Origin of the sequence: Eubacterium sp. AB3007 (genome assembly GCF_000688015.1) — a bacterium.
Taxonomy (GTDB): domain Bacteria; phylum Bacillota; class Clostridia; order Peptostreptococcales; family Anaerovoracaceae; genus Aminicella.
Genome location: NZ_JIAD01000001.1, coordinates 1 through 115,343, shown reverse-complemented (window position 1 = coordinate 115,343; position 115,343 = coordinate 1). Strand labels below are relative to the sequence as shown.

At 52.4% G+C, this 115,343-nt stretch carries 102 protein-coding genes and 1 pseudogene (1 of these 103 running past the window's edge); 7 read left to right on the top strand and 96 right to left on the bottom strand.

What is annotated here, in order from left to right:
• From P156_RS0100520 to P156_RS0100320, 39 genes are all read right to left on the bottom strand, one after another.
• Nucleotides 1-176 carry the 5' end (the start) of an acyl-CoA dehydrogenase gene (locus P156_RS0100520; protein ID WP_027868476.1) on the bottom strand. It extends 967 nt beyond the left edge of the window, so 176 of the gene's 1,143 nt are visible here — the first part of the coding sequence; its start codon is at nucleotides 174-176; its stop codon lies beyond the left edge, outside the window.
• Between the two features lie 238 nt (nucleotides 177-414).
• Nucleotides 415-1,599 carry a tRNA uracil 4-sulfurtransferase ThiI gene (thiI, locus tag P156_RS0100515; RefSeq protein ID WP_027868475.1) on the bottom strand — a complete coding sequence of 395 codons (1,185 nt, stop codon included), beginning with the start codon at nucleotides 1,597-1,599 and terminating at the stop codon, nucleotides 415-417.
• Nucleotides 1,600-1,614: 15 nt separating this feature from the next.
• Nucleotides 1,615-2,787, bottom strand: coding sequence for a cysteine desulfurase family protein (locus tag P156_RS0100510; protein WP_027868474.1), 1,173 nt, complete (start codon nucleotides 2,785-2,787; stop codon nucleotides 1,615-1,617).
• A gap of 57 nt (nucleotides 2,788-2,844) precedes the next feature.
• The gene (gene rny, locus P156_RS0100505) at nucleotides 2,845-4,383 is read right to left on the bottom strand and encodes a ribonuclease Y (protein WP_027868473.1); all 1,539 of its coding nucleotides are present in this window, start codon (nucleotides 4,381-4,383) and stop codon (nucleotides 2,845-2,847) included.
• Nucleotides 4,384-4,572: 189 nt separating this feature from the next.
• Entirely contained in the window at nucleotides 4,573-5,304 is a 732-nt protein-coding gene (minD, locus tag P156_RS10980; RefSeq protein WP_185752093.1) for a septum site-determining protein MinD, read from the bottom strand.
• Between the two features lie 16 nt (nucleotides 5,305-5,320).
• Nucleotides 5,321-6,010, bottom strand: coding sequence for a DNA repair protein RadC (gene radC / locus P156_RS0100490; RefSeq protein WP_027868472.1), 690 nt, complete (start codon nucleotides 6,008-6,010; stop codon nucleotides 5,321-5,323).
• 64 nt (nucleotides 6,011-6,074) lie between these two features.
• On the bottom strand, nucleotides 6,075-6,725 hold the full coding sequence (gene cmk / locus P156_RS0100485) for a (d)CMP kinase (RefSeq protein WP_034801972.1): 651 nt from the start codon (nucleotides 6,723-6,725) through the stop codon (nucleotides 6,075-6,077).
• 12 nt (nucleotides 6,726-6,737) lie between these two features.
• Nucleotides 6,738-7,199, bottom strand: a complete 462-nt coding sequence (gene nrdR / locus P156_RS0100480; RefSeq protein WP_027868470.1) for a transcriptional regulator NrdR — start codon at nucleotides 7,197-7,199, stop codon at nucleotides 6,738-6,740.
• Nucleotides 7,200-7,338: 139 nt separating this feature from the next.
• On the bottom strand, nucleotides 7,339-8,469 hold the full coding sequence (gene tig, locus P156_RS0100475) for a trigger factor (protein WP_027868469.1): 1,131 nt from the start codon (nucleotides 8,467-8,469) through the stop codon (nucleotides 7,339-7,341).
• 317 nt (nucleotides 8,470-8,786) lie between these two features.
• A complete protein-coding gene (locus P156_RS10975; RefSeq protein WP_051600450.1) occupies nucleotides 8,787-9,566 on the bottom strand; it encodes a histidinol-phosphatase HisJ family protein in 780 nt (259 codons plus the stop codon).
• The gene (gene hisIE, locus P156_RS0100465; protein ID WP_185752092.1) at nucleotides 9,563-10,219 is read right to left on the bottom strand and encodes a bifunctional phosphoribosyl-AMP cyclohydrolase/phosphoribosyl-ATP diphosphatase HisIE; all 657 of its coding nucleotides are present in this window, start codon (nucleotides 10,217-10,219) and stop codon (nucleotides 9,563-9,565) included. The genes P156_RS10975 and hisIE overlap by 4 nt, the downstream gene beginning before the upstream one ends.
• Nucleotides 10,216-10,974, bottom strand: coding sequence for an imidazole glycerol phosphate synthase subunit HisF (hisF, locus tag P156_RS0100460; protein ID WP_027868467.1), 759 nt, complete (start codon nucleotides 10,972-10,974; stop codon nucleotides 10,216-10,218). The genes hisIE and hisF overlap by 4 nt, the downstream gene beginning before the upstream one ends.
• Before the next feature lie 2 nt (nucleotides 10,975-10,976).
• Nucleotides 10,977-11,699 carry a 1-(5-phosphoribosyl)-5-[(5-phosphoribosylamino)methylideneamino]imidazole-4-carboxamide isomerase gene (gene hisA, locus P156_RS0100455; protein ID WP_027868466.1) on the bottom strand — a complete coding sequence of 241 codons (723 nt, stop codon included), beginning with the start codon at nucleotides 11,697-11,699 and terminating at the stop codon, nucleotides 10,977-10,979.
• A gap of 2 nt (nucleotides 11,700-11,701) precedes the next feature.
• Entirely contained in the window at nucleotides 11,702-12,325 is a 624-nt protein-coding gene (hisH, locus tag P156_RS0100450) for an imidazole glycerol phosphate synthase subunit HisH (RefSeq protein WP_027868465.1), read from the bottom strand.
• Nucleotides 12,325-12,912, bottom strand: coding sequence for an imidazoleglycerol-phosphate dehydratase HisB (gene hisB, locus P156_RS0100445; RefSeq protein WP_027868464.1), 588 nt, complete (start codon nucleotides 12,910-12,912; stop codon nucleotides 12,325-12,327). The genes hisH and hisB overlap by 1 nt, the downstream gene beginning before the upstream one ends.
• A complete protein-coding gene (gene hisC, locus P156_RS0100440) occupies nucleotides 12,909-13,976 on the bottom strand; it encodes a histidinol-phosphate transaminase (RefSeq protein WP_027868463.1) in 1,068 nt (355 codons plus the stop codon). Before hisC ends, hisB begins: the two co-directional genes overlap by 4 nt.
• Nucleotides 13,969-14,604: an ATP phosphoribosyltransferase gene (gene hisG / locus P156_RS0100435; protein ID WP_027868462.1), complete on the bottom strand. Its 636-nt coding sequence runs from the start codon at nucleotides 14,602-14,604 to the stop codon at nucleotides 13,969-13,971. Before hisG ends, hisC begins: the two co-directional genes overlap by 8 nt.
• On the bottom strand, nucleotides 14,597-15,718 hold the full coding sequence (locus P156_RS10970; RefSeq protein WP_051600448.1) for an ATP phosphoribosyltransferase regulatory subunit: 1,122 nt from the start codon (nucleotides 15,716-15,718) through the stop codon (nucleotides 14,597-14,599). The genes hisG and P156_RS10970 overlap by 8 nt, the downstream gene beginning before the upstream one ends.
• A 139-nt stretch (nucleotides 15,719-15,857) precedes the next feature.
• A complete protein-coding gene (locus tag P156_RS0100425; protein ID WP_027868461.1) occupies nucleotides 15,858-16,061 on the bottom strand; it encodes a hypothetical protein in 204 nt (67 codons plus the stop codon).
• Nucleotides 16,062-16,113: 52 nt separating this feature from the next.
• The gene (locus tag P156_RS0100420) at nucleotides 16,114-17,112 is read right to left on the bottom strand and encodes a GGGtGRT protein (protein WP_027868460.1); all 999 of its coding nucleotides are present in this window, start codon (nucleotides 17,110-17,112) and stop codon (nucleotides 16,114-16,116) included.
• A 12-nt stretch (nucleotides 17,113-17,124) separates the two neighbouring features.
• Nucleotides 17,125-17,820: an iron-sulfur cluster assembly scaffold protein gene (locus tag P156_RS0100415; protein ID WP_027868459.1), complete on the bottom strand. Its 696-nt coding sequence runs from the start codon at nucleotides 17,818-17,820 to the stop codon at nucleotides 17,125-17,127.
• 103 nt (nucleotides 17,821-17,923) lie between these two features.
• On the bottom strand, nucleotides 17,924-18,346 hold the full coding sequence (locus P156_RS0100410) for a Fur family transcriptional regulator (RefSeq protein WP_051600447.1): 423 nt from the start codon (nucleotides 18,344-18,346) through the stop codon (nucleotides 17,924-17,926).
• 10 nt (nucleotides 18,347-18,356) lie between these two features.
• Nucleotides 18,357-19,208: an arsenic efflux protein gene (locus tag P156_RS0100405; protein WP_027868457.1), complete on the bottom strand. Its 852-nt coding sequence runs from the start codon at nucleotides 19,206-19,208 to the stop codon at nucleotides 18,357-18,359.
• A 1,048-nt stretch (nucleotides 19,209-20,256) separates the two neighbouring features.
• Nucleotides 20,257-21,456, bottom strand: a complete 1,200-nt coding sequence (coaBC, locus tag P156_RS0100395) for a bifunctional phosphopantothenoylcysteine decarboxylase/phosphopantothenate--cysteine ligase CoaBC (RefSeq protein WP_027868456.1) — start codon at nucleotides 21,454-21,456, stop codon at nucleotides 20,257-20,259.
• 59 nt (nucleotides 21,457-21,515) lie between these two features.
• Nucleotides 21,516-21,875 (bottom strand): 50S ribosomal protein L20, encoded by a 360-nt coding sequence (rplT, locus tag P156_RS0100390; protein ID WP_027868455.1) that lies wholly within the window; start codon nucleotides 21,873-21,875, stop codon nucleotides 21,516-21,518.
• 15 nt (nucleotides 21,876-21,890) lie between these two features.
• Nucleotides 21,891-22,091: a 50S ribosomal protein L35 gene (rpmI, locus tag P156_RS0100385; RefSeq protein ID WP_027868454.1), complete on the bottom strand. Its 201-nt coding sequence runs from the start codon at nucleotides 22,089-22,091 to the stop codon at nucleotides 21,891-21,893.
• 24 nt (nucleotides 22,092-22,115) lie between these two features.
• Nucleotides 22,116-22,613, bottom strand: a complete 498-nt coding sequence (gene infC, locus P156_RS0100380) for a translation initiation factor IF-3 (protein WP_369770552.1) — start codon at nucleotides 22,611-22,613, stop codon at nucleotides 22,116-22,118.
• Nucleotides 22,614-22,858: 245 nt separating this feature from the next.
• Nucleotides 22,859-23,569 carry a M15 family metallopeptidase gene (locus tag P156_RS10965; protein ID WP_051600441.1) on the bottom strand — a complete coding sequence of 237 codons (711 nt, stop codon included), beginning with the start codon at nucleotides 23,567-23,569 and terminating at the stop codon, nucleotides 22,859-22,861.
• A gap of 22 nt (nucleotides 23,570-23,591) precedes the next feature.
• Nucleotides 23,592-24,833 carry a DUF819 domain-containing protein gene (locus tag P156_RS0100370; protein ID WP_051600439.1) on the bottom strand — a complete coding sequence of 414 codons (1,242 nt, stop codon included), beginning with the start codon at nucleotides 24,831-24,833 and terminating at the stop codon, nucleotides 23,592-23,594.
• Between the two features lie 127 nt (nucleotides 24,834-24,960).
• Nucleotides 24,961-26,202: a DUF819 domain-containing protein gene (locus P156_RS0100365; protein ID WP_034801967.1), complete on the bottom strand. Its 1,242-nt coding sequence runs from the start codon at nucleotides 26,200-26,202 to the stop codon at nucleotides 24,961-24,963.
• Between the two features lies 1 nt (nucleotide 26,203).
• Nucleotides 26,204-27,166, bottom strand: a complete 963-nt coding sequence (locus P156_RS13480; RefSeq protein ID WP_027868450.1) for a LuxR C-terminal-related transcriptional regulator — start codon at nucleotides 27,164-27,166, stop codon at nucleotides 26,204-26,206.
• 144 nt (nucleotides 27,167-27,310) lie between these two features.
• Complete coding sequence (locus P156_RS0100355; RefSeq protein WP_034801965.1) at nucleotides 27,311-28,696, bottom strand: sodium:alanine symporter family protein; 1,386 nt, start codon at nucleotides 28,694-28,696, stop codon at nucleotides 27,311-27,313.
• Between the two features lie 208 nt (nucleotides 28,697-28,904).
• Nucleotides 28,905-32,345: a pyruvate carboxylase gene (locus tag P156_RS0100350; RefSeq protein WP_034801963.1), complete on the bottom strand. Its 3,441-nt coding sequence runs from the start codon at nucleotides 32,343-32,345 to the stop codon at nucleotides 28,905-28,907.
• A 35-nt stretch (nucleotides 32,346-32,380) separates the two neighbouring features.
• The gene (locus tag P156_RS10960) at nucleotides 32,381-33,214 is read right to left on the bottom strand and encodes a mechanosensitive ion channel family protein (RefSeq protein ID WP_051600436.1); all 834 of its coding nucleotides are present in this window, start codon (nucleotides 33,212-33,214) and stop codon (nucleotides 32,381-32,383) included.
• A gap of 12 nt (nucleotides 33,215-33,226) precedes the next feature.
• On the bottom strand, nucleotides 33,227-35,101 hold the full coding sequence (gene typA, locus P156_RS0100340) for a translational GTPase TypA (RefSeq protein ID WP_027868447.1): 1,875 nt from the start codon (nucleotides 35,099-35,101) through the stop codon (nucleotides 33,227-33,229).
• Nucleotides 35,102-35,206: 105 nt separating this feature from the next.
• Complete coding sequence (locus P156_RS0100335; RefSeq protein WP_051600434.1) at nucleotides 35,207-35,569, bottom strand: metallopeptidase family protein; 363 nt, start codon at nucleotides 35,567-35,569, stop codon at nucleotides 35,207-35,209.
• Between the two features lie 2 nt (nucleotides 35,570-35,571).
• The gene (locus P156_RS0100330) at nucleotides 35,572-37,512 is read right to left on the bottom strand and encodes a DUF2207 domain-containing protein (protein ID WP_027868446.1); all 1,941 of its coding nucleotides are present in this window, start codon (nucleotides 37,510-37,512) and stop codon (nucleotides 35,572-35,574) included.
• Nucleotides 37,505-38,068, bottom strand: a complete 564-nt coding sequence (locus P156_RS0100325) for a LemA family protein (RefSeq protein ID WP_027868445.1) — start codon at nucleotides 38,066-38,068, stop codon at nucleotides 37,505-37,507. Before P156_RS0100325 ends, P156_RS0100330 begins: the two co-directional genes overlap by 8 nt.
• Nucleotides 38,068-38,751 (bottom strand): uracil-DNA glycosylase, encoded by a 684-nt coding sequence (locus P156_RS0100320; RefSeq protein WP_027868444.1) that lies wholly within the window; start codon nucleotides 38,749-38,751, stop codon nucleotides 38,068-38,070. The genes P156_RS0100325 and P156_RS0100320 overlap by 1 nt, the downstream gene beginning before the upstream one ends.
• A gap of 100 nt (nucleotides 38,752-38,851) precedes the next feature.
• Here P156_RS0100320 and P156_RS10955 point away from each other — a divergent pair, with 100 nt between their 5' ends.
• A complete protein-coding gene (locus P156_RS10955) occupies nucleotides 38,852-39,877 on the top strand; it encodes an elongator complex protein 3 (protein WP_034801961.1) in 1,026 nt (341 codons plus the stop codon).
• Here the strand turns inward: P156_RS10955 and fumC are convergent.
• The 13 genes and pseudogenes from fumC to P156_RS13690 form a co-directional block, all read right to left on the bottom strand.
• Nucleotides 39,847-41,214, bottom strand: coding sequence for a class II fumarate hydratase (gene fumC / locus P156_RS0100310; RefSeq protein WP_027868443.1), 1,368 nt, complete (start codon nucleotides 41,212-41,214; stop codon nucleotides 39,847-39,849). The two genes, P156_RS10955 and fumC, sit on opposite strands and share 31 nt — an antisense overlap.
• A gap of 16 nt (nucleotides 41,215-41,230) precedes the next feature.
• Nucleotides 41,231-42,394, bottom strand: coding sequence for an NADP-dependent malic enzyme (locus tag P156_RS0100305; protein WP_027868442.1), 1,164 nt, complete (start codon nucleotides 42,392-42,394; stop codon nucleotides 41,231-41,233).
• A 15-nt stretch (nucleotides 42,395-42,409) separates the two neighbouring features.
• Nucleotides 42,410-43,789 (bottom strand): argininosuccinate lyase, encoded by a 1,380-nt coding sequence (gene argH / locus P156_RS0100300; protein WP_027868441.1) that lies wholly within the window; start codon nucleotides 43,787-43,789, stop codon nucleotides 42,410-42,412.
• Between the two features lie 45 nt (nucleotides 43,790-43,834).
• Nucleotides 43,835-44,434, bottom strand: coding sequence for a DnaJ domain-containing protein (locus tag P156_RS10950; RefSeq protein ID WP_051600432.1), 600 nt, complete (start codon nucleotides 44,432-44,434; stop codon nucleotides 43,835-43,837).
• Nucleotides 44,427-45,278: a DUF5685 family protein gene (locus tag P156_RS0100290; RefSeq protein WP_027868440.1), complete on the bottom strand. Its 852-nt coding sequence runs from the start codon at nucleotides 45,276-45,278 to the stop codon at nucleotides 44,427-44,429. Before P156_RS0100290 ends, P156_RS10950 begins: the two co-directional genes overlap by 8 nt.
• Nucleotides 45,279-45,351: 73 nt before the next feature.
• Complete coding sequence (locus P156_RS0100285; protein WP_304413039.1) at nucleotides 45,352-47,331, bottom strand: glycoside hydrolase family 13 protein; 1,980 nt, start codon at nucleotides 47,329-47,331, stop codon at nucleotides 45,352-45,354.
• A gap of 90 nt (nucleotides 47,332-47,421) precedes the next feature.
• Nucleotides 47,422-49,338 carry a 1,4-alpha-glucan branching protein GlgB gene (gene glgB, locus P156_RS10945; RefSeq protein WP_034801958.1) on the bottom strand — a complete coding sequence of 639 codons (1,917 nt, stop codon included), beginning with the start codon at nucleotides 49,336-49,338 and terminating at the stop codon, nucleotides 47,422-47,424.
• A 193-nt stretch (nucleotides 49,339-49,531) separates the two neighbouring features.
• Nucleotides 49,532-50,062, bottom strand: a complete 531-nt coding sequence (locus tag P156_RS0100275) for a GNAT family N-acetyltransferase (RefSeq protein WP_027868438.1) — start codon at nucleotides 50,060-50,062, stop codon at nucleotides 49,532-49,534.
• Nucleotides 50,059-50,672, bottom strand: a pseudogene (locus P156_RS13025) (arylamine N-acetyltransferase). The gene P156_RS0100275 and the pseudogene P156_RS13025 overlap by 4 nt, the downstream one beginning before the upstream one ends.
• 175 nt (nucleotides 50,673-50,847) lie before the next feature.
• Entirely contained in the window at nucleotides 50,848-51,342 is a 495-nt protein-coding gene (locus P156_RS0100260) for a nitroreductase family protein (protein WP_027868436.1), read from the bottom strand.
• A 108-nt stretch (nucleotides 51,343-51,450) separates the two neighbouring features.
• Nucleotides 51,451-52,164, bottom strand: a complete 714-nt coding sequence (locus tag P156_RS0100255) for a DUF134 domain-containing protein (protein ID WP_027868435.1) — start codon at nucleotides 52,162-52,164, stop codon at nucleotides 51,451-51,453.
• Nucleotides 52,165-52,347: 183 nt separating this feature from the next.
• Nucleotides 52,348-53,187: an FGGY-family carbohydrate kinase gene (locus P156_RS13015; RefSeq protein WP_369770342.1), complete on the bottom strand. Its 840-nt coding sequence runs from the start codon at nucleotides 53,185-53,187 to the stop codon at nucleotides 52,348-52,350.
• The gene (locus tag P156_RS13690) at nucleotides 53,141-53,602 is read right to left on the bottom strand and encodes an FGGY family carbohydrate kinase (RefSeq protein ID WP_051600427.1); all 462 of its coding nucleotides are present in this window, start codon (nucleotides 53,600-53,602) and stop codon (nucleotides 53,141-53,143) included. Before P156_RS13690 ends, P156_RS13015 begins: the two co-directional genes overlap by 47 nt.
• 399 nt (nucleotides 53,603-54,001) lie before the next feature.
• Here P156_RS13690 and P156_RS10935 point away from each other — a divergent pair, with 399 nt between their 5' ends.
• A complete protein-coding gene (locus P156_RS10935; protein ID WP_034801954.1) occupies nucleotides 54,002-54,307 on the top strand; it encodes a transposase in 306 nt (101 codons plus the stop codon).
• A gap of 11 nt (nucleotides 54,308-54,318) precedes the next feature.
• Nucleotides 54,319-55,176, top strand: a complete 858-nt coding sequence (locus tag P156_RS0100240) for an IS3 family transposase (RefSeq protein WP_051600425.1) — start codon at nucleotides 54,319-54,321, stop codon at nucleotides 55,174-55,176.
• Here the strand turns inward: P156_RS0100240 and P156_RS0100235 are convergent.
• The 25 genes from P156_RS0100235 to P156_RS0100115 form a co-directional block, all read right to left on the bottom strand.
• A complete protein-coding gene (locus tag P156_RS0100235; protein ID WP_027868433.1) occupies nucleotides 55,169-58,030 on the bottom strand; it encodes a fibronectin type III domain-containing protein in 2,862 nt (953 codons plus the stop codon). The two genes, P156_RS0100240 and P156_RS0100235, sit on opposite strands and share 8 nt — an antisense overlap.
• An 820-nt stretch (nucleotides 58,031-58,850) precedes the next feature.
• A complete protein-coding gene (locus P156_RS0100230) occupies nucleotides 58,851-59,090 on the bottom strand; it encodes a hypothetical protein (protein WP_027868432.1) in 240 nt (79 codons plus the stop codon).
• Nucleotides 59,091-59,391: 301 nt separating this feature from the next.
• Nucleotides 59,392-60,126, bottom strand: coding sequence for a hypothetical protein (locus tag P156_RS12570; protein ID WP_185752090.1), 735 nt, complete (start codon nucleotides 60,124-60,126; stop codon nucleotides 59,392-59,394).
• A gap of 29 nt (nucleotides 60,127-60,155) precedes the next feature.
• A complete protein-coding gene (locus tag P156_RS12565) occupies nucleotides 60,156-61,406 on the bottom strand; it encodes an InlB B-repeat-containing protein (RefSeq protein WP_185752089.1) in 1,251 nt (416 codons plus the stop codon).
• A complete protein-coding gene (locus P156_RS0100215) occupies nucleotides 61,357-61,716 on the bottom strand; it encodes a hypothetical protein (protein ID WP_034801949.1) in 360 nt (119 codons plus the stop codon). Before P156_RS0100215 ends, P156_RS12565 begins: the two co-directional genes overlap by 50 nt.
• Before the next feature lie 229 nt (nucleotides 61,717-61,945).
• Nucleotides 61,946-62,869 (bottom strand): ketopantoate reductase family protein, encoded by a 924-nt coding sequence (locus P156_RS10925; RefSeq protein WP_034801947.1) that lies wholly within the window; start codon nucleotides 62,867-62,869, stop codon nucleotides 61,946-61,948.
• A gap of 122 nt (nucleotides 62,870-62,991) precedes the next feature.
• Nucleotides 62,992-64,095, bottom strand: a complete 1,104-nt coding sequence (gene tnpB, locus P156_RS0100205) for an IS200/IS605 family element RNA-guided endonuclease TnpB (RefSeq protein WP_034801944.1) — start codon at nucleotides 64,093-64,095, stop codon at nucleotides 62,992-62,994.
• A 376-nt stretch (nucleotides 64,096-64,471) separates the two neighbouring features.
• The gene (locus tag P156_RS0100200; RefSeq protein WP_185752088.1) at nucleotides 64,472-64,684 is read right to left on the bottom strand and encodes a hypothetical protein; all 213 of its coding nucleotides are present in this window, start codon (nucleotides 64,682-64,684) and stop codon (nucleotides 64,472-64,474) included.
• Between the two features lie 5 nt (nucleotides 64,685-64,689).
• Nucleotides 64,690-65,508: a 4Fe-4S dicluster domain-containing protein gene (locus P156_RS0100195; RefSeq protein WP_027868426.1), complete on the bottom strand. Its 819-nt coding sequence runs from the start codon at nucleotides 65,506-65,508 to the stop codon at nucleotides 64,690-64,692.
• Nucleotides 65,509-65,569: 61 nt separating this feature from the next.
• Nucleotides 65,570-65,734, bottom strand: a complete 165-nt coding sequence (locus tag P156_RS13220) for a hypothetical protein (RefSeq protein WP_185752227.1) — start codon at nucleotides 65,732-65,734, stop codon at nucleotides 65,570-65,572.
• Nucleotides 65,735-65,737: 3 nt separating this feature from the next.
• The gene (locus P156_RS10920) at nucleotides 65,738-66,541 is read right to left on the bottom strand and encodes a Fic family protein (RefSeq protein ID WP_051600422.1); all 804 of its coding nucleotides are present in this window, start codon (nucleotides 66,539-66,541) and stop codon (nucleotides 65,738-65,740) included.
• A gap of 83 nt (nucleotides 66,542-66,624) precedes the next feature.
• Nucleotides 66,625-68,262, bottom strand: a complete 1,638-nt coding sequence (rlmD, locus tag P156_RS10915; protein WP_051600420.1) for a 23S rRNA (uracil(1939)-C(5))-methyltransferase RlmD — start codon at nucleotides 68,260-68,262, stop codon at nucleotides 66,625-66,627.
• 3 nt (nucleotides 68,263-68,265) lie between these two features.
• On the bottom strand, nucleotides 68,266-69,525 hold the full coding sequence (gene trpB / locus P156_RS0100180) for a tryptophan synthase subunit beta (protein ID WP_027868425.1): 1,260 nt from the start codon (nucleotides 69,523-69,525) through the stop codon (nucleotides 68,266-68,268).
• Nucleotides 69,526-69,549: 24 nt separating this feature from the next.
• Nucleotides 69,550-70,380, bottom strand: coding sequence for a hypothetical protein (locus P156_RS0100175; RefSeq protein ID WP_185752087.1), 831 nt, complete (start codon nucleotides 70,378-70,380; stop codon nucleotides 69,550-69,552).
• A gap of 374 nt (nucleotides 70,381-70,754) precedes the next feature.
• Nucleotides 70,755-71,447, bottom strand: a complete 693-nt coding sequence (locus P156_RS0100165; RefSeq protein WP_027868422.1) for a V-type ATP synthase subunit D — start codon at nucleotides 71,445-71,447, stop codon at nucleotides 70,755-70,757.
• A 12-nt stretch (nucleotides 71,448-71,459) separates the two neighbouring features.
• The gene (locus tag P156_RS0100160; protein ID WP_027868421.1) at nucleotides 71,460-72,830 is read right to left on the bottom strand and encodes a V-type ATP synthase subunit B; all 1,371 of its coding nucleotides are present in this window, start codon (nucleotides 72,828-72,830) and stop codon (nucleotides 71,460-71,462) included.
• Nucleotides 72,823-74,598 carry a V-type ATP synthase subunit A gene (locus P156_RS0100155; protein ID WP_027868420.1) on the bottom strand — a complete coding sequence of 592 codons (1,776 nt, stop codon included), beginning with the start codon at nucleotides 74,596-74,598 and terminating at the stop codon, nucleotides 72,823-72,825. The genes P156_RS0100160 and P156_RS0100155 overlap by 8 nt, the downstream gene beginning before the upstream one ends.
• On the bottom strand, nucleotides 74,598-74,921 hold the full coding sequence (locus P156_RS0100150; protein WP_027868419.1) for a V-type ATP synthase subunit F: 324 nt from the start codon (nucleotides 74,919-74,921) through the stop codon (nucleotides 74,598-74,600). Before P156_RS0100150 ends, P156_RS0100155 begins: the two co-directional genes overlap by 1 nt.
• A gap of 12 nt (nucleotides 74,922-74,933) precedes the next feature.
• On the bottom strand, nucleotides 74,934-75,956 hold the full coding sequence (locus tag P156_RS0100145; protein WP_027868418.1) for a V-type ATPase subunit: 1,023 nt from the start codon (nucleotides 75,954-75,956) through the stop codon (nucleotides 74,934-74,936).
• A 4-nt stretch (nucleotides 75,957-75,960) separates the two neighbouring features.
• Entirely contained in the window at nucleotides 75,961-76,548 is a 588-nt protein-coding gene (locus P156_RS0100140) for a V-type ATP synthase subunit E (RefSeq protein WP_027868417.1), read from the bottom strand.
• A gap of 36 nt (nucleotides 76,549-76,584) precedes the next feature.
• Nucleotides 76,585-77,052, bottom strand: coding sequence for a V-type ATP synthase subunit K (locus P156_RS0100135; protein ID WP_027868416.1), 468 nt, complete (start codon nucleotides 77,050-77,052; stop codon nucleotides 76,585-76,587).
• 14 nt (nucleotides 77,053-77,066) lie between these two features.
• Entirely contained in the window at nucleotides 77,067-79,034 is a 1,968-nt protein-coding gene (locus P156_RS0100130) for a V-type ATP synthase subunit I (protein WP_051600418.1), read from the bottom strand.
• A 5-nt stretch (nucleotides 79,035-79,039) separates the two neighbouring features.
• Complete coding sequence (locus P156_RS0100125) at nucleotides 79,040-79,360, bottom strand: hypothetical protein (protein WP_027868414.1); 321 nt, start codon at nucleotides 79,358-79,360, stop codon at nucleotides 79,040-79,042.
• A gap of 197 nt (nucleotides 79,361-79,557) precedes the next feature.
• Entirely contained in the window at nucleotides 79,558-81,603 is a 2,046-nt protein-coding gene (locus P156_RS0100120) for a hypothetical protein (protein ID WP_027868413.1), read from the bottom strand.
• On the bottom strand, nucleotides 81,603-83,693 hold the full coding sequence (locus tag P156_RS0100115) for an RND family transporter (RefSeq protein WP_027868412.1): 2,091 nt from the start codon (nucleotides 83,691-83,693) through the stop codon (nucleotides 81,603-81,605). The genes P156_RS0100120 and P156_RS0100115 overlap by 1 nt, the downstream gene beginning before the upstream one ends.
• Before the next feature lie 135 nt (nucleotides 83,694-83,828).
• On the opposite strand from P156_RS0100115, the gene P156_RS0100110 reads away from it, so the two are divergent.
• Nucleotides 83,829-84,458 carry a TetR/AcrR family transcriptional regulator gene (locus tag P156_RS0100110; protein WP_027868411.1) on the top strand — a complete coding sequence of 210 codons (630 nt, stop codon included), beginning with the start codon at nucleotides 83,829-83,831 and terminating at the stop codon, nucleotides 84,456-84,458.
• A 16-nt stretch (nucleotides 84,459-84,474) separates the two neighbouring features.
• Here P156_RS0100110 and whiA read toward each other — a convergent pair whose 3' ends face one another.
• The 3 genes from whiA to P156_RS0100095 form a co-directional block, all read right to left on the bottom strand.
• A complete protein-coding gene (gene whiA, locus P156_RS0100105; protein WP_027868410.1) occupies nucleotides 84,475-85,416 on the bottom strand; it encodes a DNA-binding protein WhiA in 942 nt (313 codons plus the stop codon).
• Nucleotides 85,417-85,693: 277 nt separating this feature from the next.
• Nucleotides 85,694-86,524, bottom strand: a complete 831-nt coding sequence (locus P156_RS0100100) for a 3-keto-5-aminohexanoate cleavage protein (protein WP_027868409.1) — start codon at nucleotides 86,522-86,524, stop codon at nucleotides 85,694-85,696.
• Between the two features lie 153 nt (nucleotides 86,525-86,677).
• Nucleotides 86,678-86,977: a hypothetical protein gene (locus tag P156_RS0100095; RefSeq protein WP_027868408.1), complete on the bottom strand. Its 300-nt coding sequence runs from the start codon at nucleotides 86,975-86,977 to the stop codon at nucleotides 86,678-86,680.
• A gap of 271 nt (nucleotides 86,978-87,248) precedes the next feature.
• Here P156_RS0100095 and P156_RS13475 point away from each other — a divergent pair, with 271 nt between their 5' ends.
• Nucleotides 87,249-87,590 carry an IS110 family transposase gene (locus tag P156_RS13475; RefSeq protein WP_242838673.1) on the top strand — a complete coding sequence of 114 codons (342 nt, stop codon included), beginning with the start codon at nucleotides 87,249-87,251 and terminating at the stop codon, nucleotides 87,588-87,590.
• Nucleotides 87,591-87,622: 32 nt separating this feature from the next.
• The gene (locus P156_RS13470) at nucleotides 87,623-88,072 is read left to right on the top strand and encodes a transposase (RefSeq protein ID WP_242838672.1); all 450 of its coding nucleotides are present in this window, start codon (nucleotides 87,623-87,625) and stop codon (nucleotides 88,070-88,072) included.
• A gap of 168 nt (nucleotides 88,073-88,240) precedes the next feature.
• On the opposite strand, the gene rapZ is transcribed toward P156_RS13470, so the two are convergent.
• Genes rapZ through P156_RS0100070 form a run of 4 tightly spaced genes read right to left on the bottom strand, consistent with a single transcriptional unit; the run spans nucleotide 88,241 to nucleotide 91,963 of the window.
• On the bottom strand, nucleotides 88,241-89,107 hold the full coding sequence (gene rapZ / locus P156_RS0100085; protein ID WP_034801939.1) for an RNase adapter RapZ: 867 nt from the start codon (nucleotides 89,105-89,107) through the stop codon (nucleotides 88,241-88,243).
• A 9-nt stretch (nucleotides 89,108-89,116) separates the two neighbouring features.
• The gene (locus tag P156_RS0100080; protein ID WP_185752086.1) at nucleotides 89,117-89,881 is read right to left on the bottom strand and encodes a PHP domain-containing protein; all 765 of its coding nucleotides are present in this window, start codon (nucleotides 89,879-89,881) and stop codon (nucleotides 89,117-89,119) included.
• Nucleotides 89,871-90,734, bottom strand: a complete 864-nt coding sequence (gene murB / locus P156_RS10905) for a UDP-N-acetylmuramate dehydrogenase (protein ID WP_051600413.1) — start codon at nucleotides 90,732-90,734, stop codon at nucleotides 89,871-89,873. Before murB ends, P156_RS0100080 begins: the two co-directional genes overlap by 11 nt.
• The gene (locus P156_RS0100070; RefSeq protein ID WP_027868405.1) at nucleotides 90,731-91,963 is read right to left on the bottom strand and encodes an AI-2E family transporter; all 1,233 of its coding nucleotides are present in this window, start codon (nucleotides 91,961-91,963) and stop codon (nucleotides 90,731-90,733) included. The genes murB and P156_RS0100070 overlap by 4 nt, the downstream gene beginning before the upstream one ends.
• A gap of 83 nt (nucleotides 91,964-92,046) precedes the next feature.
• Between P156_RS0100070 and P156_RS12560 the strand changes: the two genes are divergently transcribed.
• Nucleotides 92,047-92,619 (top strand): metallophosphoesterase, encoded by a 573-nt coding sequence (locus P156_RS12560; protein WP_051600411.1) that lies wholly within the window; start codon nucleotides 92,047-92,049, stop codon nucleotides 92,617-92,619.
• A gap of 203 nt (nucleotides 92,620-92,822) precedes the next feature.
• Here P156_RS12560 and P156_RS12555 read toward each other — a convergent pair whose 3' ends face one another.
• The 12 genes from P156_RS12555 to P156_RS10885 form a co-directional block, all read right to left on the bottom strand.
• Nucleotides 92,823-94,913: a sigma 54-interacting transcriptional regulator gene (locus P156_RS12555; protein WP_051600409.1), complete on the bottom strand. Its 2,091-nt coding sequence runs from the start codon at nucleotides 94,911-94,913 to the stop codon at nucleotides 92,823-92,825.
• 156 nt (nucleotides 94,914-95,069) lie between these two features.
• Nucleotides 95,070-96,458 (bottom strand): NADPH-dependent glutamate synthase, encoded by a 1,389-nt coding sequence (gene gltA / locus P156_RS0100055; RefSeq protein ID WP_027868404.1) that lies wholly within the window; start codon nucleotides 96,456-96,458, stop codon nucleotides 95,070-95,072.
• Complete coding sequence (locus P156_RS0100050) at nucleotides 96,451-97,308, bottom strand: sulfide/dihydroorotate dehydrogenase-like FAD/NAD-binding protein (RefSeq protein WP_034801936.1); 858 nt, start codon at nucleotides 97,306-97,308, stop codon at nucleotides 96,451-96,453. The genes gltA and P156_RS0100050 overlap by 8 nt, the downstream gene beginning before the upstream one ends.
• Nucleotides 97,309-97,325: 17 nt before the next feature.
• Complete coding sequence (gene nifJ, locus P156_RS0100045; protein WP_027868402.1) at nucleotides 97,326-100,835, bottom strand: pyruvate:ferredoxin (flavodoxin) oxidoreductase; 3,510 nt, start codon at nucleotides 100,833-100,835, stop codon at nucleotides 97,326-97,328.
• Between the two features lie 23 nt (nucleotides 100,836-100,858).
• The gene (locus P156_RS12550) at nucleotides 100,859-101,974 is read right to left on the bottom strand and encodes a 4Fe-4S dicluster domain-containing protein (RefSeq protein WP_051600407.1); all 1,116 of its coding nucleotides are present in this window, start codon (nucleotides 101,972-101,974) and stop codon (nucleotides 100,859-100,861) included.
• 241 nt (nucleotides 101,975-102,215) lie between these two features.
• A complete protein-coding gene (locus P156_RS0100035) occupies nucleotides 102,216-103,637 on the bottom strand; it encodes an amidophosphoribosyltransferase (RefSeq protein WP_027868401.1) in 1,422 nt (473 codons plus the stop codon).
• A 189-nt stretch (nucleotides 103,638-103,826) separates the two neighbouring features.
• The gene (gene tuf, locus P156_RS0100030; protein WP_027868400.1) at nucleotides 103,827-105,020 is read right to left on the bottom strand and encodes an elongation factor Tu; all 1,194 of its coding nucleotides are present in this window, start codon (nucleotides 105,018-105,020) and stop codon (nucleotides 103,827-103,829) included.
• A 73-nt stretch (nucleotides 105,021-105,093) separates the two neighbouring features.
• Entirely contained in the window at nucleotides 105,094-107,163 is a 2,070-nt protein-coding gene (fusA, locus tag P156_RS0100025) for an elongation factor G (RefSeq protein ID WP_027868399.1), read from the bottom strand.
• A gap of 15 nt (nucleotides 107,164-107,178) precedes the next feature.
• Entirely contained in the window at nucleotides 107,179-107,649 is a 471-nt protein-coding gene (rpsG, locus tag P156_RS0100020) for a 30S ribosomal protein S7 (protein ID WP_027868398.1), read from the bottom strand.
• A gap of 320 nt (nucleotides 107,650-107,969) precedes the next feature.
• On the bottom strand, nucleotides 107,970-108,386 hold the full coding sequence (gene rpsL / locus P156_RS0100015; RefSeq protein WP_027868397.1) for a 30S ribosomal protein S12: 417 nt from the start codon (nucleotides 108,384-108,386) through the stop codon (nucleotides 107,970-107,972).
• 218 nt (nucleotides 108,387-108,604) lie between these two features.
• Nucleotides 108,605-112,513 (bottom strand): DNA-directed RNA polymerase subunit beta', encoded by a 3,909-nt coding sequence (rpoC, locus tag P156_RS0100010; RefSeq protein ID WP_051600405.1) that lies wholly within the window; start codon nucleotides 112,511-112,513, stop codon nucleotides 108,605-108,607.
• Between the two features lies 1 nt (nucleotide 112,514).
• Nucleotides 112,515-115,343, bottom strand: a 2,829-nt coding sequence (locus P156_RS10885) for a DNA-directed RNA polymerase subunit beta (RefSeq protein ID WP_034801930.1), incomplete at its 5' end; no start/stop codon positions are given.

The following is a 115,343-nucleotide window of genomic DNA, read 5'->3' as shown; positions in this document are numbered from 1 at the left end:
TACTTGGTTGGGAACGGGATACCCATCATGCCGAGCTCTGCCATCTTGGCAACAGTCTCTTCAGGGAATCTGTGCTCTTTGTCGATGTCAGCAGCCAATGGCTCAACTTCGGTCTCGGCGAAGTCTCTTACCATTTTCCTTACGAATTCCTGTTCCTTCGTCTGTAGAAAGTTCATGTAAATGCCTCCTTAGATTATAATAACGGTCCCTCTCCCGAGGGAGGTTTTTAACCGTCTGACGTTAGCTGATGCGGATGCCCTGTGAAAGTTATATTTTTCACAAACACAAATCCACACCATATTTATTTAACCATACTTGTATACTTTTTGCAAGTAATAAATGGTGTTTTTTCAGTGTGGCTTTATACGAAAAGAAGGTGATTCGGAATCGAATCACCTTCTTTTGGTATACATCTTACTGTACTTCGATCTGAATGGTCTCCTGAGACTCTACCGCGGCCTTCACCAGCCCCTCTACATCCAGTTTCGACTCGGATGCCTCGATCTGTGCAAGCCTGGGCTTGGTAGTGGGATGTTTGGGCAGGAACACAGTACAGCAATCCTCATAAGGTTCGATGGACTTCTCATAAGTACCGATCTCCTGGGCTTTGTCCATGATGTCCACCTTGTCCATGGCGATCAACGGCCGCATCACCGGCATCTGTACACAGGCATCGGTCACCACCAACGCTTCCGCGGTCTGGCTGGCAACCTGTCCCAGGTTTTCGCCGGTGATCAACATCATACAACCGGCTTTTCGGGCGATCTCCTGAGCGATGCGCATCATGAAACGACGTACCAAGATCGTAGTCTCCTCTTCCGGACAGTTCTTCACGATTTCCTCCTGGATCGGCAGCAGGTTGATGACATGCATCTTGAATCTCCCTGTATAGCCAGCCACGATCCCGGCCAGTTCCTCCACCTTCTGCTGGGCGCGCTGGCTGGTATAGGGATAGCTGTGAAAATGGACTGCCTCGATAAGCATCCCTCGCTTGGCCATCATCCACGCTGCCACAGGGCTATCAATCCCACCGGACAAAAGAACCATTCCCTTTCCGTTGGTACCAAGAGGAAGTCCTCCGAATCCGGAGATCTTCTGATCATAAATGTACGTCCGATCCGGCCGCAAATCTACGAACAGCCTGCAGTCCGGCTCATGTACGTCCACCGAAAGCACCTTGCAGCCGATAAGCACCTTGGCTCCGATGATTCTGGCGATATCCGGGGATTTCACCGGGAATCGCTTGTCAGCTCGTTTGGCCTCTACCTTGAAGGTCTTGATGCCCCTCTCCTCGATCTGCTTCAGCATGAACCGTACGGCCTCTTCTCCGATGGCGTCCAGGTCGCTAGGAGCTTCCACCGCCGGGCTGATGGACGCGACTCCGAAGACCTTGCTGATCTCCCGGATCAGATCCTGCTCCTGATGCTTCCTGGGACTTCTCACGAAAATGAGTCCCTCGTGGCGCTTCACATCCACCCCATCAAATCCTTTCAGGTTCCGGCGGATCCGTTCTACCAGCGTCTTTTCAAAATATGGCTTGTTCATCCCCTTCAACGCTACCTCGCCGCAGCGCACGATGAGAATATTCTGTTCGTTCATAGCACTTCTCCTCTATCAGCGAAAGCTGCCCAGCAGCCTGAACCGCTCCACTGCCTGCTTCACCTTCTCGATCACCACGTCCATCTCCTGGATCGTGTTGTCTCTGGACAGACTGAATCTGATCGCACCCTCGATCTCCTTGTCTGAAAGCCCCATAGCCTTCAGCACATGACTCCTTCCCTTCTTGTTCGAGGAGCAGGCGGAACCGGTGGACACGTAGATCCCCTCTCCCTCCAGTGTGTGGAGGATCACCTCTCCTCTGGTCCCCAGGAAGGAGACATTCAACACCGATGCGGCGCATTCCTTCGGATCCTCCGGACTGTTGACGCGGATGTCCCCAATGCTTTCTCTGAGGCCGTCCAGCAGATACTGTCTGACGCGATACATCCCCGCCAGCTCGCTGCCGTCGCGAACAGCCTCACAGGTTGCCAGTTCCTCTCTGGTCAGTTTGACCGCTTCTCCGAGACCGACGATCCCCGGAACATTCTCCGTTCCTGACCGGCGGTCCTTCTCCTGTCCCCCGCCGACGATATAGGCCGGCAGATTGACTCCCTTCCTGACCCAAAGCGCGCCAATACCCTTTGGTCCGTGGATCTTGTGCCCGCTGATGGTGATGAAGTCCGCACCGGTGTTCCCCAGATCGATCTTCCCCAGCGCCTGTACGGCGTCCGTGTGGAACAAAGCTTTGTGCCTGTGGCAAAGATCCGCCACCTCTCTCACCGGGAATATGGTCCCGATCTCGTTGTTTACCGCCATCATGGAGACCAGCACTGTCTCCTCATCCAGTTCCGCAGCGAGTTGCTCCATGTCTGGACGGCATTTCTCATCTACCTTCAGATAAACCACCTGGGCACCTGCCTGCTCCTGCCGACGGCAGGCTTCCAGCACAGCCGGATGCTCGGCCTCTGTAGTGATCAGCTTATGCCCCCGGTGTCTGCCGGATCTCATGGCGCCGTCGATCACCGTATTGTCTCCCTCTGTACCTCCGGAATTAAATACGATCTCTTCCGGGCGGGCTCCCAAAGCAGAAGCCATCTCCCTGCGTGCCTCAGTCACGAGGTTCTGCGCCGTAAGCCCCAGGGTGTGCAGGGAGGAAGGGTTGCCGAAATCCTCCCGCATGGCGTGCAGCATCTTCTCTGTCACGCGGTCATCCTGTCTGGTCGTAGCACTGTTATCCAAATAGATCATAAGGTTCCTCTGTTACACATCAGGCCGCAACCTTGCGGCAGCGGCCTATAAAAATAGTTATTTCGCATAATCAACTGCACGGGTCTCCCGGACAACATTGACCTTGATCTGGCCCGGGTACTCCAGCTCGGACTCGATCCTCTTGGAGATATCTCTGGCAAGCAGAGCGATCTCATCGTCCTTGACCTCTTCTGGCTTGGCGATGATGCGGATCTCTCTTCCGGCCTGGATGGCATAGGACTTGTCCACACCAGGTGTGGTGTTGGCGATCTCCTCCAGCTTCTCCAGTCGCTTGATATAGACATCCAGAGTCTCTCTCCTGGCACCAGGTCTGGCGGCGGAAAGTGCGTCAGCTGCGGCAATCAGGACGGCTTCCTGTGTCTTGGGGTCGTAATCCCCGTGGTGAGCAGCTACGCCGTTGATCACGGCCTCGGACTCCTTGTATTTCTTCAGTATCTGGATACCGATATCCACGTGGGTCCCCTCGTACTCATGATCCAGAGCCTTGCCGATGTCGTGGAGCAGTCCGGCTCTCTTGGCCAGTTTCACATCGAAACCAAGTTCTCCGGCCATCAGACCTGCCAGATGGCTGACCTCGATCGAATGCTTAAGGACATTCTGCCCATAGGAAGTTCTGTAGTGAAGCCTTCCAAGAAGCTTGACCAGCTCAGGATGCAGATTGTGGATGCCAGCCTCAAAGGTGGCCTGCTCACCCTCAGCGCGGATAGTCTGGTTGACTTCCTTCTGGGCCTTCTGGATCATCTCCTCGATCTTGGCAGGATGGATCCGTCCGTCCACGATGAGTTTCTCCAGGGCGATTCTGGCGACTTCTCTTCTCACGGGGTCAAAACCGGACACGATGACCGCTTCCGGAGTATCATCGATGATCAGATCTACACCGGTCAGGGTCTCAATAGTGCGAATGTTCCGCCCTTCACGTCCAATAATGCGCCCTTTCATGTCATCACTGGGCAGGTTGACAACGGACAAGGTGCTCTCCGCCACATGATCTGCCGCACAGCGCTGGATGGCGCCGGTGATGATCTCCTTGGCGGTCTTGTCAGCCTCATCCTTGGCCTTGGTTTCGATTTCCTTGATCAGCTGGGACGCCTCCTTGCGGCAGTCCTTCTCGATATCCTCCAGCAGAAGGGCCTTCGCCTCGTCTGCAGTGTACCCGGAGATCTTCTCCAGTTCAGCAATCTGTCTATCCAGGGTTTTCTCAAGCTCGTTCTTCTTGCGCACGATGTCCTTCTCGTGCTGGGATATGCGTTCTTCTTTCTTCTCGATGCTCTCGAGTTTCTTGTCGACAGCTTCCTCCTTCTGGACCAGTCTTCTCTCGGAACGCTGGACCTCGGCTCTCCGCTCTCTAACTTCCTTCTCAACCTCGCTGCGCATCCTATGCGCTTCTTCCTTTGCTTCTAGTTGTCTTTCTTTCTTTATCGTTTCGGATCTGTTTTCCGCGTCCAGGATGAGGTTCCTGGCCTTCTGCTCGGCGCTGCCGATTGTCTTTTCGCCAATATTCTTCCTGAGTATATATCCAATCAATATTCCTAAGAGAATGGCTACGATCCCGACGATAACAGTAATCAGAGACATAAAAGCACCTCCTTTTCTGTTCGTATTGTCAATTGTCAAATATATAAAGAACGTTTCTGCTTGTGTGTATCTAACCCTTAAATATCCACATCCTTTATATTATAGTTGTTGGAGAGCATTCATGTCAAGAAGAAATGCGGGCTCTTCCCGTAAATCTACAAAAAAGAGCTGCATGCGCAGCTCCGTCATTTATTCCTTCTCTCTGTTGCGTAATCTCCTTGCGATCTCGTGGAAATTCTCCGAGATATAGGAGTCCTTCTTGAGGACGATAGGCTCCCCCAGATTGGTGGAGATGTTGATGTTCATATCGAACTGTATGATCCCCAGCAGTTCGGCTTTCATTATATTGCCGATCACCCTGAGCTTGGGGATGTATCCGGCGTTCATCATCTCGGCGATCAGCTTGTTCAGCACCAGATAACGGCGCTTGATTCCCAGCCTGCGCAGTTCCCGGTCAAGGGTATCCGCATCCCGCAGCGCTGCATACTCTGGCGTGGAAACGATGATGGCCGCGTCTGCTCCTGCGGAGGCCAGCACGAGCCCATCGTCGATCCCTGCGGGAGAGTCCACGATCACGTAGTCGAACTGCTGCTTCAGTCTCTCGCAGAGTACTTTCACATGTAACGGCGTGATGCTTCCGTTATCCCGCTCCGGACACGCTCCGATGATATACAGGTTGTCAAAACGGCGGTCTCTGACCAACGCCTGCTTGATATGGCAGACACCCGTCATCACATCAAACACGTCAAACACAACGTTGTTCTCCAACCCGAAATAGAGATCCAGATTACGAAGGCCCATATCCATATCGACCACGACGACCTTATATCCCATCTGAGCATAAGACGCCCCGAGATTGGCAGCAAACATGGTCTTTCCGGTTCCACCCTTTCCCGAAGCTACTAGATATACTTTGCTCATCATTTCCTCCTAGGAATCAACTGGCCACTGTGATCAGATGCATCTCCCGGAAACTGCAGTATACGCCGTCTCCGATGATGATGTGATCCAGGACATCTATGCCTAACAATTCTCCCCCTCTGACGAGCCTCTCTGTCGTCGTGATATCCTCGCTGCTGGGATTGGGATCTCCACTTGGATGATTATGTACCAGGATGACCGCCGCAGCGCTCTTCCTGATCGCGTTTCCAAACACCTCCCGCGGGTGAACGACCGTGCTGGACAACTCTCCCACAGAGACGCTGTCCACTGACATCACCTGTCCCTTCGTATTGATCAAAACCGTCCGAAAGTGCTCTTTCCTTGCGTAACGAAGCTCTTCCATGAACATACAGGCCACGTCCCCTGCAGACTCCAGATAATCCCCTCTGGCACTTCTGCTCGTGGCCATTCTCTTACCCAACTCGATCGCTGCTATGATACGGCAGGCTTTGGCTTCTCCGATCCCTCTGATCGCAGTCAGATCCTCCAACTCCACGGCCCCCAGGTCACGGATCCCATGGTCACAGACCGCCAGCACCTCCTCCGCCAGATGGATCGATGATCGTTCCCTGGTTCCGGTGTGGATGATCAATGCCAGAAGCTCTGTGTTCGTCAGACTACCTACCCCCTGCGCAACAGCTTTTTCAATTGGTCTTTCCTTCTCAGGCAATGACTTGATTCGCATATCTCCTCCATCATTCCTGACACCCCTATAGCATGGAAACATGCCGATGAAAAACCAATATATATTATACCACCCTATCGTAGATGAAGTCAACTACCTCATCGATAGACATGTGGGTGCTGTCCACCTCGATGGCGTCCTCTGCCTTCCTTAGAGGATTCAGCACTCTGGTCATGTCGTTATGGTCTCTCTGCCGGATATCCTCCAGTATTTCCTCGTACACGACTTCCTGCCCACGCTCTACCAGTTCCTTATAACGCCGGTCCGCGCGCTCTTCTGCAGTTGCCGTCAGGTAGAACTTGTACTGCGCATCCGGGAACACGTTGGTACCGATATCGCGGCCGTCCATGATCACACTCTTCCGATGCCCGATCTCCCGCTGCGCCTGGACCAGACTGGCCCGCACCGGGGGAAGAGCGGAATAGATGGAGGCCGCCTCGGAAATCTCCGGCGTTCTGATCTTGCTCTCCACTTCTGTGCCATCCACGGTGATGACTCCCTGATCGAAATCGATGACGGTGTCTTTCAGCACAGCCTCGATGCGCTCCCCTTCTTCAGGGCCGATCCCTTCACTGGTCATCTTGTAGGCTACCGCACGGTACATAGCTCCTGTATCCACATATTCGATTCCGAGTTTCTTCGCGACTTTCCTGGCAATGGTGCTCTTTCCGGCGCCACTGGGGCCATCTACCGCGATTCTGATGATCTTGTTCATAGTTTCACCTTCTTAATTCTTCTTGGTTGCAAGCAGTTCCTCGATTTCCTTGATGAAAGTATTGGCATCGGTAAACTGTCTGTATACAGATGCGAATCGGACGTAGGCGACCTCGTCGATCTTCTTCAGTTCATCCATAACCAGTTCACCGATAAAATCGCTTTTCACTTCTTTCTCCATGAGGTTGTTCAACCCTCGCTCTATGTTCGCTGTGATCTGCTCAATCTCCGCAAGGGAGACAGGCCGTTTCTCACAGGCGCGGATAATCCCGTTGATCACCTTGTTTCGGTCAAACGCCTCACGGCGTCCGTCTTTCTTGATGATCATGATGATGGATTCCTCTACCTTCTCATAGGTGGTGAACCGTTTGCCACAGTGTTCGCAACCTCTTCGCCTTCTGATGGCATGACCGTCCTCCGTCGGTCTGGAATCGATCACCCTGGTATCATCGCTGTCACAATACGGACACTTCATCTCTGCCTCCTTATGCTCTTCTCATAGTGATTCATTCTTATTTTACTACAAAAAACAATTCCGTGCCACAAGAAAAACGGGGAAGGAAACCCCTCCCCGCACATGTTGCTCAAGTATCTGTCTCGCTGCGATTCTGTTTCTAGTCTTTCTTCGAATCCTTGTCTGCAGCGGCTTTCACCTTGCCGTTATCCAAGATGAACTGTTCCACCTTCTCGAGCAGGAAGCTGGATCCAAAGTCATTGGCTTTCGCGTACTCCTCGATAGACTGATTGTACTGTTGCTGGAACTGCTCCTTGGTGAATCCTGCCTGCTTCAGCAATTCGTCCAATCTGTTCTTATATTCCTTGCTGCTGACTTCCAGATCCTCCTTCTCAGCGATGGCATGCATGGTCAGCTTCTGGGCGACGACTGTCTTAGCATACTCCTTGGTCTGTTTGTTGAAATCCTTCTCGGACATCTGCATATACTGCTTCAGGAAGTCCTTCCATGTAGCCCCATAACTCTTGGCCATGTCCTTGTATTTCTTGATGAACTGTTCCTCCTCATAGGCCAGCTGCTTCTTCGGGTACTTCTTGACCTTGGAGGAAGCCACCACCTGGGACCACAGGGTCTGCTTGACACCGTCTTCTGCAGACTCTGTCTTCTGTTTCTCCAGGTCCTTCTTGACGGAGGCCTCGTACTCTTCCAGTGTCTTGCTGTTGCTGTTCTCCTTCACAAAATCGAGATTATACTTAGGAGTGCTCTTGACCTGTTTGGACTTGATCGTCACGTCAAACACGACCTTCTTGCCGGCTACGTCCTCATTCTGGTAATCCTTGGGGAACTTTAGGTTGAGGGTGACCTTGTCGCCGACCTTCTTGCCGATCAGTCCATCTATGAATCCGTCGATCATCTGGGTCTCTCCGATGGTGATGGTGCTGTTCTCCGCACTGCCGCCGGCAAATGTCTTTCCGTCGATCTTGCCTACATAGGAGATAGTGATGGTATCCCCGTCCTTGACAGTGCCGCTGGTCTCATCCTTGGTCTCTGTCTTCGCCTCCAGACGGTTGTTGATCTCCTCCTTGACCTCCTTGTCGGAAACGGAGACGCTGATCTTGTCGTATTCCAGTCCCTTATAGTTCCCGAGCTTGATATACTTGTCGTAATCAAGACGATAGGACGATGTAAAGAGTCCAAATACGTCAAAGACGAATATCAGCAATAACGCCAATATCACCACGATCACAGCCGCGGATGATATTCCGATGATCAGTTTCTTTTTCTTAGTCATATCCTTATATCCTCGCTTTTATCATGATCGCAGGCACAAAGCCTGCCGCTGTGTACCATTCTAACACCATACACACCACTTTTCAAACGATAAAACATTTTTTCACAAAAATATCACATACCACTTGCATTCATACAAAAAATGTTATAAAATTAAATCGTCAAAAGGTGTGGAGAAATCCCCCTTTTGAACGTTCTTTCTTAATTAAATAAATATCGCAACCAAAAGACCTTGTTTCTCGTAAACGAGGGCTTTTGGTTTTTTGGGCATTCTCTCCAGCTACACCTGGCGTGAGAATGCACGAAAAAAGAGGCTGTTCAACAGCCCCTCTCCATATGCTCTATAACCTCTCTGAATCCAAAATCCAGACTCCTTCCATCGTGGCAGTCGCTGGAAAGAATCACCGGACATCCCAGTCTGCTGATCTCTTCCAGAATGAAATCCGCCGGATATGGCCTGTCCCTGTAACCACGGGCCATGCCTCCGGTATTGATCTCAAAGATCGGCCTGTCCTTTGCCAGAGCCGCCACAGCCCTCAGGGCAGCTTTTTTGTATCTGGTACTGTTCTCATCAAAGAAACGATTGTCGTGATTGAACTTGGTCACCAGATCCAGGTGCCCGATAATATCCGCCCCGGTCTTCCGACGTACATCGCCCACCAGTGCATAATAATCCTCCACCATGGCCATCCAGTCACCGCCGTAGTGCTTCTCTACACCTTCGGCAAGTATCTCGGGCGTGTCATCCACACAGATGAATACCCCGTTCTTCTGCACGTAATGGACCGAGCCGATTACATAATCGTATGTATATCCATTCGGTCCTCCGAAATAGTCTCGCTCGATGCCGCGATGAATCTCCATCACTCCCTGGTAGAGTGACTTCAGTTCCTCGATCTCAAGGTTGTATTGCTTTGTGCTCTCGGGACTCATGCAGGCATCCAGATCATGGGGCGCATACTCGTGCCCGCTGAAACCCAGCATCCGAAATCCAAGCTTCCGCGCTTCCACTGCGATCTCCGCCGGCGTTCCCTTCCCGTCACAGTAACAGGTGTGGGTGTGCAGGTTGTAATCGCAGTCCCGGTTCAGGATCTTCATTTTGTCATTTTCTCCTGTTTAACCTTGTGGTCGATGATGTGACGGGATTCCAGTTCGCTGCGGATATCCTCCACGCTAATCCCCATCTGCACCATCAACACCATCACATGATAAGCCAGATCCGCGATCTCATAGACCGTCTCGTCTCGATCCTCCGCCTTGCCTGCGATGACCACCTCTGTGGATTCCTCGCCGATCTTCTTCAGGATCTTGTCGATCCCTTTCTCGAAGAGGTAGGAAGTATAGGATCCCTCTGGCATTTTCTCCTTTCGGTCCTGCAACATCTCGTACAGCGTCTCCAGGTCAAACCGATCTGCGGGCACATCCACCTCGCCCACCACCGGGAACTCAAAGCAGGAATCCGTTCCAAGATGACAGGCAGGACCATCTTTCTCCACCAGCACCGTCAGCGCATCTCTGTCACAGTCTGCAATGATACTCACCACATGCTGGTAGTTACCGGAGGTCTCTCCCTTTCGCCACAGTTCCTGCCGGGACCTTGACCAGAAGCAGGTCTTCTTCTCCTTCAGGGTAATCGCAAGGCTCTCGCGATTCATATATGCCAAAGTGAGCACTCGCTTGCTGTGTACGTCCTGGACGATGGCAGGGATCAGTCCCCGGTCATCAAATTTCAGTTCCTCTATATTGATCATCTTCTAACATTCACTCCTTCTGCCGCCAACTCTCTCTTCAGGTCCGGAATCGCCACCTCTCCGAAGTGGAAGATGGAAGCGGCCAATCCCGCGTCGATATCCGGAATCTCGCGAAACAGTTCCTTGAAATCTTCGATGGAGCCTGCTCCACCAGAGGCAATGACCGGCACCTTCACCACATCACACACCGCCTTCAGCATCTCGATATCGAATCCGCGCTTGACACCATCGGTATCGATGCTGTTCACCACGATCTCCCCGGCACCGTTTGCTTCTCCCCGTCGAATCCACTCGATGGCATCGATGCCGGTGTTCTCCCTGCCGCCCTTGGCGAACACGGTAAACCGACCATCCACCCTCTTCACATCCACGGACAGAACGACACACTGATCACCGTAGCGTTTGGCTGCCCTTCCAATCAGTTCCGGATCCCGAATGGCTCCGGAATTGACGGAAACCTTGTCCGCGCCGCACTTCAGCACCCGGTCAAAATCCTCTAATGTGTTGATCCCGCCTCCTACTGTCAAGGGGATAAAGATGGTAGAGGCCACCTCGGTGAGGATCTCTGTAAAGAGTTTGCGTCCTTCACTGGAGGCGGTGATGTCGTAGAACACCAGCTCATCCGCCCCATTATCGCTGTAATACTTCCCAAGCTCTACAGGCGAAGATACGTCCTGGAGCCCCTCAAAATTCACGCCCTTGACCACACGTCCATCACGCACGTCAAGACACGGTATGATTCTCTTCGTGATCATATCTAATCCTTATATCTCTCTATGACTTCTGCCAGATCCAGTGCTCCTGTGTAGAGCGCCTTGCCGATGATCGCACCCGGCACGCCGATCTCTGCGATCCGATCCAGATCCTCCAGTGAGGAGATCCCCCCGGATGCGATGATATCCACATAACCACCGTACTCCTCCACCAGTTTCCGGTAGAGCTCCACGTTGGTTCCTTCCATGGCGCCATCTTTGGCAATATCCGTACAGATAATCGTTCTGACCCCTTCATCGATCAGGTTGCTGAACATCTCGTCCGTAGTGGTGTCTGTTACGTTGGTCCAACCCTCGATGGCCACCTTGCCATCAGCGATATCAACGCCCACCGCAACGTTTTTGCCGTGCTTACGGATCATTCTGGAAGTGAATTCAGGATCCTTGATGGCCATAGTCCCGATGATGACACGCAGGGCGCCGATCTGTGCATAATCAACGACGATTTCCTCGTTTCTGATGCCTCCGCCGATCTCAACCTTCAGATCTGTTCCCTCGATGATGTCCCTGACTGCCGCAAAGTTGGGAGTGTTTCCGTCAATTGCGCCATCCAGATCCACCACGTGCAAATACTCCGCACCGGCTTCCTGGAATTCCTCCGCCACCTCCAGTGGATCCTCTGCGTACACAGTCATCTTGTTGTAATCGCCTTTCAGCAGTCTTACGACCTGTCCGTCCTTCAGGTCAATCGCCGGAAAAATCTTCATCGTTATCCTCCCATCTCACAAAATGCTTTCAGGATCTTCTGCCCCACCACACTGCTCTTCTCAGGGTGGAACTGAACACCAAAAACATTACCATGTTGGACCGCTGCTGTCAACTCCGCACCGTATTCTGTGGTAGCGATCGTCGATGCCTCACACTCCGTCCCATAGAACGAGTGGACAAAGTACACGTGGCTCCCCTCTTCCACATACCGGAAAAGCGGGCTCTTCTCCTTATCCTTTGGGAAATGGAGCTCGTTCCATCCGATGTGTGGGACCTTGTAGTTCTCCGGTACGACAGGCACCATGGAGACCACCTTGCCCTTCACAAGCCCAAGACCCGGGGTCACCCCGTACTCATGGCTCTCCTCGAATAACAGTTGCATTCCCAGACAGATCCCCAGAAGAGGAGTCCCCTGCCTGCACTTCTCGAGAAGGACCTCCTCCAGACCTGACTCCTTCAGTTTCCGAGCAGCATCCGCAAACGCGCCTACTCCCGGCAGAATGATCTTATCTGCCTCTCGGAGCCTGGCCGGATCACTGACCAGTTCCACCTCCTCGTGGATCGCCCGCAGAGAACTGGACAGGGAAAAGATATTACCCACGCCGTAATCCACTATCGCTATCATTATATCACACCTTTCGTCGATGGTATTTGGTTTTTGAATTGTTCATCAATTGCAACCGCCTGACCCATGGCTCGTCCAAACGCCTTGAACATCCCCTCGATGATGTGATGGGTGTTCTCTCCTGCCAGTTGCTTGAAATGCAGGGTCACCCCGGCATTGCGCACAAACCCCAGGAAGAACTCCTTCACCAGTTCGGTGTCCAAATCCCCCACCTTCTCCGTTGGAATCTGTACGTCAAACCCCAGGTAGTCTCTACCGGAAATATCCACCGCGCAGATCATCAGGGTCTCATCCATAGGGAGCACGATATCGCCGTAGCGGCGGATGCCACGCTTGTCTCCCATCGCCTGTGTGAACGCGCGCCCCAGCGCGATTCCCACATCCTCCACGGTGTGGTGGTAATCCACGTGGGTGTCTCCCTGGCAACGGATCGCCAGATCAAACCTGCCGTGTCTTGTGAAGAGCTCCAGCATGTGGTTCAGGAATCCGCATCCCGTGTCCACATCGTATTTCCCCTCACCATCCAGTTCCAGCATGAGCTTGATCTGTGTTTCCGCGGTCGCCCGCTCTATCTTTCCCCGTCTCATACCCACTCCTTTCCGAGGATCTCCTCAATGCCCGCAAAGAGGATCTCCATTTCCTCATCAGTACCTATTGTGATTCTATTGTACTCACTGATGGCCGGATTGTCAAAGTGTCTTATGAGTATATGACGATCTTTCAGTTTCTCATAGAGTTCCTTCCCGCCGATCCTATCTGTGCTTACGAACAGGAAGTTAGAAACCGAGGGGATCACACGAAATCCCAGTTCCGAAAGCCGCGCAGCCGCCCTCTCACGGGTCTCCTGGATCTTTCGGCAGTTCTCCTGATAATAGGACTCCTCGGACAAAGCCGCACACCCCGCTGCTGCCGACACGGTATTGACATTGTAAGGGTTGGTGGAGTATTTGATGGTTTCCAGATCTGCGATCAGAGAGGCCGCCGCAATGGCATACCCCAGCCGAGCTCCCGCCAGACTTCTGGATTTAGAGAAGGTCTGGACCACCAGAAGGTTCTCGTATTCTTTTGTGAGAGGGACGCAGGAGACTCCGCCAAAATCAATGTAGGCTTCATCGATGACCACCACCTGATCCGGATTCTCTTCCAGGATCTCCCGGATCTGCTCAAGCTCCAGAGGAATGCCCGTCGGAGCATTGGGGTTGGCGATGACGACCAGCGCATCGTTCCCCGCGTACTCCGCAGGATCAATGGAGAAATCTTCCTTCAGCGGGATCCTGTGTTCCGCAAGACCGTGCAACTGGGAGAATACCGGATAGAATCCATAGGAGATCGCCGGGTATTTCACCCCCTGCTCTCCGAAGGCCATGAACGCGAAGTTCAGGATATCATCGGATCCGTTGGATACGAACACGTTGCTTCGCGATGTGTCGTAACGTTCTGCCAGAGCATCCTTCAAAGCGGTAGCATCCGGATCACAGTAGAGCCGCAGGCTCCTGGCTCGTTGGGCATCCTGTACAGCCTCCACGGTCCTGGGACCAGGCGGGTAAGGTGACTCGTTGGTGTTCAGTTTGGTATAGACCGTATCCTTGGGCTGCTCTCCTGGTGTATACGCATCCAGAGCCAAAAAACGGCTGTGAAGGAATCTACTCATGGTTTCCTCCTTCCACTGCGCTGGCCAGGGCATCCCGGATAGACTCGATGGCCTTGGTCTTGAAGCGGAACCCGGACTTGTTGACGATGAGCCGGGCGCTGATGGGCACCACGGTATCGATGACTTCCAGTTCGTTCTCCTTCAGAGTCTTCCCAGTCTCAACGATATCCACGATCACGTCCGCCAGACCTACGATTGGGGCCAGTTCTATGCTCCCGTGGAGATTGATGATATCGATGTCCCGGTTCTTCTCTCCATAAAAGCTGCGGGCGATTCCCGGGAACTTGGTGGCCACCCGAAGCGTCCTCTCCGGGTTGTAGCGGAAGCCTTTTGGGGCAGCAACTGCCATGCGGCATTTTCCCATCTGCAGGTCCAGCACCTCGAACACATCCGGCCGGTATTCCAGCAAAATGTCTTTGCCCGCGATTCCAATGTCTGCGGCGCCTCGCTCAACGTAGATGGTCACATCGCTGGGTTTGACCCAGAAGAATCGGATCCCCTTCTCCTCGTTTTCGAAGATCAGCTTACGATTATCCTCCAGAAGCTCTGGACAATCGTAACCGGCCTCCTCGAACATCTTATATACTTTCTTGCCAAGTCTGCCCTTCGGCAGCGCTACGTTAATCATATTCTTCAACCGTGATGACCTCATTTCCTTCTAATCTGATGCGTTTTCTGTACTTGAGTTTCTCCGGGATCTCTTTCTCTGCCAAAACAGTCTGCCCGCCGTGAATCAGTTCTCGTATGACTTTGTACATCAGGCGCAGATCATCCTCCAGGGTGTACTGAAAGAGCACGTCCACATCGTAATCCCGGCTCCCCGGATCCAATCTATCCAACTCATCCAGATAGACACCGAACCCGATGGCTCCACCCTTCTTGCCCATGTAGCCCATGAGTGTGTCATAACGGCCGCCGGAAAGGACAGCCTGTGGGATCCCTGCGATATATCCCTTGAATAGGATACCACTATAGTAAGTGAGATCGTTGACGATGGAGAAGTCCAGATTGACCTTGGAGGTCATCCGATAACTGGACAGCAACCCCACTACATCGGACAGCTGCTGCAGCGCCTCCTTCCCCCGTTCTCCCAGAGGCAGGGTACTGAATTTCTTCAGGACCTTTCTGTAATCCCCGTAGGTATTGACTACTGTCTTCAACGCTTCCACAAGTTCCAGAGCCACGCCCTCTTCCTGGCAAACTCGCTCCAGATCATGGCTGTTCTTCTCACCGATCAACTTGAGAAGCCGTGCCTGCAGACCTTCCTCAAGATTGCTGAGCAGATCTGCCAGAACGCCCATATGCGAGATCTCCAGCACGTAGTCGCTGCTGATGGCGGACAGACTCTTCAGGGCCATCATGGTCACCTCAAAGGTGTCATAAAGTCCTACATCTCCCATGCACTCCAGCCCTGTCTGGGTCAACTCCCGGTAAGAGCCGTCCACCTTGGATGCCCGGTAGATGTTCTCGCTGTAGTAAACCTTCTGGGTGATTCCAGGCTGATAGCGGTAGTTTTTGACGATGGAGAGCGTCAGATCCGGTTTCAGCGCCAGCAGTTTGCCACTACGATCGCTGAAGGTGATGATGCTTTCCTGCGCAATGAAGTCCCGGTTCCGTACATACAGATCATAGTCCTCGAACTTGCCCATCTTGAACCTGGAGTAACCGTATTTCTGGTAGAGGGAGTGAAGCTCCAGCTGCGTCTTCTCCTCTCTCGTCATTCTGTTTCTATCGATTTTCATAGTTATTTCCTTTCGCACTTTACTATGTTAACATAGAAAAGCACAGGTTGCAAGTGGGTTACAAAAACCCATCGTACATTCACAAAAAGAGAGCTGCTTTGTGTAAGCAGCCCTCTCCTCGTTAACTTTCTCAAACGGATCAATCCTTGCGCTCTGTTCCGCACTTGGCCATAAAGGAACAACCAGCACAACCCTCCTTGGTGCAGTGGGCCACATGGTCGATTCCTTCCTCTTCCAGCTCCGCATGCCATTTCATGGCCGCAAAAGCCCACACGATGCAAATGCCGGCGATGAACAGACCGCCCAACAGGATGTATCCGATGTGACTGAAAAAGTATTCCATTGACGATTCATCTCCCTTCTGCCCTCCGCAAGCAGGGCTGGATCACCAACTTTTAATTGCAGTGTTCCTGCACAGCGACGGCGGTAGCCACGCTGGCACCTACCATCGGGTTGTTGCCCATGCCGATGAAGCCCATCATCTCCACATGCGCGGGGACGGAGGAACTGCCGGCGAACTGCGCGTCAGAGTGCATTCTGCCCATGGTGTCGGTCATGCCGTAAGAAGAAGGTCCTGCTGCCATGTTGTCCGGATGCAAGGTCCTTCCGGTGCCGCCACCGGATGCCACGGAGAAGTATTTCTTGCCCTCAAGGACTCTCTCCTTCTTATATGTACCCGCTACCGGGTGCTGGAAACGGGTTGGATTGGTGGAATTTCCGGTGATGGAAACATCCACGTTCTCATGGTGCATGATCGCCACGCCTTCTCTCACGTCGAACGCGCCGTAGCACTTGACCTTCGCCCGGTCTCCGTTGGAGTACGCCTTCTCCTCCACGATCTTCAGATCGCCTGTGAAGAAGTCGAACTCTGTCTGCACATAGGTGAAACCGTTGATCCTGGAGATGATCTTGGCGGCATCCTTGCCCAATCCGTTCAGGATGACTCTCAGTGGCTTGGTCCGGACCTTGTTGGCGGAGTTGGCGATGCCGATGGCACCCTCTGCCGCCGCGAAGGACTCGTGGCCTGCCAGGAAGGCGAAGCACTCGGTGTCCTCATCCAGAAGCATGGAGGCCAGGTTACCGTGTCCGATACCGACCTTACGATCGTCTGCTACACTGCCGGGAATACAGAATGCCTGCAGCCCCTCGCCGATCGCCTTGGCTGCGTCAGCCGCTGCGGTAGCGCCCTTCTTGATGGCGATGGCAGCGCCCAGCACATAGGCCCAGCAAGCGTCCTCAAAGCAGATCGTCTGCACGCCCTTCACGATCTCGTAGGGATCAAATCCCCTGTCCTGACACATCTTGCGCGCCTCTTCCAGGCTCTCAATACCGTACTGTGCCATGACCTTGTTGATGCCGTCTATTCTTCTTTCATAGTTTTCGAACAATTCCATATCCTGCACCTCCTATTCCTTCCTCGGGTCGATCTTCTTGACCGCCTCGTCGAATCTTCCATAGGTGCCGGTCGCCTTCTCGATGGCATCCTTTGGATCGTCACCGTTTTTGATGAACTCCAGCATCTTTCCGGTATTGATGTACTTATACCCGATGATGTTGTTCTCCTCGTCCAGGCCCTGCTCCAGGATGTATCCTTCTGTCAGCTGCAGATAACGCGGTCCCTTCAGTTCGGTGGAGTGGATGGTACCCACCTGGCTGATAGTGCCCTTGCCCAGGTCCTCCAGACCGGCGCCTACTGCCAGACCATCCTCTGAGAATGCGGACTGAGATCTTCCGTAGACGATCTGCAGGAACAACTCTCTCATAGCAGTGTTGATGGCGTCACATACCAGGTCGGTGTTCAGTGCCTCCAGCACGGTCTTCCCCACCAGGATCTCTCCCGCCATGGCTGCGGAATGGGTCATACCAGAGCATCCGATGGTCTCGATCAGCGCTTCCTGGATGATCCCCTCCTTGATGTTAAGAGTCAGCTTACATGCACCCTGCTGTGGCGCACACCAGCCGATACCATGGGTCAGGCCGGAGATGTCGCTTACTTCCTTGACCTGCACCCATTTCCCTTCTTCCGGAATCGGCGAAGGTCCATGAGTCGCATCCATTCTGCCCACCGGGCACATGTTCTCGACTTCCTTTGTATATATCATAGTCGTAACCTCCCTTTAAAATACGGATACTAATTTATTGTAAGTATACCATTCCAGTGGCATTTATTCAAGAATAGAATTGTGATGTACATTATTAGGATTCCTAATCAGACATCCATTCCTTCTTCAGACATTCCTGACACAATCCGTAGATCACAGAGTTCCTGCACTGGATCATGAACCCATGCTCCGTGTAGACCTGTTCCGCCAGTGTGCTCATCGTCGGCCCATCCAGGTGCAGCAATGCACCGCATTCCACACACTTCAGATGAAGATGCTGATCGCAACGGTGCTTCCTGTCCACCAGCTGGAACAAAGCCTTCCTGCCCTCGTCGCCTGCGTACTTCACTACATCGCCGCTGTCCTCCAGCTTGTCCAGATAACGGTAGATCGTCGTCTTGTTGAGTGGACTGCCTCCCTCCTGCAGTTTCCCCTCGATCTGCGGGACACTGAGAGGAACCCCACCAGACTGACGCAGGATATCCATGATCTTCTTTCGCCCTTCGGTTTTGTAGGTTTTCCCCATCACACACCTCTCAAAAACTGATACCCAGGAGTTCGATCACAACGCCCCAGGTCACGCTCACTATGTATAGCAGCCCCACGATGCGAAGATCGTGTCGTGGGTTGTGATGCTCCCGGAAAAGTACCAACAGCCCCACACCGGCACTGGCCAACAGACCGGTCATCATGGGTCCTGCCCCGATAACTCCATCAATATAGAGTTGCGTGATGATCACAGAGGCTGCACAGTTGGGGATCAACCCTACCAGGCCTGCCACCGCTTCACCCACCACCGGCACATTGCCGATGAGGCTGGAGATAGCCTGCTGTCCCACCGCTTCCATGATGATACTGATTCCCACAGATACGATGAGAATAAAAAACCACACCTGCATGGTCTTCCGCACAGAATCGATGAGAAGATCTGCTGCGCACCCGCAGCCGGTCCCCAGTTCACCACTGAAATCCGCAGGGATCCGGCGTCTACGTGCCATCCATCCGAACATCGCCTCGATCAGAAAACCACTGACCATGCCGATGACCACCTTGGCTACCAGAATCCCCACAATGGTGGATGCTGCCACGTGCTCCGACAGGAAGATCGGGAGCATCTCATCCGAGGTGGCCATATAGATCGAGATCAGCGTTCCCAGCGTGATGGCTTTCTCCACATAAAAGAAGGAGGCCGCAGCACTAAACCCGCACTGGGGAATCACGCCGATCAGCGCACCCCAGACCGGCCCAACTACGCCTGCCTTTCTGATGATTTTCTTTGACCGCTCACTGGCCGCTCGTTCCAGCATCCCCATGGCCAGATAGGTCACAAGGAGGAAAGGGATCAGTTTAATGCTATCTATAAGTGATTCTAACAGTGCTTCCTGCATATATAACTCCTCAGTTCCGCAGTTCGTGGAAAGTCCTCGAAACTCCGCAGTGGATAAACGACTGAATATAAGATTTGCAACTAAGTTGCAAATTGATTATAGCACCAATTGTCAGGTTGTCAAGAGGATGATCTAGGTAAGGATTATCATATACATAGGGACGCCTGACCCATATATTTTTAAATACTTACCTAAACCAAAAACAGGCGATTAGAGAGAGGAGGCATCCGAATGATCCATACCCGTCAAAAGGAGCGTAAAAAACGAACTGAAGCGAAACCAGAGGATCTCCCAGTTGCTGGACAAAAATGGAAACGCTGACATTGCTGGTTTCATCGAACGAAAAAAGGTCGGCAAACATGCCTACTACTACCTTTCCACCGACAAAGGTGGAAAGCGGATCCGTACCTATCTGGGCAAAGAAAACTCCCAAGACCTGCTAAAGGTTTTACAGATCATCTACCAGCGCACTTTCAAAGAAATTCTCGATCACAACCGGCCGATCCTGGAGCAAACAATGACAGATCTTTGGGATGACTCGGTGGAAGGCGTCTATGCACGAATGCCAAAACTCTGTCGCGAGATATGCAAAACAGGCTTTGTCGACCAACGGATGGAGGAATTGAAAGCATGGGCGGCGGCAGACTACCCACGCAACCCCCAGGAGTTCCGAGACGCAGAGAACTATGCTATCGAAGGCACACGTCTTCGATCAAAGGGCGAGGTCATCTGGTACAATCTTCTGCTGGCTGCAGGGATCCCATTTCGCTACGAATGCCTTCTCATTGTCACCGATGACTGGGGAAATGAGAGAAATCTGTATCCGGATTTCATGATCCAGTGTTACGACGGATCAATCATCATCATCGAACATCTTGGTGGCCTTGCTTTGGAATCCTATCGGCTTGACTTCGGAACCAGAGCACGGCTCTACCAAAAAGAAGGGTATGTGTTGGGAGATAATTTCACAAAGCCGGACCGAACAAAACAAACGGGCAATCCCGGCGCCCCTCGCCGGAATTGCCCTATGATCTTTTCTATCATTCCATTACCCATTGATTTCATCTGCGATCCGGTCGATAACGGTCTTTGCCACCATCTCCTTGCTCATCAGTTCGCAGCGTTCTACTCCCTCCGGACGGATGATGGTCACCTTGTTGGTGTCCGTCTGGAAGCCGGACCCTGCATCTACCAGACTATTGGCGATGATCATATCCAGGTTCTTCTTCTGTAGCTTTGCAGTGGAATTCTCGATCAGGTTCTCTGTCTCCATGGAAAAACCGCAGAAGAACTGCTCCGGACGTTTCCGTGCACCAATATGCGCCAGGATATCCACCGTACGCTTCAGCTCGACAGAGAGTTCTCCGTCCTTCTTTTTGACTTTGTGGTCCACGTACTCTGCAGGAGTGTAATCCGCAACCGCTGCTGCCATGATCACCACATCCGCATTCACCGCCAGTCGTTTGACCGTCTTGAACAACTCCTCAGCACTCTTTGCCTCCGCGATCTGACAGAACTGGGGTGGGGTCGCCGTGGTGGCTGCCTTCACCAGGATCACCTCCGCACCTCGGAGCATGCATTCCTTGGCCATGGCAAATCCCATCTTCCCGCTGGAATGGTTGGTGATAAAGCGGACAGGATCCATGGATTCGCAGGTAGCACCGGCGGTCACCAGCACCCGCTTGCCTGCCAGATCTTTCTTTCTGGCGATGCGACGCTCCATGGCCGCGTAGAGATCCTCCGGAGAGGGCATCTTCCCTGCCCCTGTATCTCCGCATGCCAGGTGCCCCACCATGGGATCGATCACCTCAATCTCGTACTTTCTGAGCCTGTCCAGGTTGTCCTGAGTGATCTGATTGCTGTACATCCTGGTGTTCATGGCAGGGGCTACCATCTTGGGGCAGTCCGCCGCCAGGAATGTGGTAGTCAGCATATCATCGGCGATGCCACAGGCGACTTTGGCAATGACATTGGCGGTGGCTGGCGCGATCAGATACAGATCCGCATCCTTAGTCACCTCGATGTGTTCCACCTCAAAGGGCCGACTTCGGTCAAAAGTATCAGTGCAGCATTTCTGGCCACTCAGGGTCTCCATGGTCAACGGCGAGATAAACTCGCAGGCATGCTCCGTCATGATCACGTGCACCTCTGCTCCCTCCTGGCTCAGACGGGACACCAGACTGGCGATCTTGTAGGCCGCAATGCCTCCGCTGATGCCGATCAGAATCTTCTTATCCTTGAAATTCATGGTCATTCCTCCGAATACGATGAAACCGCCGCATGAAAGCGGCGGTTGTTGTCCTGTGATTATTTTCCGCAGGCAGCCTTGGCAGTCTCGCACAGAGTGGCGAATCCTGCTGCGTCGTAGATCGCCATCTCAGAGAGCATCTTGCGGTTGATCTCGATGCCGCTCTTCTTCAGGCCATCCATCAGACGGCTGTAGCTGATGCCGTTCATTCTGGCAGCTGCGTTGATTCTGGCGATCCAGACCTTACGATAGTCTCTCTTCTTGAGCTTTCTGCCGATGTATGCAGAACGCAGAGATCTCATCACTGCCGGGTTCGCTGCACGGAAAACCTTGCTCTTCTGTCCGTAGAAACCCTTCGCCTGCTTCAGAATCTTCTTATGTCTCTTATGGGCGTTGACACCCTTCTTTACTCTTGCCATTGTAAACCCCTCCTACTATTTAGCCATAGACCTTAACATTCTCTTGTGATCCGCACTGGTCAGTACGGTAGACTTGCGGAGCCCCATCTTTCTCTTCGGGGTCTTCTTGGTCAGGATGTGGCTCTTGTAAGCCTTATGTCTCTGGATCTTTCCGGAACCGGTCAGCTTCAGTCTCTTGCATGCGCCCCTATGGGACTTCATCTTGTTCTTTGCCATTGGTATCTCCTCCTAGTTCAGTTATTACTTTCCGTTATCCTTGTCTTTTGACTTTTTCTGTTTTTCTGCAGGTTTCGGTGAAAGGAACATGGTGAGGCTTCTGCCCTCAAACGAAGGCTTCCTGTCCACCACTCCCACTTCTGCGCATGCATCCGCAAAAGCGTTCATCACATCGCGGCCTTTGTTCACGTAATCACGCTCACGTCCACGGAATCGCAGACTGACCTTGACCTTGTCCCCATCCTTCAGGAACTTGCATGCAGTCTTGGCCTTCACCTGCACATCATGCTCCTCGATGAAGGTGCTCAGACGAATCTCCTTGACCTGGATGGTCTTCTGTTTCTTCTTGGCTTCCTTCTCTCGTTTCTGCATGTCGTAACGATACTTACCGTAGTCCAGGATCTTTGCGACGGGCGGATTGGCATTCGGTGAGATCTCCACAAGATCCAGTTTTCTCTCCTCAGCCAGAGACAAAGCCTCGTTCCGGCTGATGATACCGATCATCTCTCCATTGCTGTCGATGACTCTCAGTTCCTTGGCACGAATCTCTTCGTTGATTCTGTTTGTCTTGCTAATGGTTCCTACCTCCTACTAAAAAACGGATACCTCTGTATCCGCCGCAAAAAAACAACCAGTTCTTGTCTTTCCATATCGACCCAACAAACTGTATATCGTCTGAAAGGTGAGAAGCGGATAACTTCTTCTTCACTACCCAAAGAGTATACCACTCCTCACCTCATCTGTCAACACCGTATTTTTCGATCCTGCTAGGGGATCAGGAACTCCCCGTGGTACTTGGCCGGCTTACCTGTGATGGCCGACCAGATTTTGTCACCGTAATCAAAATGCCACCACTCAGAGGGCAGATTGGTGAATCCCGCGGCGAGCATCACGTTATACAGCATCCTGCGATTATCCCTGAACATCGCGGCTTCCGGAGAGGCTGCACCGGCATCGCTCTCAAAATACGCCGTTCGCGTCTTGTCTGTAAACGCGTCGAAATCGCAGCCGAAGGCGAGTTCCTTCCCCGCCGGATCCAGGATCGTCACATCCACCGCACCGCCTGTGGTGTGCAGCGGCGGATAATCCTGGTCTGGAATGGGAATAGAGACAAACTTCGCCACAAAATCCTCCCTCTCCTCAACACTAAGCTTCTCCAGTCGGAACTCCTTCACGATGTCTACGCTGTAGACTTCAAACAGTTCCTGCTGAAGCGCGAAGGGCCGCCACGCATCCCAGACCCTTAGGCGGTAACCTTCCGGCAACAGATCGGCTGCGGCCTGCAGCATCCCATGCACGGTTTCTCTCAACATGCAGCGGGGATCCCCGTGACGGAAACCAAGAAGCGGATACATCATCTTGATATCGAGCCTCTCAGTCTCTTCCACAGGTACCATGGCCTCGTCTTCAAACAGCACCTCCTTCGATGGCGCAGGATCCTCTACCACCGGAATCGGCTTGCTATATTCTACTTTCATGTGACCATCCTTTCCTATGCGACTATGCGCCTAAAATACCGCCAACCACAACACCAAGGTAGGTACCTACCACATATCCGAAGGTTCCTACCAGCATGATGGGACCCACCAGCTGGCTCCATCCCTGTGAGATGGCCATGCCTGCAGCTGTCGTCGGCCCACCGATGTTGGCGTTGGACGCAAGGATCGAGTCCTCCAGATCGAAGCGAAGTAGTTTCCCTGCCACAAAGCAGAACACCATGTTGACCAGAACCATGATCGCTGTGAACAACAGCAGCGATGGCGTTTCTGTAATGATCTTGACGATGGAAGCCGGCACACCGATGACAAAGAGGAACAGATAGATGAAGTACGTCCCGATCTCCTGTGACCCGTTCAGCTTCTCCACCTGCTTTTCTCCAAAGGTGGCCACGATCATAGACAGTGTGGTGATCCAGACATACTGGCTGCCAAAGAATACATTGCAGATTTCCAGTACCGGGTTGCTGGTGGGGATCACCGCCGCGATCCCGCTGGCGATAAGCTGTGCCAGAAATACGATCACAACGCTGTAGGCAATGTTGATTGCGATGTCCTTTAGAGAAATATCCTTCCTCCCCCAGTAAGCAGCTGCCTGTGTCTTGGACTCATCGATCTCCTGTGCCTCTACGGCATCGATGTGAGGATGTGGAAACCTGCTCCGGAAGAAATTGGTACCGGCGATGAAGATCAGCACAAAGAAATACAGTGCCATCAGCAGATTATCCGCCACGGTGGTAGCACCCACGGTCTCTCCGCTAATCTCAAACTGCCCCGCCAGAGCCGCGAAATTCACGCCACCTCCGATATATGAACCAGTCATCATAGCCGCAACACCGGCTGCCTCCGGCACCACGTTGTGCAGCAGACCATAGGCGATGAATGCACCGCAGACGGTTCCCACTGCACCGATCAGAAAGATGACCATGACTCGGCCCGTTTCTTTCCAGATCCTCTTCATGTTACACTGCAGCAGCAGGAGCGGGATTCCCATAGGAACGGCATACCCCCAGATGATATCATCATACAGCACGCAACTTGTGGGGATGATGGCAAGGTTGGACAGGACCAGTGCAAAGATCAGTGCTATGATGGCACCCGAGATCTTGGAGGCCCAGTCATACTTCTGCTCCAGGTATATGGCAATGCCCACACTGACCACCAGGACAAACAACAGTGCCCAGGTATCGTCTGCGGCCACCAGCGTTTCTCTTCCCAGAGCGCTTTGGAATAATGAACTCAGCATACTCGATACTCCTTTCGATTATGCAAAATAACAGATAATATGTATATTGTTATATATCTCTGTCCTTTCAGCAATGAACCTTCGACCAAACTTCCCTGAACTTTAGTTGTATTTTATCAGACTTGTCTCATGCACAAAGGAATCCACCTGCCATCAGACCCAGATAGCTGCCCAGCGCGTAGCCGAGGACCCCCACCAGGATCGCGGGACCTGCCAGAGAATTCCATCCCTTCGCCCCGGCCATGGCAGCTGCCGTGGTGGGGCCGCCGATACAGGCGTTGACCGCAAGGATGATATCTTCCAATGGGCAGCGAAAGATCCTGCCGAACAGAAAGCAACACAGCATGTTGGTGATCACCACGACCAACGCAAACACGAGCAGCATGACGGAGCCACTCAGCAGCAGTGGAATGGAAGCCGGCACCCCCAGGGTGAAGAAGTAGATGTAGATCAAAAAGACCCCTATCTCTCTGGCCCCATGGATCGCTCCGAAGATTCCCGGCTTCAGAGTTGCGCAGCTGATGGAGATCGCACTGATCCAGGTATACTCATTGCTAAACAGGATATGCACGATCCGCACGAGGGTGTTGCCCTGTGGCAGCAAGTCTCCACACCAGCCTCCGAGGAGCCTGGAGACCCCCACGATCACCAGTGCGACAGAGAGCGACAGCGCGATATCCTTCAGCGCAATCTGGCTGCGACGGGAGTAGGCAGGGATATACGGCCTTGTTCCCCGACTTTCCTCTGCCCCCGCATCCGCCTCATTGTCATCGATGAAGGGGTGGTGAAAGTGCCTGCGGAAGAAGCCCATGGAGGGAATGATCATCAGAATGGCAAATACCAGGGCCATGACCATGTTGTCTGCCACCGTTGCCGCCGACAGCACTTCTCGTGAGACGTCCAGCGCCCTTCCAACGGCATCAAAATTGATCGCCCCTCCGGTATAGGTGGCGGTGAACACGCCCACTAGTTTTTCCAGTTCCGGAATACGATCCTTCAGCAACAGAAACCCGATCATAGTTCCCAGAGCGGTCCCAACAGATCCCACCAGAAAGCACTTGAGGATCTGGCCTGCCTCTCTCCCCATCTGCCGGACATCGCACCCCAGCAAAACCAGCGGCAGCGACAGAGGCGCGACAAATGTCCAGACCGAATCCCATACAGGGGATTCCATAGGGATGACCCTTAGGCTTGACAGAAGCATGGCTATGACCAAGGCGATCAGCGCCCCTGTCATTTTGGCTGCAAGGCGATATCTTTGCTCCAGGCAGATGGTAAGAGTGGCTCCGAGAACGCAGACCGTCCAAAGCCCCCATGTATTATCCGGTCCTATCAGAGGACTCCCAAGATCAAACAGATGACTCCACATATCACTCCTCCTCCCGGAAGTCGATAAACGCCCGCATCAGCTGACTGCGCCTCTCGATCTCTAACTTTACAAAAATATTGTGTACGTGGTGCTTGACGGTGCCGACGCTGATGAACAAGGTTTCCGCGATCTCCTGGTTCCCCTTTCCCTTCAGGATCAGCTCCGTGATCTCACTCTCCCTCCCCGTCAAACCATACCGTCTGCAGAATCTCTCGGCGGTCACGGCCTCGTCTTCGGAAACGGGCTTTGTTCTCTCTTCGCCGGCCACCTTCTGCAGCGCCTCTGCGATCATCCGGCTATCCGCCCGCTTGGTCTCCTCTCCCGTGATCCTCCTGACACAGACACAAAGCAACAGCCAATAGACATCCAGCGGCCAATTGATCCGGTAACGAAGATCGATCCATCCGGATTTGTGCAGGAAAAACACGCATACTTGCCAGAAGAAAACCGCAGCAAAAGACATCGCGGACACCAAAAGGAGCCAACGCCATCTGGCCAGAGGTCTTTGTTCCCCCTGTAAGCTATGATGACAGAGGTAGAAAGCCAGGGCAAACATAGGGATATACAGAACAGATAAAGTTGCGGAGGAGAAGGTTTTGGGTACAGGAAAGAACAACGGCGCAAGTGCCAGCCCGAGGCAAATTGCAAACAATATGTAAAGTACTATAGGACAACTTTCGGTGAGATGAGTTGCCATCCGGAGAATAAGCAGACAGAGACAAGCCTCCACCCCCACGCGTACCCACAGATAGAGCCCTTCCATACCGTGGAAGTCAGACTGGATCAGCCCCATATCAAAGGCAAAGGTCACCACGCATTCCCCCAACAGAAGGAGGAAGATCCACTTCAGATCACGAATCCATTCGGCTCCGGTCTTCTTCCAGGCATACAAACAGACCTCCGCACTTTGCATGAAGAGGATGAGAAGAGTGATGTTATAGATGTAAACCAGTATTCCTTGCATACTGCCTCCCTATCGTATTCAGGGAACTTCATCAGTTTCAAAACATATTGTTGTGCTCTCTCCATTTGCTGCCTTCTTTCAATATGTGAAACGGAGAGTCACCGAAGCGACTCTCCACAAGAATGTTGAAGTTGTGTATTGCTCTTACAGATCGGCGATCTGCTTGTTGACCACTGGAATCGGTGTTGGATCCACTGCGTCGATGTCGTTGACATATGTCTTCAGATCCTTCACCAATACGCCGGACAGTGCCCAGACACCGATAACGTTCGGAACGACCATCAGTCCGTTCAGGATGTCTGCGATGGTCCATACGGTGTTCAGCGCGACTACGCATCCTACGAAGGAGAAGATAACGAAAGCGATCTTGTACGGAGTGATGATCTTGGGTCCGCACAGGTACTCTGCACATCTCTCACCATAGTAGGACCATCCGAGGATCGTCGAGTATGCGAACAGTGCCAGGGACAGAGCGATGATAGGACGTCCAATGACCGGAATCAGGCCGAATGCCTGGAAGGTCAGGACGGTGGTGTCCTCTACGCCGCCAGCAACGAACTCCGGATGTGCCACTGCGGAACTGACCAGAGTCAGACCTGTCAGCAGGCAGATGATGACGGTATCCCAGAAGGTACCTGTCATGGAGACCAGAGACTGTCTTACGGGGTTTCTGGTCTTGGCGGATGCCGCTACGATCGGAGCGGAACCCATACCGGACTCGTTGGAGAACAGACCTCTAGCACATCCATAGCGGATCGCCTGCGCAACGGTAAATCCGAACAGACCTCCGACGCCAGCCTGTGCGGTGAATGCGCCCTTGAAAATCAGTGCGAATGCTGTACCAACTGCGCCACCGTTCATGCACAGAACGATGATACAACCGATGACGTAGAATGCTGCCATGAACGGTACCAGTCTCTCAGTAACTCTGGTGATGGACTTGACGCCGCCCAGGATTACGAATGCTGTGAACACAGAAACGATGATACCGGATACCCATGTGGGGAGACCGAAGTTCTGTCCCAGTGCTGTGGATATCGAGTTCGCCTGTGTCATACAGCCGATACCAAAGGCTGCGATGGCTCCCAGCAGAGCGAAGATCACACCCAGCCACTTGGCGTTCATGCCTCTTTCCAGAGCTGTGAACGCGCCACCGATCATACGACCGTCTTCTGTCTGCTCTCTGTACTTGACGGACATCGCTGTCTCCATGTACTTGGTAGCGATGCCGAACACGCCAGTCATCCACATCCAGAATACGGCGCCCGGTCCACCATTGGCGATCGCGGTCGCCACACCGATGATGTTTCCGGTACCGATGGTAGCAGCCAGTGCCGTTGTCAGCGCACCGAACTGCGAGACATCACCTTCACCATCCGGGTCAGGTGTCACGGATAGTTTGATCCCCTTGAACGTGTGGATCTGAACAACACCGGTTCTGACTGTACAGAACACATGTGTTCCCAGAAGGACAATGATCAGAGGAAGGCCCCATAGAAAGCCGTCAAACCAGTCAATAAAAGCTATCATAGTTCGCCTCCTTAACCTTAGACAAACAATAACGAATAAAATTACATCCATATTATACCACACAACTTTTTTAAATGGTAGTGATTTTCCAAAATTATCTAATAATTTTAATTTAATGTAAAAAAGAGACACATGTTACCATGTGCCTCTTTCGGAAGACCTACCATCCATTTGCTTCGCAAATGGGGTTAGGTCCCCATTAGGTCTCTCATTTCAGGACTGCGATCAACTCGCCGGCCTTGACCTGCTGATCCTGTTTCACCAGGATCTCTTCCACCTTACCGGCGGACTTGGCGATGATGTTGGTTTCCATCTTCATGGCTTCGATGACAGCAACAGGCTGCTGATCCTCGACCACATCACCCACTTCCACCAGGACCTTCACGATCTTGCCCGGGATGTTAGCGCCGATCTCCATCGGGTTATCCTCATCCGCAAATCTGGTGGATACAGAAATCGCTGCTTCCACATGCTCGTCCTTCACCTGGATATAACGACGGTTGCCGTTGAGCTCGAAGTCCAGTTCTCTGTTACCTTCCTTGTCCACATCGCGGATCTCAGTGAGCTTAAGCACCATCTCATTACCTTCGTCAAGCTTGACCTCGCAGGTCTCGCCCTCGGCCAGGCCGTGGAAGAATACGTCGGATCCCATGAGGGTGAACCGGCCGTCTTTCTTGATGGATTTCAGGTAATCCTCAAAGACCTTCGGATACATGGCGTAACTGATGACCTCTCTCGGGGTACCTTCGATGCCAAAGTACTTGATCAGGCCCTTCTTGATGTAGTCGAAATCTTCTGGCGGCAGCAGATCTCCCGGCCTGCAGGTAACTGGTTTCTTGTCCTTCAACACCAGCTTCTGCAGATCTTTCGGGAATCCGCCTTCCGGCTGTCCCATCATACCCTCAAAGAAGGAGACGATGGAATCAGGGAAGTCGATGCCCTGGCCCTTTTCCAGGATGTTCTCCGGCGTCAGGTCATTCTGGACCATGAAGATAGCCATGTCACCAACCGCCTTGGAGGACGGTGTGACCTTGACGATATCTCCCAGCATGTCATTGACACGCTTGTACATTTCCTTTACATCGTGCAGTCTATGCCCGAGACCAAAACTGTCTACCTGTGCCTTCAGGTTGGAGTACTGTCCACCCGGGATCTCGTATCTGTAGATCTCCGCGGACGGAGTGTCCAGATCGGACTCGAATGGCTTGTAGACCGGACGTACATCCTCCCAGTAGTCGGAGATGATCTGCAGTTTAGCCGGATCCATACCGGTATCTCTCTCACTGTACTGCATAGCCGCCACGATAGAGTTCAGAGCCGGCTGAGAGGTCAGTCCGGACATACTGTTGATGGCTGCGTCCACGATATCCACGCCAGCCTCTGCTGCCATCAGCACAGTGGCAACACCATTTCCGGTGGTGTCGTGGGTGTGCAGGTGAATCGGAACGGAGACCTCGTTCTTCAGAGCCTTCACCAGTCTGTAGGCGGCAACCGGCTTCAGCAGACCGGTCATGTCCTTGATCCCGATGATGTGCGTTCCCATCTTCTCCAGTTCCTTGGCTTTGCGGACATAGTAGTCCATGTTGTATTTCTCTCTGGAAACATCCAGCACATCGCCGGTGTAGCAGATCGTCGCCTCCGCAAGTTTACCCTGCTTCAGCACTTCGTCCAGGGCCACTTCCATGCCCGGGATCCAGTTAAGAGAGTCAAAGATACGGAATACATCGATGCCGCCCTCTGCTGCCAGCTTGACGAACTCTCTGATCACGTTGTCTGGATAGTTTTTGTATCCAACAGCGTTGGCACCGCGGATCAGCATCTGGAACATGACGTTAGGGATCTTCTCACGCAGTTCGTCCAGACGATCCCATGGAGACTCCTTCAGGAACCGGTAGGCAGTATCGAAGGTGGCACCGCCCCACATCTCCATGGAGAACGCATCCTGCTCGTACAGCGCCACTGCCGGCGCAATCTTGGTCATATCGATTGTACGCACACGGGTCGCCATCAGAGACTGCTGTGCATCTCGCATAGTCGTATCGGTGATCAACAGCTTGTTCTGCTCCAGCGCCCATTTGGCAACAGCTTCCGGTCCTTTGCGGTCCAGCATCTGCTTGGTTCCGACCAACTGGTTGGTCTCGGTCTTCGGGATCCGTGGGAAAGCCGGTACGTTGAAGTGCGGTTTTTCACCACGGGTCTGGTTGACCACTATGTTACCGATGTAGTTCAGGACCTTCAATTCTCTGTCCACAATCGCTCTCACATCCAGCAGCTCCGGATTGGCGGCGATGAATCCTGTGTCGCAGTTACCGGCGATGAAATCAGGATGGTTCATCACGTTCAGCAGGAAGTTGATGTTGGTCTTGACTCCTTTGATCTGCATCTCCTGCAAAGCGCGGATGGCTTTTCGCCTCGTATCCTCAAAAGTCCTGGCAAACGCGGTGACCTTCACCAACAGGCTGTCATAGTACGGAGTGACCTCTGCCCCGGCTCCTCCGCTGCCTCCGTCAAGACGGATGCCGAAACCGGAGGAACTGCTGTACACCTCGATGATGCCTGTGTCGGGGGCAAAGTTGTTGGCAGGATCCTCGGTGGTGATACGGCACTGAATGGCATAATCTCCCTGACGGATATCTGCCTGGCTCTTAATGTTGATCTCCGGGGAATCCAGAGTGTACCCTTGCGCGATCTTGATCTGTGCCTGCACGATGTCGATACCGGTGGAGAGCTCTGTGACGGTATGCTCAACCTGGATCCTCGGGTTCATCTCGATGAAATAGTGGTTGCCGTCTTTGTCCAGCAGGAACTCGACGGTTCCAGCACTTCTGTAATTGACGAAGCGGCCGATCTTCAGAGCATCGTTGCAGATCGCCTGTCTCTGCTTGTCAGTCAGGCAGAGAGATGGAGTGAACTCTACAACCTTCTGATGCCGACGCTGGATCGAACAATCTCTCTCATACAGGTGGACGATGTTTCCGTCCTTATCTCCCAGAAGCTGAACCTCGATGTGCTTTGGGTTCTCCAGATACTTCTCGATGAACACATCGTCGATACCGAAAGCTTTTCCGGCCTCGCTCTTGGCAGCCCTGTACTCAGAAACGAGGTTGGACTTCTCGCGGACTACTCGCATTCCGCGTCCGCCGCCGCCGGCGGCTGCCTTCAGGATGACAGGATACCCGCATTTGTCAGCGATTTCAAGCGCTTCTTCTTCGTTCTCGATTGCTTTCTCAACACCCGGGATGGTAGGGACACCCACCTCATCTGCTACGATCTTGGACTGGATCTTGTCTCCCAGCTGGTTCATCATCTCTCCGGTAGGCCCGATGAACTCGATGCCGGCCCTCTCGCAGGCGTCTGCGAAATCCGCGTTCTCAGAGAGGAATCCGTAGCCCGGATGAATCGCGTCTACGCCCTTGGACTTGGCCAGAGCGATGATCTCATCGATGCCCAGGTAGGCGGATACAGGATCTTTTCCTTTTCCGATCTGGTAAGACTCGTCTGCCTTCTTTCTGAAGGGTGCTGTCTTGTCCTCCTCAGAATAGATTGCAACGGTACGGATTCCCAGTTCGCTGCAGGCGCGGAATACACGGATCGCGATCTCTCCCCTGTTGGCGACCAGCACTCTTTTGAATTTCTTAATTTCTGCCATCTCTTTCACTCCTTGATCAAGAAAAATTCTAACTGTTAATCGTCTTCTGTAGCAGTAACTTCGTGCACCCGCACATCCATATGCGGATACGGGATTGCAATTCCTTCTTCATCAAATCGCAATTTCACATTTTCCTCTATATATGTAGCAGCGAGGAACCGATCCTCTGTTCTGCACCATATACCGACCTTGAAGATCAGACTGCTGTCCCCGTGCTCGGTCAGCGCGATGTAGGGCGCCGGTTCCTTCAACAGCATGGGGCCGTCCTCCGCCAACTTGTACAGGATCTTCTTCACCTTGTCGATGTCAGAGTCATAGCTCACATAGAACAAAGCATCCACTCTACGCAGCTCCTGTCTGGTGGCATTTATGATAGTAGAATTTGTTATGGTACCATTAGGTATTATTATAACCCGATTATCGAAAGTATGCAAATGGGTTGTGAAAAGGTCTATCCGATCCACCAGCCCTGAGTTCCCGGAGATCTCCACCTCGTCCCCCGCCACGAACGGCTTTGTGAATACCAGGATCAGTCCGCCGGCCACGTTGCCGAGACTGTCCTTCAGGGCCAGGGCGATAGCCACTCCGCAGGTGCCCAGCACTGTCAGAAGCGGCGCCAATAGCTTTGTGTCCACCTGAGACAAAGCCAGCAACAACACCAGGATCCACAGGATGAGTTTCACCACTCGGAACACCAGCATGTGGGTCGATTCGTCCAGCCCGCTTCTGCCCAATGTCCTGCGCAAGACCCTCAGTACCAGTCGAATGGCGATCCACCCAGCCAGCAGAACGACGCAAACGGCCACAGCCTTCCAAAAATACGTATCGTTGACATAGGGAATGTTGATGGTTTCCTTGATATCCTCCATAGGCGCTGCCTCCTATCTGCCGGCACGGCGGCGCTCGATCTCCCGCAGGAGCTTCTTCCTCAGGCGGATATCATCCGGGGTGATCTCTACAAGCTCATCGGTCTCGATAAACTCCAGCGCCTCCTCCAGGCTGAATACCCGCGGCGGTGAGAGCTTAATGGTGTCATCAGAGCCGGCCGCACGCATATTGCTCACCTTCTTGGCTTTGCAGGGGTTGACTTCCATGTCATCGGAGCGCATATTCATGCCCACGATCATGCCTTCGTACACATGCGTACCGGGTTCTACGAACATCTGAACGCGTTCCTGAATATTGAAAATGGCGTAAGGAGTACAGTTACCCTCCTCAATGGCGATGGCTACGCCATTGGTACGGCCGGGAATCTCCCCCTTGAAGGGTTCAAAATCGAAAAACCGGCGCTCCATGCTCCCCTCACCTCTGGTGTCGTTTATAAACTCAGATCGATAGCCCAGCAGTCCTCTGGTCGGCACATGGTACTCCAGTCGGGAATAGCCGCCTTCTCCGGTCGTCATCTGGACCATCATGCCTTTTCGCATGTTCAGCTTGGAGATGACAGCACCGGAATACTCGTCCGGCACGTTGATCACTACTTCCTCCACAGGTTCCAGTTTCTTTCCATTCTCATCCCGCTTGAGAATGACCTCAGGCTTGCTCACTGCCAGCTCGTACCCTTCTCTACGCATGTTCTCAATGAGGATGGACAGATGCAGTTCCCCTCTGCCTGACACCTTGAAACAGTCTGTAGAATCAGTCTCCTCCACCAGCAGGCCTACGTTGACCTCCAACTCCTTGTTCAGACGGTCACGGATATGACGGGAGGTGACATACTTTCCAACCTGCCCCGCAAAGGGTGAACTGTTGACCATGAAGTTCATAGACAGAGTAGGTTCCTCGATGTGGATCATCTCCATTGGTTGTGGATCTGCTGGATCACAGATGGTCTCACCGATGGAGATATCAGAGATGCCGGACACCACCACGATATCGCCGCACTCTGCCTGGGGAACGGCCATGCGCTTTAGCCCACGGTAAACAAAGACCTGGTTGATCTTCCTGTTCACGATACTGCCGTCTTCCTTGGCAACGGCCACGTTCTGTCCTTCCCGGATAACGCCCTTGGTGATGCGGCCGATTCCCAGTCTGCCGATGTAATCGTCGTAGCCCAGGGTGGATACCTGAAATTGCAGCGGTTCTTCTCGCAGATCCGGATACGGTTCGCAATGCTCTACAATGGTATCGAACAGAGGTGTGATATCGAACCCGCCGATGCCTCTGGGGGTATGCTTGATCTTCTTGTCCCCCTCACCCACCTCGATGTCAGCCACCTCGGCAGGATCCTTCACAGCGATTCCCTGGCGTGCGATACCGTAGAGGATAGGAAAATCCAACTGCTCGTCATTCGCTTCCAGATCCATGAAAAGCTCGTAGACCTCGTCCACCACCTCATCGATCCGGGCGTCCTTCTTGTCGATCTTGTTGATGAGCAGGATCGGGTTCAATCCCTGCTCCAGGGACTTGTTCAACACAAAACGTGTCTGAGGCATGGGGCCCTCACTGGAATCCACCAACAGGATCACTGTATCCACAGTCTTCATGATGCGCTCCACCTCGGAACTGAAATCCGCATGCCCCGGAGTATCCACTATGTTGATCTTGGTGTCCCCGTGCATGATGGAACAGTTCTTGGAATAGATGGTGATGCCTCGTTCTCTCTCGATATCGTCGCTGTCCATCACACAGTCAACGATCTCCTCATTCTCACGGAAAACACCGCTCTGATTCAGGAAAGCATCCACCAGAGTGGATTTCCCCGCATCTACATGCGCGATCACAGCGATGTTAATGATTTTTTGTTTTTCTGCCATTCAGTATTACCTTCTTTGATGTTAGATTTAATAATTTATAATATCATATTTACCTGTCTCTTGCAACGCCAGGGTGTGTCAAAAAGAACCGTCCCCTTTGACACACTATCGGGTGAGATAATTGCGGAGGAATTCCTCGTCCTCGATCTCCAGGTCCCTGACGCCGGACCGGCCTTCCAGATGGTGTCGGAACTCATGCCGGAGAACCTCCCGAATTTTCTGCCGCATCTGCGCTTCGGAAGCAGCCGGCATCATCCTCAGGAAAGAGCCATAGAACAGGGTTATGCTCCTCCCCAGGTGACCTGTGCTGTACTGTCCCAGGATGTACAGATCGTCTGCCCGTCGCTTCGGATGGGGCATGGCGGCTTCTTCCACCATCACCCCTCCGTTAAGTCCCAGGAAGAACACCTGTGGCAACTCGTCCATCTCCTCCGCCACAAGATCGCGAAATGTTTCCAGAGTGATCATCGTTACCAGGCGCCTCCTCCGCCGCCGCCGAATCCGCCGCCGGAGAATCCACCGCCGCCAAATCCGCCACCGATGCCGCCACCGCCACCGGCGATATCTCCAAAGTCTGCCTTCAGATCGTCGATCATGGCTGCATGATATTTGTCTGCCATATCGGCCGCAGTATTGTTCATCATGCTGCCATACCACATGGGCATGTATACCCATCCATCATCATATCCGCTGGCCCATACCGGCGGATGGATATCGATGTCCGTAAACTTTCTCGCCCAACGGGTGGACATTCCCATGACATACGCATACGGCAGGATGTTGAAGAAATAGTCAGGATTCTCATCGGAGAGCATCTTCAGCCGATCGTATTCCGCCGTCCTGATGAAATCCCGGAACCCAAGGATCTTGCCCATCAGCTCCGCGGTATGCTTTGTGCGGGCCCGCATGAATACCACAAAGAAGAACGTCACTGCGGCAGACACCAGCATCACACCGGCTACCAGAAGTTTTCCGTTCATCATGCTGACGATGAGAGCCGCAGCAATGCCCAGGCCCACGATCGTAACAGCGATGCCGATGACAAAACTCATCACATTACGGCTGAAGGACCGTGCATCCTTGGCATCGTAGTTTTTCATGACCTTCCGCATGCCGATCACCTGGATCACCAAAGGAGCCACCGCAAGCACGCTCTCCCAGATCTCAAAATTGGCATAGGCCACCAGAATGATCCCCACCAGCGACGGGAGCAGCATAAGTACCTGGCCGACATAGCGGCAGACCTCCGCCGCGCTGCTGTAGAGACGTCTGTTGTCGCTGTTGTAGTAACCGATGATCCTGTCTTTGGCCCTATAGAGAGCCTCTCCCATAGCCGTGTTCTTTTTGCTGAGATCGACAGTTTTACCGCTTTTCCACAAAGCCTGAAAAATATCCTTGATGAATCGCTTCTCGTTGCTATCTATGTCCTTCAACTTATGAATGCGAAACTTGTTCTTCTTGTATTCTTCCACCGACAACAAGCCCTTGTCTGCAAAGTACATCATCATGGAGGCGATGTCCTTGTCATCCACCCTTCCGTCCACGATATATCCCAGCTCGCAGGGCGACAGGTTCTCCGGCGGGTAGAACTCCACGGTCCTGATGATCTGGGGATCTCTGCCCCACCGCACCCACAGGAGGACGGCGATGAGCGGGATCAGTGCCAGGATTACGTAGAGAATCGTCCACACAAAGTCTCTGTTGGCAGGATTCACCCAGTAGCCTTCCTCCAGGGTGGCCGCCGCAGTCAGACCCACACGATAGGGAAGAGCTCTGCCCTTTGCCGTGATGGTGTTGGTATTCTCATCGATAGAAACATCGAAGTATTGAGACGCGTCCGCCTTCTCCCCGTACTGCCCGCTGTAGAGTTTCAGTGCCTTCCAGTCGATGGCCTTGGGCAATCTGAGGGTGCAGGTCGCCTTGGCGATTGGGGTATTCCACCCGGTGGGCAACATGTCAAAGGACAGATAATCCGCATCAGGCTGATCGTCCCGGAAGCACTTCAGATCATAATGCAGCCTGAATGTCTGCGGCCCGCTGACCAACTCATCAGCACTGCCGATACGGATGACCTTATACCCATTACCGCTGGGCCAGTGCTCGGAGTCTACGCTGTACTCCCATCCCTCCACATCGATGCCGTGGATCTGATATAACTTGTCCGCAAAGGGGATGTACCGCATGATCCCGTGGTGAGCACTCTGGTTGAAATCCACCTTGATAGTCTCCGTTACATGGATCGTGTGATCTTCATCGATGCGGGCGTCCACATTAAACTCGTTTGTATCGTAGTCCTCGTACTCCGCGAACACCGGCTCCGTTGCCACAAAGCACAGCGTCATCAACATTGCCGACAGGAGTACGACAAAGGCCGCATAACGCGGCCTCATTCTCATCCAATCCTTACGCATTAAAACTCACCTGGACATTCTCTCTCTCCGCCTCGTTGCTGACTTCGAACATTTCCTTCTTGGAGTAGTTGAACGCATTGGCGATGATGTTGCTCGGGAACATCTGGCACTTGTTGTTGAAGATCTTCACCGTGCCGTTATAGTACTTACGGGAATTGGCGATGTCCTCCTCAATGCTCTTCAGCTGCTCCTGCAGATCCAGGAAATTCTGGTTGGCCTTCAGATCAGGATACGCCTCGGCGACAGCAAACAGCTGACGCAATGTGCCGGACAAGGCGTTCTCCGCCTCGATCTTCTCTCCCACCGAACCGGCGCTGGCAGCGGCATTTCTGGCGGCCACCACGTTCTGCAACGTCTCTGCCTCGTGCTTGGCATAGCCCTTCACTGTCTCCACCAGGTTCGGAATGAGGTCATATCTTTTCTTCATGTAAACGTCCATAGTGGAGTAAGCCTCTTCACAGTTGTTGTTCGCCTTCACAAAACCGTTATACATAGAGACGAACCACAGGATCAGCAGGACGATGATCGCAACAATGATAATGAGAAATTTAAACATTATACTACCTCCTTAATAGTCCAGTCCACCGGTCCCTGCCCGGTGCCCTTAAGAAACGCATTCGCCTTGGTAAAATACCGGCCTCCGAAGAATCCATGATGCGCAGACAAAGGACTCGGATGTGCTCCAGTCAGGATCAGATGCTGCGGCGCCGTGATCAGGGGGACCTTCGCCTGCGCGTTCTTCCCCCAAAGCAGAAACACTACCGGCGCTTCCCTCTCGTTCAGCGCGCTGATGATCCGGTCCGTCAGCTGCTCCCAACCCTTTCCCTTGTGGGAATTGGCTGCATGCTCCCGCACTGTCAGCACTGTATTCAACAGAAGTACCCCCTCCTGGGCCCAGTGCATCAGATACCCGTAATCCTTCGGCGGTGGCGCGATGCCCAGATCGCTCTCCAGTTCCCGGAAGATGTTCACCAGAGAGGGCGGCTGGGGCACCCCCGGTTTCACCGAGAAGGACATACCGTGGGCCTGCCCTGGCTCGTGATAAGGATCCTGTCCCAGGATCACTACCTTCACGTCCTGGTAGGCGGTGGCCTTCAGGGCGTTGAATATGTCGTGCATATCCGGATAGACCACGTGCGTCCGGTATTCTTCCACAAGAAACTGCCGCAGCTGTTGATAGTACTCTTTCTGAAATTCTTCTGTCAGGACCTGATCCCAATCGTTTCCTATATTTACCATAGTCTTATTATACCGTATGCCCCTTCCGAACACAATGCCAATATTCAGAAAGGGCCTCTGTCCATTGCATCTTCTACCGAACTACGCTACAATGGTAGTTATGAAAAAGCATGCAATCATTCCAATCTTCATACCTCACCGGGGCTGCCCCCACGATTGCGTCTTCTGCAACCAGCGGAAGATCACAGCCCATGAAGCATCGGACACCCCGCAGAGCGTATCCGAGACCATCGACACCTGGCTAACCACTCTGGCAGAGGTGCCCACTGTGGAGGTGGCATTTTACGGTGGAAGTTTCACGGCACTGCCCATGGAGGAGCAGTCCGCCTATCTGTCCATTGCCCAGGGTTACAAAACGCGCGGTCAGATCCAGCGCATCCACCTGTCCACCCGTCCCGACTATATCGACCAGACTGTTCTGGACAACCTGAAAGCGTATGGGGTGGATGTGATCGAACTGGGAGTCCAATCCTTCGATGAGACAGTGTTGCGCAACGCCGGTCGCGGCCACGGCAGTGCCTGTGTCTATCAGGCCAGCCAGCTCATACAAGCTTATGGCTTCACACTGGGAATCCAGTTGATGATCGGACTGCCCGGCGATACCATGGAGACCTGCCTATATTCCGCCCGGGAGACGGTCCGCATTGGCCCCTCCATCGCCCGGCTGTATCCCACCATCGTGATCCGGGATACTCCGCTGTACGATATGTGCCTGTCCGGCGCCTACGATGCTTTGGCCCTGGAGGATGCTGTCTGCCGCACAGCGGCTATGTACCGGATCCTCACCGGCGCCGGCATCAACGTGATTCGGGTTGGACTGAAATCCAGTGACATTCTTGCGGGGGAGCACACTGTCCTGGGCGACACCTTCCACCCAGCCTTTCGCCAGTTGGTGGAAGGCAAGATAGCCAGAGAAGACATCTGCCGCAAACTCGATGCGCTTCCTGCCGGGAGCACACATATCCTCTGCGCCGCAAACCCCCGTTCCTTCTCGAACCTCATCGGGCACAAAGCCTGTAATCGGCAATACTTCAGCGCCATGTACCCGGAGATACAACTCCGTTACCAGGCGGATCCTTCCTTGCCGGAAGGCGTTTATACCATCTTCTCCGGGACGATCCACTGATCGAACTCTTCTTCTGTGAGCAGCTCCAGTCTGAGGGCTGCTTCTTTCAGTGTGAGACCTTCCCGGTGAGCCAGCTTGGCGATCTTGGCGGCGTTCTCATAGCCGATATGCGGGTTCAAAGCTGTCACCAGCATCAGAGACCTGCGCATATTCTCGTCGATCTTCTCCCGGTTGGGCGTGATACCGCAGACACAGTTCACCCGGAAGGAGTCCATGGCCTCTGCCAGCAGATTGCAGGATTCCAGGAAATCATAGATCAACACTGGCATAAACACGTTCAGCTCAAAATTCCCTTGCGAGGCCGCGATGCCGATGGTGGTATCGTGTCCCATCACCTGTACACACACCATGGTCAACGCTTCACACTGGGTCGGATTCACCTTGCCCGGCATGATAGAACTGCCCGGCTCGTTCTCCGGGATGTTGATCTCGCCGATGCCGCAGCGGGGGCCGGAGGCCAGCCACCGGACATCATTGGCGATCTTCAGAAGATCCGCGGCCAGCGCCTTCAGCGCACCGTGGGCGAACACCAGAGCGTCCTTGGATGTCAGAGAGTGGAACTTGTTCTCCGCTGTGCGGAAGTTGGTCCCCGTCAACTTGGTGATCATCTCCGCAGAGACCCGGCCAAAGTCCTCGTGAGCATTCAGCCCGGTTCCCACAGCGGTACCTCCAAGCGCCAGTTCCCGTAGTCCGTCTGTAGACTGCTCCACCATATGGATGTCGTGGTCCAGCATGGAACGCCATCCGCTGATCTCCTGCCCCAGGGTCAGTGGCGTCGCATCCTGCAGGTGTGTCCTGCCGGTCTTCACGATCTCGCTGTTTTCCTCTTCCAGGCGCCTGAGCTCATCACGTAGTCGGCAGGCCGCCGGCAAAAGTTTCCTTTCCACCGTCAGCAGTGCCGCAATATGCATCGCTGTGGGAAAGGTATCGTTGGAACTCTGCGACTTGTTCACGTGGTCGTTGGGATGGAGCACCGTGCTCCCGGCAATCTCATTCCCTCGATTGGCGACCACCTCATTCACGTTCATGTTGGACTGCGTACCACTTCCGGTCTGGTAGATGACCAGTGGGAAATTACCGTTCAACTTCCCCGCCAGTACCTCATCGCACACCCGGGCGATGAGGTCTGCCAGATCCCGGTCGATCATCCCTAGCTGAGCGTTGGCCATCGCCGCCGCTTTCTTCAGGATGGCGAAGGATCCGATGATCTCTCCCGGCATCTTGTGCGTACCAATGCGGAAGTTCTGCAGGCTCCGCTGCGTCTGTGCCCCCCAGTACCTGTCTGCAGGCACCTTGACTTCACCCATGGTGTCGTGTTCGATCCTGTAGTTCTCCATATCTTCCACCTTTCTGTCAACCACCGTATTTTGTCCAGGCTTCTGCCACCGCCTCAGCAACGCGCTCTACCACCAGCGGGTTGAACCCATCTGGGAGCACGTACTCCGGAGATAGCTCCTCCTCCGGGATCACCCCGGCGATAGCTCTGGCCGCTGCCATCTTCATTTCCTCTGTGATCCTTGCTGCCCGACAATCCAATGCTCCGCGGAACACCCCCGGGAACGCGATCACGTTGTTGATCTGATTCGGATAATCCGACCGCCCGGTTCCCACCACGGAAGCTCCCGCCGCCTTCGCCTCTTCCGGCATGATCTCGGGTACTGGATTCGCCATGGAGAAAACAATCGGATCCTTCGCCATGCTCCGGACCATCTCCTGGGTGACCAGATGCGGACGGGATACGCCCACAAATATATCTGCACCCACCAAAGCCTCTGCCAGCGTGCCATGGAAATTCTCTCGGTTGGTGACCTTCGCCATTTCCTCCTGAGCGGGGTTGTTATAGGGAGCGCCTTCGTAGATGGCGCCGTCTTTGTCACAAAGAATGATGTCTCCGAATTCAAACCGCCGGAACATTTTGGCGATGGAGATCCCGGCGGCACCGGCGCCGCTGAAAACGATCTTCAGATCGCCCGGCTTCCGACCTGTCACCTTCAGGGCGTTGAGGATAGCCGCACTGGCGATGATCGCTGTTCCATGCTGGTCATCGTGGAACACCGGAATGTCACATAGCTCGATCAGCCTTCTCTCGATCTCAAAACAGCGAGGTGCGCTGATATCCTCCAGGTTGATACCGCCAAAACTCTTGGAGATGAGCTGTACTGTGCGGACGATCTCATCCGGGTCCTTGCTGTCGATGCAGATAGGGACAGCGTCGATACCGGCAAATGCCTTGAACAGAGCACACTTTCCCTCCATGACAGGCATGCCGGCGGCGGGCCCGATATCGCCCAGTCCCAACACGGCAGTGCCGTCTGTGATCACAGCTACCAGGTTTCCTTTTCCCGTATATGTATAAGCCAGATCCTCATTCTTCTGAATTTCCAGACACGGCGCTGCAACGCCGGGAGTGTAGGCGATGGAGAGTTCTTCCCGGTTGGTGATCGGCGCCTTGGTTTCTACGGACAACTTGCCTTTCCACTCCGCATGCTTCTCTATTGCGATCTTACTGTAATCCATATGCTCCTCCGTTTTCTACCGCAGGCTCTCCAACCAACGGCGTCCCTTGTCGATCTGCCTGCGTACCTCTGCCGGTGCTGTTCCACCGTAGGACATACGACCATTTACACAGTTCTCGATACTGATATCCCCCACCATATCCCGGTTGAGGCGGGGATCGATCTCCTGCAGCATAGTGTCATCCAGTTCTTCCAGCTGGCAACCGTGTTCCTCCGCCATCTGGACCATGCGCCCCACGATATTGTGCGCTTCCCGGAAGGGGATCCCGTTCTGGGCCAGATGCTCCGCCACATCCGTGGCGTTCAAAAATCCCTTGTCCAGGAATTTCTGGATCTCGTCCATACGGAACTCTGTCCTATCCAGCATATGTGAGAAGATCTGAACAGAAGCACGCCAGGTCTCCACTGCGTCGAACAGACCCAGCTTGTCCTCCTGGAAGTCCTTGTTGTAGGCCAGCGGGGTCCCTTTCATGAGGGCCAGCAACTGGAACAGATCACCGTAGACCCGGCTGCACTTCCCACGGATCAGCTCCGCCATATCCGGGTTCTTCTTCTGTGGCATGATGCTGCTCCCGGTGCAGTAACTATCATCGATATCGATGTATGAGAACTCCGTACTGTTCCACCAGACGAACTCCTCTGCCCAGCGAGACAGGTGCATCATGGAGATAGACGCATTGCTGAGCAGCTCGATGGCGTAGTCCCTGTCACTTACGGAATCCATGGCGTTCTCTGTGGGAGCACGGAAGCCCAGCAATTCCGATGTGGTTCCCCTGTCGATGGGAAAGGTGGTACCGGCCAGAGCGCATGCTCCCAACGGGCAGTAGTCCATCCGCTCATAGGTAGCGGTCAGACGCTCCACATCCCTTCGGAACATCTGGAAATACGCCATGAACATGAACCCGATCGTTATAGGCTGTGCATGCTGCATATGGGTGAAACCTACCGAAATGCAGTCTGCATACTTGTCTGCCTTCTTCAGGATGATCTCCTCCAATTCAAGCAGTTCCCTGGCGATCTCACTGATTTTTTTCTTCAGGTACATCCGGGCGTCCACCTGGCACTGATCGTTTCTGGACCTGGCTGTATGCAATTTCTTCCCTGCGTCCCCAATCTTCTCGATGAGCCTGGACTCGATGGCCATATGGATATCCTCGTCATCCGAAGAGAAGTCTGCGCGTCCCTCCGCGATCTCCTGGCGGATCTCCTCCAACCCCGTGATGATCTGGTCCCGCTCTGTCTTGGTGACGATCCCGACCGCCTCCAGCATGGTCACGTGGGCGATGCTACCCTCAATGTCCTCATTAAACATGATATTATCGAAATGGATGGAAGCGTTGTATTCCTTCACGATTCCATCCATGTCTTTCTTGAACCTTCCAGCCCAAAGTGCCATAAGCCTGCTCCTTTCTTGCTAAACGATCACGATTGTCCCGCAGGGTCAGCACCAGCAGAACGGATTTGGAAGACAGAAACATAGCGGCAGTGTCATGCAGAGAGCATCGTCACTTGTCCGCCTCCGGTCATACCCGTACTGGTCTGATCTCGCGCGGTACAGGCCACCTGCTCCTGCCATCTGCCGATAGATTTCCTGGTACTCCCGATTATTCCCGTCCAGTTCCATAGCTCTCTCCACGTTCGCCATCCCATTCTGGATGTATCCACGCTTGAACTGGAGCACACCGCTTAGGAAAAACCACTCCGCATCGTGAATTCGGATGTTGATAAGCATCTGCTCCGCCCTGGCCAGATCCCCCCGGTCCAGTGCCTGCCGGATAGAGATATATCCGGGCTCGCCACCATAGGTATTGGCATAGCCGCCACCTGCAGGTCCGTAAGCAGACTGGTAGGCGGATTTCTCTTTTAGCATGTCGTAGGCCTCATTGACCTCCTGCAGCTTCTCTTCTGCCAGATCCGCCAGAGGATTCCCCTGATACTTATCAGGATGATATTTCTTCACAAGAGCCAGATACGCCTGCTTGATTTCGTCTTCAGAGGCGCCTCTGCTGACGCCCAATACCTTATATGGATCCTCAATCATGTTTTCCCTTTCTCTTTCCACTCAGTACTTCTTCTGTTCTGCGTCTGAGTCCAAAGAACACCACGTTCTTCACGATGTCTCCGTTCTTCTTGAATGTAATCAGATCGAACGCCTTCCCCATCTCGTTGAGGTAGTACTCCAGAGAGGGCTGCAGCGCCCCCACCACCTGTGCCCGTTCCTTCGCGCCCATGGCCAACATGGGGTTGAACCGGCCCTGGGCTTTGTCTTCCTCAAAATCGTCCAGCACGTCAATCATGTAGATCCACTTGCCCAGGTTCATCGCAAACTCTCCGACCTGTGCCTCCTGATCTGCTGGGAGCGTGTAGGAGGTGAAGACGATCCGCATCACCTCTCCCATGTACGCAGCCATCTGGTTCACATCGATTTTGTCGGTCTTCTCCATGGAATAGAGCTTCTGCAGATTCTCGTTGATGGCCTTCGCCTCCTTGCTATGCAGGTTGGCGGCCTTCTCGTATTGCTTCATGACACCCATGATGCGCCCCGGCAGAGATGATTTCTCTCCGTCCTTCACATCGTCCATGAAACTCTCCCCCGTCAGGATCATCATCATGTCCGCTGCGTATTTCACAGCCTGAGACTTTAGCTCAATGGGTTTACGTACCAGGGGATGGATGATGCAGTGCTGATGCGCGATCTCGTCCGGCTCCTCTGCAAAAGCCCCCAGGAACAAAGCCATGAACGTCATGTCATGGCTAAGCGCCAGTCTGCTGAACTGTCCGTAGTTTTCTCCCGCCTCCTTACATAATCCGCAATAGTAGGCGTTATATATTTCGTATTCCCGCAGGCGAAGTTCCGCCTTCTCGGGTTCTACGTATCCTTTCATATGTAAAATACCTCCTGTGTGTATTACTATTAATAATACCGCAAAATCATGATGATTTCAATCCGGTCCTATACTAAGCCCGCCTCAGAATCAGCGTGCTCTGGGGCATTACACTGAGATACAGTTTCCCGTGACGCACCTCCCCAGATGGAAGTTCCTTACAGGAATGTCCTTCTTGATCAGTGCGGAAGATCTGAACGAACCGATCTCCATCTGCAGCATCGGCTTTCCAGACATCGAGTGACATGGTGCAGTCCTCCAGGTCATTATTGCAGACCACTACGATGCACTGCTCCCCATCAAAACGGGAATAGGAGATCCAACCATGACCCGCGCCCAAGCGCACGATGGAGCCTGTGCGCAACACGGGCAGATCATGTCTCAACGCGATAAGGCTGCGATGCAGGTCGATCAACTCCGTATCCTCTCGTCCCCAGGGATAGCCCCGGCGGTTATCAGGATCAGTCCAACCCACCAGACCGGCTTCGTCCCCGTAATAGATCGTCGGTGCTCCCGGCCATGTCATCTGGATCACGACGGCCTCTCGGAGCACCGCCTTGTCGATTCCCTTCTCTGCCGCTTCAGGACCGAGGGTATGGGTACGGCCCACTGTGCGATTGGTTCGCGTCAGAAATCGGGAGTGATCGTGATTGGAGAGTTCGTTCATGGCGCATTGGAGAGAGTTCCACTGAAAACTCGCCATGCGTTTCTGCATGGTTGCAAAAAACTGTTCTCCATCCTGATACAGATCCTCCCGGATGCCATCGCTGTGCTTCTCCATTCCTGTCAGGAAGAAGGAGACAGGATCCATGAACGCGTCGTAATTCATGACGGTGTCCCACTGATCTCCTTCCAGCCATGTCTCCGGATTCCCATAGTGTTCAGCGATGATCACGGCCTCGGGATTGACCGCCTTGACACGGTTGCGGAATTCGCGCCAGAAAGCGTGGTTCAACTCGAGGCTGTGCCCCAGGTCTGCGGCCACATCAAGTCTCCAGCCATCAATGGAATACGGTGGCTTGAGCCATTTCTCCGCAATGGAGAATACCGCCTCCCACAGGTTTCTGGAGTTCTCGTAGTAGAGTTTTGGCAACGTGTCCACGCCCCACCAGGCTTCGTATCCCGGTGCTTTGTCCGTGAAATGGAAGAAATCCCGATACGGGCTATCCTCGCTCTGGTACGCACCGGGGGCATATCCCGGCATCTCCTTGTAGATGCCCTCCCGGTCCATCCAAAGGTGGAAGGATCCACAATGGTTGAACACGCCATCCAGAATGACCCGCATGCCTCTTTTGTGCAGTTCGGCACAAAACTCGGCAAACAACGCGTCTGTCTTGGTTGCGTTCACCTCGCTCAACACGCGGGAGATATACTTGCGGGCAAAGCCATTGTGCATCTCCCAATGTTCCAGCGGAAGGTCGTGGTCCTCCTCGATCACGCCAAAGTGAGGATCTACGTGTTCGTAGTCCTGAGTATCGTACTTGTGGCTGGACGGAGACAGAAAGATCGGGTTCAGATAGATGACCTCTACCCCCAGATCCTGCAGATAATCCAGCTTGTCCATGATACCGCGGAGGTCTCCGCCATAAAAACAACGGTAGTCGTCCTCGGCAGGAGGCTTGTCCCAGTCCGCGATCCTTCGTACATGCTGGTGGTTGTAGGAGTACTCTCCATCCTCCACATCGTTTGACTTGTCCCCGTTGCGGAAACGATCCGGAAAGATCTGGTACTGCACGGCACCTCTGGCCCATGTGGGCGTGTGGAAGCCGGGGAAGAACCGGAAATCAAGATGAGTATCAATGCACTCACCCGCTCTCAGTTGTTTTGTCCCATCCTTCTGGCATATGTAGACCCGCCTGCGATATTCTATACGGAACCGATAGGAAACAACTCCCTCCGGGCATGTGAACGTCGCTTCGTACAAAGAGAAATGTTGTCCATAGTCGTTCCTGCGCATGATGATCTCAGTGGAATCCCCCAGAGCCAGTGTGACCTTGGCGCCGTTTACCGACTTTGGTCCGCGAAGGCGAACAGTCACTTTCTGCCCTGGCACAGGTTCTGCGGGAGTGCGGAACCTTTCTGTTTCATCACTGAAGAAAGATGCTAAAAAGGTGTGTTCTGTGTTGTGTATATCCATGTAGAATTAGTTTTTCCCACTTTCTGGTAGTTTAACGATAATCGACTCAAAAGGCCGCAGGCTGTACTGCAGGTGCTGAGGACGTCCGTCACACTCTCCTTCCATGCTGAGCAGGACGGGTCCATCGCCCGCCTCTCCTGGGCCGCCGCCCGAAGGCAACAAGTCAAATGTGCTGAAAACTCGTTCATAGCTGCCGGGGACCGGCACACCCACACAGTAATCGTAGTGATGCGTGGGAGAGAAGTTACATACCACCAGGACCGCGTCCTCATAGTTCCACGGATTTCGACGTATAAAACTGATCGTGTTCGCCCAACTGTCGTTGCGATTGATCCACTCAAAGGTGGTCGGATTCTTGGAATCCGTATAGAGTACCGGGAACTGCTTGTAGACTTCCATGAGTCTCTTGATCGTGAGCATGATATCTCTGTGTCCAAACTCATCCGCCAGATGCCAGTCGATACTCTCTTCCACGTTCCATTCCCGTTCCTGTGCAAAATCCTGCCCCATGAAAAGCAGTTTCTTGCCGGGATGAGTAAACTGGAAGGTATACAGTGTTTTCAGACTTCCCATGCGGTCCTCGATCTTCCCAGGCGCTTTTTCGACCATCGAATGCTTGCCGTAGACTACCTCGTCATGGGAGAGGACGAGAACGTAATTCTCGGAGAACGCATAGTCCGCCGTATGGGTCAGTACACCGTGATGCCACTTCCGGTAAACCGGATCCAGCGCAATGTAACGCAGGGTGTCATTCATCCATCCCATATTCCATTTCAGTGTGAAGCCCAGCCCCCCTCTGGTCACGTCTTCGGTAATGCCCCACTCTGCCGAGGAGTCCTCACCAATCAGGTAACCTGTGGTTTTGCCACATACTTCGTAATTAAGCTGGCGCAGGAAATCCATGCTCTCCAGATTCATGTGTCCGCCAAACATGTTAGGCCGCCACTCTGCGCGATCATAGTCGTTGTAGAGCATGGAAGCCACCGCATCCACTCTGAGCGCGTCAACATGGAACTCGTTGATCCAGTAGAAGGCGCTGGAGATCAGGAAGGAACGGACCTCCGGCTTACTATGGTCGAACGCCAACGTCCCCCACACCGGATACTCCCTCCGCAGAGGATCCCCGTGTTCATATAGCGGTGTGCCGTCAAACTGGGCCAGGGCAAACTCATCTTTCGGGAAGTGGGCCGGAACCCAGTCCAGGATGACGCCTATATTGTTCTGATGCAGGCGATCCACCATGTACCGGAAATCGTCCGGTGTGCCGTAGCGGCTGGTAGGAGCAAAATACCCTGTCACCTGATACCCCCAGGAGAGATCAAAGGGATATTCACAGATCCCCATCAACTCCACATGGGTATACCCCATGTAGAGGACGTACTCCACAAGATCATCCGCCAATTGCCGATAGTTTAGGAACCCGTCCTTGTCGTTCTCATCCCGATAGCCCTTCTTCCAGGAACCGAGATGGACCTCGTAAATACTCATGGGCTTTCCCAGCACCTTGGTATTGTCTCTCTGGCTCTGGTATTCCTCGTCTCCCCATGTGTAAGTATCCAGCGAACAGACGATAGAAGCATTGGCCGGGCGCTGTTCTGCGCGCAACGCCAGCGGGTCAGACTTCCAGCGGCGTACTCCGTCTGCCCCGGTCACGATGAACCGGTAGGCATCTCCATCCGATACGCCAGGCACAAAGCACTCCCATATGCCCTGATCTGCCCAACTGCGGCTCATGCCGATCTCATTCTCCCAGCCTGTACGCGCAGTGATCAGCGAAACCGCCTGCGCGTTAGGAGCCCACAATCCAAAACGCGTTCCGGCGACCCCATCCAGGTCGTCCGGATGAGCACCCAGTCCCTTATATAACTCGTAATTCGTCCCTTCATGAAGCAGAAAACTATCGAAATCTGAAAAGTACGTCATGTCGCTTTCCTCCCGTCACATATTCCATTTCATATATAGTACCACAATTGCGGCAAACTTTCTATGAAACTTTCGCAGACACCCCACTCATTTCTTTACAGACTTCTCACCTTCTCATTTTCTGCTACGCCAAATCCCCCAGCCAAGTCAACCTCCGCACTGCGACTATCATACGGCACTTCACGAATTCATATCACTTCTGTTTTTCATAGATCCGTTTATCGTACAACTTCCCTTCGATCTCCAAAGCCTCTTCTTCCACGCGTACACACCTCATCCCGGCTTTCTCCATGATCCTTGCTGAGCCTATGTTATCGGCCGCACACCAAGCTCTCACACATGATATGCCCTCGTGCTCCATAAGAAACGTGATCACAGCGTTAACAGCTTCGCTTCCAAATCCCTTCCCCCAACAGTTACGCGCAATGCTCACACCGAGCTCGATACTGTCTGTATCCGGCTCGTAGTCATAAGCCCCTACCGTGCCGATCAGAATATCATCCCAGCAGATCGCCCAGCCATAAAATTTTTCTCTCTGATAGCCTGCAATAAAACGGCTGACCGTCTCCTCCGCCAATTCCCGTGTTGCATACGGATTCCAACCGGAATATTCGTACATCGCCGGATCCTGACCAAAATCACGGTACAGGGTATCCGCATCCTCAGGTTTATGCGGCCGAAGAAGCAACCTGTTTGTATTCAGTTCTGTTGTCCCATGCTTCATTCTGTTTCTTCCTTCATGTCATATTGCACCCTGGAATTCGTCAGCCCTGACAGCTGCTCCAAATGTATTCCAAATATTTCCCATAAGTCAGCCTTAAGATCATCATTGGTTTCTAATTTCCTTTCTTCCACCTTATTATCTGAAACGATCCTAAGCTGATCTTTGAAAATGGAAGCAGTTCCCTTATCTCGAATGCTCTCAACAATGATACCCTGGGTCACGGGACTCATCTTTGCCATGCATGCATAGTAATTCAAAGGGATAAAATCCACAACTTCCACAGGCTGCGGAACAAAGCTTACCAAAGACATCCTCTTGCTTCCATTGTACCCCTCAAGCAGGATGGTACTGCCCTTCTGATGCATGCTGTAAGAGTAATAATGGGGCGAAATAGCTGCCGGCTGCCAGTCAGAACCTTCCCTGAGTGCAACAGGTACCACCGGTGAAGGAAGGCCTAACCCTACATCCACATAATACTGTGAATCATCTAATGTGACAATAGCAGCAGATTGATCTCAAAGCATCCCCCACAGCCATGCTTGATGACGATTTTCTCAAAGATGTCTGGAATCGCCAGAGAAGGACAGCTTTGATTCCGATAAAAGTCCAGATTGCCATAAGGTATATGGGTCAGATTCTTCCAAATGAGTTCCTTTAGATTATCAAGGGTCGGCCTCCGACTACCATTCTTTCGATAATTTCTTGTCCAGGCGATCGATCATCTCTTCGATCATCTCAGATAATTCTCTAACGTGTTTTCACAAAACTGTAACCCTGTGACTTTTTCAGAACTCTGTTGCCTCTGGTTGTAGGCGCCGGTTGTAACCGATTGCAAGAATATTCAAAATCCGGTATTCCTCCGGAATATCCAAGAGTTCCCGCATCGCCTCCACCGCTGTTTTTCCTGTCCCGTCCGGCCCCATGCGTCCATCCATGTGGATCCAGTTGCAGCCAAGCCCGCGTTCTTCGCAGGCCAGCATAATGTAGGTTGAGACAACAGACAGGTCCTCCCTCCATAGTTGTGACTGCGCCCTATCGATAACAGGGATGATGGCCACGTTGCAGTAGATCAGAGGGCCAGCCCCCATGGACTTGCATTCGGAAAGCTGCCTGATCAGTGCTTTGTTCCGCACCACGACGAAGCGAACCGCATCTCCACCCCATCTGCATGGAGCGTAACCTGCGATTTCCAGAATCTCTTCCACCATTTGCTCAGGGACAGGTTCCGGCAGAAAGACAAAGGCATCTCTTCTGTTTTTCACTAATTCCAGTAAATCCATATGCTTACCTACTAAATTCCTTTTTACCACAGTATGCTCCCCTCGGCAACAATCGCGCCCAACACATCGTACTTTTCTTCTAAATATCCAGGCGAAAGCATCGGTATTCTAGTTGCAGCGTCCACTGTGGCCACAGGCATGATGCTCATGATCTCCGTGTCCGTGATGGTCGCATGTCGCTTCTCCGCTTTCAGGGAGTGTCCCCTCGATCAGACTCTGCACTGCAGCGTCAGCATCCCCCGATGCCCCCGCATATATAGTGATCCCGGCTTCAGCCAACGCGTTCTGTGCTCCGGGGCCTACCCCTCCGCATATAAGAGCATCTGCTCCCGCCGTCTTGAGAAATCCGGCCAATGCCCCGTGCCCATTTCCGTTGGTATCTATGATCTGATCATTTACGACCTTCCCCTCTTCTATATCAAACAGTTTGAACTGCTCTGTGCGTCCAAAATGCTGAAAAATATTCCCGTTATCATAGGTTACCGCTACTCTCATCGTTTTGTCTCCTTTTTGCATTACTTCTCCTATATCCTGCTGTGACAGACGATAACTGCCTCCTTCGATGCGGAGCATCTTACCAAGTACCAGAAAGTCCGCCAGTTTTTTCCTTGCGCTTTCATAAATGGCAGTAACAGTCGTGCGTGCTACTCCCATCTTTTCGGCACATTCCTCCTGTTTCAGACCTTCCTGATCGAGGAGTCGGATAGCCTCATACTCGTCGAGACTCATTATGATCGTTTCCTTTCCCTCCATATCCTGTGGAGCAAAGCTCCAGTGATCTGGGTATGTATCGATGCATCTGCATCTCTGTGGTCTTGGCATGGCAGCTCCTTTCTGACATATGTCAATAATATAATACAACGGTTTATGACATATGTCAACAACCTGTCGATACAAGCATTTCAGCATATAAAAAGCGACTGTTTATTCAACAGTCGTCTATGGCAAAGGACATGGGTTGTTCACACGACGGCCATGTTTGTAGCAGGTATTGTCCCCACAAAACTAGTGATCGGATTTCAGCCCGTGTCCGCACATGGTTATCAGACAGTCTGAAGTCTTGCCGAATCTCTCACAGTAATTCAGGTACGCTGCATAATTGGCGGCTGTTGTGTGCTCGATGTATATTCCCTTCTCGCATTCTTCAAGGTACGCGGCCAGAAGCGCTATTCCCCAGGCGCCTCCTTCTCCCGCTGTTTCCATAATTGCCACGGGGATGCCAAGTGCAGCAGCCAGTATTTCCTGTGCTACTCCTTTGGTTTTGAAGATCTCGCCATGACCCAGAATTCTTTCAATCTGAACATTTTCTTGTTTCATGAGCGTATCCATTCCGAGTTTCATAGCACCAAATGCAGTATATATCTGTACTCTCATGAAATTGGCGAGATCAAACAATGAGTCAGCAGGATGAATAAACATCGGACACCCTTCTGTAAGGCCTACACCATGCTCTCCGGAGTGGAAACAATATGACATCATTCCACCGCAGTCAGCGTCTCCCGTTGCTGCTTTTTCGAACAGCACTCTGTAGATGTCTCCTTTGTCACAAGTTACACCGAAAGCCCTGAGGCATTCATCAAACAACCCTACCCATGTATTGATCTCGGTTGAACAATTGTTGGAATGCGCCATTGCTACGAGCTTGCCTGCAGGCGTTGTGACAATATCCAAATTTTCATACACTTGTGTCAGATCTTTTTCTAAAACGACCATGGCAAATGCAGATGTTCCTGCAGAAATATTGCCAGTCTTCTCTCTTATGCTGTCTGTTGCAACCATTCCTGTACCGGCATCACCTTCAGGCGGGCACAGTTTTATTCCGGCCTGTAAGCTTCCAGTGGACATACCCTGAAAGGGTAGTAATGTAGTCCACTTTTCCGACATGCTCTTCATTATTGAGGATAGCCTGATATAAGTGGGCTATACTCCATCTCTGTGGAATATTGAATGAGAAAGCTTTTGTAAGTTTTCCTGCCACCTCACCGGTAATATTGTTTCTCCACGTCCTGAATGCTGTAAGAAGGTTCCCTTCCTTATCGAAAGGCATATATCCATGCATCATCCCGCTGATTCCTATGGCAGACAGACGCTCTATGCGGACATCATACTTTTGCAGAACTTTGCTCGCAAGATCACTGTAGCATTCCTGCAGACCATGCCATATTTCGTCCTCCCCGTATGTCCATATTCCTTCAACAAGATGGTTTTCCCAGTTGTGGCCTCCGGTTTCCAGTATGTTGCCCTGCCTGTCAATAAGCACCGCCCTGATCCTTGTAGATCCTAATTCTATGCCAAGTACTGTTTTTCCTGCCCTTCATCTCAAGAATTATAAGGATAAATGCATGTATAAAGCTCTCCGCAGTTCGGTCTGAACCTTTGGAGAGCTTTCTGTATGTAACGCGCTATGCGCTCATTTTACCGTTACCTTTATCCTGGCATATTTGCCGTCCTGACTATATGCATATATGTAAGTGGTTCCTTTCGCCTTTAGTCGCTACATGGATCATCTTGGATGTTGATACAACATTATTGTTCTCATCCAGTGATACAACAATAAACTTGTAGTACTTGCCCTTGACTTATTTGATCTTCTTGAGGTGTACCCCAAAAAGTAGAGTCTGCAAAGCATGGTATAATGCATGTAGATTGGAGGTACACCATGTCAAGAACAAATTACAGCAAACAGTTCAAATTGATGGTGGCAAAAGAAGCATTGCGGCCTGAAAACAAGAATCTGGAACATGTCATAGCCGACAAGTACGGAATCATGCCGTGGACTGTCATACGATGGCGTAATCATCTTGCTGAAGTTGGTGAAGATAAAGCCTTTCGAAAAGGGTTTACCAAATCAGATAAGAGGACCGATCGGGAAAAAGAGCTTGAAAAAGAGAACGCAGAGCTTCGTGAGGAGGTCGAAATACTAAAAAAAGCAGCGGCCTTCCTTGCAAATGTAAAGCGCGATTGAAATATCTTTTCATGCGTGAGCATAAACACGAGCACAGCATTGCGAGGATGGCCAGAGTACTAAAGGTGTCAGAGAGCGGATACTACAAATGGCGCAGACGAGTCGATGGGCCACTTACGGAGAAAGAGAAAGAAGACCTTAAGATCACAAAAGAGATATACGACATATACAGAGCTTCCAGAGGATCATACGGATCAAGAAAAGTAACCGTTATCCTGAATAAAGGTCGCAAAAAACGTGTCAACCATAAACGTGTCGAGAGGATCATGCAGGAGTGCGCTCTCTTTTCCAGGACATGCAGAAGGTTTGTCTGCACGACGGATTCAGACCATGACGAGCCAATCGCCGACAATCTTATCGACAGAGACTTCAGCGTTGATGCCCCGGATAAAAAGATGGTAAGTGATACAACAGTCATTGCTACGGAGCAGGGAGATCTGTATGTGGCCGGAATACTGGATCTGTATGGAAGGCTTCCCGTAGGGTTGGCAATGAGCGTGCATAACGATAGATTTCTGGTAATGGATGCATTAAAAGATATGCTTCTCAGAGGCTGTGGAAGTCCGGGATGCATCATACATTCGGACAGGGGTTCGACCTACTGTTCGAAGGAATACAGGAGAATGCTGAGCAGGCAGGGATTCATATGCAGCATGAGCCGTAAGGGAGATTGCTGGGACAATGCACCAATGGAAAGTTTCTGGGGTAAAATGAAGTCAGAATGGCTAAAGAAAAAATACAGAACAATCAACGAGGCAAAAGGTGATATATATGAATACGTGTGGCACTTTTATCCTCGTAAAAGGCCACACGAATCCATCAATTACTCAACCCCGTATGATTATTATCATAGGGGAGAAATCATATAGGAGTGACTCTACTTTTATGGGTACACTTCATCTTGCCGGTTTTGGTTTTACTGTACTTGCTGACAAGACCGTTGTGCTTTACGGCTCTTATCCGAACCTGATACTTCTTGCCTTTCTTCAGCTTTTTGATAACAAGTTTGGTACCAGAAGCCTTGAAAGTCTTCGTCTTCCATTTCTTTTTGCCTTTGATACGATACTGCACCTTATAGCTTGTTACATCGGTCGGCTTCTTGCCCTTCAGTTTCACAGTCAGCCTGCCCTTTCCGGCCTTTAAGCTCTTGATCACCGGCTTGGCAGGTGCGGTTCCGATCCTGCTGCTGGTCTTTACGGCGCTGTATTCTCCGAAATTGTGGCCGTCGAGCTCTTCGTGGTAACCCTCTGTTGCGCGAACCCTGACTTGATATATCTTGCCTTTCTCCAGATTCCTGAGAACGAGTTTGTTCGAAGTCGCTTTGAAGTTCTTGGTCTTCCATGCAGAGGAACCTTTGACCCTGTAGCTGACTTCATATCCCTTCACTCCGGAAGCTTTCTGGTCTTTGACAGTAATGGTCAGTGAGTTCTTGCCATCGACCAGGCTTTTGATCACAGCCTTGGCAGGTGAGATCAAAAATTCCATCTCATGAGATCCGGTATACTCCGTGTCATCCTTCTTAGCAGTCGCTGTGACTTTAGCAGTTCCGCACTTCGTATTGTTAGTGTACTTAAGAGTGTAATGTGCCGGAGAGATAACATTATCCGCAATATCGTAGACTTCTACCTTAGGTTTAAGGGCACTGCCGTTATATATGATTTCATCATCAAAAATAGCTAAGTTAGCGAGTCCCAGCTTCTGTACGGACAGTGGAACTACGGTAGTACCCGCGCCCGGTACTGTTACAAAGAGATTAGCACAGCCTATGGCTTTGGCTGTTACTCTTACTCTGAAAGGATCGCTTAGATCATTCTCGATATCGAAGTAATCAGATCCTCCGTCTGCAAGTTTCCACTCACAGTCGGACTGAACCAAATGTCCGTCATTGCCTTTGAACGATACTCTCAGTATAGTCTGATTAGCTCCATACAGATCAAGAGGCGTGTTCCCCGAGACTCTGATGCTGATATTCGGCTTCATGCGGCAGTATCCCTTGATTGGGAAATTATCAAAAGACATCACCTGAGCAGAACCACCGAACAGCTTATCCACAAGTGTTTCATCAGTATAGTCATACCATTTGCCGCCTGAATACATGTAGCTTTCGCCCTTGTTTACAACACCTTCAAGCCATGTGTCTTCACCTGTAGCTTTCGAGAAGGTCTCATTAAGCGCCATTGGCATGTTGACTGCATATTCACCATCAGGTATGGTCTGTGTCTGTACTATGGAATAGTACTGGCCCTTCTGGATAAGAACTGGTTCATCAAGGCTCATCTTGTGGAAACCACCATAAGTATACTCACCTTCTACCGTTCCCACCAGAATACCATCCGTCGGATCCTTGAACCCATCCGGGAGCAGATATACATCACTCACGACCTTGGTACCCGGATATGATGTCTGGCAGGACACTCCCTCGAGCGACTGGCACGCGCGGGCTTTGAAAACGTTGGACATTTTCGTCTCATCCTCTATAGCAGCAGCCTCTATATCATTAGCCGGCATATAATCATGTGCATCCACCCAGTATCCTTCATTATAGGACTGATTGTTCCTGTCAAATACGAGGGCCTCCGGTGTATCCAGTGTTTTATCATAATATGAAAGCCAGAAATAACCGGTGTGCTCACCATTCTCATTCTCAAGACCCCATCCCGGTCCTTTGTTCGGGAACTTTTCCTCTTCTGATCCCCAACTGTTCTTGACCAGCCACGCACCGTTCCCTTCCGGTTGATGACCTTCGATGAAATTCTCAGCAGGATAATTATCGTCCCATCCTACAATCGTGACAGCATGGTTGGCATATTCCTGCTCATCATAGGTATAATGAGCCCAGTGCGTGCTGATATATTGTCCGTCTCCGGCTTCCTGGCTCGGAAGTGAAGTGTCCGCACAGAATCCGATCGAAACAGCACGGTTATTCATCAGCATCTCTTTGATCGCATTAGTTCCCTCAGGATTATATGTATATTCGTTGGTTTCCGGATCAACCTGTGCAGGCGAAGGAAGCATATATGACTCTTTGAGTACGAAAGTCTGAAGGAATCTGTATTCCTCCGGAAGCGACCAGTCATCCTCATCATCATAAGAGTATTTCGTCAGCTTGCCATCGACCATTCTGTATTCAATAGAATGGTCTTTACCCATGTATTTCAGGGTATAATCTTCAGAATCATCGTTTTCTACAACAGGTCCAAGACCTGAGGCAAACATGTTGGTCGCCATGAATATCATGCCGCCCATATTCAATTTATCCGCGAGGGTCACATTGGCATTAGAATGGGAACCCTCACCATTCTGAGGATTGTCCGGATCATCGATAGCCTTGCTGACAAAGTACACAAGGTGCTTCTCCGAAAGATCAAGCGTATCTTTGGTATAGTCGCCCCGTACTTCCGGATCCGGAGAGCCAAGAATACTGCTTTCAGCAGCCGCTATCGCAGCAAATCCCCAGCAGGTTCCGAAAGGGTTCTGGAACTTGACCGGAGTCACCAGTCCTTGGTCACGCAGATCGAACCGTTCAGGAAAATCAGATGAAGAATTTCTCCTGAGCTTGACCTTGCTTGTCTTGTAATCGAACGGATCATCATAAGGATCCTGGATCTGCTCTCCGATCTGTTCCAGACAGTCTCGATCAGAGCTATCGGCAAATGCAACTACCGGCATCATTGTCAAAATCAAAACTACAGCCAGCAGTTCCGCGAATAACTTCTTTCTCATACCATGACCTCCTTGCCTTCGGGAAGTAAAAACATACTATTTGTGTTTTATTATATCATAAAGAAATAGAACTGATAATACCCGGCGCCGACAGCGGTATTATGATGACTGATTATGAGCGTCGAGCTATTAGCTCTTGTGCACCTATATGTTGATCTCCAATAGTCCTTTCGTAAAAACACCTTGGTTTTCCAAGGGATTGATGGCGGAGAGAGGGGGCTTATAACCCCCACTGAAAGTCGGAGATGGAACCCGCCGCCTACAGAGGCGGGGGACATCTGGCGCTCGTTATAATTGAAAAGTGATCAATTTCGTTATGATTAATAACGTGATCAGCAGTTAATGCATAATAAGTGTCTCTGGATTTATCTATAATGACACCGCTGGCTCCGGCACCATACCCAATACTGTTTTCGCTTATCTCGACAGGAATGATCAGGATGTTCGCACTTTTGACATCAGCTAGTTTTGCCTCCATATCAGAATAAATGCGATGCTTTGCCTGATAATCCATGACAGAAGGGATTACCCTATTATAATCACAGCTATAACTGCCGCAACCAATAGTACAATGATACTATATTTCTTTTTCAAATCAGCTTTTCCAAATCTTTGATACTATCATAATCTTCGATATTCACACCTAGGTTAACATAATCATTTGACTTTTACAGTTCCTGCACTTCCACCAGATTATTCTACTTCCAAATCTATCTCTACATGGCTATCGACTTTTTCCCCACGTAATAAAACTACCGTCTCAACGTGGCAAGAGTGGACATTATGAATGTCAAAATCGCCTTTCCCCGTTTGCCCAAACTTATCGTACGTTTTCCTCTGTGCTTGCGACGCCACCTCCGTTATAACCGATCACACGCCATGCGCTACCTGCATACCACACGGTCTGGGCACCATTCTTCCCGGCATCCTTACTCAAAGCATCGCTGCGCATCGCCATTGACGCAGGGCCTTCATTCGCCGCATATACCGGCACATTCATCTGCGGCACGAAACAAATCGTGACAGCGACTACCAGCAGCACTGTCAGGATCCGTGCCATCTGTTTCTTTTACTTCTGTTTCATATGCATTCTGTTCTACTCACTTTCGTTTGAATCGTCCGCCCTTCTCAGAACAAACTGTGTGTAGATGTGTCTCCTCAATTTCCATGTATGCCCATCGCTCATCTGTCATGATCTGACCTCTCTTGTTGTTTCCAATGACTGCCGGGAAGCGAGCACCCAGGTTCGCTTCAAAGGATCGAAAGCATCTGCGTCCGATTCTCCGGCAGTATGTATTTTTCCGCACTGCTATGCGAAACGGAATCAGGGTTCCTTTGCCTTATGCAAGCAGTTTTTCGGATCACTCGTTATAATCTGCCGGATCAACTGTGCCGATATTGGTGATCTTGGCATTCCCATCCAGGTCTTCATACACCGTAACGACCTGGATCCCATGAATCGTCTCTTCTGTCTGCAGCGTACTGAAGCAAAGAAAGGCATAATTCGTTCCGGCAACTACCTGTGTGCCAAGCAGCGCCATTGGTTCAAGTTCATTCCCATCAAGGTTTTCCACGGCTTTGTCAAAGACGTCTTTTGCATCCTGCGGAATCACAACGGAAAATCTGTCTTCCGCGACTTGCCAGCCACCGGCAAGCTGCTCCGCGCTGATCTCGGTGTTATTGTCATCCGTGTATTCCGTCAGGTCAAACTCTTTTATCTTTGTGATTTCTGCATTCCCCTCAAGGTCGGCATATACGACCACCATCTGATAGGATGTTTCAGGTTCTTTGGTTGTTGTGGTCGTCTCGCAAAGGATCATATAATTCGTTCCTGCCACGACCTGGCTTGCGACATAAGCAACTGGCTTCAATTCGCTGCCTGTGAATGTTTCAGCAGCTTTATCAAAGGCTGTCTGAACATCCTCAGGCAAGGCGTTCGCTTCATTATCGAAAAGATCCCAGCCACCGGACACCGATTCTTCAGCGCTCATTTCTGAAGATTCATCGGTCTGCACACTCTCATTCGATGATCCGCATGCTGTAATCATTGTGATCATAAAAAGTGCGAGCAATAATACTGATAGTTTCCTGAACATGTTCTTATTGACCCTCCTCTCTACTCTTATCACTTGACCTTGACTTTGAACGTAACTGTCTTAGTTCCTGATGCCTTGTAATTGGTGTTTCCTAATGCTTTGACTTTCACCTTCACCTTGTAGGTACCCTTCTTCATTTTGCTGTTCTTCTTGATGGTCACCTTTCCGGTGGTCTTGCTGATCTTGAAGTACTTCTTGAAAGACTTGCTTCCCTTCTTGGCTGAGACAAGAGTATAGGTCTTCTTGTCATTCAGCTTCTTTGTGAACTTGATCACTTTGGTGACGGCCAGAGTCTGTGTCTTTTTCTTCAGTTTGCTGTATTTGACTTTAGCAGCTTTTGGCTTGATCGTCAGTGGGTTTGCAGCCTTATTAATCGTAACAGTGATTGTCTTAGATGCAGCCTTATAATTCGAAGTGGCAGATGCGCTGATCGTGATCTTCGCAGTACCCGCTCCTTTGATCGTTACCTTTCCGGTGCTGCTTACTGTTGCTACTTTGGTATTGCTTGACTTGTATGTAAGCGTTCCGTCTCCGTTTGTTTTCGCGCCAAGGCTGAAGGCTGCATTGCCGTAGGTCTTCGTGACATTGGAGGCGGTGATGGTCTGCGCGGCAGGTTGTGGCTGCGGCTCACTATTTTCTTTCCACTGCGCTGTCACCGTCTGGTTTGATGTGATGTTGCTGAAGTCTTCCGGATCCCAACCGTCGAAGGTGAATCCGTCTCTTGTTGGAACATCCGGTGCTGTCGCTGCCTGTCCCTTATCAACGGTCACCTGCTTGTCAGCCGTTGTTCCGTCTGTCCAGGTACCGCCTGCTGCCTTGAATGTAACGGTGAATGTCTTGACTGGAGGTTCAGTGACTGTCAAGTTGATTGTCCTGAAAGCGCTGGAATAATCGGTCTCATAATTATCATTGATCTCTTCGTAGAAGACGTGCAGTTTATACTCTCCTGCAGCAAGCCCTGTTGGAATAGAGACATTCTTTGTGTCAGTATTGTTCGCTCTATCAATGTAACCGTAATACAGTGCATTATCTTCACTGTCTGCCAGTATCACAGACACGTAATCCTTCTCCGTGGGTGCAGGTGCAATTGAATACGGATCATCTCCCTCAAATCTATAATTTACCGGAACACTCCAGGATTCATACCCTTCTTTGGCAGAAAGGACAGCGCCGGTTGCCGCACTGGCCTTAAAATTATCCCGGCTGCTGTCATGCACAGTCAGCTTCCATTCACCAGCGGAGTTGGCCGAAACCGGTGCTGTACGGTTCCTGGCAAACATATTCATTTACACCAAGCGTGCGGCTTTCGATCGCGCTTTGCTCCTGATTGCTGAACAGAGAACTGTACATACCATCCACAACACTTTTCAGATTAGAATCTTTGTAATCATTGTTATTGTTTGTACTCGGATTGAAATGTACACCAGATGTCAGATTGTCCGCTGCAAACAGTGTCATCGTATTGTTGCTTTCTATATAAGAATTCCCGGTATTCTTATATTTGATCACGCACCAGGCGACCGGATCTCCTTCGTTCACCCCATAATAGACTGTTTGTGCGTTGTCCGTGTTGGCGCCTGTTTCCAGCACACCTGTGCCAAACTCTAATCCGGGATTTTTTTTCCGATGCAAACACCGTCCCCGCGCTCATCGGCATCATGGCAAACACCATCAGCACTGCCACCAGTATCGGTAATAATCTTTTCTTCGATGTCATCTCACGACCGCCGTACTAAAAATAGCCGCAAAGTTACGTGGCAGACTTTTCTGTCACAATCTTTCCGGCTAAGATCTCATCTGCCTTGTTACAGATAGTTTATCATGTTAACGCAGAAAAAGAAACTGGAATTTTTCTTCCTCTCTTATGTTCCTCAATGTATCCGTAAAACTGTTCATGCAGCTGCTGCATTTCATCCGGCGCCTTCATGGAATGCTGATACATGAAGCGGTCGCCGAAACGACTTCTGAAAACGAAACCGAGAACAACAGCAATGATTCCCACAGGGAGAACGGTAAACACTCTCATCTTCGGAGGGGAAAGTTTCAGTCCCATGTGTGCAATATCCTCAAAGTTTTTCTTGATTTGCACTGCCGTTTTCTTCATAAGCACTTTGTCATTTCCTGCGTGCTTCGGATCCTTTGTCTCATAATATGCATCTGCAATCGGCACAACCATAGCCAGATGACAGATTTGCCAGATATGCATATCATCAACAATCTGGCAGGGAATTCCAGCTTTTCTGAAAGAATAAGCCAAAATCGTTTCCCGGCCATCTGCTCTTCCGATAGTAGTCGGTTGAATGAGTCTCGGAGTCAATGATGCATTCAGAATATTCCCCTCAAAACCTCCGCCGGCTCCGGGAAACGCAGGAAGAATTCGTCCCTTTCCGCAAACATCTTCCCACTTATCATAAGTATCGAGGGAATTCACCATTGTTACTATGGTCGGACTGGTATTATATTTCAACTCTTCTAGAGCAGTATATATCTGATTTTCCCGTACTGCGAGAATGATGTAATCGTATCTGTCATTTGCTTCAAGCCGGGAAAGCACTGTCACCTCTGCAGTTTTAATCTCCTTACCTGCTCTATATTGCAAACCCAGTTCCTGTATACTTTTCAGACGATTTCCTCTGACGTAGACCGTAACACTCTCTCCTGCCTCAGAAAGAAGTGCGGCATAAAGGCTTCCAATCACGCCCGGACCTTGAACGCTCCCACCACTTAATACACTGACGCGTATTTGAAGTGGGGGATTCCTGCTTCATCGAGAACTGCAGGTTCCCTTGGGAACTCCGTCTTACAATCTCTCCACAGGCTTTACTTCCCGTGCGACCCACGGTACGATATTTCGTCCCAGAGGCTCTATGCCGCCAGGATCTCCTTCCCTTTCTTCAGTATATTGATCGCTGCATTCACATCTCTGTCATGCAGCGCTCCACACACCGGGCACTTCCATCTCCTGACCGAAAGATCCTTGACCCCCGTGTTTCTCTTTCCACAGCATGAACATTGCTGGCTTGACGGGAATGTCCGCGGTACCTTCACCAGTACCCCGCCATGATCTGCCAGCTTGTATTCCAGCATCCGGTAGAACTCCCCCCACGACGCGTCTCCGATGGACCTGGCGAGCCTGTGGTTTTTCATCATCCCTTTTACATTCAGATCCTCTACGCAGACGACTTGGTTCTCGTTCGCCAGCCGACAGGTCTCCTTATGCAAATAGTCTCTTCTGATGTCTGCTACCTTCTCCTGTTCTCTCGCAAGTTTCTTCCTTGCCTTCTCCCGGTTCTTCGATCCTCTCTTCTTTCTCGACAGCTTCTTCGCAAGTCTTGCGATCTTCTTCTCGTGCTTCTTCTGTGTCCTTGGGTTCGGAACGCTCTTCCCGGATGAATCAGTATACAGGACCGTCAGCCCAGCATCCAGCCCCGTTTCTCCTCCTTTGTTCGGAAGCACTTCTGCCTCCTCCTCTACCTGCAGCGTGATGTAATACCTCCCGCTGGCTGTCATGGATACCGTGGCCGACAGGATCCTTCCGTCAAAGACTCTTGTATTTCGGATCTTAACGTCTCCCGCTTTCGGTACCCGGATCCGGTCTCCTCCGATCCGGATGCTGCCATTTACATTCATCGTTCGGTAACTCTGAGCATGCCGTTTGCTTTTGAACTTCGGATACCCTCCTCGCTTCTGAAAAAAGTTCTCATATGCTTGTTCCAGGTGTCTCAGGGCTTGCTGCAGCGCGATGCTGTCAGCTTCTTTCAGCCATGGTGCCTCCTTTTTCAGGTGATGGGACAGATCTCTGCTTTCTTCTGTGTATTTCAGCGTGTCATGACACTCCTCCCAAAACGTTTTCTTCTGTTCAAGATAGTAGTTATATACAAAACGACAGGCCCCAAAGGTCCGTGCGAAGAACGCCTGCTGTTTCCGGTCTGGATATGCGCGATACCGGTATCCTCTGATACGCTTCATGATACACCTCCGAACGTATGTTCTTATCGTATCACATGTCATCCTTTTATGCAATATCGAAACAAGAAGTTCCTGGCATTTTACTCAGAAATGGCTCTCCTGCAGAGCGACACTCGAGGGTATAGCCGTATAGCATTCTTTGGCCCATACCGAACGATTCATCCCTACACTTGCAGAAGTGGGGGTTTTCTCGTTAAGCTTTTAGATAAATCAAATATTTCGTAATATCACCTTCTTATATGCGAACATCTTGTATAAACCATGCAAATCCTGATTTATGAGTCTAAATCAAATGTATATACTTGTGTGCTCTCCAACTATTCTATATCTAGATCAATATCAACATAACCATTAATCTTTTCTCTACGTAAAAGAACTACCGTCTCGACTGTTGTCCGCCTGAGCAACCGAATTTCATAATATCCGCTTTCACATTCAGTTTCACGTAGAAAGCCGCTTTTCGGTTGCTCACGCGTTCAAGAGGGACAGCGACTTCCACATACCCCGAGACACCATTATGGATGTCACCCGTATGAGGGAACATTTCCACAATTTCGTCTGTATGCGGAAACATTTCTACAGTTTCCATTTTAGCTATAATGCATCTTTAGGACAGTTTTTTACACATTCCATACAAAGTATGCACTCTGTGCCGTTCAACCGCTTTCTGCTGTTATCTGTTACATCGACATTCATTGGACATACTTTTTTGCACTTTCCACAGGAAATACACTTGTCTTTATCACATTTAATGCGCAGCAGGGAGAAGTAACTCATTGGTTTCAAAAAAACAGTAATCGGGCAGATGTATTTACAAAAAGCCCGGTTGTCCTTAAATGCATAGGCCAGGATTATACCTATTGCATAATAAATTACGTTTCCTGCTATAAATGCCCAGAACATAATTCTCTCTATATTTCCGACTTTTGCAAGGAATAAGGCTTCAACAAAGATCAGAGAGACTGCAAAAGTTATATATCTGATCCATCCGATTTTCTTCCTTGGTTCTTTCGGAACTTTATATGGCAGAAAATCCAGTACCATTGCTGTCCAGCAGGCATATCCGCACCATCCTCTGCCAAACACCAATGGTCCGAATATTTTTGCTACGGCATAGTGTATTGTTGCTGCTTCAAATACACCTGTAAACAAATAGTACCAGAAGCCCTCAATCTGCATATTTTCATTACAGATGAGTCCAAGATATATAAGCATGTACAAACCGACAAGAAGCTGCACGATACGGCGGGCATACTTATGCTTCCTGATAAACAGGAAAACCCCGAGAGATATGGACAGACCGATATAACTGAAATTGAAAAGATAAAAAATATTATCTTTTGTCAGCCATAACGTCACTGCCACGGTTTCAAATATTGCCAGTATCAGCACCGGCATCAAATATTTTTTCAATCAATAGTTCCTCCAATATGCTTTTTCATCCAGTCGTAATGTTTTTCATCCAAATCAGCATTTATTTGGACGAAAAATATTTGCTGTCAGCACGAACGTAAAATGTACTTCTTCCGGATCCTTCCCGAATGATAAGTCCTTCTTCAGCAAGTCTCTTAAAGGCTGCAAGGGCTGAGGACCTTCCTATGCTTGGACAATGAGCTACAGCCTCTCTTGTTTTAATCATTTTTTAGTTTCTCCTGAATAAGTATTTCCCTTTTCCTTTTCCCTTCATAGGATATATTACTCCCCAATCCAGCATCTTTTTAATCAATGCAGACGCCGGAGAAGCCGTTATGGATAACTCACTCATCACTTCGGTACGTCCAAAAAACTGATCATACCCGAATCGCTCGAACAAAACCTGAATATGCTGTTCTTTTTTTTGAATATCCTGTTTTTGGCCTTGAATGTCCTGTTTTCGATCCTGAATGTCCTGTTTTTGCATTTTCCATCGAACATGCATATAACGATTCTTCAATTCGTTAGACTCTCCAAGCAGGAGATTTCTTAAAAAAAGTTCCAAATACTCCGTAGTGACATCAAATCCCATAGATCTAAGATACTTAATGAAAAACACTGCTGTTATTCTGGTATTTCCTTCCCAAAATGCATGTATTTGCCAGAGTCTTGATACAAACCTGGCCAGATGAGGAATTATATCTGAAATACTGTTCAGCGGATATTCATACTCATTCTCAGTCCTGATATCATATTCCAGCATGGGAGTAGATTCCTTTAAACAGCCTTCTGTGAATTCCGATATACTGAGGCACTGAAAAAATAAACGCCTTTCTGAAAGGATAGCGGCTATACGAGCTGAAACAATATCCGCTTCTTTCGTCCTGTCTGCGTCCCTCTCTTTTGATTCCTCATAATAACTCTCTATGAGTCTACCGGCTTCCGAAAGCGTAATCTCGCCCTCAATATTTTGTTTTGCAATATTTTTCAGATAATCAGAAGTATCAAGGCCATCGACTGCCTGAAGCCCCATTGCAGTATACCAGGCATATCCCAGTTCACGTTTGGATGGTTCTGATTGCCTAATATATTCCTCAAAAGGATCCTTTTTTTATATCATCCATCCGCTTCACCGCCTTTCGAGTCTTTAATTCGATAGTAATCCTCCATCTTCACGTTCAGTTTCACATGGGAATCTGCTTTTCGGTTGCTCACCCTGCGCAAAAGCACACAGCTTTCGACATGCCCCACCCAGGGGAACATGTCTACCGGTGTCGCTTCCCTGAATCGGTATCCGTTCGCGCCAAGGAATTTCACATCCCTTGCCAGAGTAGCGGGATCACAGGACACGTAGACGATGCGATCTGGAGCAGCCTTTACCACCGCCGCCAACAGCCTCTCATCGCAGCCTGCACGGGGAGGATCCAGGATCACCACATCTGCATGCTCCACCCGCAGAGATTCGTCCTCCAGGACCTTTCTCAACCCGATGGCCATTTCCGGCAGTTCCTCAGGACTCACCTCGCCCATCAGTGCAGGGAGTACATGCTCCGCCTTCCCTTCCACATAGCGGGCATTCACGATTCTGTTCAGCACTGCATTCCGGTTTGCGTCCAGGACCGCACTTTTCACTGACTCAATCCCCAGAACTCTGGTGCTCCCAAACTGCTCCGGCGCCCGCTCCCGAAGTTCATTCAACATCCACAGGCCGATGGTACCTGCTCCACAGTACAGATCCAGCACGGTCTCTCCGCCCGAGAGATCTGCGTATTCCGTAGCTTTGTTATACAAGACCATCATCTGCTCTGGATTCACTTGAAAGAAGGACAGCGGTGAGATCTCAAACTCCATCCCTCCCAGAGCTTCGCTTATTACCGGCCGTCCGGCCAGCACCTCGGTCTTGTCCCCGTAGATGCTCCCAGCTCCAACCGGGGTTTTGTTAATATTCAGCACTACACTCTCCAGGCTGAAAGGCGGCTCCTGTGGATCCCCCTCCCCTTCCGGCCAGGGAATCGCTGCGATAGCATCGTCCAGCATGGAAATCAGCTTGGCGGCATTGGGGATCCCTCCACCGCTGGTCACCAGGATCACCATGACTTCTCCGGTGCCGAAGGCGGTTCTTACCACCATATGACGCAGCAACCCCTTCTCCCATTTGGGGTCGAAGGCGGTGATATGATCTTCCTCCATGAATCGGCGCAGGGCCTCTGCTGCTGCAATCGCCGGTTCCGCCTGCAACACGCAGTCCTGGCAGTCCACCACATCGTGGGATCTGCCCCGGAAGAACCCGACCTCTGGAACACCGATAGGCTCTACGATGCCTCCTTTCCGAGTGATGATGCCACCGGTGGACACAGGCATGGAGGCTTTATTCCTGTAGCGGTAGGGTTCATCCATACCAACGATAGGCCGGAGCACCGGTTCCTCTACGCCGCCCAGCCGCACCAGTGCATCCCGGACGTGCTTCTCCTTCAGTGCCAGCTGGCCCTCATAGGTCAGCGACTGGAACATGCATCCGCCACACTCCCCGTTATACATACAGAAGGGTGCCTGCCTGTCCGGAGAGGGAATGTCCACGTCCAGCAAGCTGGCAAAGGCATAGCGTTTCTTCAGTTTTGTGAGCTTACAGGTGACCACATCCCCCGGCACCGCCCCCCGCACAAAGACCGCTCTGCCGTCCTCTGCACGACCTACGCCTTGCCCCTGTACTGTCATATCTTCTATCTTGATGGTGATGATCGATCCTTTCTCCATACTCTATCTTTCCTTCCGGCGCTCTTCCATCTTCTTCAAAAACTCATCTCCGTAGCCATAGTGCTCTACAATATAATCCATGTCCTTGTCACCGCGGCCGGAAAGGTTCACCAGGATGGATCCGGTCACGCCAGTCCGTCCCACCTTGATGGCATGGGCAAGTGCATGGGAGCTCTCGATAGCCGGGATAATTCCCTCGTTTCTGGATAACAGGAACAGTGCCTCCATGGCTTCTTCGTCGTCGATAGTGGTGTAACGTACCCGCCCCATATCGTGGAGCATGGCGTGCTCCGGCCCCACTGCTGGATAGTCCAGACCGCTGGCGTTGGAGTATACGGGAGCAGGCTCGCCTTCTTCGTCAGCCAGCATGATGCTGTTGAATCCATGCATCACGCCTTCCCTGCCGTAGGTCAACGTGGAAGCATGATCCCCCAGATGTGGACCCCGGCCCAGAGGCTCTACTCCTACCAGTTCCACAGGATCTGCCAGGAAAGGTGTGAACATGCCGATGGAGTTGGAGCCGCCCCCAACACAGGCCACCACTTGGTCCGGCAGGTGCCCTGTCTGTTCCAGGAACTGCTCCCTTGCCTCCTGGCCGATAACATACTGGAAATCTCTCACCATCAATGGGAAGGGATGGGGACCTGCCGCAGTGCCGATGCAGTAGATGGCGTCCTTGTATTCCTTGGAATAGGCGACAAAAGCAGCGTCCACCGCCTCCTTCAGTGTCCTGAGCCCGAATTTTACCGGGATCACGTTGGCGCCCAGCATCTTCATACGGGTCACGTTAGGGGCCTGTTTGGCGATGTCCACCTCTCCCATGTAGATGTCACACTCCAGACCGAAGTAAGCGGCTGCGGTGGCCAGAGCCACACCGTGCTGCCCCGCTCCGGTCTCCGCGATAAGTTTCTTCTTGCCCATGAACTTGGCAAGCAAACCCTCGCCCATACAGTGGTTTAGCTTGTGAGCACCGGTATGGTTCAGGTCTTCTCGCTTCAGATAGATCTGTGTCCGTCCGAGCAGGTTGGACAGATTCTGGCAGTGGTACACCGGTGTGGGTCTTCCCTGAAAATCCCGACGGATCCTCCTCAGCTCGTTGATGAACTGGGCAGACTGTGCGATGGTATTGTAGCCTTCCGCATACTCGTTGAAGGCTTTGTTCAACTCAGGATCCTCCAGATAGTTGCCGCCGTATCGTCCAAAATAACCGTCCCCAGTGGGATATTCTTTCATATAGTTGTCGTAGTCTCTGTATTTGTTCATATGCTGCCTTTCTCTCTTTCTTTCTCATCCGATGCCATAGAACCGCTGCTCCACAAGCTGCGCGAGTTTGGCGATGGCAAAGGAGTCTGTGTTCCCATATACATCATCGCTGGACACGAAGTAATTGACACCAAGCACGTATCCCTCTCGCAGATAGTACCGGCACTTGGTGGCAAACCCGTTGCAGTAGCCAGGATCCTTGATGCATCCCAGGTGCTCGATCAGGATGAAGGAGCCGTCATAGCACTGGATCTGAAAATCTGGTGCCTTATACACTGTTCTCCCCACATCGTCCTGCAACTCGATCAGCGGCTCGTACCGAAACGGGATACCCAGACTGTAGAGCAGGTTGTACCAGATCACCTCACCCTTTGATCTGACCGGTGTCCCATCACAGGCCACATGGGTCTTTTTCTCCTCGTTGAAGGTATTCTTCCGATACTCTGCCCTCGCCCAGGCCTTCAGCTGCTCCATCCTCTCATCCACGAAACCATCCATCAGAAGTCCCCTGCACGTTTCCGGCAGTCTGGCGTTGATCACTGGGATAGAATCCTCCAGAATGTTCTGCTTGAGCTCTTCTAACGCCTGGTTATTGTTCTCGAGGAGCTTGATCCGCTCGATCTTGCAGATGTCCCGCACAAAGCTTCTGACCTCGGCCGCATTGGCTTTCCCCAAACACTTCCGAACTCTTTTGCCGTTTTCTTTGTAGGCCAAGTAGAAGTATGTGTTCTTTCCATGGGTCTGCTTCTCCAATCTCCCGGTCAACTCTCTTGGCAGGTCCACTCTCGTAGAATCGATGATGCTCTGATTTCGCCTGATTTCGTCGTTTACACACTTCATCAATGATTGGCTCATTGTGATCGTCCCCCTTTCCAAATCGTTGATTTTCCGATTATGGCAAATCCAGCTATTCTTATGGCACTGCCATAAACATACATCGTTCTGCCATAAGAAAAACCCCAAAATCGTCAAATCCTTATGGCAAATCCGGCTATACTTATGGCACTGCCATAAGTATACGCAATTCTGCCATAATCCCTTAAGCTCAGCCTGCCCCCTTCTGCACAAAGCCATCAGCCCCGCAAACACGGGTGGTATAATCCACTATAATTTGGTAAAGTGATTCCGTCAAGCGGTTTTTTATATAAATCACGGGGCTGCGATCATTTCGCAACCCCGCTTCTGGCGGACCAAACGGCCCTGCCAAGATGACAGGGCCGTTCCTTCTCTCATGTCTGCGCATACTGCGCTCTGGCTGCTTCCTCCTTCTCACGCCGCTCGATGATTGCTTGCTCCAGCATCATGTCCTTCACCTTGATCAGGCGGGTCTGGTTGCCGCGTTCGTTCTCGTCCAGTTTCATCTGGATGTAGCGGATGGTGATCTCCAGACGGGGAATCATCACGTACTCCAGCGCGTTGACACGCCGACGGGTCTTTTCCAGTTCCGCTGCCAGCAGGGATGTCTCCTTCTCCTTGGCGGCCAGATCCAGCAACATGGGGAACACGTCCGAAAGATCCGCCACGGCTTTGTCCAGGTTTCCGCTGGTGCGGGCAAACCCGTACGGGATAATATCACCGGTGTCTTTCGCCGTGGTCTGGAATTCGAACACGGGCACATCCACACTCATGATGTTCTTGGATCCCACAGAGAGTTCCACGCCCTGCTTCGGATACATCAGGGACTCCTCCATGACCTCCTGGGACATGATGGCGGCGGCGATGGTAAAGTTCTTATAGACTCTGTCCAGCGCTTTCTCTACCTCCTGTCGCAGCCGGCCATTCTCTCGGGCCAGTTCTAGGAATTCTTTCATGAGCTCGTCCCTCTTGTCCTCCAGAAGTTTGTGGCCACGGACGGCGGTCTTGAGGCGCTTCTTCAGGGAAGTCAGCATCATCCGGGTAGGATTGACATTCATTCGTTCCATAGAATCACCTCACTATCCAAGGTATTTCTCGATGTACTCGTCTCCGATACGCTTCAGTTCGGACTTCGGCAGCAACTTCAACAGTTCCCATCCGGTGTTCAGCGTTTCCTCGATGCTCCGATCCTTCTCAAAGCCCTGAGATACGTAGTTCTTCTCGAATTCCTCACTGAACTTGGCGTACATCAGATCGATCTCCGTCAACGCCGCTTCGCCCAGGATGGTCATCAGTTCCAGACACTCCTTGCCTCTGGAATAGGCAGCGAACAACTGGTTCATGGTGTCCGCATGATCCTCTCTGGTCTTTCCTGTACCGATTCCCTTGTCCTTCAGACGGGACAGGGAGGGGAGCACGTCGATGGGCGGCTGGATGCCTTTCCGGTCAAGCTCTCTCGACAGAATGATCTGCCCCTCTGTGATGTATCCGGTCAGGTCCGGGATCGGATGGGTAATATCGTCCTCCGGCATGGTCAGGATGGGGATCATGGTGATAGATCCTGCCTGCCCCTTCTTACGGCCGGCTCTCTCGTACATCGTTGCCAGGTCCGTGTACAGGTATCCCGGATACCCTCGACGTCCCGGAACCTCCTTACGGGCAGCGGATACCTCACGCAGAGCTTCCGCATAATTGGTGATGTCCGTCAGGATGACCAGCACATGCATATCCAGGTCGAAAGCCAGATACTCCGCTGCAGTCAGCGCCATACGTGGTGTTGCGATACGCTCTACCGCCGGGTCGTTGGCCAGGTTCATGAACATGACCGTACGATCGATGGCGCCGGTCCGTCGGAAGTCAGAAGCAAAGAAATCCGCTTCCTCATAGGTAATACCAATCGCCGCAAACACTACGGCAAAATTGCCGGCATCGTCTCCTAGTACTTTGGCCTGTCTGGCGATCTGCGCCGCCAGATTGGCATGAGGCAGGCCACTTCCGGAGAATATCGGCAGTTTCTGCCCTCTGACCAGGGTGTTCAGTCCATCGATGGCGGAAACCCCTGTCTGGATGAACTCCGCCGGGTAATCCCTGGCTGCCGGGTTCATAGGTAGACCGTTGATGTCCATTTTCTTCACCGGGATGATGTCCGGGCCACCGTCTTTGGGACGGCCCATACCGTCGAACACACGTCCCAGGATCTCCGGCGATACCGCCAGTTCCGTACCGTGTCCGAGGAAGCGGACGGCACTCTCCTTCAGATTGATACCAGCCGCACTCTCGAATAACTGCACGGTAGCATCCCCGCCGTTGATCTCCAGCACTTTGCAGAAGCGCTTCTCTCCATTTGGAAGGATGATCTCCCCAAGTTCGTCGTAGGTGACTCCTTCTACGTCCTGCACCAGCATCAGAGGGCCGGCAACTTCTGATATCGTTCTGTATTCTTTAATCATCGTCCTCATCCTCCTTGCTCAGTGTCTCGGAGACTTCCGCGTTCAATTGCTTCAGGATATCCTCGTAAACTTCGTCGATCTCCTTCTCCTCCACATACTTGAACCGTCCGATGGTCTCCCTCACCGGCAGGACTGCAAGCTTGTTGAAGGACGCGCCCTTGGCGACAGCCTCCTTCGACTCATCGTACCAGGCAAGGATCAGTTTCATCAGTCTGTACTGCTTGTTCATGGAAGAGAACGTGTCCACATCGTGGAATGCGTTCTGATGCAGGTAGTCCTCTCGGATGGATTTGCTGGCCTCCAGCTTCAGTCGATCCTCAAAGGAGAGCGCATCCACGCCTACCAACTGTACGATCTCGTTCAGGCTGGCCTCCTCCTGCAGCAGGGTGACCGCTCTCTGGCGCAGCCGCGGGAACTCCTTGGCCACATTGTCCTCGAACCAGGGTGTCAGCCTCTCAATATATAATGAGTAACTGTTCAACCAGTTGATGGCCGGGAAGTGTCTGGCTCTGGCCAGGCTGGCATCCAGCGACCAGAACACCTTGACGATCCGCAGCGTTGCCTGCGAGACTGGCTCGGAGATGTCTCCACCCGGCGGGGATACGGCACCGATGGCGGACAAAGCCCCCAACCGGCCTTCTTTTCCCAAAGAAATGACACGGCCGGCCCTCTCGTAGAACTGCGCCAATCTGGATGCCAGGTAGGCCGGATAGCCTTCCTCACCCGGCATCTCCTCCAGACGACCAGACATCTCACGCAATGCCTCCGCCCATCTGGAAGTAGAATCAGCCATCAACGCAACAGAATATCCCATATCCCGGAAGTACTCCGCAATAGTAATGCCAGTGTAAATGGAGGCCTCACGGGCAGCTACCGGCATATCTGACGTATTGGCGATCAGAACAGTCCGTTTCATCAACGACTCGCCGGATCTTGGGTCTTTCAGTTCCGGGAACTCCATCAGTACATCCGTCATCTCGTTCCCACGCTCTCCGCAGCCGATGTAGACCACAATATCCGCGTCCGCCCACTTGGCCAGCTGGTGCTGCACCACGGTCTTTCCGGATCCAAAGGGACCAGGTACGGCGGCCACACCGCCCTTGGCGATGGGGAACAAGGTGTCGATGACACGCTGTCCTGTGATAAGCGGCATCTCCGGAACCAGCTTCTCCTTATATGGTCTTCCGACTCGAACGGGCCACTTCTGCATCAGACTGATCTCTCGATCCCCCTCTGCAGTCTCCACGACCGCCACGACTTCTTCAACTGTATAGGTGCCGCTCTTGATGGACTTGATCGTGCCCTTCACCCCATAGGGGATCATGATCTTCTGTTGTACGATCACAGTCTCCTGAACGGTACCAATGATATCACCGGCTTCCACCTCATCTCCAACTCTGGCGGTAGCCACGAACTCCCATTGTTTCTCTCTATTCAGCGCAGAGACCTGGATACCTCTTGCGATATTGGCCCCCTGCAGACGGAACATCTCCTCCAACGGTCTCTGGATCCCGTCATAGATACTCTCGATGAGTCCCGGGCCAAGCTCTACGGACAGCTGTGAACCAGTGGTCTCCACCGGCGCGCCCGGACCGATGCCTGCTGTCTCCTCGTATACCTGGATGGATGCCTCGTCACCTCTCATCTCGATGATCTCGCCGATCAGACCGATCTCACCGACACGAACCACGTCGAACATGTCGGCGTGGGACATCCCCGATGCTACGACCAGCGGGCCCGATACCTTAACGACTTTTCCCTGACTCATTATTCATCACCTCCGAACAGTATATCTGCTCCCACAGCGCGTTCCACGGCTTTGCGTACGCTCATCAGGCCATTCCCCGATGCCCCGTCCTTGCCGGGGATCAGGATGATGGCCGGGAGCCTGGAGTCGCTGTACTTGTCTATTTCTCCCGCGGCCTCCTCGGCCAAATCCTCCGTGATATAGAGGATGGCATACTCACTTTCCGCCAGTCTGCGGATGAGCTTTCTTGCCTCACGTCCCTCTTCACACGGAAATACATCCAGTCCCACGGCCTTGAAGCCAACCACGGACACGGGATCTCCTATTACTCCTATCTTATACATCTGTATTCTCCATCAATCCGTATATGTCTTGCTGAGGAACTTAAGTGTCTCCTCCGGGTCCTGGTGGATCAGGATGGCGTTCAGGATGATCCTGATGTTGTCGATCTCCTGCTCTTTGGCATACCAGTATCCTGCGATGGGTTCGATGCCGATGACGTAGTTTCTGGACTTTTGATTCTCGTCCATCAGAACATCATCCAGAAGTTTCTCCACCATCACAAAGGTACCCGTCTCCTCCAGAGATCTGGCCCCCTCTGCAAGCGCATGTCTGAGACCGGGATGCACCAGCTTCTCCGCCACCTGCACCAGTCCCTCATCGTAACTCGAAACAAAAAAGTCTTCGGTGATGGTGCCCTCCTCCAGGAACACCTTCTTGAAGAAGGACCAGGGTTTCCCCATCGCCTTCAGCCTTACAAATGCCTTCAGGTTCAGAATGTCGATCTGCAGCCTGGCCATGTCGATCAGGAACTGGGATTCTGTCTCCCTGGCTCCCATGACGATGTCCTTGTAGCATGCTTTGTCCAACACCAGATCGATCTCCTGCGGGTCGCCGCTCCTTCCGAAAATATCCAGCGCCTCCTGCACCGCGTCCCTCATGATCGGGCGCATCCTTGCGTAGTTGCGGTCCCTCACCATGGCTACCATCATCTTCCAGTCGATGTTGCCCTGAGAGATGAGCTGATCCTCATTGGGTGTGAGGCCCAGCGCCTCTGACTTTAGACAGACCTTGATGTTGTGGTAATCGAAGGGATACAGCCACGGAGCAAGTTCAATTCTGCCCGGAAGATTGCGGAAGACCATCTCATAGAGCTTTCTTTGCTCGTTCCGGATGAACCATTCCACATCGTCCTCATCGTCGGCGTCCTTTGGATCGTCATACCCGAACTCCGCAAGCAGCGTTCTTGCTGCCGACAGATCCGCACAGTTACAAAGCCGTACCAGGTCCTCGTGTTTCATGAGTCTCGCCGTGTAGCACCCGATAAAAGCATCTGCAAAGATATATTCATCTTCTGTTCTGATTGTCAGATCTCCCATATCTCTACTCCTGCCTGCCGAACAGCATGCCCGCCACTTCCGCAGTCATGTCATCCCGCATATCCTCTGACAGGGCCTCGATGGATGCGTTGTAGTAGGTGCTTCCATCCCTTATCAGCAGGCCGCCCCGAAGATCTCTCTGCTCTTCAGAGATGGTGAACTTCCCTGACGGAAGTTCTGCCTTCAGACGCTTCAGAAGGTCCTCTCCCAACGCCGCATCTTTCCGGGCCAGGATGATCTCCCCGCCGGAAAGGCCCTGTGCCTTGACCAGCGATACCAGAAAGTCCATGTACTTCTCTGCAGGCGCCTCTGCCACCTTCTCGATCGCTGCCCCAAAGCATTCCTCTATCAATTCCTGTTTTTTTGCGAGGGTCACGTTCTTCCCGTCGATGACCGCCACAGCCTTGCGGCTGACCACCTGTTTGTCCCGGGTCTCGGCGCCCTCCTTCTCCGCATCGGCGATGATTTTTTCGGCTTTCTTGTTGGCTTCCTTGACGATATCCCAGGCTTGCTTCTTGGCCTCGCCTATGATCTCGTCTGCCTTCGCCTTTGCATCTTGCTCGATCTTCGAAGTGATCTTCTCTATACTCATAGTCTCACATCCTTTTTGTGAAAGATAGCTCTATCCTTACAGGCCTGCATTGAACAGGATCAGGATGGAAATGAGCAGTCCAAAGATCGCGTAAGTCTCTACCATTGCAGCATAGATGATGCCCTTTGCCATCTGATCCGGGCGCTTCCCCATGAGCATGATTCCTGCAGCTGCCGCTTTCCCCTGACCGATACCGGACCAGATACCGATGAGTCCCACCGGAATCCCGGAAGCCAGTACCCACCAACCGGTGGTAATATCCAGATCCATGTTCCCGCTGAAGAACCCAACCCGGACAAAGATAAGGAAGGTCATCAGAAGTCCGTAGATACCCTGTGTTCCAGGAAGTGCCTGCATGAGCAGAGTACGTCCAAATTTCTTCGGATCTTCTGCCAGCACACCTGCTGCTGCCTGTCCGGCGATACCGACGCCCAGACCACTTCCTATACCTGCCAGAGATGCAATCGCTGCACCGAGCAATGCTAATGCGTTACCAGTAATCATTGTTAATACCTCCATTATTTAGAATCGTCTATCCTGACATATGTCGTATCCCTGATGAACGGACGGAAAGGCTCCCCGCCGTCCTCATAGAACTTGCCGAAGAACTCCACGTACTGCAGTCGGCTGGAGTGGACAAAAGCGCCCAGCACGTTGATCGCCATACTGAATACGTGACCGAACACACCGATGATGATAAGGGCAATCGCGCCCTTGATCCCTGTGCCTACCATGGAGGCCATCAGGTTCACCACACTGGCGATGACGCCGGTTGCAAGTCCCAGCGCCAGAAGTCTGGCGTAGGACAGGATATCAGAAATATAGCTGGTGATGTTGTACACCGATGACAATCCGCCTGTCACCTTGCCCACTATGCTCGCCGCATGACGACCGCCCGTCAAAAGCAGTACGAGTATGCCAACGATGAACATGTATTTGCCCGGTGTGGTCAGTCCGGGAGAAATCGAATCACCGCCCAGCCATAGGCCGGCTCCAGTGACCACCAGATACCAGGGTACCTGGTCAAAGATCGCATCCCACAGCTGTCCGCGCTTGATCTTCATGTACATATCGATCCCCATTCCTACGAACAGGTGCACGATACCGAACAGGAGCGAGAAGATCAGCAACCTGGTCGGATCATCCATCGGGTTGAACCACAGCGGCTGGATGGTGATCGTCTTTCCGAACACCGTGCTGGCCCAGGTCTGTATCAGATCCCCAAAATACCCGCCGAACATGATACCCCAGAATATGGTGGCAATGCCGCAGATCATGAACATCTTGATCATCTTGTAGGTGGTACCTTCCAGAGGGTATTTCCGCAAGATCCACCAACAGGCGATGGTAATCACCGCCCCATAGCCCGCATCACTAAGCATGATCCCGAAGAACAGCGCATAGAACACTGCGAATATATTCGTCGGGTCGAAGCCCTTGTAATCCGGAAGAGAATACATCTCTGTGATAGCCTGGAAGGGGAAGGCAAATCCATTGGTCTTCAGAAGAACCGGCGGTACCTCGTCCTCCCCTGGGTCGGTATACTCGAAGAAACATCCCTCGTCATGGAGCACCTTGCTGACCTGCTCCCGAACTGGCTCCGGCACCCAGCCCTCCATATAGAAGGCGCGCCTTGTCTTGAGGAGACTGGACTTGATGCGTTCTCTGTCTCTCTCCATATCCAGCTCATCCCGCAGGCACTGGAAGTCGAATAACAGAAAACTGTGATCCGCCAGCGTCTTGCGTATATGCGCAAGCTCTTTCTCCATGGTCTTGATCTCTGTCTGTATCCGCTCCGTGTTCTCCCGGGCGGTCCCCCGGAGTCCCTCGAAGGGCATCCTGGTATATCCCCATTGTTTCAGGAAAGAGATGATGTCGTAGTCCACCTCTCTCTTGGTAGAGATGATCACAAGATAGATCATCTCCTCGTCACGGCTGACTTCTCTCATCACCGTGTACTCGTTGTCTTTCAACACTGCGTTGTACAGCTCTTCCAGGTCGCAGGTGATGGGCACAAAGCCTGTATCCACATCCGTGTACCTGGTACCATTCACCTCAAGTGGGATGTCGTAGTCCTGCCACGGCCCCAGCATGACCAGATCGGTATTCGCCTTGTTGATCTTCTCCTGAAGGCTGTGCTGCCTCTCGTTCAGTTCCAGAACTTCGTCTACATCCTTCAGGATGGTCTCTCTCTTGCTGACGATGTCATTGAACTCCGTGAGGCCGATAGACCTTCTGGTAGCAAAAAGAGGCGCCTTGACGTCGCGGGTATCCTCAATGGCTTTGATCGCAATGCCTACCCGGTTGGACAGGGCATCCATCTCCACTACCTTCTCCTCATCTCCGTCGCGCCTTGCGACGGCAGCCCACCTCTCGTCGTTCAGTCTGCTGCCTTCGTCATTGATCTGTACACATCCCAGATGGATGAGCTGAGAGATCAGGTCTTCCTTCACAGTGTCGAGGCCGATGACATGGACCTTCTTCATACTGATTACTGACACTGATCCACGATCCTTTCTGCGATCCAATCGATCGCCTTTTCTTTGTTTGCACGGGCCTGCTCAAGTATCAGCATATCTGAGGCTTCCGCCTCTTTCATATACGCCTCATACTGGCTGATAGAGGTATTCTCCCCTTCCGCGATGCATTCTCTGCGGATCGTTTCCGCCTTGCTTCTGGCACGCGCGATGATCCCGGACGCTTCCGTTTTGGCATCCTCCAGGATCTTCTTCGCTTCGGCGCGAGCATCCTTCTGCATCTGCTCAGCCCTGCTTTCGCTCTCATTGATCTTGTTGAGTTCATCAATAAACAAGCGAATCACCTCCTCCTATAATACAACCGGCGCAACGAGAACGTGCTCCGGCTGCTTGCAATATCAAGAAATTCCAGATTAGTCAAAAATATTATACCACATAAACATAAATGGTGCAACTCACCAAAAAAGCTATAAGAATATGCAACAATCATAACAAGAAAACCCGCGTTTGACGCGGGTTTCTCTGGATTCTCTTATTTTGTCGACACGCCATCGATCTTGTAGATGAAGGATACCTGCTCGTAGGAGCCCTTTCCCTCGAAACTCTTGTAGGACTTGGCGGCGCGGTTCACCGACTTGGCGTTGTCGATCACGTTAAGCATGTTGGAATCGTCCAGCTTGCGTAGTTCGCCCTTCACCTTGTCCATGGCACCGTCCACAGCACTGTCCAGCGCCTTGGTCCCCTTGGCCAGCTGACCCATTCCCTTGGCAAACTGGGCCTGTCCGCCGCTGAACTTCACCGTGCCCTTGTAGAGTTCCATGGAGCCATCGCTCAATTTGTTGACGCCATTGGCCAGGGTCTTACTGCCGCCCTGGAGCTTGGTGACGCCTGTGTAGAGCTGATCCGATCCGGTAGCCAGCTGCTGTGCGCCCGGGATGAGCTGCCCGGACAAAGCCTTGTTCACCTCGCCGAGGCCAGCATCGACCTGGGAGGCACCACCGGACAGCTGGGAAGCGCCCTTGTCTGCATCTTCGACTCCTTTAGCCAGCTCCGCCGCTCCATCAGAGACCTGCTCGGTCCCATCTTTCAGGTCATGTGCGCCCTTGACAAGCTCGCTGACATCGGCTTCGCCCATGGACTTTGCAATCTTGTCAACGCCGCCGGTATATGCTTTTACACTGTCTTCGTAGCCGCTCGCTCCCTCGCTGGTGCCTTCGGCGGCTTCCTTGGCCTTCTCAAGCAATTCCTTTGCCTTCTTGGCCTCTTCGGAATCATCGCCCTCCAGTGCCTTGATGGCTGCATCTATGGCGTCCTTTGTGGAGCCTGCGCCCTCCGCGATCTTACCGGCCCCGGCGTTTAGATCCGAACTGCTCTCACTGAGTTTTCCAAGGCCTTCGCCGGTCTGACCCAGACTGTTCGCCAACTGATCCACCCCGGCAGATACCTGGGACGCTCCTTCCGATGCGCTCTTGGCCCCTTTTTCCAGATTCCCAGCGCCTTTCGCAAGTTCACCAGTGCCTGTCTTCAGATCAGCGGCGCCATCGGCCACCTGCTTGCTGCCAGCCTTCAGGGCCTGGGTGCCTTCCTTGGGGCTGTTCCCATACATCTTCTGAAGTCCATTCAGCAGACCGGCATTGCCATCCGCTACGGCCTTGCTTCCCTTGGCCAGTTCACCGACACCGTTGGTCAGGGTCGGTACGCTCTTCTTCAGCTGACCGTTTCCGTCTGCTACTTCCTTGGCGCCAGCCACCAGAGACTTGCTGCCTTTGTTCAGTTTCTGCGCTCCGGTGTTCAGCTTGTCTGCGCCATCCTTCAACTGCTCCGTACCGTCGGCCAGCTTGCCGGCAGCTCCTTTCATCTCGTCGATCTTGGCGATGAGGTCGTCAGCATTGTCTACCTCACTGAGATCGATCTCCTTGAAGGCATCGTTGGTCACCACGGTGTAGATCTCACCCACATCATAGTTGTCTGTATCCGCCTGGATGTAGACTTTGTCCGGGATGGTGAGGAGGTTGGAATTCAGCGCCAGACCTTCCTTCACGCCGGGAAATGCGAAACCGACGGCGATCATGTTGGCGCCGTCATCGACCACCTTCCCCGGTGCTACCGATACGTTGGAGAAGTCCTCGCTGGAGAAGATGGCGCCGGTCAGTGCCATGAACGGCACCGGTGTCCCGTCCTTCTCGACCTCAGAGGAATACTCGATCTCGATGGTCACATGCCCGCTCTTGCCGGCAAGCTTGTCGGCCGGGATCTCTTCCCCGTCCAGATAATAGGTCACATCCATCGCCACCGGAAGGTCTGCATCCTCGTACCCATCATAGGCGAGCGAACCGTCGTTGTTTACGATGCGTTCGTATGGACTGCCGTCCGGCTTCTGAAGCACATAGACATGCTCACTATCCTGTTTGGATCTGTGCTCTTTCTTCTCGGAGGTCGCCTTGCTCTTCGCCTCGGTGCTTCCGCTCTCTGCATAGGCCGCAAAACCAAAGCTGAAACAGGTCACCAGACAGGTGGCCAGCAGAACGACCAGGGTCTGCCTGTTTCTACGGCTTATAGAACCAAATCTTGCTCTCATTACCTTCCTCCTTGCTGAATCTGTCGTAATCCGCTCGTTGTCTTCAGAACGATCCCATCAAAGGCCATCAACAGGGACGGCAGGACCAGGATGACGGTGGCCATGCTGATCACCGCGCCTCGGGCCATCAGGGTGCACATGGCGCTGATGATACCGATATCTGAATAGAGGCCGACCCCAAAGGTCGCCGTGAAGAAACCGACGGCGCTCACCAGGATCGAAGGGATCGAGGTGGCCGAGGCGATCTCCACCGCCTCTCGTCGCGCCTTTCCGGCCATTCTTTCTGTCTTATACCTGGTGGACATGAGGATCGCATAGTCCACCGTGGACCCCAGCTGTATGGTGCTGACGCAGACCGGCACCAGGAATGCCAGTTCCGTGCCTGTGTAGCCCGAGATCCCCAGGTTCATGTAGATGGCGAACTCGATGGAGGCCACCAGGATGAACGGCAGGGAAATGGACCGGAGCACGAACAGTATAATCAGGAACACTGCACCGATAGAGATGAAGTTGACAATCCTGAAGTCTCTGGCCGTCAGCGTAATCAGGTCCTTCATGGCAGGTCCTTCCCCGATGACCTTCGCGGTCTTGTCATACTTCTGAACGATGCCTGTGATCTCATCGATCTGGTCATTACAGGGATCAGAAGATACCTTGTATTCCGAGTTCACCAGGATCAGCTGGTGCTCCTTCCCGATCAGCGCGTCGTGGAGCTGAGATGGAAGGAACTCTCTGGGTACCGCAGGTCCCAGGAATGCGTCGATCCCCAGCACGTTCTCCACACCATTCACCTTCTCGATGTCCTTGGACATGGCCCGGCCATCCTCCGGCGGGATGTCCTTGTCGGCGATGATCATATGGGTGGAGGCGATGCCGAAATCATCCTCCAGCTTGTGGTTGGCTTCCAGGAAGGGAGCCTGCTCCACGGTGAGATCCTTGCCCAGGATCCTGGAAAAGTCATAGATCACGTTGTCCTTGGTGTAGCCATACACCGCAGGCACCACCAGGATCAGAAAAATAACAATATATCCCTTGTAATGGGAGGTAAGCCGCCTCGCGATCCCACTGCAGTCGGGGATCAGAGATCTGTGACGCGTCTTCATCAGAACCTTGTTGAAGAGAAGGATCATCGATGGCAATATAGTAACACTGGCGATGACTCCAAACACCACACCCTTGGCCATGACGATCCCCAGATCCATGCCCATGGTAAAGGTCATGAAGCACAATGCCAGGAAGCCGGCAACTGTAGTGATGGAACTTCCGGTGACAGACACCAGTGTGGCGTTCACGGCCTCGCTCATGGCCTGCTTCTCTTCCATGCCCTGATCCCTCTTCTCCATGTAACTGTGCCACAAGAAGATGGAGTAGTCCATGGTCACCCCCAGCTGCAATACAGCGGCGATGGCCTTGGTGATGTAGGAGACCTCTCCCATGATGATGTTGGACCCCATGTTGTATAGGATGGCCATGCCGATGCTGGCCAGGAATATGATCGGCGCGAAATAGGAGTCCAGCAACAGCATCATTGCGATCAGCGACAGGATCACCGCGATGGCCACGTACTTGGCCTCTTCCTCTTCGCAGAGGTTCTTCAGATCCTCCACGCAGGCGGTCATGCCGGAGGCAAAGCACTGCTTGCCACTGATCCTCCGGATCTCCGCCACCGCGTCCATGGAGTCATCATCTGATATGGATGTATTGAAGAAAACCACGATCATGGAGGCATCCTCGTTGTCGAAGTTCTCCCGCACTTCCTTGGGATACATGGACCGGGGGATCAGGGGATTGATCACCTTGTCCAGATCGATGACGCTCTCCACGTGGTCGATCTTCTTGTATTTGGTGGCCAGCGCGTCCACGTCCTCCTTCTCCATGTTCTCTGTCACGACGATGGTAAATCCGCCCTTATTGAACTCCTTCATCAGCAGATCCTGTCCCTTGACGCTCTCCATGTCCTTCGGCAGGTAACTGAGCATATCGTAATTGGTTCTGGTGCCCAGGTACCCCAGGAGCGAAGGGACCAGCAGGATGATCGCCACGATGAGGATGAGATGTCTGTACTTAACTACCCTCTCGCCGAATTTCATAAGCCCTCCCTAACTAATATACTTCTTTACAGAAAGCATCATAGCACAAAACTGACCTTTCGTCAACAAAAAGTTGACCATCCGTCAATATTGTGCTATATTGTAAGAGAACTATTTGAAATTGAGGTTATTACTATGGGCAGAAACGAAGAAAAAAAACTTCAAAAACGAACGGCCCTGATGAACAGCGCCTATGAGCTCTTCACCACGACCGGGTTTCACAAGACCCCTGTGCTTGCCATCACCCTGAAGGCCGGCGTCAGCAAGGGTTCCTTCTATAACTATTTTGAAGACAAGGAAGCGATCCGAGACGCGCTGATCATACAGAAATCCGGAGAACTGCTGGATGAGGGGCTGAATGCCCTCTCCGACTCCGGGCAGGCTATCTCTCCGATCGACAAGTTCATCTTCCTGATCAACTATGTGCTGGATCGTCTGGCGGAGGATCTGTCTCTCCTGCGGTTCATCTCCAAGAACCTTTCCTGGGGACTCTTTTCCAATGCAGAGAAATATCAGAAAGATGCCACCAATGAGACCATCGACTTCCGCGCCTTCATCACCCGTATGCTGGAGGAAGACGGTATCCTTCCCACGAAAAAAATCGAGTTGGCGATATTCACGATCCTGGAACTCATCAACTCGACCTGTTATAATGTGATCCTCTACGGGGAACCTGCCTCTCTCAGCGAGTACAAGCCCTATCTCTTCCGCTGTGTGCGTCAGATCTTCACCAGCAGCCTGGAACCGGAAGGCACGCTCGCATAGCTTTGTGCAGAAATCCCTAAAGCTTATCCGCAAACTCTATGATCCTCTTCATCCGGTTGTTGACACCGGATTTTTTTAGTGGGGGATCCATCATCTCTCCCAGTGCCGTCAGGCTGGCGTCTGGATTGCTCTCCCTAAGTTCGGCCAGATCCCGCAGCTTGGGCGTCAGCTTCCCCATGGCATCCATCTCCCGGATCCTTCGTATGGCCAGGCGCTGCCTCTCAGAAGCATCCAGCGTGCGGTCCATGTTGGCGTTGTCGCAGTTGGTCATGCGGGTAGCCTGGTTGCGCATTTCCTTGGAGATGGCCACATCCTCCAGCTCCAGCACCTTGGTGTAGGCCTTCATGATGGCCAGGGTGTCTCGGATGTACTGGAAGTTCTTCATGTACACGATGTACTTGTCCCCTCGCCTGGTGATCTTGACGGAGAGGTCATCGAAGGTGTTGATCAGATGGCGCAGATCCTTTGCCAGCGTGTTACTCTTCAGGACGAACTCCAGGTGATAGCCCTTCTGTGGGTCGCTGATCGTCCCCGCCCCCAGAAAGATGCCGCGCATATACGCCTTGCGGCAGCACTTGGTACGAATGATGTCCCGATAGATACCGTCGCTGATGTAGTTCATCTTCTGCTTCACCATGAGCATCCCGGTCTCCCGCAGGATGGAATCAGAATCATCCAGATCGGTGACCGTGAGGATGTAGGAATAGCCCTTCCGCGGCGCCGGCGCCTTCTCGATATCCAGTTCCGTATCCACATCAAAATAATCCCGGATCAGCCCCTTGAAATGCCTGGCTACCGCCGGATTATCTGTGGTCATGGTCAGCCGCACCCGGCCGCCGCCCGCAATGAGAAATCCCGCGGTCACTCGAAGAAACCCGGCGATCTCCGCCAGCTTGCAGCAGTCCTTCTCCGGGATCACCCGGGCCAGTTCGTTCTTGGTATCTGTGGAAAATGACATGTGATTCCCTCTTTTCTTTGTCTGAAGTTATAGTACCGCAGATCGCCGCCGGCGTCAATGCACAGAAACGGATGGTGTGTCAGATCGACTCTCCTCTCAGATTGTTGGTTGTTCGATTATGGCAAATCCGGCTATGCTTATGGCACTGCCATAACCATACGCAATTCTGCCATAATCCCCCCAAGGCTCCACCGCCGCCCCTCTCTGCACAAAGCAATATAAAAGGGATGCTCCCGATTTTGGAACATCCCTTTTCCATGTCTTACCGATTCAGATACTATTTCAGAGGAGCCAGGCCCAGGATCTCTCTTGCCTCAGCCGGAGTTGCGATCTCTCTGCCCATCAGCTTAGCGATCTTGACAGCCTTCTCGACCATCTCGCCGTTGCTCTTGGCCAGGACGCCCTTCTCCAGGTACAGGTTATCCTCAAAACCAACTCTGACGTGTCCGCCCAGAGCGATGGTGCCGGCTACGATGTTCCAGCAGTTCTTTCCGATACCGGTAGCGGTCCAAGTGGAACCAGCCGGGATGGAGTCGACCATGAATGCCAGGTCACGAACGGTAGCGCTCATCTGTACGCCCAGAACGAAGTCCCAGTGCAGCGGGTGGACCAGCAGGCCCTTTCTGTCAGCTGTCTTCAGCGCCAGGTCGATCATGCCCTTGTCGAAAACTTCCAGTTCAGGCTTGATGCCTCTTTCCTTCAGGATCTTCGCAAAGTTGATGATGGTGTTGTCAGTGTTGACAAAGATCTCGTCTCCACCGAAGTTGCAGGTTCCACAGTCCAGAGTAGCCATCTCCGGGGTCGGAGTGATCTCTGTGGACTCCAGTCTCTCCAGGTCGGTCATGCCAACGGCACCACCGGTGGACGGCTGAATGATGACATCCGGGCACACCTCTCTGATGGCGTCAACGCACTCCTGGAATCTCTCCTTGCTCTGTGTCGGTGTTCCGTCATCTTCTCTGACATGCAGATGGATCAATGCTGCTCCTGCATCGGCTGCAGACTTCGCCTCTCTGACGACTTCTTCTACGGTATAAGGTACGTTCGGGTTCTGCTCCTTGGTTACTTCTGCACCGCAAATGCAGGCACTGATGATCAACTTTTCCATAATGAATCTCTCCTTTATCTCTCAATAATATACAAAGCATAGGTGCCCTCAAAGCACATCTTCAGTATAGCACGCACACAAAAGCGGTTCAACAGGCCCGCGACCCCGCGAACAGAAATTGAACCGCTGTTTTTCAACTGAACCGTTATCGAATCACTCTTCGTCCTTCTCGCTCATGCTCTCGACAATATCCTCATTCCTTTGCGTGATATGGAATCTGTCCTCTTTATTCTTTACTGGGGCCTTCCCCTCGTTTGCCAATCTCATAGATTCTGCCACCTGCCATCTACGAGATAACTTACGATCGTTAAGCCACCTTTTGATACCAGTTTCTTTGCTTTCTTTCTTTTCTTTTGACGAAGAAAAGTCCATCTCCTTTCCAGTAATCTGCTTGTATACTATACTTATGAGACACAATACAACCACAACTGCAAGCAGGATGATAATGCCCATACTTCCCCTTGTATGATCAATATAGAAGCGAATTGACCATGTTTCCTTTCGTTTTCTAAACGTGATGCCATAATACATTCAGATACTGTGGATAAGTTATTTTTCCCTGTAGTACGACTACTGGATAGGAGTGTATTACCGCTACATTATCTGAATCGTTTATAGCTGGATTTGCCGGAGCGTGCTCTGAGCACTCATTTCCATCAAGTCTACGAAGGTGATCGTTAAAGTAGGCATCACAGTATCTCGCTTAAGGAAGGGAGATGTTCCTATGAATTACGTTGGCATTGACATTGCCAAACTCAACCACTTCGCGTCGGTCGTTTCGGACGACGGTGAGGTGCTCGTTAAGCCGTTTGAATTCACGAACGACAATGATGGCTTCTATCTGCTGCTTTCAAAGCTCAATGTCTTTGATACCGACAGCCTCATCATTGGTCTTGAGTCTACGGCACACTACGGCAACAACCTGTTGTTCTTCCTTGTCTCAAGAGGCTTCAAGGTTTGCCTGATCAATCCGATCCAGTCGGCCGCCATGCGGAGAAACAACATCCGCAAGACCAATACTTCTTCAAGTCTGGACTTCATCAGAAAACCTGTTATGCCATCCTGAAGGAGGCTCCTTCGCATCAGCAGATTGCTTCCATGCATTTGACTCATCTGAAGTCCCTTCTTGTCTCCACCTCCCACGGTCGCTTCAAGAAGGAAATGGCCTTAGAGTTAAGAGTTCTCGCACAGAAGTCAGTCGGCATCAGCGACCATGCCCTGTCCATCCAGATCGTTCAGTCTATTGAACAGATCGAACTGCTGGACAGACAGATCCAGGATGTGGACGCCGAGATGAAGGATATCGTTGATACCCTCGATTCCGTGATCATGACGATCCCTGGTATCGGATACATCAACGGTGGAATCATTCTCGGAGAGATCGGCGATATCCATCGTTTCTCACGTCCGGGTAAACTGCTTGCTTACGCTGGCCTTGATCCAGTGGTCTATCAGTCTGGTAAATTCAGAGCTACCAAGACAAGAATGTCCAAACGCGGATCCCCGCCCTGCGCTATGCTCTCATCAATGCCGCTCACAATGTCGTGAAGAACAACAAGACCTTCCACGACCTCTATGAGAAGAAACGTGCTTGCGGCTTTGTCCCTGACTGAGAGAACAGGTTCGGAGGGAGGGGCGGCATGATTAGGTTGAAGGTCATCACCTCAATGGCGCTGATATGATGAGAGACTGCGCGGCGGCAGTCTCTTTTTACACTTATAGTTCCCTGTGGTCCACCGTCACCCGGAAGCCCTGTTCAGAGAAGATCCTGCCCATCTCGTTGGCCAGCGTCACAGAGCGGTGCTGTCCGCCGGTGCAGCCAAAGGCGATGTTCAGGTGGTTCTTTCCCTCTTGGGCATAGTAAGGCGCTATGGTGCGGATCATGTCCAGAAGCTTGTCGCAGAACTGGCGTGTGATGTCGAACTTCAGCACATACTTCTGGACCTTCTTATTGTTTCCCGTAAGATGCCGAAGGGACTTGACATAATAGGGATTGGGAATGAATCTGGCGTCGAACACCATGTCCGTCTCCTCCGGGACCCCGTACTTATATCCAAAGGAAATGATGTTGATGGAGAAGGGGTGGCCGCCGGCACTTGCCGGCTCGTAGATCTGGGAAAGTTCCAGACCAAAGCCCGGGATATTCAGATTGGTGGTATCCAGCACATGGTCCGCCCGGGCACGCAGGTCTGCCAGCATGTTCCGTTCCATCTCGATGACTTCCTGGCCGGTCCGCCCATGGCTCAGAGGGTGGTTGCGCCGGGTCTCATTGAAGCGCTTGATCAGGCTGGCATCCGAGGCTTCTACAAACAGGATATCCCATTCCACATCCTCCCGGCTCTTCAGGTATTCCAGGCTCTCGTTCAGGCCGTTGAAGAAATCTTCACTGCGGATATCCATCACAAACGCGGCTTTGTCAAGGCCCGCCGACTTGAAGGAACTCAGTTCCAGAAAGTTCTTGATGAGCGCCGGCGGCATATTGTCGATACAGTAATATCCGTGATCCTCGAACCAGTCTGCGGCCACGGTCTTGCCGGAACCCGACAGCCCGGTGACGATGACGACCTTTATCTTCGATTCCATCTCTCTCTCCTATATCTGGCGAATGTTGACGATACGATCCAGATCCAGGCCTGCCTCTGCGGCCCGCTCCAGTCCTCCCCGAAAGCTGCCGACTCTGTCCGGCGTGTGGGCGTCGCTGCTGATCACAAAGCTGACATCCTCGCGCATGCAGATTCTGATCTCCTCCACCGTCAAGTGAGTGTGCCAGGTGCTGATCTCCATCCATGTTCCCTTCCGGGCGCAGGCTTTGGCCACCTCCGCCATGTCCAGATCCCCCTTGTCCCCGGGATGGGTGAGGATCTTCAGATCGTTCTCCAGCACCGCCTTGACGTTCATCTCCGTGTTAGCATCGTAGAGCCGGCTGCGGGTACCCTTCCCGGCTGCCCCATGGGCCGCCATCCAGTTGCCGGTCATGTGGCTCTGCCTGGTGCCGAAGTGATACCCCGCGATGAGGAAATCGAACTGATCCGCCTCTCGCAGACTCACATCCAGGTTGTTTTTCCCGTTGTTCACGATGTTGGCTTCCACGCTGAGGTATAGTTTGATTTCGGGATATTTCTTCTGGAGTTCTGTCAGCTGCCGCCGCATCACCGGGATGTCATCCCGTCGGATGCCGTAGAACATATGGCCCGGTCCGTGGTCCGAGATCGCCAGCTCCGATAATCCGCAGGCGATGGCCGCCTGCACGTTCTGTTCCATCGTCCCCTTCCCGTGGGGTCGGATGGTCCCGTGGGAGAAGATCGTATGCGTGTGATAGTCGAATGTCATCCTGTAATTGTCCAAGTTAATCCCCAATAATCCTGACCTCCGGTTCCAATCTTACCTGAAATCTGTCGTACACGGTCTCCTGCACCAGGTGCATCAGCGTGATAATGTCCGTCGCGGTAGCCCCGCCGGTGTTGATCACAAAGCCCGAGTGAAGCGGCGACACCTGGGCTCCGCCTACAGAGACCCCCTTCAATCCCGCATCCTGAATCAGTTTCCCGGCAAAGAACCCTTCCGGCCGCTTGAAAAAGCTCCCGGCGCTGGGATACTGTACAGGTTGCTTGGCGTTTCGCTTTCCTGCCAACTCCTTCATGTGCGCAGCGATGGTCTCCGGATCCCCCTTCGCAAGCTGCAGCGTCACCGAAAGCACGACGCCATCGTCCTCCTGGAAGTTGCTGTGCCGATAGCCCAGCTCCATCTCCTCAGCAGGGATCTCTGCAATGGTCAGATCCTTACGCATCACCCTGGCGCTGACCACGATATCTTTCATCTCACCGCCGTATGCTCCCGCATTCATGAACAGCGCGCCCCCGATGCTCCCGGGGATCCCGCTGGCAAACTCAAACCCGGTCAGGCCCTCTGCCAGTGCCCGGCTAGCCACCTGGGACATCAGCACTCCACTTCCGACGATGAGGCGATCGTTCTCCACACGCATGGTACAGAAATCTCCTTGGAGTTTCAGCACGATCCCCTGATACCCTCCATCGGTGAACAGCAGGTTAGACCCATTGCCCATCATCATGAATTCCCTGCCAGACTGGCGCACCACACGGGTGACCTGAACCAACTCCTCCTCGTTATCGATGAGGACCAGCTCAGCCGCACGCCCCCCTGCCCGGAAGGTGGTATACTTACTCATATCGACATCTTTCAGTCTCTTCATAGAATGTCCTTTCTGTCTATATCATACTTGTTGAATTCCTGATAATCCTCCGTAGCCTCCGGCAACTCCTTCCGGCGCAGCCGTTTCTCTACGATTTGTTTCATGTAGTAATAGAACACAGCAAACAGCGGTACACCCAGGATCATGCCCGCAAACCCGAACAGGCCACCGAACACGATGATGGCGAACATGACCCAGAAACTGGCCAGCCCCGTGCTGTCTCCCAGGATCTTCGGCCCCAGAATATTCCCATCGAACTGCTGCAGCACCAGGATCAGGAGCAGGTACTCCAGCGCCTTGATGGGACTCACCACGCAGATGATCAATGCTGTGGGGATCGCTCCAATGAACGGTCCAAAGAAAGGGATGATGTTGGTCACGCCCACGATGGTAGAACAAAGTTCCGGATACGGCATCCCAAAGATCCGCATCAACACGTAGCACAGCACACCGATGATCGCAGAATCAATGATCTTGCCGTTGATGAAACCACCGAAGGTCCGGTTGGTGAAGTTGCCGAAGTCAAAGATCCGCTTGGCCTTAGACCGGGAGAAGAAAGCGTTGATGATCTTGGTGGCCTCCGCCTTGAATCGTTCCTTGCCGTTCAGCAGATAGACGGAGACGATGATCCCGATCAACACGTGCAAGAAGGTCCGCACTGTGAGCAAAACTCCCTCGGAGACCCGGCCCACATACTTATCCAGCCCCGGCAGAACATGCTCGGTGAACACGCCAAACAGGTTCTCGTAGGAATTGTTCAGAGTATTGGAGATCATACCCGCGATCTTCTCGTTGAAAGTATTCCCCAGCGTTTCGTTGATCCAGACTGTCAGCATACTAACCCGCCCCGGCGTCACTTGCACCAGCGTGACGATGCTGTCGATCAGCGATGGGATGAGCATGACTGCAAGCCCTGCCACCACCCCAAAGATGGTCAAAAGCGCCGCCACCGTACCTGCGATCTTGGCGATCCGGAAGGCGCGTTTCTTGTCCATGACCTCGTCCAGGCGATGGTAAACGCGTCTGGTCACCGTGTTATAGATGGGACAAAGCAGATACGCCATTACAAAGCCTATGATAAAGGGGCGCAAGATCCCCACTATGGTATCCCAGGCAGCCTGCAGACTGCTGAGGTGTACCAGGGCCAGGTAGAACCCGATCAGCGCCGCTCCCGCAAAAAAAATGGTGAGACCCAGCTTCCAGTATTTCTCCTCGATCATTTTTCTCATGTTCTTACCTCTTTTCTCTATGATACCACAAAAATCCGTGTTAGAATACATATATATTTTATCGAGCAAGACAGGAGACTACCATGAATATCTTTGTGATCAGCGATACCCACGGCCATCTGGAGAAAACCTATGAGATGTTTCAGAAGCTTTCGTCCATGACCCCGGATGGAAAGCCCTTCGATCGGATCATCCACTGCGGTGACCATGACCGGGACGCCCGGTCCATCGGCGACTACCTGGGTCTCCCCACTATTGCGGTGCCGGGCAACTGCGATTTTGGCGGACGGGAGGACTTTCAGGTCGTCCGGACAGAGTTCGGCAACATCCTGGTGACCCACGGCCACTTCCAAAAGGTAGATTGGGACACCCATCTTCTGGCCTACCTGGCTCAAGAGAACGACTGCCGGATCGCCTGTTTCGGACACACCCACCGGCCATATTTTCAAAAGGATGGCGGTGTGCTTTGTGTGAACCCCGGAAGCCTCACCTCACCGCGAGACGGCACCCTGGGCTCCTGTGCCATCCTGACGCTGGACCAGCGAGGGGCGGACGGCGGCATCTACTACTATGAGCATGTGGTAGGCTCCAAAAAGAAAAAAACATCCCGGGGAGGATTCCTCCGGGGGATGGTAAACTACAGCGACCGATTCTAGAGACCTAACCCCATTCGCGAAGCGAATGGATGGTAGGTCCTATGTCAGGGTTGCCCAAGAGCGCAAGCCTGCGAAGCGCGATTGGTTGCAACCTACGGCTAGAGACCTAACCCCATTCGCGAAGCGAATGGATGGTAGGTCCTATGTCAGGGTTGCCCAAGAGCGCAAGCCTGCGAAGCGCGATTGGTTGCAACCTACTAACCCTAAAGCCCATACTTCAGCTTCTTTCGCGCCAGCGTTGTCTGCGGCAGATTCAGCAGGTCTGCCGCTTTTCTTGTGGTCTTTTCTTTCTTCAGGGCGTATTCGATGAGTCTCTTCTCCTGCTGCTCCATGATCTGGTGGAAGTCCAGGGCGTCATTGCGATCGTAGCTGCGTTGCACGCTCTTCACCATATCCTTGTAGGCACTTTCGTTCAGCAGTTCGTTTACACTTTCCTCTCTGATGATACTGCCGCGGCTAGCGATCACCAGTCGGTGCACCACATTCTCCAGTTCCCGCACGTTACCTGGCCAGTAGTAATCATGAAGCGCCCGCAGCGCACCCGGGGCGAACTCCTTCTCCGTGCCGTATTTCCGGTTATAGGACTGAAGGAAAAACTCACCCATGGCCATGATGTCCCCTCGCCTCTCCCGCAGAGGAGGCACCTCGATGGTGCAGATATTGAGGCGGTAGTAAAGGTCCTCACGGAACTTTCCTTCGTCCACCAGCTGGCGCAGAGGGACGTTGTTGGCGCAGATCACGCGCACGTTGACGTTGATCTGCCGTGTGCCGCCTACCCGGTAGAACTGATTCTCCTGAAGAACCCGCAAAAGCTTGGACTGCATGTTCAGCGAAAGTGTCCCGATCTCATCCAAGAACAGAATCCCGTCGTTGGCCAGCTCAAAATACCCTGCCTTCCCTTTGCTTTGTGCTCCGGTGAAGGCCCCCGCCTCGTAACCAAAGAACTCTGATTCCGCCAGGCTCTCGGCGATGGTTGCGCAGTTGATCTTGACACAAGGTGCAGAGCACCGGGCACTGTTCTGATGAATCAGTTGCAGCACCTTTTCCTTTCCGACACCAGTCTCGCCCTGAATGATCACGTTACAATCGTACCCGGCGATGTTCATCACGTCCTCCACCATGCGGGCGGTCACCACATCCTGGTAGATGAACCCGTCGTCTCTTCCTGTGGCGTTGATCTTGTGGGCGTTGGCTCGGCTCTTGGTGATGCCCAGCTTGCTGGAAGCTTTCTGGTACAGCCGGTCCACCTCTTCCATCTTATGATGCAGGCTGTGCATCAGGTGCATGCTGAACTCGTAATACCCCTGCACGAACTGGTCGAAAGCAAACGCTGTGACGACCTTGCCCACCGATTGGGCACAAAGCACGGCTTCCGCATAGTTGTTGGACAGCGAGGAAAAGTACATATATCCGTTCTGTCTGGTCAGTTGTAACGCCACGCTCTCCGTCCCCCGGATATCATCGGTGATGATGCTCATATCCACCCGCGTCTCTTCTCCCAACTTCTTCTGCAGGTCACAGAAGGCCTCAAGCGGGTTGCGGAAGTCAACAAATATGATCTCCCGAAAGAGTGGCTCCATACACTGACGGATCTCTCTGCGGGACATCTCCTCGTTTTGAAACTCATCCATGATGCCGATGACCTGGCAGTTCTCTCCGATGGCTTCCTGCATGGCTGCCGCATAGATCAGCATGGTGTGTATGCTGCTTCCGATGATGGCCACTGTGCGACAAAGCCGTTCGCTGGCGATCTCATAGGTGCTGTAGATCGAGCCTGCCTCATCCAGTGCTGCCAGCATATAGGTCTCTCTGAGCCCCGGCTCCGGCCTAAACAAAGGAGACTGCTCAAAACAGATGGCATACCCGCTGCACTCCAGCTGTCCGTATTTATAATCGATATGATCGATCCGGTCGATGTGGATAGGAATAGCGCCCAAGGTCGCCGCGTAATAGACTTTGTCTCCCACGGCGAAATCCATCTCTCCGCGAAATCCATCTGCGATCTCTTCCACGGTGCCCAGAAATACACCTCCCGTGCCGGTGAAAGGGTTCTGCAACTTGCCCCGCTTCTCAATGATGTCCAGGATACGGGCCTTTACCTCGATCTCCTTGTAGCCGCAGCTGCTGAGGATCTGCTGAAAATTGTCCCACTCCAGATGGATCCGCTCAATTCGTACCCGCATCTCTCCCGGACCAATCTCACGACTGTTATCCAGTTTCCATGCTACCAAGGGAAAGACTCCGTTGGGTTCCACTACTCTTCGCAGACCGATGTCTCGTTTCCTCATCCCCATACACTCTTCTCCTTCTTCTGTGATTATCATCTCCCAATTTTATCACAAACCCACGTATATTCCCACCCCTTTTGACCCATTTTCGAATCAGCCCCCCAAAAAAAGACTGCTGCGCAGTTCGCACAGCAGTCCACTATTGATAGATTTACTATTTGGTTATTTGCTCAGGAACTCATCAATACCTGCAGCAGCTACCTTACCGGCTCCCATCGCCTTGATAACGGTGGCAGCACCTGTGACAGCATCGCCACCGGCAAAGATCTCAGGCCGGTTGGTGCAGGCTCTGTCGTCAGTGCCGATTCCACCTCTAGCGTTGGCTTCCAGATTCTTGGTGGTGTCGATGATCAGAGTGTTCAGCTTGGTTCCGATGGCCATGATGACATAGTCCACATCCTCAACAAAGTTGGAACCCTCAATCTCAACCGGACGTCTTCTGCCGGATGCATCCGGCTCGCCCAGTTCCATCTTCACACACTCGATGCCCTTGACGTCGCCGTTACCATCGTCAAGGATCTGTACCGGATTGGTCAGATAGTGGAAGATGACGCCTTCCTCTACAGCGTGGTGGATCTCTTCTGCTCTTGCAGGGATCTCATCCGCGGAACGACGATAGATGATATAAACGTCTTCAGCACCCATTCTCTTGGCACATCTGGCTGCGTCCATAGCTACGTTTCCGCCGCCTACGACAGCGATCTTCTTGCGGTGCATGATCGGTGTATCGTACTCGTCTCTGTAGGCCTTCATCAGGTTGATTCTAGTCAGATACTCGTTTGCGGATACAACACCCAGCAGGTTCTCACCCGGGATGTGCATGAAGGACGGGAGTCCAGCACCGGTTCCGATGAATACGGACTCAAATCCTTCTTCCTCGATCAGCTCATCAACGGTGATGGCTCTTCCGATGATGGCATCGGTGACGAACTTGACACCCTTGGCCTCCAGCTTGGAGACTTCAGCAGCTACGATCTCCTTGGGGAGACGGAACTGAGGAATACCGTAGACCAGTACGCCTCCGGTCTTGTGCAGAGACTCAAACACGGTGACTTCATAACCCTTGTTGATCAGGTCGCCAGCGCATGCCAGTCCCGCAGGACCTGCACCGATGATAGCTACCTTATGACCGTTGGTTTCCACAGCCGGGATCTCTTCGTCACCAAAGTTGGCAGCGTGCCAGTCAGCAACGAATCTCTCCAGACGACCGATGGATACCGGCTCGCCCTTGGTGCCACGGACACAGACGCCCTCACACTGGTTCTCCTGGGGGCAGACACGTCCGCAGATAGCGGGCAGAGAACTGTCCTCACTGATGATCTGATAAGCAGCCTCAAAATCTCCCTCTGCAACCTTGGCTACAAAGTCAGGGATCTTGATCATTACCGGACATCCGCCCATGCAGGGCTTTTTGCGGCACTTGAGGCATCTCATTGCCTCGCTGATCGCCTGCTCAGGCGTATATCCCAGGGTTACCTCCAGGAAGTTCTTGTTACGAACCATCGGATCCTGTTCAGGCATCGGATTTTTCTTCATTCTCAGATTAATCATAGTAACGTACACCTCCTGTCAGACGGCAGACATGTTCTCTGTCATATTTCTCCTGCTCAGCGTAGTATGCACTTCTCTGGAGTACCTCGTCCCAGTTGACCTTGGATCCATCGAACTCAGGTCCGTCGACGCAGACGTACTTTTCCTCGCCATCGATGCTGACACGGCAGCCACCACACATGCCTGTTCCGTCGATCATATAGGCGGTCAGGGATGCGATGGACTTGATGCCGTGCTTCTCAGCGATCTGGCAGGTGAACTTCATCATGATCGGAGGTCCGATAGCGACGATCTCGTCGTACTCATTGCCTTCCTCGATCAGCTGCTCCAGCTTCTGGGTGGTGAACATCTTCTCACCGGCAGAACCGTCATCGGTCACCAGGAACAGTCTGTCTGTGCCTGCTGCGAACTCATCCTGCAGGATGACCAGATCCTTGTTCTTGAATCCGGTGATCATGTCCACGTGGATGCCGTGGTTGTGCATTCCAACGGCCAGGGGGTATGCCAGAGCGTTACCGGTACCACCGCCGACGACGCAGACCTTCTTCAGGCCTTCCATCTCTGTCGGCTTACCCAGCGGGCCAACGATATCAGCGAAGCAGTCGCCTACTTCCATCTGATCCATCAGCATGGTGGATCTGCCTACTGCGGCGTAGATCAGATCGATGGTGCCATCCTCTGGATGCTCGCCGGCCATGGTGAGAGGAACCCTCTCACCATATTCATCTGTACGAAGGATGATGAACTGACCCGGCTTGGCTTTCCTGGCTACCAGCGGTGCTTTGATGACCAGCCAGGTAATGTTATCGTTCAGCTTTCTTTTGCTTACAATTTCAAATCTTTTTTCCATGATCAACCCCTCCTCTCCTAGTTATTATCGTAACTCTTCTTCTCATTGAGGAGATGCTCGTATCTGTCAACAGACTGCTTCTCTGCTGCCTGGAAGAGCTCTTCCGCTCTCTCCGGGAACTTCAGTTTCAGTGAGTTGTAACGAACCTCGCCCATGATGAAGTCTCTGTAGCTCTCGGTCGGCTTGTGGCTGTCGACAGACAGCGGGTTCTTGCCGGCGGCTGCCAGATCGGGGTTGAATCTCATCAGGTTCCAGTAACCGGAACGGACAGCATCTCTCATCTCTTCCATGGCTTTGTTCATGCCCTTCTTGATGCCGTGGTTGATGCACGGTGCGTAGGCGATGATCAGGGAAGGTCCATTGTAGGCCTCTGCCTCTCTGATGGCTCTCAGTGTCTGCTCCGGGTTAGCGCCCATGGCGATCTTGGCTACGTATACATATCCATACGCCATAGCGATCTGAGCCAGATCTTTCTTCTTGACTTCCTTACCGGAAGCAGCGAACTTGGCTACCGCACCAGTCGGAGTGGACTTGGAGGACTGTCCACCAGTGTTGGAGTAAACCTCGGTATCGAAGACCATGACGTTCACGTTCTTGCCGGAAGCCAGTACGTGGTCAAGTCCGCCGTAACCGATGTCGTAAGCCCATCCGTCACCACCGAAGATCCACATGGACGGCTTGTTCAGCATATCTGCATTGTCCACGATGAATCTTGCATCCTCATTGCTGTCCGCGATCTTCTCGCACTCTGCTGCCAGGATGTCGCCGGTCTCTCTGGAGCTCTCAGCATCATCCATAGTAGCCAGCCATGCTCTTGCCGGAACACCGATCACGTCTACCAGTCTCTCGGCAGCGTGCTTCAGCTCGTTTCTTCTGGACTCTACAGAAGTAGCCATACCCAGACCAAACTCTGCGTTGTCCTCGAACAGGGAGTTAGACCATGCCGGACCGCGTCCTTCCTTGTTGACGGTGTACGGTGTGCTCGGAGCACTGTGTCCCCAAATGGAGGAGCATCCTGTGGCGTTTGCGATGAACATTCTGTCACCGAACAGCTGAGTCACCAACTTAGCATAGGGGGACTCTCCGCATCCCGGGCATGCTCCCGAGAACTCGAGCAACGGCTGCAGGAACTGAGATCCCTTGACCGTGTTGCGCTTGAACGGAACGTCCTTGTCGGTCACATCGCCGAACAGGTAGTCATATCTCTTCTGGTTTGCATTGACAATATCGTCCTCTGCAGGCTTCATCTCCAGGGCTTTGTTTCTGGCCGGGCAAACATCTACGCAGGAGCCGCATCCAGAGCAGTCCAGAGCAGAGATACCGATGGAGAAGAACTTGTCTTTCATGCCCTTCATCTTGACAAACTGACCGTCCACTGCTGCAGTCTCTTCCTCGTCCAGAACGAACGGACGGATGACACCGTGCGGGCAAACGTAAGCGCACAGGTTGCACTGCATGCAGTTCTTCTTGATCCAGACAGGAACGTCTGTAGCGATACCGCGCTTCTCGTAAGCAGCTGTACCGCAAGGCTCGGAACCGTCTGCGGATGTCAGATATGCGGAAACAGGAATGCTGTCGCCTCTCATGGTTGCCATTGGTACCAGAACGTCGTTCAGGAACTTGGACATATCCTCGTCACGTCCAACCATTGCAGCCGGTGCCGGATCATCCTCTGCCTCAGCCCAGGAAGCCGGTACTTCGACCTTGTGTACGTTGGTGATACCCGCGTCTACAGCAGCCCAGTTCATGTCTACAACGTTCTGGCCCTTCTTGCCGTAGGACTTCTGAATCATTTCTTTCATGTATCCAACTGCATCATCAATAGGAATGATGTCTGCAATCTTGAAGAAAGCAGCCTGCAGGATGGAGTTGGTTCTCTTGGCACCCAGGCCGATCTCCTTAGCCAGGGAAACGGCGTCGCAGGTGTAGAAGTTGATGTCATTCTGTGCGATGTATCTCTTCACCTGACCAGGGATGTGCTCTTCCAGTTCCTCGTCATTCCAGACGCAGTTCAGCAGGAAGGATCCGCCCTTCTTGACATCCTGTACCATGTCGTACTTCTGCAGGTATGCGGAGTTGTGGCATGCCACAAAGTCAGCCTGCATGACATAGTAGGTGGACTTGATCGGCTTGTCGCCAAAGCGCAGGTGGGAGATCGTCACACCACCGGACTTCTTGGAGTCATACTGGAAGTATGCCTGTACCTTCTTGTCGGTGTGGTCACCGATGATCTTGACACTGTTCTTGTTAGCACCAACTGTACCGTCAGCGCCCAGACCCCAGAACTTGCAAGCCTTGGTTCCTGCCGGAACGGTATCAGGATAATGGCTCGGCTTCAGGGACAGGTTGGTCACGTCGTCGTTGATAGACAGGGTGAACTCTGTCTTCGGCTCATCAGCGTCCATGTTCTCAAATACTGCCAGGATGTCTCCAGGCTGTACGTCCTTGGAACCCAGTCCATAACGGCCTCTGTAGACCTTAGCAGACTGGAACTTGGTGCCCTGCAGAGCGGATACGATATCCAGATACAGAGGCTCACCGATGGAGCCCGGTTCCTTGGTTCTGTCCAGTACGGAGAGGACCTCAACGGAATCCGGCATGACATCCAGCAGATACTTGACGGAGAACGGTCTGTACAGATGTACCTCGATTATACCTACCTTCTGCCCATCAGCCAGCATGTGGTCGATCAGTTCCTCTGCAGCATCGCAGATGCTTCCCATCGCCACGATGACGTGCTTGGCATCCGGTGCACCATAGTAGTTGAACGGCTTGTAATCGGTGCCGATCTTCTCGTTGACCATCTGCATGTACTTGTTGACGATATCCGGTGCAGCATCGTAAGCCGGGTTGCAGGCCTCTCTGTGCTGGAAGAAGGATTCCGGCTGCTCAGCGGATCCCATCGCCTTCGGGTGGTTCGGGTTCAGCGCGTTCTGCTTGTAAGCCTTGACCGCGTCCCAGTTCACCATGGACTTCAGCTCATCATAGTCCCAGACCTCGATCTTCTGGTTCTCGTGAGAGGTTCTGAATCCATCGAAGAAGTGCAGCATAGGAAGCTGTCCGTCAATGGTGGCCAGATGCGCGACTGCAGCCAGGTCCATGACCTGCTGAACGCTGTTGGAAGCCAGCATAGCGAATCCGGTCTGACGGCAGCTCATGACATCGGAGTGATCTCCGAAGATGTTCAGCGCGTGCGTGGATACGCAGCGAGCGGATACGTGGAATACAGCAGGTACCTGCTCACCGGCGATCTTGTACATGTTCGGAACCATCAGCAGCAGACCCTGGGAAGCTGTGAATGTGGATGTGTAGGATCCGGTCACGATCGAACCGTGCACAGCACCGGCAGCTCCTGCCTCTGATTCCATCTCAATGATCTTAACTTTCTCTCCAAAGATATTGGTTCTGTCCTGGGAAACCCACTCATCCATGTTCTCAGCCATCGGCGAGGATGGTGTGATAGGATAAATGGCCGCAACTTCTGTGAATGCATAAGCTACGTGAGCGGCTGCTGCGTTTCCGTCCATTGTCTTGAGTTTTCTCACCGTGATCACTCTCCTTCCGTCAAGCCAAGAGCTTCTCTCTGCAGGAAATTGTACTCAGGCACTTCCTGTTCCTTGATAACGAATCTGGAGCACATGTTCTGGCACATATGGCAATCCTCGCAGATCTCAGGATCTACTACAGCATGCTTGCTCTCCATGTAGATCGCACCGTTCGGGCAGTTGTTGACACAGTCCTCGCAGGCGATGCATCCGGAATCGCAGACGGCAGCCTTGTCTTCGTAGTCATCTGTGGAAGAACACGGAACCATTCTCATTCCACCGTAAGGAACCATGGTGATGAGACCCTTCGGACATGCATAAGTACAATCCTTGCAGCCTACGCACTTGTCCGGGTCGACAACAGCAGTTCCGTTCACGACGTGAATGGCATCATAACGGCATACTCTGGTGCAGTTGCCCAGTCCGGTACAGCCTGTGGTGCAGAGATCATATTCCTTCGGATCTACGTTCTTGACCACATCGGCGCAATCGGTGAAGCCCAGCTCCTCGTATTTCTTGTTAGGCTTGAATCCACCGCTGCATCTGACGAAAGCGACCTTCTCCTTCAGTGCGGTCAGATCGTGCTGTGTATCTACGATGATCTTCTTCTTACACTTGACGGTGCAGGATACACATCCAACGCACTTCTCGTAGTCGATCACAGCGTGGTTGTCGATGATCTCCACAGCTCCCTCAGGACATGCTCTGACACAGTCTCCGCAAGCGATACATCCGTATCCGCAGATCTCTCTGGTCTTGTCATCATCCTCTTCCTTGGAAGAGCAGGGAATGAAGTTGGTGGCATCTCTGGGGATCATTCTGATCAATGCCTGCGGACATACGTCCTCCTTGGCACAGTCACCGCAACCGTCGCACTTCTCGGGGTCGATCACGATCTTGCCATCGACGAGCTTCATTGCATCCTGCTTGCAGGACTCGATGCAGGAACCGACACCAACGCATCCGTTCTTGCACTCACCACGCTGGAACCCAGACTCTACTGCATCCTTACAGGAACTGCAGCCTGCGAATCTGGCCTTGCCAGCTGCATCACCGCTACAGAAAACAAAAGCAATCATGTTCTCATTGCCTGTAGCTGCTCCGCCTTGATTAGTACTCATACTACTAATTCCTCCTTTTCCTAATAGTAAATCTATCATTTTCTTTCCGTAACCAATAGGTTAACAGGAGTAAAAACGAAAAACTACGATGGTATTGTGTATACACCATACCACATACAATTTTACTCCTCCTGTAAGGGTTAGTCAACAAAGAGGATGTGCATTCTCTGTTTTTTTTCAAAAACAAAAAGAGACCGCTTCACGGCAGTCTCTCTCGTTTTCACAAAGCCTTCCAGTACTGTTATTCTTTTCCGTTCCAACAGTAGGTACATAGTTTGTCTGGATCCATCCCGGTAGCCTCGATCAGGTCATCCAGCCGCTGGAATGCCAGGGACGTGAAATCCAGTCTCTTCCGGATCTCCTCTACCATATCAGCGTATTTCTGACTATCCGGATCCGAATACTCTGCCAGCACCTCATCGCTGACTTCGCTGCCCTCAAAATCACGGATCACACGTCTGGTGATGTAGTCGTATTCCGAGCGGGATCTGGAAAAGTTGACGTATTTGCAGCCATACATCAGCGGCGGACATGCCGGCCGGATGTGGACCTCCTTGGCACCGCTGTCGTACAGGTATTTCACGGTCTGTCCAAGCTGCGTCCCCCGCACGATCGAGTCATCGATGAGAAGCAGGGACTTGTTCTCGATCAGGCTCTTCACGGGCAGAAGTTTCATGTGCGCCACCAACTCGCGCTGGCTTTGTCTGGTGGGCATGAAGGACCGCGCCCAGGTGGGGGTATACTTGACGAAAGGCCGCGCGTAGGGGATCCCTGACTCATTGGCATAGCCCACCGCATGAGCAATACCACTGTCAGGCACACCGGCTACGATATCCGGCCGTTCCCTGCCTTCGGTCTGATCGCGCTTGGCCAGCATGTGCCCGCACTGGTAGCGCATCTCCTCCACATTGATCCCCTCGTAATTGGAGGTAGGGAATCCGTAATACACCCAGAGGAAGGTGCATATCTTCATCTCTTCTCTGGCAGGACTCAGTTTCTCCATGCCATCGGCTGTAATGAGAACGATTTCTCCCGGGCCAAGCTCGTAATGAGTCTCGTATCCCAGATTGATAAACGCGGATGTTTCAAAGGAAGCGCAGTAGGCCCCTTTCTTCTTTCCAATTACCATGGGCGTCCTTCCATATCTGTCGCGCATGGCGTAGATCCCCTCGGTGGTCATAAGGAGCAGGGACATGGATCCTTCGATGTTCTCCTGTACCAGACGCAGCCCTTCGACGATGCTGCCCGCCTGATCCAGGATCACACCCACCAACTCTGTATCGTTGATCTTGCCGCCACTCATAGCCATAAAGTGACTGTTGCCCCGGGCATACGCCCTCCGGATCAGCTGATCTGCGTTATTGATCTTTCCGACGGTAGTGATGGCATAGGCTCCGTGATGAGAGCGGATCAGCAGTGGCTGTGGATCCATGTCAGAGATACATCCGATCCCCATACTGCCTTCCAGTTCATCAAGGTCTCCATCGAACTTGCTCTTAAAGGGCGCATTCTCGATATTGTGAATGGAACGATGAAATCCATCCAACTCGTTATAGACTGCCATACCTCCACGTCTGGTTCCAAGGTGGGAATGGTAATCGATTCCGAAAAACAGGTCATTGGTACAACTTGACTTTGAGGCAACGCCGAAATATCCGCCCATGCTACTTCCTTTCGTCCAAAAATGAAAAATACAGAAGATATTATATCACATTTCTCCGCCAGATGCTGAATAAATATCAAAAAAAGAATTTTTTTGAAAGGGTCATGCCTTTGTAGTTGCCGATCCCGTCCTAACGCAAAAGGCCGTCGCTTCCGCGACGGCCCCATTTCTCAATTACAGAAGCAAACCTTACTCGATGATCTCAGTTACAACACCGGATCCTACGGTTCTTCCACCTTCTCTGATAGCGAAGCGCAGTCCTTCCTCGATCGCGATCGGGGTGATCAGCTTGATCTCCATGACTACGTTATCTCCAGGCATGCACATCTCTGTGCCCTCAGGCAGCTTCAGATCGCCGGTTACGTCGGTTGTTCTGAAGTAGAACTGCGGTCTGTATCCGTTGAAGAACGGGGTGTGTCTTCCGCCCTCTTCCTTCTTCAGTACGTATACCTGGCCCTTGAACTGTGTATGCGGATGGATGGTTCCCGGTGCTGCCAGAACCTGTCCTCTCTCGATCTCGGTTCTCTGTACGCCTCTCAGCAGTGCGCCGATGTTGTCTCCGGTCTCTGCCTGGTCCAGGATCTTTCTGAACATCTCGACTCCGGTGACGACCACCTTTCTCTTCTCGTCGGACAGTCCAACGATCTCCACCTCGTCGCCTACCTTCAGCATTCCTCTCTCTACTCTTCCGGTCGCAACTGTTCCACGTCCGGTGATGGAGAAGACGTCCTCTACCGGCATCAGGAACGGCTTGTCGTTGTCTCTCTCCGGCTCGGGGATGTACTCGTCTACGGCTTCCATCAGCTCGACAACCTTGTCTCCCCACTCTCCAGCTGGATCTTCCAGTGCCTTCAGCGCGGATCCCTTGATGATCGGTGTGTCATCGCCAGGGAACTCGTACTCGGTCAGCAGCTCGCGGACTTCCATCTCCACCAGCTCCAGCAGCTCCTCGTCATCTACCATGTCACACTTGTTCAGGAACACGATGATGTAAGGTACGCCTACCTGTCTGGACAGCAGGATGTGCTCTCTGGTCTGCGGCATCGGTCCATCTGTTGCAGCTACTACCAGGATAGCTCCGTCCATCTGCGCTGCTCCGGTGATCATGTTCTTTACATAGTCTGCGTGGCCCGGGCAGTCTACGTGTGCGTAGTGTCTGTTCGGGGTCTCATACTCTACGTGTGCGGAAGAAATGGTGATTCCTCTTTCCTTCTCTTCCGGTGCCTTGTCGATCTGGTCGAACTCAACGTTCTCGCCCAGGCTGTATCTCTGATGCAGTACCTTGGTGATGGCAGCTGTCAGAGTTGTCTTACCATGGTCTACGTGACCAATTGTTCCGATGTTGATATGCGGCTTGGTTCTCTCGTATTTCTGTTTTGCCATTTTTATCCTCTTTTCGTAATGCGCCGAAGGCGGGCATTGGGCCACACCTCGCAGCGCCTGAGTGAAAATGTGATTACTTAGTGCTTACCTTGTCAAGCAGGTTGTCAGGCAGCTTTTCGAAGTGGTCGAACTGCATGACATAGATACCACGTCCCTGTGTACGGGAACGAAGATCTGTAGCGTATCCGAACATCTCGGACAGCGGAACCATCGCACGGATGGCCACTGCGCCGTTGTTCATGTCGGAGCCTTCGATACGGCCTCTTCTGCCAGAGATGTCGCCAATGACATCGCCCATGTACTCTTCAGGTACAGTCACCTCTACCTTGAATACAGGCTCAAGCAGTACCGGGTTTGCCTTCTTGGCAGCCTCCCGGAATGCCATAGAGGCAGCAACCTTAAATGCCATCTCGGAGGAGTCGACCTCGTGGTAGGAACCGTCGTACAGTTCGACGCCCACATCCACTACCTGGTAGCCAGCCACCGGACCAACTTCCATGGCGGACTTGATTCCTTCCTCGATTGGGCCAATGTATTCCTTCGGGATCGCACCTCCGACGATGGAGTTGACAAACTCAAATCCTTCGCCCGGCTCTCTCGGGTATACCTTGATCTTGACATGTCCATACTGTCCATGGCCACCTGACTGCTTGGCGTACTTGTGGTCCACATCAGCAGTTCCTGTAATGGTCTCCTTGTAGGATACCTGCGGTTTTCCAACATTCGCCTCAACCTTGAACTCACGGAGCAGTCTGTCCACGATGATCTCCAGATGGAGCTCGCCCATTCCAGCGATGATGGTCTGTCCTGTCTCCTCGTTGGTGTAGGTCTTGAATGTCGGATCTTCTTCAGCCAGCTTGGCCAGAGCAACGCCCATCTTCTCCTGGCCGGCTTTAGTCTTCGGCTCGATGGCGATCTCAATTACAGGATCCGGGAATTCCATGGATTCCAGAATGACCTCGTGACTCTCGTCACAGAGAGTATCGCCTGTCGTCGTATTCTTCAGTCCTACGGCAGCCGCGATGTCGCCAGAGTAGACCTTGGGAATCTCCTCTCTCTTGTTCGCGTGCATCTGCAGGATACGGCCGATCCTTTCCTTGTGTCCCTTGGTGGAGTTATACACATAGGAACCGGAGTCCAGCGTTCCGGAGTATACCCGGAAGAATGCCAGCTTTCCTACATACGGATCTGCCATGATCTTGAACGCCAGTGCGGAGAACGGTTCCTTGTCGTCGGACACTCTCTCGACCTCCTCGCCAGAATCCGGGTCAACGCCCTTGATTGGCGGGATATCGATCGGTGCCGGCATGTAATCCACGATACCATCCAGCAGCATCTGTACGCCCTTATTCTTGTATGCGGAACCACACATCACAGGAACCATCTCGTTGGCGATGGTCTGCTTACGAATCGTCTCCTTGATCTCCTGCTCTGTCAGTTCTTCGCCCTCGAGGAATTTCATCATGAGATCTTCGTCGGACTCCGCAACGGACTCCAACATCTTCTCTCTCCATTCCTCTGCGAGCTCGAGCATATCTTCCGGAATCGACTCCTCGTCGATCTTGGTGCCCAGCTCGTCTTCGTAAACCTCTGCTTTCATTGTGATAAGGTCGATGATTCCCTTGAAATTCTCTTCCTTACCAATCGGCAACTGGACAGGTACGGCATTCGCCTTCAGTCTGTCCTTCACCATATCTACGACTCGGAAAAAGTCCGCACCCATGATGTCCATCTTGTTTACGAAGATCATTCTGGGTACGCCATATCCTTCTGCCTGTCTCCAGACTGTCTCGGACTGAGGTTCTACGCCGCCCTTCGCACAAAGCACGGTGACGGCCCCGTCAAGAACTCTGAGTGATCTCTCAACTTCAACGGTAAAGTCAACGTGTCCCGGAGTGTCAATGATATTGATCCTATGACCTTTCCACTGTGCGGTCGTAGCAGCAGAGGTAATCGTGATACCACGCTCCTGTTCCTGTTCCATCCAGTCCATCTGTGCCGCACCATCATGGGTCTCCCCGATCTTGTGCGTCTTACCGGTATAGAAGAGGATACGCTCCGTGGTAGTCGTTTTGCCCGCATCGATGTGGGCCATGATCCCGATATTTCTCGTTTTTTCCAACGAAAATTCTCTACCTGCCATTGCTTACCTCGTTTCTTACCATTTGAAGTGTGCAAACGCCTTGTTTGCCTCAGCCATCTTGTGAGTGTCTTCCTTCTTCTTAACAGAGGATCCGGTGTTGTTCGCGGCATCCATCAGTTCCTTTGCCAGACGCTCAGACATGGTTCTCTCGCCTCTGAGTCTGGTGTACTTGGTCAGCCATCTCAGACCGAGAGTCTGTCTTCTCTCTGCTCTGACCTCGATAGGAACCTGGTAGTTCGCACCACCGATTCTTCTCGATTTAACTTCTACTACAGGCATGATGTTGTTCATTGCCTTCTCGAATACTTCCAGCGGCTCCTCGCCGGTCTTCTCCCTGATCTGGTCGAAGGCGGTGTATACGATCTTCTGCGCAACGCCCTTCTTGCCGTCCAACATAATGCTGTTGATCAGCTTGGAAACGACGACGCTTCCGTATACAGGATCTGGAAGTACTTCTCTCTTTGGTGTTTTACCTTTTCTTGGCACTTCTCTTCCTCCCTTGTTTGTTATCTCCGCGCATGATCTGACGCTTCTGTTCTCACTCGCGTCTGTCCTGCACAAAGCTTCCTGCGCAAGCCACATGCGGTCTCGCGCGACTTCTCTTCGCCCCTAGGTGGGGTTACTCTGGGGCGGCCGCATCCGTTGGCCGTCCAGCGTGTCCGGGGGTACTCGACGCTGCAATCAGCGCCGCGGCGCTCTTATATAGGCTTCATTTCTTGGGCACAAAGCCTTGAAAACGATACCTCCTATATCAAGGTGCCTTTCCCTTGCTTGCCATCTACGCAAGCTGACTGTGACACAGTTTCTTATTTTTTCTTAGGACGCTTGGCACCGTACTTGGAACGAGCCTGGCCTCTGTCGGAAACACCGGCTGTGTCCAGAGTTCCTCTGATGATGTGATATCTCACACCAGGGAGGTCCTTGACTCTGCCGCCTCTGATGAGGACGACACTGTGCTCCTGCAGATTGTGTCCGATTCCCGGAATGTAAGCGGTAACTTCGATTCCGTTGGTCAGACGAACCCTTGCGACCTTTCTGAGCGCGGAATTCGGCTTCTTCGGAGTGACGGTCTTTACAGAGGTGCAGACGCCTCTCTTCTGCGGAGAGCTCTGATCTGTAGAAACTCTTCTCAGTGAGTTCATTCCCTTACCCAGTGCAGGTGCATCGGATTTCTTGACCGAGCTGGTTCTGCCCTGACGTACTAACTGATTGATAGTAGGCATTCGTTTCTCCTTTCTTCATAAAATGATATATTGCTGACATCCAAAGTGACCCTGTTTACGTCCAGGGCCGGGTTAGACGGCAACTATCAGATAGTTTACCATACACAGCGGCGGAATGCAACTGTTTTTTCTTGCGGATTGTGAAAACAAGGCCGCCGCACGCAGCAAACGATGCTTTGTGCAGCAGCCTCTCATTGACTGCCGATGATGGCAGATGACTATTCGGTTTCTTCTTCTGTCTCTACGACCTCCGCGGATTCGTCGAACACTTCTTCTGGTTTCATATCGTCAACTTCCACCAGATCTGGAGTCTCTTCGATCACCTCATCGGTCACAGGTACAAAATTCGGAGTAAGATCGAGTTCCTCAGGCTCATCCACACTGTAGTCATGTCTTGACTCAGGCTTGCTGGAATCGAACCGTACGTTCTCGGTGTTCTTTGGCTTTTTCTTGAAAGATGCCATGTACTCGGTGTTTTCGCCGTAGTCCACCTCCACGCTCTTGTAGCGCTTCAAACCGGTTCCCGCCGGAATCAGCTTACCGATGATGACGTTCTCCTTCAGTCCCTGCAGACGGTCTGTCTTGCCCTTGATGGCTGCATCCGTCAGAACACGGGTGGTCTCCTGGAAGGAGGCTGCCGACAGGAAGGAATTGGTGGCCAGCGCAGCCTTGGTGATTCCCAGCAGCAGCTGCTCTGCCTCTGCCGGCTCACCGCCATTCTCCACTGCCTTCTGGTTCGCTTCCTCAATCTCCAGAGCGTTGTAATTGCCTCCCGGAAGGAGATCAGTGTCTCCCGGATCGTTCACCTTGAACTTGCTCAGCATCTGGCTGACAATGATCTCGATGTGCTTGTCGTTGATATCTACACCCTGGCTCTTGTATACGCGTTGTACTTCCATCAGCAGGTAGTCATAGACGCCACTGACGCCCTTCAGTTTGAAGATGTCATGCGGGTTCAGCGGACCACTGGAGATGTTGCCGCCGGCTTCTACACGGCTTCCGACCTTGACGGCCAGCTTGGCACCATACGGAACCTGGTAAGTCTTCCTCTCACCATCATCCCCCAGGACAACGACGTTTGTCTTGTTGTCTGTTCTGGCCTCGATGGTCTCAACCACGCCGTCTGCCTCACAGATCTCTGCAAGTCCCTTCGGCTTACGAGCCTCGAACAACTCCTCGACTCTCGGCAGACCCTGGGTGATATCGCTTCCGGCAACACCGCCGGTATGGAAGGTTCTCATGGTCAGCTGTGTACCCGGCTCACCGATGGACTGTGCCGCGGTGATACCAACAGACTCACCGATGTTGACTTCCTCTCCGGTTCCCAGGTTACGACCGTAACACTTGGCGCAGACACCGGAGCGACTGCTGCAGGTCATGACCGAACGGATCTTGACGGACTGGATACCGGCTTCCTCGATCGCCTTCGCCTGATCATCGGAGATCAGCTCGTTTCTCTCCACGATGACTTCACCTGTACGCGGATCTACCACGTCCTCCACAGAGGTTCTACCAGCGATACGCTCATGGAGAGATTCCAGGATGTTGTCCTCGTTCTCTCCGCGCTCGCGGAAAGCGGATACTTCCACACCTGCGGTGGTACCACAGTCATACTCTCTGACGATCACGTTGTGAGAAACGTCTACCAGTCTTCTGGTCAGATAACCGGAGTCTGCGGTACGCAGCGCCGTATCTGCCAGTCCCTTACGGGCACCGTTGGAGGAGATGAAATACTCCAGGATGGACAAGCCTTCACGGAAGTTTGCCTTGATAGGAATCTCGACGGTCTTACCAGTCGCTGTACCCATCAGACCTCGGATACCACCGATCTGCTTGATCTGGTCCTTACTGCCTCGCGCACCGGAGGTGGCCATGATGTTCAGGTTGTTGTCTGGCTCCAGAGATTCCATCAGCGCATCAGCGACCTCTTCGGTAGCTGCCTTCCAGGTCTTGGACAGGTGATCCAGACGGTTTGCCTCAGAGGCAAGACCCATTCTGTATGCCCGCTCAAAAGCGTCAACCTCTGCCTGTGCCTTCTCAACGATCTCCCACTTGTTGTCCGGAATCTTCATGTCATCGATACCGATGCTGACAGCCGCCTTGGTGGAATACTTGTATCCCATGGACTTGATGTAGTCCAGCATCAGCACGGTGCCGGTGTTTTCATGTGTCTTGTAGCACTTGTCGATGATCTTGCCCAGGGCTTTCTTTCCGCAGACAAAGTCGACTTCCAGCGAATAAGGATCCTTCTCTCTGTCCACAAAGCCGATATCCTGAGGAATTCCCTGGTTATAAATAAACCTTCCGACAGTGGATTCCACCAGTCTGCCCCTGGTGTCGTTCTCCAGGAACAGACGCACCTTGACTCTGGCATGGATACCGACCACACCGTTCTGGTAAGCCATGAGCATCTCATCGATGTCGGTAAACACCTTGCCATCGCCCTTCTCAGGGATACGCTCATAACCGCCCTCAGCAAGCTTCTCCACCACTTTCGGATCCTTGAACTCATCTGTCTCGTACTGGGTCTTCCCGTCTACCACACGCTTGGCATTGCCCGGATAGGTCAGGTAGTAGGCCCCCAGGATCATATCCTGGGTCGGAGTGGTGATTGGCGATCCATCCTTAGGTGCCAGAATGTTGTTCACAGACAACATCAGGAATCTGGCCTCTGCCTGTGCCTCTACAGAGAGAGGAACGTGGACAGCCATCTGGTCACCATCGAAGTCTGCATTGAACGCGGTACAAGCCAGCGGATGCAGCTTGATGGCCTTACCCTCAACCAGCACCGGCTCAAAGGCCTGGATACCCAGTCTATGCAATGTCGGAGCACGATTCAGCATGACCGGATGCTCCTTGATCACATCCTCCAGCACGTCCCAGACTGCCTTCTCCACATGCTCGACCATGCGCTTGGCGCCCTTGATGTTGTGGGCGTGTCCCTGCTCTACCAGTTCCTTCATGATGAAAGGCTTGAACAGTTCCAGTGCCATTCTCTTTGGCAGGCCGCACTGATAGAATTTCAGTTCCGGTCCGACAACGATTACGGAACGGCCAGAGTAATCGACACGTTTACCAAGTAGGTTCTGTCTGAATCTTCCCTGCTTACCCTTCAGCATGTCGGACAGGGACTTCAGGGCTCTTCCCCCCGGGCCGGTGACGGCCTTGCCGCGTCTGCCGTTATCGATGAGGGAGTCCACTGCCTCCTGCAGCATTCTCTTCTCGTTTCTGACGATAATCTCGGGAGCTCCCAGTTCCAGGAGCTTCTTCAGACGGTTGTTTCTGTTGATGACTCTTCTATAAAGGTCATTCAGGTCGGAAGTGGCGAACCGGCCGCCATCCAATTGAACCATCGGTCTCAGATCTGGAGGGATAACAGGAACCGCTTCCAGGATCATCCACTCCGGTCTGTTTCCAGACAGACGGAGAGCCTCCACGACCTCCAGGCGACGGATGATCCGAAGCTTTTTCTGGCCGGTGGATTTCTTCAGAGTCTCTCTGAGGGTGGTACTGAGTTCATCCAGGTCGATCTTGGCCAGGAGCTCACGAATGGCTTCTGCACCCATGGCAGCACGGAACTGGTTTCCAAACTGTTCCTTCAGAGCTCTGTATTCGTCCTCACGAAGAATCTTCTTCTCATACAGGCCGGTGACATCCGGATCACCGGGATCCAGAACGACATATCCACCGAAGTACAGCACAACATCCAGGCTTCCGGGGGTCATATCCAACACCAGTCCCATTCTGGAGGGGATTCCCTTATAATACCAGATGTGGGAAACCGGTGCGGCAAGAGCGATGTGTCCCATACGCTCTCTTCTCACCTTCGCCTTGGTGATCAGCACGCCGCAGCGTTCGCAGACGTGTCCCTTGTTGTTGCTCTTCTTGTATTTTCCGCAGTGGCATTCCCAGTCCTTAGTCGGTCCGAAGATGCGCTCACAGAACAATCCGTCTGGTTCCGGCTTCTGCGTTCTGTAGTTGATGGTCTCAGGCTTTGTGACTTCGCCACAGGACCACTCGTTTACGATCTTGTCAGTCGAAGCAAGCTTGATCTGCAATGATTCAAATCTGTTCAACTCAATGTTTTCTTTTGCGCTTCTGTTCTGATCCACAGATTTACCTCCCATGTTACTCTGCAACAGGCGAATCGTTGTCGTAGTCTCCGTCTTCGTCCTCTGTATAGCCAGCCTCGAAAAGCTCATTCTCATCTCTGAGTTCTGGCTTCATGTCCATCATATCTCTGGTGGCATTGGAGGGTTCTTCATACTCGGACATATCCTTCAGCGAGATTTCCTCGTCATTTTCAGAGAGGACTCTCACATCCAGTGCCAGCGACTGCAGTTCCTTGATCAGCACCTTGAAGGATTCCGGAATGCCAGGCTCCTGGATATTCTCGCCCTTCACGATGGCCTCGTAGGTCTTGATACGTCCTGTGATGTCATCGGACTTCACGGTCAGGATCTCCTGCAGCGTGTATGCAGCGCCGTATGCCTCCAGCGCCCATACCTCCATCTCTCCGAAACGCTGTCCGCCGAACTGCGCCTTGCCTCCCAGCGGCTGCTGGGTGACCATGGAGTACGGACCGGTACTTCTGGCATGGATCTTGTCGTCGACCATGTGGTGCAGCTTCAGCATGTACATGTATCCAACGGTGACCGGCTTGTCGAAATACTCACCGGTACGTCCGTCACGCAGACGCAGCTTTCCGGTCTCATCATAGCCACACTCGACCAGCATCTGACGGATGTCCTTCTCGGTCGCACCGTCGAATACCGGTGTGGAGATGTACCAGCCTTTCTTCTTGGCGGCCAGTCCCAGATGCACTTCCAGGACCTGTCCAACGTTCATTCTGGAAGGAACGCCCAGCGGGTTCAGCATGACCTGCAGCGGAGTTCCGTCGTCCAGGAACGGCATATCCTCTTCCGGCAGGATCCTGGAGATGACGCCCTTGTTTCCGTGACGTCCCGCCATCTTGTCTCCTACCTGGATCTTTCTCTTGGTAGCGATGTAGACTCTGACTGCCTTGGTGACTCCCGGCGGCAGTTCGTCTTTGTTTTCCCTGGAGAAGACCTTCACGTCAACGACGATTCCCTGCTCACCGTGAGGTACCTTCAGGGAGGTGTCTCTGACTTCTCTTGCCTTTTCGCCGAAGATTGCTCTGAGAAGCTTCTCTTCTGAGGAAAGGTCATTCTCTCCCTTTGGAGTGACCTTTCCGACCAGGATATCCGCGGAGGAAACCTCTGCACCGATGCGGATGATTCCATCCTCGTCCAGGTTGCGCAACGCTTCTTCTCCCACATTAGGAATATCTCTGGTGATCTCCTCTGGGGCCAGTTTGGTGACACGCGCCTCTGCCTCGTACTCCACGATGTGCAGCGAGGTGAGCACATCATTCATGATCAGTTTCTCGTTCAGGATGATCGCATCCTCGTAGTTATACCCTTCCCAGGTCATGAACCCAATGAGCAGGTTCTTTCCGAGTGCGATCTCGCCCAGATCGGTAGAAGGACCGTCCGCAATGACCTCGCCCTCCTCAATGTGTTCCCCGTGGGAAACGATCGGACGCTGGTTGATACAGGTACCCTGATTGGATCTTCTGAACTTCAGCAGGGAGTACTTCTCCAGCTCGTTATTGTCATCTCTGCGAATGCGGATCTCCTTGGCATCCACAAACTCTACTGTACCGGAGTGCTTGGCCAGCACGACGACACCAGAGTCTCTGGCGGCTTTGTATTCAATGCCGGTACCTACGTAAGGCGCCTCGGTCACAAGAAGAGGAACCGCCTGACGCTGCATGTTGGATCCCATCAGCGCACGGTTGGCGTCGTCGTTCTCCAGGAACGGGATCATCGCCGTCGCCACAGATACTACCTGCTTCGGCGAGACGTCCATCAGATCCACGCGATCCCGCGGGAACATGGCGATCTCTCCGCCAACACCTCTGGCAGCCACCTTCTCGTTCTGGAAGTGGCCGTCCTCGGTCAACGGCTCGTTGGCCTGCGCGATGATGAGGAGCTCTTCCTCGTCGGCCGTGAAATACTTGATCTCATCGGTGACTCTGTGGTTCTCCTTATCTACGATCCGGTACGGAGTCTCTATGAAACCATACTCGTTGATCACACCATAGGTGGTCAGCGAACCGATCAGGCCAATGTTTGGACCTTCTGGAGTCTCGATCGGGCACATTCTGCCGTAATGAGACTGATGGATATCTCTGACTTCGAATCCGGCTCTCTCTCTGGAAAGTCCTCCAGGACCCAGCGCAGACAGTCTTCTCTTATGGGTCAGTTCCGACAGTGGATTGTTGGCATCCATGAACTGAGACAGCTGGGAACTTCCGAAGAATTCCTTGATGGCAGCCGTCACCGGACGGATGTTCATCAGATCCTGCGGGCTGGCATCCTCATTGTTCTGGGTCGTCATCCGTTCTCTGATCACTCTCTCCATTCTGGAAAGACCGATACGGACCTGATTCTGCAGAAGTTCTCCGACTGTACGGAGTCTTCTGTTGCCCAGATGGTCGATATCATCCACACTGCCGATACCGTAAGGCAGGTTGAGGATATAACTCACAGATGCAATGATGTCCGGCATGATGATGTGCTTGGGAGACAGTTCGTCTCTTCTGACTCTGCATGCGTTCTTCAACGCATCTCCCTCGAGTCCCTCGTCCAGGATCTCCTTCAGGACAGGATAGAAAACCTTGTCCGGGAGACGGATGTCCTTGGGCTCAAAGTCGACATACTGACGGATGTCAACGAACTGGCTGCCGATGACTCTCGTCACTGCATCAGTATCGTTCTTGCCGTATACATCTACGTGATGGACGCCGGCATTCTCGATGACCTTACCCATCGCTCTGCTGATCCGCTCGCCACTCTCCACCAGGATCTCTCCGGTGTTGGGATCGATGACGTCCTCTGCGGCAACGACGTCTACCAGTCTGTCCGCCAGACC

Bases quoted from the DNA above. Each gene is read 5' to 3' on its own strand.
- P156_RS10920 (WP_051600422.1), bottom strand. From the start codon at position 66,541: ATGGGGCTTCAGGCAGTCGATGGCCTTGATACTTCTGATTATCTGAAA.
- P156_RS0100135 (WP_027868416.1), bottom strand. From the start codon at position 77,052: ATGATTACTGGTAACGCATTAGCATTGCTCGGTGCAGCGATTGCATCT.
- P156_RS10960 (WP_051600436.1), bottom strand. From the start codon at position 33,214: ATGGAGGATATCAAGGAAACCATCAACATTCCCTATGTCAACGATACG.
- P156_RS0100370 (WP_051600439.1), bottom strand. From the start codon at position 24,833: ATGCTGAGTTCATTATTCCAAAGCGCTCTGGGAAGAGAAACGCTGGTG.
- P156_RS0100110 (WP_027868411.1), top strand. From the start codon at position 83,829: ATGGGCAGAAACGAAGAAAAAAAACTTCAAAAACGAACGGCCCTGATG.
- P156_RS10950 (WP_051600432.1), bottom strand. From the start codon at position 44,434: ATGATTGAGGATCCATATAAGGTATTGGGCGTCAGCAGAGGCGCCTCT.
- rpmI (WP_027868454.1), bottom strand. From the start codon at position 22,091: ATGGCAAAGAACAAGATGAAGTCCCATAGGGGCGCATGCAAGAGACTG.
- P156_RS0100290 (WP_027868440.1), bottom strand. From the start codon at position 45,278: ATGAAAGGATACGTAGAACCCGAGAAGGCGGAACTTCGCCTGCGGGAA.
- P156_RS0100200 (WP_185752088.1), bottom strand. From the start codon at position 64,684: ATGGAAACTGTAGAAATGTTTCCGCATACAGACGAAATTGTGGAAATG.
- P156_RS0100510 (WP_027868474.1), bottom strand. From the start codon at position 2,787: ATGATCTATTTGGATAACAGTGCTACGACCAGACAGGATGACCGCGTG.
- P156_RS0100230 (WP_027868432.1), bottom strand. From the start codon at position 59,090: ATGGCACGGATCCTGACAGTGCTGCTGGTAGTCGCTGTCACGATTTGT.
- P156_RS13470 (WP_242838672.1), top strand. From the start codon at position 87,623: ATGCATTTGACTCATCTGAAGTCCCTTCTTGTCTCCACCTCCCACGGT.
- hisC (WP_027868463.1), bottom strand. From the start codon at position 13,976: ATGAGTAGATTCCTTCACAGCCGTTTTTTGGCTCTGGATGCGTATACA.
- rlmD (WP_051600420.1), bottom strand. From the start codon at position 68,262: ATGGAGAAAGGATCGATCATCACCATCAAGATAGAAGATATGACAGTA.
- P156_RS13475 (WP_242838673.1), top strand. From the start codon at position 87,249: ATGAATTACGTTGGCATTGACATTGCCAAACTCAACCACTTCGCGTCG.
- P156_RS0100145 (WP_027868418.1), bottom strand. From the start codon at position 75,956: ATGGGAGATCTGACAATCAGAACAGAAGATGAATATATCTTTGCAGAT.
- P156_RS0100365 (WP_034801967.1), bottom strand. From the start codon at position 26,202: ATGTGGAGTCATCTGTTTGATCTTGGGAGTCCTCTGATAGGACCGGAT.
- glgB (WP_034801958.1), bottom strand. From the start codon at position 49,338: ATGACGTACTTTTCAGATTTCGATAGTTTTCTGCTTCATGAAGGGACG.
- fusA (WP_027868399.1), bottom strand. From the start codon at position 107,163: ATGGCAGGTAGAGAATTTTCGTTGGAAAAAACGAGAAATATCGGGATC.
- P156_RS0100350 (WP_034801963.1), bottom strand. From the start codon at position 32,345: ATGGCAGAAATTAAGAAATTCAAAAGAGTGCTGGTCGCCAACAGGGGA.
- P156_RS0100115 (WP_027868412.1), bottom strand. From the start codon at position 83,693: ATGAAATTCGGCGAGAGGGTAGTTAAGTACAGACATCTCATCCTCATC.
- P156_RS0100260 (WP_027868436.1), bottom strand. From the start codon at position 51,342: ATGGATTTACTGGAATTAGTGAAAAACAGAAGAGATGCCTTTGTCTTT.
- fumC (WP_027868443.1), bottom strand. From the start codon at position 41,214: ATGGAGAACTACAGGATCGAACACGACACCATGGGTGAAGTCAAGGTG.
- P156_RS13015 (WP_369770342.1), bottom strand. From the start codon at position 53,187: ATGTCCACTGGAAGCTTACAGGCCGGAATAAAACTGTGCCCGCCTGAA.
- P156_RS0100410 (WP_051600447.1), bottom strand. From the start codon at position 18,346: ATGGGGAAAACCTACAAAACCGAAGGGCGAAAGAAGATCATGGATATC.
- P156_RS13480 (WP_027868450.1), bottom strand. From the start codon at position 27,166: ATGCAAGGAATACTGGTTTACATCTATAACATCACTCTTCTCATCCTC.
- thiI (WP_027868475.1), bottom strand. From the start codon at position 1,599: ATGAACGAACAGAATATTCTCATCGTGCGCTGCGGCGAGGTAGCGTTG.
- P156_RS0100150 (WP_027868419.1), bottom strand. From the start codon at position 74,921: ATGTATAAGATAGGAGTAATAGGAGATCCCGTGTCCGTGGTTGGCTTC.
- P156_RS12550 (WP_051600407.1), bottom strand. From the start codon at position 101,974: ATGAGTACTAATCAAGGCGGAGCAGCTACAGGCAATGAGAACATGATT.
- P156_RS0100325 (WP_027868445.1), bottom strand. From the start codon at position 38,068: ATGTTTAAATTTCTCATTATCATTGTTGCGATCATCGTCCTGCTGATC.
- rpsL (WP_027868397.1), bottom strand. From the start codon at position 108,386: ATGCCTACTATCAATCAGTTAGTACGTCAGGGCAGAACCAGCTCGGTC.
- P156_RS10975 (WP_051600450.1), bottom strand. From the start codon at position 9,566: ATGAAGATCCTGAACCGGGACTGCGATTACAACCTGCACACCCACACC.
- hisB (WP_027868464.1), bottom strand. From the start codon at position 12,912: ATGAGACGGGGAAAGATAGAGCGGGCGACCGCGGAAACACAGATCAAG.
- P156_RS0100335 (WP_051600434.1), bottom strand. From the start codon at position 35,569: ATGATCACTCTGGAAACATTTCGCGATCTTGTGGCGGAGGAGATGGAC.
- rpoC (WP_051600405.1), bottom strand. From the start codon at position 112,513: ATGGGAGGTAAATCTGTGGATCAGAACAGAAGCGCAAAAGAAAACATT.
- P156_RS0100140 (WP_027868417.1), bottom strand. From the start codon at position 76,548: ATGAGTATAGAGAAGATCACTTCGAAGATCGAGCAAGATGCAAAGGCG.
- tnpB (WP_034801944.1), bottom strand. From the start codon at position 64,095: ATGAAGCGTATCAGAGGATACCGGTATCGCGCATATCCAGACCGGAAA.
- P156_RS0100235 (WP_027868433.1), bottom strand. From the start codon at position 58,030: ATGAGAAAGAAGTTATTCGCGGAACTGCTGGCTGTAGTTTTGATTTTG.
- murB (WP_051600413.1), bottom strand. From the start codon at position 90,734: ATGAAGAGACTGAAAGATGTCGATATGAGTAAGTATACCACCTTCCGG.
- cmk (WP_034801972.1), bottom strand. From the start codon at position 6,725: ATGAACAAGATCATCAGAATCGCGGTAGATGGCCCCAGTGGCGCCGGA.
- P156_RS0100130 (WP_051600418.1), bottom strand. From the start codon at position 79,034: ATGAAGAAGGTCCATGTCATCGGCCTCGACACTGTGAAGGAAGACCTG.
- tig (WP_027868469.1), bottom strand. From the start codon at position 8,469: ATGACTAAGAAAAAGAAACTGATCATCGGAATATCATCCGCGGCTGTG.
- trpB (WP_027868425.1), bottom strand. From the start codon at position 69,525: ATGAACAAATACAGAGACTACGACAACTATATGAAAGAATATCCCACT.
- argH (WP_027868441.1), bottom strand. From the start codon at position 43,789: ATGGCACTTTGGGCTGGAAGGTTCAAGAAAGACATGGATGGAATCGTG.
- P156_RS12560 (WP_051600411.1), top strand. From the start codon at position 92,047: ATGAATATCTTTGTGATCAGCGATACCCACGGCCATCTGGAGAAAACC.
- P156_RS12565 (WP_185752089.1), bottom strand. From the start codon at position 61,406: ATGTTTGCCAGGAACCGTACAGCACCGGTTTCGGCCAACTCCGCTGGT.
- coaBC (WP_027868456.1), bottom strand. From the start codon at position 21,456: ATGAATTTCAAGGATAAGAAGATTCTGATCGGCATCAGCGGAGGCATT.
- nrdR (WP_027868470.1), bottom strand. From the start codon at position 7,199: ATGAAGTGTCCGTATTGTGACAGCGATGATACCAGGGTGATCGATTCC.
- gltA (WP_027868404.1), bottom strand. From the start codon at position 96,458: ATGATTAATCTGAGAATGAAGAAAAATCCGATGCCTGAACAGGATCCG.
- P156_RS0100330 (WP_027868446.1), bottom strand. From the start codon at position 37,512: ATGCGTAAGGATTGGATGAGAATGAGGCCGCGTTATGCGGCCTTTGTC.
- P156_RS10970 (WP_051600448.1), bottom strand. From the start codon at position 15,718: ATGAAAATCGATAGAAACAGAATGACGAGAGAGGAGAAGACGCAGCTG.
- P156_RS0100355 (WP_034801965.1), bottom strand. From the start codon at position 28,696: ATGATAGCTTTTATTGACTGGTTTGACGGCTTTCTATGGGGCCTTCCT.
- P156_RS10965 (WP_051600441.1), bottom strand. From the start codon at position 23,569: ATGAAAGTAGAATATAGCAAGCCGATTCCGGTGGTAGAGGATCCTGCG.
- nifJ (WP_027868402.1), bottom strand. From the start codon at position 100,835: ATGGACGGAAACGCAGCAGCCGCTCACGTAGCTTATGCATTCACAGAA.
- P156_RS10955 (WP_034801961.1), top strand. From the start codon at position 38,852: ATGAAAAAGCATGCAATCATTCCAATCTTCATACCTCACCGGGGCTGC.
- P156_RS0100120 (WP_027868413.1), bottom strand. From the start codon at position 81,603: ATGAGAGCAAGATTTGGTTCTATAAGCCGTAGAAACAGGCAGACCCTG.
- P156_RS0100175 (WP_185752087.1), bottom strand. From the start codon at position 70,380: ATGAGCCAATCATTGATGAAGTGTGTAAACGACGAAATCAGGCGAAAT.
- P156_RS0100405 (WP_027868457.1), bottom strand. From the start codon at position 19,208: ATGCAGGAAGCACTGTTAGAATCACTTATAGATAGCATTAAACTGATC.
- typA (WP_027868447.1), bottom strand. From the start codon at position 35,101: ATGGCAGAAAAACAAAAAATCATTAACATCGCTGTGATCGCGCATGTA.
- P156_RS12555 (WP_051600409.1), bottom strand. From the start codon at position 94,913: ATGGGGATGAGGAAACGAGACATCGGTCTGCGAAGAGTAGTGGAACCC.
- P156_RS0100415 (WP_027868459.1), bottom strand. From the start codon at position 17,820: ATGATATATACAAAGGAAGTCGAGAACATGTGCCCGGTGGGCAGAATG.
- P156_RS0100320 (WP_027868444.1), bottom strand. From the start codon at position 38,751: ATGGTAAATATAGGAAACGATTGGGATCAGGTCCTGACAGAAGAATTT.
- tuf (WP_027868400.1), bottom strand. From the start codon at position 105,020: ATGGCAAAACAGAAATACGAGAGAACCAAGCCGCATATCAACATCGGA.
- hisF (WP_027868467.1), bottom strand. From the start codon at position 10,974: ATGATCACGAAGAGAATCATACCGTGTCTTGACGTGCGTGATGGACGT.
- P156_RS0100035 (WP_027868401.1), bottom strand. From the start codon at position 103,637: ATGGGCGGATATTTCGGCGTTGCCTCAAAGTCAAGTTGTACCAATGAC.
- rapZ (WP_034801939.1), bottom strand. From the start codon at position 89,107: ATGGAATCGAAGATAAAGGTCGTCATCGTCACCGGGCTGTCGGGTTCC.
- P156_RS0100275 (WP_027868438.1), bottom strand. From the start codon at position 50,062: ATGAAGCATGGGACAACAGAACTGAATACAAACAGGTTGCTTCTTCGG.
- whiA (WP_027868410.1), bottom strand. From the start codon at position 85,416: ATGTCATTTTCCACAGATACCAAGAACGAACTGGCCCGGGTGATCCCG.
- P156_RS0100255 (WP_027868435.1), bottom strand. From the start codon at position 52,164: ATGCCAAGACCACAGAGATGCAGATGCATCGATACATACCCAGATCAC.
- P156_RS0100165 (WP_027868422.1), bottom strand. From the start codon at position 71,447: ATGGAACGAATGAATGTCAATCCTACCCGGATGATGCTGACTTCCCTG.
- P156_RS0100420 (WP_027868460.1), bottom strand. From the start codon at position 17,112: ATGGAATTGTTCGAAAACTATGAAAGAAGAATAGACGGCATCAACAAG.
- P156_RS0100155 (WP_027868420.1), bottom strand. From the start codon at position 74,598: ATGAGTCAGGGAAAAGTCGTTAAGGTATCGGGCCCGCTGGTCGTAGCA.
- P156_RS0100070 (WP_027868405.1), bottom strand. From the start codon at position 91,963: ATGAGAAAAATGATCGAGGAGAAATACTGGAAGCTGGGTCTCACCATT.
- P156_RS0100095 (WP_027868408.1), bottom strand. From the start codon at position 86,977: ATGGGCATTATCATCCTGCTTGCAGTTGTGGTTGTATTGTGTCTCATA.
- hisIE (WP_185752092.1), bottom strand. From the start codon at position 10,219: ATGATCAATATAGAGGAACTGAAATTTGATGACCGGGGACTGATCCCT.
- P156_RS0100160 (WP_027868421.1), bottom strand. From the start codon at position 72,830: ATGATTAAAGAATACAGAACGATATCAGAAGTTGCCGGCCCTCTGATG.
- rplT (WP_027868455.1), bottom strand. From the start codon at position 21,875: ATGGCAAGAGTAAAGAAGGGTGTCAACGCCCATAAGAGACATAAGAAG.
- hisG (WP_027868462.1), bottom strand. From the start codon at position 14,604: ATGATTAACGTAGCGCTGCCGAAGGGCAGACTTGGCAAGAAAGTATAT.
- P156_RS0100305 (WP_027868442.1), bottom strand. From the start codon at position 42,394: ATGGATTACAGTAAGATCGCAATAGAGAAGCATGCGGAGTGGAAAGGC.
- P156_RS12570 (WP_185752090.1), bottom strand. From the start codon at position 60,126: ATGTTCAGGAAACTATCAGTATTATTGCTCGCACTTTTTATGATCACA.
- P156_RS13220 (WP_185752227.1), bottom strand. From the start codon at position 65,734: ATGATTAAAACAAGAGAGGCTGTAGCTCATTGTCCAAGCATAGGAAGG.
- radC (WP_027868472.1), bottom strand. From the start codon at position 6,010: ATGCGAATCAAGTCATTGCCTGAGAAGGAAAGACCAATTGAAAAAGCT.
- P156_RS0100050 (WP_034801936.1), bottom strand. From the start codon at position 97,308: ATGGAAAAAAGATTTGAAATTGTAAGCAAAAGAAAGCTGAACGATAAC.
- P156_RS10935 (WP_034801954.1), top strand. From the start codon at position 54,002: ATGTCAAGAACAAATTACAGCAAACAGTTCAAATTGATGGTGGCAAAA.
- P156_RS0100100 (WP_027868409.1), bottom strand. From the start codon at position 86,524: ATGGAAAAGTTGATCATCAGTGCCTGCATTTGCGGTGCAGAAGTAACC.
- rny (WP_027868473.1), bottom strand. From the start codon at position 4,383: ATGTCTCTGATTACTGTTATCGTCGGGATCGTAGCCATTCTCTTAGGA.
- P156_RS0100425 (WP_027868461.1), bottom strand. From the start codon at position 16,061: ATGGAATACTTTTTCAGTCACATCGGATACATCCTGTTGGGCGGTCTG.
- P156_RS0100240 (WP_051600425.1), top strand. From the start codon at position 54,319: ATGCGTGAGCATAAACACGAGCACAGCATTGCGAGGATGGCCAGAGTA.
- hisA (WP_027868466.1), bottom strand. From the start codon at position 11,699: ATGAAGATTTTTCCGGCGATTGACCTGAAGGACGGACAGGTCGTAAGA.
- minD (WP_185752093.1), bottom strand. From the start codon at position 5,304: ATGAGCAAAGTATATCTAGTAGCTTCGGGAAAGGGTGGAACCGGAAAG.
- hisH (WP_027868465.1), bottom strand. From the start codon at position 12,325: ATGATAGCGATAGTGGATTACGGCGTGGGTAATATCTTTTCCCTGTCC.